Source organism: Pseudoalteromonas aliena (assembly GCF_038155085.1).
Taxonomy (GTDB): domain Bacteria; phylum Pseudomonadota; class Gammaproteobacteria; order Enterobacterales; family Alteromonadaceae; genus Pseudoalteromonas; species Pseudoalteromonas aliena_A.
This window is the reverse complement of sequence record NZ_JBAKAU010000009.1, coordinates 1-115,343: the sequence shown is the minus strand read 5'-3', so window position 1 is coordinate 115,343 and position 115,343 is coordinate 1. Positions and strand designations below refer to the sequence as shown.

General features: G+C 38.7%; 109 protein-coding genes, 1 tRNA gene and 2 pseudogenes (1 of these 112 running past the window's edge). 77 read left to right on the top strand and 35 right to left on the bottom strand.

Annotation, left to right across the window (positions count from 1 at the left end; translation table 11 throughout):
- From aroC to V6260_RS10820, 6 genes are all read left to right on the top strand, one after another.
- On the top strand, positions 1 to 148 hold the 3' end of the coding sequence (gene aroC / locus V6260_RS10845) for a chorismate synthase (protein ID WP_341594080.1). 950 nt of this gene lie to the left of the window's left edge; 148 of the gene's 1,098 nt are visible here — the last part of the coding sequence; its start codon lies off the left edge, out of view; its stop codon occupies positions 146 to 148.
- A 121-nt stretch (positions 149 to 269) separates the two neighbouring features.
- A complete protein-coding gene (locus V6260_RS10840; protein WP_341594079.1) occupies positions 270 to 662 on the top strand; it encodes a DUF4112 domain-containing protein in 393 nt (130 codons plus the stop codon).
- Between the two features lie 161 nt (positions 663 to 823).
- On the top strand, positions 824 to 1,285 hold the full coding sequence (locus tag V6260_RS10835; RefSeq protein WP_341594078.1) for a zinc-ribbon domain containing protein: 462 nt from the start codon (positions 824 to 826) through the stop codon (positions 1,283 to 1,285).
- 117 nt (positions 1,286 to 1,402) lie between these two features.
- Positions 1,403 to 1,957, top strand: a complete 555-nt coding sequence (locus V6260_RS10830; RefSeq protein WP_341594077.1) for an elongation factor P hydroxylase — start codon at positions 1,403 to 1,405, stop codon at positions 1,955 to 1,957.
- Complete coding sequence (locus tag V6260_RS10825) at positions 1,947 to 3,110, top strand: ATP-NAD kinase family protein (protein ID WP_341594076.1); 1,164 nt, start codon at positions 1,947 to 1,949, stop codon at positions 3,108 to 3,110. The genes V6260_RS10830 and V6260_RS10825 overlap by 11 nt, the downstream gene beginning before the upstream one ends.
- A complete protein-coding gene (locus V6260_RS10820; RefSeq protein WP_341594075.1) occupies positions 3,107 to 3,382 on the top strand; it encodes a YfcL family protein in 276 nt (91 codons plus the stop codon). Before V6260_RS10825 ends, V6260_RS10820 begins: the two co-directional genes overlap by 4 nt.
- 293 nt (positions 3,383 to 3,675) lie before the next feature.
- Here V6260_RS10820 and V6260_RS10815 read toward each other — a convergent pair whose 3' ends face one another.
- Positions 3,676 to 5,478, bottom strand: coding sequence for a DEAD/DEAH box helicase (locus tag V6260_RS10815; protein WP_341594074.1), 1,803 nt, complete (start codon positions 5,476 to 5,478; stop codon positions 3,676 to 3,678).
- A gap of 159 nt (positions 5,479 to 5,637) precedes the next feature.
- The gene (locus V6260_RS10810) at positions 5,638 to 5,901 is read right to left on the bottom strand and encodes a GrxA family glutaredoxin (RefSeq protein WP_004587283.1); all 264 of its coding nucleotides are present in this window, start codon (positions 5,899 to 5,901) and stop codon (positions 5,638 to 5,640) included.
- Positions 5,902 to 6,156: 255 nt separating this feature from the next.
- Between V6260_RS10810 and V6260_RS10805 the strand changes: the two genes are divergently transcribed.
- From V6260_RS10805 to V6260_RS10765, 9 genes are all read left to right on the top strand, one after another.
- Positions 6,157 to 7,194, top strand: a complete 1,038-nt coding sequence (locus V6260_RS10805; RefSeq protein WP_341594073.1) for a response regulator — start codon at positions 6,157 to 6,159, stop codon at positions 7,192 to 7,194.
- A 21-nt stretch (positions 7,195 to 7,215) separates the two neighbouring features.
- Positions 7,216 to 7,809 carry an isochorismatase family cysteine hydrolase gene (locus tag V6260_RS10800; protein WP_341594072.1) on the top strand — a complete coding sequence of 198 codons (594 nt, stop codon included), beginning with the start codon at positions 7,216 to 7,218 and terminating at the stop codon, positions 7,807 to 7,809.
- A gap of 10 nt (positions 7,810 to 7,819) precedes the next feature.
- On the top strand, positions 7,820 to 10,630 hold the full coding sequence (locus tag V6260_RS10795; protein WP_341594071.1) for a PAS domain S-box protein: 2,811 nt from the start codon (positions 7,820 to 7,822) through the stop codon (positions 10,628 to 10,630).
- 404 nt (positions 10,631 to 11,034) lie between these two features.
- A complete protein-coding gene (locus V6260_RS10790; RefSeq protein ID WP_341594070.1) occupies positions 11,035 to 11,259 on the top strand; it encodes a hypothetical protein in 225 nt (74 codons plus the stop codon).
- A 343-nt stretch (positions 11,260 to 11,602) separates the two neighbouring features.
- A complete protein-coding gene (locus tag V6260_RS10785) occupies positions 11,603 to 12,415 on the top strand; it encodes an EAL domain-containing protein (protein ID WP_341594069.1) in 813 nt (270 codons plus the stop codon).
- A 126-nt stretch (positions 12,416 to 12,541) separates the two neighbouring features.
- The gene (locus tag V6260_RS10780) at positions 12,542 to 12,916 is read left to right on the top strand and encodes an Hpt domain-containing protein (protein WP_341594068.1); all 375 of its coding nucleotides are present in this window, start codon (positions 12,542 to 12,544) and stop codon (positions 12,914 to 12,916) included.
- Between the two features lie 9 nt (positions 12,917 to 12,925).
- Complete coding sequence (locus V6260_RS10775; protein WP_341594067.1) at positions 12,926 to 14,323, top strand: sigma-54 dependent transcriptional regulator; 1,398 nt, start codon at positions 12,926 to 12,928, stop codon at positions 14,321 to 14,323.
- A gap of 113 nt (positions 14,324 to 14,436) precedes the next feature.
- A complete protein-coding gene (locus tag V6260_RS10770; RefSeq protein ID WP_341594066.1) occupies positions 14,437 to 14,967 on the top strand; it encodes a redoxin domain-containing protein in 531 nt (176 codons plus the stop codon).
- Positions 14,968 to 15,203: 236 nt separating this feature from the next.
- A complete protein-coding gene (locus tag V6260_RS10765) occupies positions 15,204 to 15,650 on the top strand; it encodes an Hsp20 family protein (RefSeq protein ID WP_024595972.1) in 447 nt (148 codons plus the stop codon).
- A gap of 57 nt (positions 15,651 to 15,707) precedes the next feature.
- On the opposite strand, the gene V6260_RS10760 is transcribed toward V6260_RS10765, so the two are convergent.
- Both V6260_RS10760 and V6260_RS10755 read right to left on the bottom strand, forming a co-directional pair.
- Positions 15,708 to 17,264: a cryptochrome/photolyase family protein gene (locus V6260_RS10760; RefSeq protein ID WP_341594065.1), complete on the bottom strand. Its 1,557-nt coding sequence runs from the start codon at positions 17,262 to 17,264 to the stop codon at positions 15,708 to 15,710.
- Positions 17,265 to 17,566: 302 nt separating this feature from the next.
- Positions 17,567 to 18,028 (bottom strand): globin domain-containing protein, encoded by a 462-nt coding sequence (locus tag V6260_RS10755; RefSeq protein WP_341594064.1) that lies wholly within the window; start codon positions 18,026 to 18,028, stop codon positions 17,567 to 17,569.
- 424 nt (positions 18,029 to 18,452) lie between these two features.
- Between V6260_RS10755 and V6260_RS10750 the strand changes: the two genes are divergently transcribed.
- The 25 genes from V6260_RS10750 (at position 18,453) to V6260_RS10630 (ending at position 43,053) form a co-directional block, all read left to right on the top strand.
- Positions 18,453 to 18,529: transfer RNA gene (locus V6260_RS10750), tRNA-Met, on the top strand.
- A gap of 284 nt (positions 18,530 to 18,813) precedes the next feature.
- Positions 18,814 to 19,269, top strand: a complete 456-nt coding sequence (rimP, locus tag V6260_RS10745; protein ID WP_341594063.1) for a ribosome maturation factor RimP — start codon at positions 18,814 to 18,816, stop codon at positions 19,267 to 19,269.
- Between the two features lie 39 nt (positions 19,270 to 19,308).
- Positions 19,309 to 20,808, top strand: a complete 1,500-nt coding sequence (nusA, locus tag V6260_RS10740) for a transcription termination factor NusA (protein WP_341594062.1) — start codon at positions 19,309 to 19,311, stop codon at positions 20,806 to 20,808.
- A 25-nt stretch (positions 20,809 to 20,833) separates the two neighbouring features.
- Complete coding sequence (gene infB, locus V6260_RS10735) at positions 20,834 to 23,494, top strand: translation initiation factor IF-2 (protein WP_341594061.1); 2,661 nt, start codon at positions 20,834 to 20,836, stop codon at positions 23,492 to 23,494.
- 109 nt (positions 23,495 to 23,603) lie between these two features.
- Entirely contained in the window at positions 23,604 to 24,011 is a 408-nt protein-coding gene (rbfA, locus tag V6260_RS10730; protein ID WP_341594060.1) for a 30S ribosome-binding factor RbfA, read from the top strand.
- Positions 24,011 to 24,970: a tRNA pseudouridine(55) synthase TruB gene (gene truB / locus V6260_RS10725; RefSeq protein WP_341594059.1), complete on the top strand. Its 960-nt coding sequence runs from the start codon at positions 24,011 to 24,013 to the stop codon at positions 24,968 to 24,970. Before rbfA ends, truB begins: the two co-directional genes overlap by 1 nt.
- A gap of 144 nt (positions 24,971 to 25,114) precedes the next feature.
- Entirely contained in the window at positions 25,115 to 25,384 is a 270-nt protein-coding gene (rpsO, locus tag V6260_RS10720) for a 30S ribosomal protein S15 (protein ID WP_004585888.1), read from the top strand.
- A gap of 513 nt (positions 25,385 to 25,897) precedes the next feature.
- Positions 25,898 to 28,024 (top strand): polyribonucleotide nucleotidyltransferase, encoded by a 2,127-nt coding sequence (gene pnp, locus V6260_RS10715; RefSeq protein ID WP_341594058.1) that lies wholly within the window; start codon positions 25,898 to 25,900, stop codon positions 28,022 to 28,024.
- A gap of 141 nt (positions 28,025 to 28,165) precedes the next feature.
- Positions 28,166 to 29,044, top strand: a complete 879-nt coding sequence (nlpI, locus tag V6260_RS10710) for a lipoprotein NlpI (protein ID WP_341594057.1) — start codon at positions 28,166 to 28,168, stop codon at positions 29,042 to 29,044.
- A complete protein-coding gene (locus tag V6260_RS10705; RefSeq protein ID WP_341594056.1) occupies positions 29,031 to 30,206 on the top strand; it encodes a hypothetical protein in 1,176 nt (391 codons plus the stop codon). Before nlpI ends, V6260_RS10705 begins: the two co-directional genes overlap by 14 nt.
- Before the next feature lie 213 nt (positions 30,207 to 30,419).
- Entirely contained in the window at positions 30,420 to 33,212 is a 2,793-nt protein-coding gene (locus V6260_RS10700; RefSeq protein WP_341594055.1) for a monovalent cation/H+ antiporter subunit A, read from the top strand.
- Entirely contained in the window at positions 33,212 to 33,565 is a 354-nt protein-coding gene (locus tag V6260_RS10695) for a Na+/H+ antiporter subunit C (protein WP_341594054.1), read from the top strand. Before V6260_RS10700 ends, V6260_RS10695 begins: the two co-directional genes overlap by 1 nt.
- Complete coding sequence (locus tag V6260_RS10690) at positions 33,562 to 35,079, top strand: monovalent cation/H+ antiporter subunit D (RefSeq protein ID WP_341594053.1); 1,518 nt, start codon at positions 33,562 to 33,564, stop codon at positions 35,077 to 35,079. The genes V6260_RS10695 and V6260_RS10690 overlap by 4 nt, the downstream gene beginning before the upstream one ends.
- Entirely contained in the window at positions 35,079 to 35,615 is a 537-nt protein-coding gene (locus V6260_RS10685; RefSeq protein ID WP_341594052.1) for a Na+/H+ antiporter subunit E, read from the top strand. Before V6260_RS10690 ends, V6260_RS10685 begins: the two co-directional genes overlap by 1 nt.
- Complete coding sequence (locus V6260_RS10680) at positions 35,609 to 35,878, top strand: K+/H+ antiporter subunit F (RefSeq protein WP_007378493.1); 270 nt, start codon at positions 35,609 to 35,611, stop codon at positions 35,876 to 35,878. Before V6260_RS10685 ends, V6260_RS10680 begins: the two co-directional genes overlap by 7 nt.
- 9 nt (positions 35,879 to 35,887) lie before the next feature.
- Positions 35,888 to 36,220: a Na+/H+ antiporter subunit G gene (locus V6260_RS10675; protein ID WP_341594051.1), complete on the top strand. Its 333-nt coding sequence runs from the start codon at positions 35,888 to 35,890 to the stop codon at positions 36,218 to 36,220.
- Positions 36,221 to 36,350: 130 nt separating this feature from the next.
- A complete protein-coding gene (locus V6260_RS10670) occupies positions 36,351 to 36,848 on the top strand; it encodes a DUF2059 domain-containing protein (protein WP_341594050.1) in 498 nt (165 codons plus the stop codon).
- A gap of 183 nt (positions 36,849 to 37,031) precedes the next feature.
- Positions 37,032 to 37,475: a MerR family transcriptional regulator gene (locus V6260_RS10665; protein WP_341594049.1), complete on the top strand. Its 444-nt coding sequence runs from the start codon at positions 37,032 to 37,034 to the stop codon at positions 37,473 to 37,475.
- Positions 37,465 to 39,711, top strand: coding sequence for a heavy metal translocating P-type ATPase (locus V6260_RS10660; protein WP_341594048.1), 2,247 nt, complete (start codon positions 37,465 to 37,467; stop codon positions 39,709 to 39,711). Before V6260_RS10665 ends, V6260_RS10660 begins: the two co-directional genes overlap by 11 nt.
- Before the next feature lie 20 nt (positions 39,712 to 39,731).
- Positions 39,732 to 40,085 (top strand): cupredoxin domain-containing protein, encoded by a 354-nt coding sequence (locus tag V6260_RS10655; protein ID WP_341594047.1) that lies wholly within the window; start codon positions 39,732 to 39,734, stop codon positions 40,083 to 40,085.
- 69 nt (positions 40,086 to 40,154) lie between these two features.
- A complete protein-coding gene (locus V6260_RS10650) occupies positions 40,155 to 40,370 on the top strand; it encodes a TIGR02450 family Trp-rich protein (RefSeq protein WP_341594046.1) in 216 nt (71 codons plus the stop codon).
- 617 nt (positions 40,371 to 40,987) lie between these two features.
- Positions 40,988 to 41,200 (top strand): calmodulin, encoded by a 213-nt coding sequence (locus V6260_RS10645; protein ID WP_341594045.1) that lies wholly within the window; start codon positions 40,988 to 40,990, stop codon positions 41,198 to 41,200.
- A 169-nt stretch (positions 41,201 to 41,369) separates the two neighbouring features.
- Positions 41,370 to 41,576 carry a calmodulin gene (locus V6260_RS10640; protein WP_341594044.1) on the top strand — a complete coding sequence of 69 codons (207 nt, stop codon included), beginning with the start codon at positions 41,370 to 41,372 and terminating at the stop codon, positions 41,574 to 41,576.
- An 80-nt stretch (positions 41,577 to 41,656) separates the two neighbouring features.
- The gene (locus V6260_RS10635; protein ID WP_341594043.1) at positions 41,657 to 41,872 is read left to right on the top strand and encodes a calmodulin; all 216 of its coding nucleotides are present in this window, start codon (positions 41,657 to 41,659) and stop codon (positions 41,870 to 41,872) included.
- Between the two features lie 233 nt (positions 41,873 to 42,105).
- Entirely contained in the window at positions 42,106 to 43,053 is a 948-nt protein-coding gene (locus V6260_RS10630) for an EAL-associated domain-containing protein (protein WP_341594042.1), read from the top strand.
- Positions 43,054 to 43,089: 36 nt separating this feature from the next.
- Here the strand turns inward: V6260_RS10630 and V6260_RS10625 are convergent, their stop codons facing one another.
- The gene (locus tag V6260_RS10625; protein WP_341594041.1) at positions 43,090 to 44,709 is read right to left on the bottom strand and encodes a M28 family metallopeptidase; all 1,620 of its coding nucleotides are present in this window, start codon (positions 44,707 to 44,709) and stop codon (positions 43,090 to 43,092) included.
- A gap of 163 nt (positions 44,710 to 44,872) precedes the next feature.
- The gene (locus V6260_RS10620; protein WP_002958513.1) at positions 44,873 to 45,112 is read right to left on the bottom strand and encodes an RNA recognition motif domain-containing protein; all 240 of its coding nucleotides are present in this window, start codon (positions 45,110 to 45,112) and stop codon (positions 44,873 to 44,875) included.
- 265 nt (positions 45,113 to 45,377) lie between these two features.
- Here V6260_RS10620 and V6260_RS10615 point away from each other — a divergent pair, with 265 nt between their 5' ends.
- From V6260_RS10615 to V6260_RS10605, 3 genes are all read left to right on the top strand, one after another.
- Positions 45,378 to 45,536, top strand: a complete 159-nt coding sequence (locus V6260_RS10615) for a hypothetical protein (protein WP_341594040.1) — start codon at positions 45,378 to 45,380, stop codon at positions 45,534 to 45,536.
- A 258-nt stretch (positions 45,537 to 45,794) separates the two neighbouring features.
- Positions 45,795 to 45,932, top strand: coding sequence for a hypothetical protein (locus V6260_RS10610; protein WP_341594039.1), 138 nt, complete (start codon positions 45,795 to 45,797; stop codon positions 45,930 to 45,932).
- 40 nt (positions 45,933 to 45,972) lie between these two features.
- Positions 45,973 to 46,545 carry a hypothetical protein gene (locus tag V6260_RS10605; protein ID WP_341594038.1) on the top strand — a complete coding sequence of 191 codons (573 nt, stop codon included), beginning with the start codon at positions 45,973 to 45,975 and terminating at the stop codon, positions 46,543 to 46,545.
- A gap of 70 nt (positions 46,546 to 46,615) precedes the next feature.
- Here V6260_RS10605 and lipA read toward each other — a convergent pair whose 3' ends face one another.
- From lipA to leuS, 13 genes are all read right to left on the bottom strand, one after another.
- Positions 46,616 to 47,581, bottom strand: coding sequence for a lipoyl synthase (lipA, locus tag V6260_RS10600; protein ID WP_058547427.1), 966 nt, complete (start codon positions 47,579 to 47,581; stop codon positions 46,616 to 46,618).
- A complete protein-coding gene (gene lipB / locus V6260_RS10595; RefSeq protein ID WP_341594037.1) occupies positions 47,578 to 48,231 on the bottom strand; it encodes a lipoyl(octanoyl) transferase LipB in 654 nt (217 codons plus the stop codon). Before lipB ends, lipA begins: the two co-directional genes overlap by 4 nt.
- 19 nt (positions 48,232 to 48,250) lie before the next feature.
- Positions 48,251 to 48,529, bottom strand: coding sequence for a DUF493 family protein YbeD (gene ybeD / locus V6260_RS10590; protein WP_058547429.1), 279 nt, complete (start codon positions 48,527 to 48,529; stop codon positions 48,251 to 48,253).
- A gap of 179 nt (positions 48,530 to 48,708) precedes the next feature.
- Positions 48,709 to 49,869 (bottom strand): serine hydrolase, encoded by a 1,161-nt coding sequence (locus V6260_RS10585; RefSeq protein WP_341594036.1) that lies wholly within the window; start codon positions 49,867 to 49,869, stop codon positions 48,709 to 48,711.
- Between the two features lie 44 nt (positions 49,870 to 49,913).
- Positions 49,914 to 50,687 carry a septal ring lytic transglycosylase RlpA family protein gene (locus tag V6260_RS10580; protein ID WP_341594035.1) on the bottom strand — a complete coding sequence of 258 codons (774 nt, stop codon included), beginning with the start codon at positions 50,685 to 50,687 and terminating at the stop codon, positions 49,914 to 49,916.
- Positions 50,687 to 51,793 carry a rod shape-determining protein RodA gene (rodA, locus tag V6260_RS10575; protein ID WP_341594034.1) on the bottom strand — a complete coding sequence of 369 codons (1,107 nt, stop codon included), beginning with the start codon at positions 51,791 to 51,793 and terminating at the stop codon, positions 50,687 to 50,689. The genes V6260_RS10580 and rodA overlap by 1 nt, the downstream gene beginning before the upstream one ends.
- A complete protein-coding gene (gene mrdA, locus V6260_RS10570; RefSeq protein WP_341594033.1) occupies positions 51,793 to 53,670 on the bottom strand; it encodes a penicillin-binding protein 2 in 1,878 nt (625 codons plus the stop codon). The genes rodA and mrdA overlap by 1 nt, the downstream gene beginning before the upstream one ends.
- Positions 53,671 to 53,679: 9 nt before the next feature.
- A complete protein-coding gene (gene rlmH, locus V6260_RS10565; RefSeq protein WP_058547433.1) occupies positions 53,680 to 54,150 on the bottom strand; it encodes a 23S rRNA (pseudouridine(1915)-N(3))-methyltransferase RlmH in 471 nt (156 codons plus the stop codon).
- Between the two features lie 36 nt (positions 54,151 to 54,186).
- Positions 54,187 to 54,504, bottom strand: coding sequence for a ribosome silencing factor (rsfS, locus tag V6260_RS10560; protein WP_058547434.1), 318 nt, complete (start codon positions 54,502 to 54,504; stop codon positions 54,187 to 54,189).
- A 54-nt stretch (positions 54,505 to 54,558) separates the two neighbouring features.
- Entirely contained in the window at positions 54,559 to 55,194 is a 636-nt protein-coding gene (gene nadD / locus V6260_RS10555) for a nicotinate-nucleotide adenylyltransferase (RefSeq protein ID WP_341594032.1), read from the bottom strand.
- A gap of 14 nt (positions 55,195 to 55,208) precedes the next feature.
- Positions 55,209 to 56,246 carry a DNA polymerase III subunit delta gene (gene holA, locus V6260_RS10550; protein ID WP_341594031.1) on the bottom strand — a complete coding sequence of 346 codons (1,038 nt, stop codon included), beginning with the start codon at positions 56,244 to 56,246 and terminating at the stop codon, positions 55,209 to 55,211.
- Positions 56,246 to 56,737, bottom strand: a complete 492-nt coding sequence (gene lptE, locus V6260_RS10545) for an LPS assembly lipoprotein LptE (RefSeq protein ID WP_138683534.1) — start codon at positions 56,735 to 56,737, stop codon at positions 56,246 to 56,248. The genes holA and lptE overlap by 1 nt, the downstream gene beginning before the upstream one ends.
- A complete protein-coding gene (gene leuS / locus V6260_RS10540; RefSeq protein ID WP_341594030.1) occupies positions 56,738 to 59,326 on the bottom strand; it encodes a leucine--tRNA ligase in 2,589 nt (862 codons plus the stop codon).
- A 174-nt stretch (positions 59,327 to 59,500) separates the two neighbouring features.
- Between leuS and V6260_RS10535 the strand changes: the two genes are divergently transcribed.
- The 4 genes from V6260_RS10535 (at position 59,501) to V6260_RS10520 (ending at position 63,589) form a co-directional block, all read left to right on the top strand.
- A complete protein-coding gene (locus tag V6260_RS10535; RefSeq protein WP_058547530.1) occupies positions 59,501 to 59,959 on the top strand; it encodes a zinc ribbon-containing protein in 459 nt (152 codons plus the stop codon).
- Between the two features lie 78 nt (positions 59,960 to 60,037).
- Entirely contained in the window at positions 60,038 to 62,461 is a 2,424-nt protein-coding gene (locus tag V6260_RS10530) for an ATP-binding protein (protein ID WP_341594029.1), read from the top strand.
- Positions 62,462 to 62,938: an FKBP-type peptidyl-prolyl cis-trans isomerase gene (locus V6260_RS10525; RefSeq protein ID WP_341594028.1), complete on the top strand. Its 477-nt coding sequence runs from the start codon at positions 62,462 to 62,464 to the stop codon at positions 62,936 to 62,938. It abuts the gene before it with no gap.
- Between the two features lie 138 nt (positions 62,939 to 63,076).
- Positions 63,077 to 63,589, top strand: coding sequence for a hypothetical protein (locus V6260_RS10520; protein ID WP_341594027.1), 513 nt, complete (start codon positions 63,077 to 63,079; stop codon positions 63,587 to 63,589).
- Between the two features lie 18 nt (positions 63,590 to 63,607).
- Here the strand turns inward: V6260_RS10520 and V6260_RS10515 are convergent, their stop codons facing one another.
- Positions 63,608 to 64,132, bottom strand: coding sequence for a CIA30 family protein (locus tag V6260_RS10515; RefSeq protein WP_211014893.1), 525 nt, complete (start codon positions 64,130 to 64,132; stop codon positions 63,608 to 63,610).
- A gap of 64 nt (positions 64,133 to 64,196) precedes the next feature.
- On the bottom strand, positions 64,197 to 64,985 hold the full coding sequence (locus V6260_RS10510) for a hypothetical protein (RefSeq protein WP_341594026.1): 789 nt from the start codon (positions 64,983 to 64,985) through the stop codon (positions 64,197 to 64,199).
- 146 nt (positions 64,986 to 65,131) lie between these two features.
- Here V6260_RS10510 and V6260_RS10505 point away from each other — a divergent pair.
- A pseudogene (locus V6260_RS10505) lies at positions 65,132 to 65,854 on the top strand (alkene reductase); the annotation flags it as partial.
- A 65-nt stretch (positions 65,855 to 65,919) separates the two neighbouring features.
- On the opposite strand, the gene V6260_RS10500 reads toward V6260_RS10505, so the two are convergent.
- The gene (locus V6260_RS10500) at positions 65,920 to 66,468 is read right to left on the bottom strand and encodes a hypothetical protein (protein ID WP_341594025.1); all 549 of its coding nucleotides are present in this window, start codon (positions 66,466 to 66,468) and stop codon (positions 65,920 to 65,922) included.
- A gap of 17 nt (positions 66,469 to 66,485) precedes the next feature.
- Positions 66,486 to 67,061: a hypothetical protein gene (locus tag V6260_RS10495; protein ID WP_341594024.1), complete on the bottom strand. Its 576-nt coding sequence runs from the start codon at positions 67,059 to 67,061 to the stop codon at positions 66,486 to 66,488.
- A 244-nt stretch (positions 67,062 to 67,305) separates the two neighbouring features.
- Here V6260_RS10495 and V6260_RS10490 point away from each other — a divergent pair, with 244 nt between their 5' ends.
- The 4 genes from V6260_RS10490 (at position 67,306) to V6260_RS10475 (ending at position 75,926) form a co-directional block, all read left to right on the top strand.
- Positions 67,306 to 68,382: an RDD family protein gene (locus V6260_RS10490; RefSeq protein WP_341594023.1), complete on the top strand. Its 1,077-nt coding sequence runs from the start codon at positions 67,306 to 67,308 to the stop codon at positions 68,380 to 68,382.
- Positions 68,383 to 69,051: 669 nt separating this feature from the next.
- The gene (locus tag V6260_RS10485; RefSeq protein WP_341594022.1) at positions 69,052 to 71,985 is read left to right on the top strand and encodes a TonB-dependent receptor plug domain-containing protein; all 2,934 of its coding nucleotides are present in this window, start codon (positions 69,052 to 69,054) and stop codon (positions 71,983 to 71,985) included.
- 70 nt (positions 71,986 to 72,055) lie between these two features.
- On the top strand, positions 72,056 to 74,020 hold the full coding sequence (locus tag V6260_RS10480; RefSeq protein ID WP_341594021.1) for a S9 family peptidase: 1,965 nt from the start codon (positions 72,056 to 72,058) through the stop codon (positions 74,018 to 74,020).
- Positions 74,021 to 74,174: 154 nt separating this feature from the next.
- Positions 74,175 to 75,926: a DEAD/DEAH box helicase gene (locus tag V6260_RS10475; protein ID WP_341594020.1), complete on the top strand. Its 1,752-nt coding sequence runs from the start codon at positions 74,175 to 74,177 to the stop codon at positions 75,924 to 75,926.
- A gap of 34 nt (positions 75,927 to 75,960) precedes the next feature.
- On the opposite strand, the gene V6260_RS10470 is transcribed toward V6260_RS10475, so the two are convergent.
- Complete coding sequence (locus V6260_RS10470; protein ID WP_341594019.1) at positions 75,961 to 76,299, bottom strand: ribonuclease E inhibitor RraB; 339 nt, start codon at positions 76,297 to 76,299, stop codon at positions 75,961 to 75,963.
- Positions 76,300 to 76,514: 215 nt separating this feature from the next.
- On the opposite strand from V6260_RS10470, the gene V6260_RS10465 reads away from it, so the two are divergent.
- The 3 genes from V6260_RS10465 to V6260_RS10455 are packed head-to-tail and all read left to right on the top strand — an operon-like array spanning position 76,515 to position 82,848.
- Positions 76,515 to 78,242: an autotransporter assembly complex family protein gene (locus V6260_RS10465; RefSeq protein WP_341594018.1), complete on the top strand. Its 1,728-nt coding sequence runs from the start codon at positions 76,515 to 76,517 to the stop codon at positions 78,240 to 78,242.
- Positions 78,242 to 81,931 carry an autotransporter assembly complex protein TamB gene (tamB, locus tag V6260_RS10460; protein WP_341594017.1) on the top strand — a complete coding sequence of 1,230 codons (3,690 nt, stop codon included), beginning with the start codon at positions 78,242 to 78,244 and terminating at the stop codon, positions 81,929 to 81,931. The genes V6260_RS10465 and tamB overlap by 1 nt, the downstream gene beginning before the upstream one ends.
- 32 nt (positions 81,932 to 81,963) lie before the next feature.
- A complete protein-coding gene (locus V6260_RS10455) occupies positions 81,964 to 82,848 on the top strand; it encodes a peptidylprolyl isomerase (RefSeq protein WP_341594016.1) in 885 nt (294 codons plus the stop codon).
- A gap of 66 nt (positions 82,849 to 82,914) precedes the next feature.
- Here V6260_RS10455 and queF read toward each other — a convergent pair whose 3' ends face one another.
- Positions 82,915 to 83,760: an NADPH-dependent 7-cyano-7-deazaguanine reductase QueF gene (gene queF, locus V6260_RS10450; RefSeq protein WP_341594015.1), complete on the bottom strand. Its 846-nt coding sequence runs from the start codon at positions 83,758 to 83,760 to the stop codon at positions 82,915 to 82,917.
- A gap of 59 nt (positions 83,761 to 83,819) precedes the next feature.
- On the opposite strand from queF, the gene syd reads away from it, so the two are divergent.
- Positions 83,820 to 84,359: a SecY-interacting protein gene (syd, locus tag V6260_RS10445; protein ID WP_341594014.1), complete on the top strand. Its 540-nt coding sequence runs from the start codon at positions 83,820 to 83,822 to the stop codon at positions 84,357 to 84,359.
- Positions 84,360 to 84,421: 62 nt separating this feature from the next.
- Here the strand turns inward: syd and V6260_RS10440 are convergent, their stop codons facing one another.
- The 3 genes from V6260_RS10440 to V6260_RS10430 all read right to left on the bottom strand — a co-directional run bounded on the left by V6260_RS10440 (position 84,422) and on the right by V6260_RS10430 (position 85,808).
- Positions 84,422 to 85,195 carry a Zn-ribbon-containing protein gene (locus tag V6260_RS10440; RefSeq protein WP_341594013.1) on the bottom strand — a complete coding sequence of 258 codons (774 nt, stop codon included), beginning with the start codon at positions 85,193 to 85,195 and terminating at the stop codon, positions 84,422 to 84,424.
- Between the two features lie 13 nt (positions 85,196 to 85,208).
- Entirely contained in the window at positions 85,209 to 85,475 is a 267-nt protein-coding gene (locus V6260_RS10435; protein WP_007378199.1) for a hypothetical protein, read from the bottom strand.
- Between the two features lie 96 nt (positions 85,476 to 85,571).
- On the bottom strand, positions 85,572 to 85,808 hold the full coding sequence (locus V6260_RS10430) for a DUF2789 domain-containing protein (RefSeq protein ID WP_341594012.1): 237 nt from the start codon (positions 85,806 to 85,808) through the stop codon (positions 85,572 to 85,574).
- 142 nt (positions 85,809 to 85,950) lie between these two features.
- Between V6260_RS10430 and V6260_RS10425 the strand changes: the two genes are divergently transcribed.
- On the top strand, positions 85,951 to 86,604 hold the full coding sequence (locus V6260_RS10425) for a GNAT family N-acetyltransferase (protein ID WP_341594011.1): 654 nt from the start codon (positions 85,951 to 85,953) through the stop codon (positions 86,602 to 86,604).
- A 741-nt stretch (positions 86,605 to 87,345) separates the two neighbouring features.
- On the opposite strand, the gene V6260_RS10420 is transcribed toward V6260_RS10425, so the two are convergent.
- Together V6260_RS10420 and V6260_RS10415 are read right to left on the bottom strand one after the other, a co-directional pair.
- Positions 87,346 to 87,645, bottom strand: coding sequence for a DUF3301 domain-containing protein (locus V6260_RS10420; protein ID WP_002963032.1), 300 nt, complete (start codon positions 87,643 to 87,645; stop codon positions 87,346 to 87,348).
- Positions 87,646 to 88,674 carry a DUF3549 family protein gene (locus tag V6260_RS10415; RefSeq protein ID WP_341594010.1) on the bottom strand — a complete coding sequence of 343 codons (1,029 nt, stop codon included), beginning with the start codon at positions 88,672 to 88,674 and terminating at the stop codon, positions 87,646 to 87,648.
- A gap of 104 nt (positions 88,675 to 88,778) precedes the next feature.
- On the opposite strand from V6260_RS10415, the gene V6260_RS10410 reads away from it, so the two are divergent.
- The 3 genes from V6260_RS10410 to V6260_RS10400 are packed head-to-tail and all read left to right on the top strand — an operon-like array spanning position 88,779 to position 90,305.
- The gene (locus tag V6260_RS10410; RefSeq protein ID WP_002963030.1) at positions 88,779 to 89,099 is read left to right on the top strand and encodes a YqcC family protein; all 321 of its coding nucleotides are present in this window, start codon (positions 88,779 to 88,781) and stop codon (positions 89,097 to 89,099) included.
- Positions 89,092 to 89,856 carry a tRNA pseudouridine(65) synthase TruC gene (truC, locus tag V6260_RS10405; RefSeq protein ID WP_039488539.1) on the top strand — a complete coding sequence of 255 codons (765 nt, stop codon included), beginning with the start codon at positions 89,092 to 89,094 and terminating at the stop codon, positions 89,854 to 89,856. The genes V6260_RS10410 and truC overlap by 8 nt, the downstream gene beginning before the upstream one ends.
- Entirely contained in the window at positions 89,856 to 90,305 is a 450-nt protein-coding gene (locus V6260_RS10400) for a flavodoxin (RefSeq protein ID WP_341594009.1), read from the top strand. The genes truC and V6260_RS10400 overlap by 1 nt, the downstream gene beginning before the upstream one ends.
- A 59-nt stretch (positions 90,306 to 90,364) precedes the next feature.
- Here the strand turns inward: V6260_RS10400 and cysZ are convergent, their stop codons facing one another.
- A complete protein-coding gene (cysZ, locus tag V6260_RS10395; protein ID WP_425355708.1) occupies positions 90,365 to 91,075 on the bottom strand; it encodes a sulfate transporter CysZ in 711 nt (236 codons plus the stop codon).
- Positions 91,076 to 91,579: 504 nt separating this feature from the next.
- Here cysZ and V6260_RS10390 point away from each other — a divergent pair.
- From V6260_RS10390 to speB, 6 genes and pseudogenes are all read left to right on the top strand, one after another.
- Positions 91,580 to 92,493, top strand: a pseudogene (locus tag V6260_RS10390) (putative bifunctional diguanylate cyclase/phosphodiesterase); the annotation flags it as partial.
- 191 nt (positions 92,494 to 92,684) lie between these two features.
- The gene (locus tag V6260_RS10385) at positions 92,685 to 93,146 is read left to right on the top strand and encodes a GNAT family N-acetyltransferase (protein ID WP_341594007.1); all 462 of its coding nucleotides are present in this window, start codon (positions 92,685 to 92,687) and stop codon (positions 93,144 to 93,146) included.
- A 243-nt stretch (positions 93,147 to 93,389) separates the two neighbouring features.
- Positions 93,390 to 94,259 carry an MYG1 family protein gene (locus V6260_RS10380; RefSeq protein WP_341594006.1) on the top strand — a complete coding sequence of 290 codons (870 nt, stop codon included), beginning with the start codon at positions 93,390 to 93,392 and terminating at the stop codon, positions 94,257 to 94,259.
- Between the two features lie 62 nt (positions 94,260 to 94,321).
- Complete coding sequence (locus V6260_RS10375; protein ID WP_341594005.1) at positions 94,322 to 94,654, top strand: YnfA family protein; 333 nt, start codon at positions 94,322 to 94,324, stop codon at positions 94,652 to 94,654.
- A 544-nt stretch (positions 94,655 to 95,198) separates the two neighbouring features.
- Positions 95,199 to 97,112 (top strand): biosynthetic arginine decarboxylase, encoded by a 1,914-nt coding sequence (gene speA / locus V6260_RS10370; RefSeq protein WP_341594004.1) that lies wholly within the window; start codon positions 95,199 to 95,201, stop codon positions 97,110 to 97,112.
- Positions 97,113 to 97,115: 3 nt separating this feature from the next.
- Positions 97,116 to 98,039, top strand: coding sequence for an agmatinase (gene speB, locus V6260_RS10365; protein ID WP_341594003.1), 924 nt, complete (start codon positions 97,116 to 97,118; stop codon positions 98,037 to 98,039).
- Between the two features lie 52 nt (positions 98,040 to 98,091).
- On the opposite strand, the gene V6260_RS10360 is transcribed toward speB, so the two are convergent.
- From V6260_RS10360 to V6260_RS10350, 3 genes are read right to left on the bottom strand one after another with little or no spacing between them, the layout of a single operon-like run.
- The gene (locus tag V6260_RS10360; RefSeq protein ID WP_341594002.1) at positions 98,092 to 98,490 is read right to left on the bottom strand and encodes a DoxX-like family protein; all 399 of its coding nucleotides are present in this window, start codon (positions 98,488 to 98,490) and stop codon (positions 98,092 to 98,094) included.
- Positions 98,477 to 99,499 carry a M48 family metallopeptidase gene (locus V6260_RS10355; RefSeq protein ID WP_341594001.1) on the bottom strand — a complete coding sequence of 341 codons (1,023 nt, stop codon included), beginning with the start codon at positions 99,497 to 99,499 and terminating at the stop codon, positions 98,477 to 98,479. The genes V6260_RS10360 and V6260_RS10355 overlap by 14 nt, the downstream gene beginning before the upstream one ends.
- A gap of 9 nt (positions 99,500 to 99,508) precedes the next feature.
- On the bottom strand, positions 99,509 to 100,618 hold the full coding sequence (locus tag V6260_RS10350) for a YjgN family protein (RefSeq protein ID WP_341594000.1): 1,110 nt from the start codon (positions 100,616 to 100,618) through the stop codon (positions 99,509 to 99,511).
- A 232-nt stretch (positions 100,619 to 100,850) separates the two neighbouring features.
- Between V6260_RS10350 and V6260_RS10345 the strand changes: the two genes are divergently transcribed.
- From V6260_RS10345 to msrB, 11 genes are all read left to right on the top strand, one after another.
- Entirely contained in the window at positions 100,851 to 101,054 is a 204-nt protein-coding gene (locus V6260_RS10345; protein WP_341593999.1) for a DUF1656 domain-containing protein, read from the top strand.
- 5 nt (positions 101,055 to 101,059) lie between these two features.
- Positions 101,060 to 101,920, top strand: coding sequence for an HlyD family secretion protein (locus V6260_RS10340; RefSeq protein ID WP_341593998.1), 861 nt, complete (start codon positions 101,060 to 101,062; stop codon positions 101,918 to 101,920).
- Positions 101,921 to 101,930: 10 nt separating this feature from the next.
- Positions 101,931 to 103,967 (top strand): FUSC family protein, encoded by a 2,037-nt coding sequence (locus tag V6260_RS10335; RefSeq protein WP_341593997.1) that lies wholly within the window; start codon positions 101,931 to 101,933, stop codon positions 103,965 to 103,967.
- A 76-nt stretch (positions 103,968 to 104,043) separates the two neighbouring features.
- Positions 104,044 to 104,775 (top strand): RNA methyltransferase, encoded by a 732-nt coding sequence (locus V6260_RS10330; protein WP_341593996.1) that lies wholly within the window; start codon positions 104,044 to 104,046, stop codon positions 104,773 to 104,775.
- 67 nt (positions 104,776 to 104,842) lie between these two features.
- Positions 104,843 to 108,244, top strand: coding sequence for a chromosome segregation SMC family protein (locus V6260_RS10325; RefSeq protein WP_341593995.1), 3,402 nt, complete (start codon positions 104,843 to 104,845; stop codon positions 108,242 to 108,244).
- A gap of 74 nt (positions 108,245 to 108,318) precedes the next feature.
- Positions 108,319 to 109,086 (top strand): cell division protein ZipA, encoded by a 768-nt coding sequence (zipA, locus tag V6260_RS10320; RefSeq protein WP_341593994.1) that lies wholly within the window; start codon positions 108,319 to 108,321, stop codon positions 109,084 to 109,086.
- Positions 109,087 to 109,166: 80 nt separating this feature from the next.
- Positions 109,167 to 111,185, top strand: coding sequence for an NAD-dependent DNA ligase LigA (gene ligA / locus V6260_RS10315; RefSeq protein ID WP_341593993.1), 2,019 nt, complete (start codon positions 109,167 to 109,169; stop codon positions 111,183 to 111,185).
- Positions 111,178 to 111,522, top strand: coding sequence for a DUF3392 family protein (locus V6260_RS10310; RefSeq protein WP_341593992.1), 345 nt, complete (start codon positions 111,178 to 111,180; stop codon positions 111,520 to 111,522). Before ligA ends, V6260_RS10310 begins: the two co-directional genes overlap by 8 nt.
- Complete coding sequence (locus V6260_RS10305) at positions 111,519 to 112,022, top strand: DUF2919 domain-containing protein (RefSeq protein WP_341593991.1); 504 nt, start codon at positions 111,519 to 111,521, stop codon at positions 112,020 to 112,022. Before V6260_RS10310 ends, V6260_RS10305 begins: the two co-directional genes overlap by 4 nt.
- Positions 112,023 to 112,039: 17 nt before the next feature.
- Complete coding sequence (locus tag V6260_RS10300) at positions 112,040 to 112,480, top strand: hypothetical protein (protein ID WP_341593990.1); 441 nt, start codon at positions 112,040 to 112,042, stop codon at positions 112,478 to 112,480.
- Between the two features lie 145 nt (positions 112,481 to 112,625).
- Positions 112,626 to 113,066 (top strand): peptide-methionine (R)-S-oxide reductase MsrB, encoded by a 441-nt coding sequence (gene msrB / locus V6260_RS10295; protein WP_341593989.1) that lies wholly within the window; start codon positions 112,626 to 112,628, stop codon positions 113,064 to 113,066.
- 9 nt (positions 113,067 to 113,075) lie between these two features.
- Here the strand turns inward: msrB and V6260_RS10290 are convergent, their stop codons facing one another.
- Positions 113,076 to 114,707 carry a response regulator gene (locus V6260_RS10290; RefSeq protein ID WP_341594114.1) on the bottom strand — a complete coding sequence of 544 codons (1,632 nt, stop codon included), beginning with the start codon at positions 114,705 to 114,707 and terminating at the stop codon, positions 113,076 to 113,078.
- Between the last annotated feature and the right edge of the window lie 636 nt (positions 114,708 to 115,343).

The following is a 115,343-nucleotide window of genomic DNA, read 5'->3' as shown; positions in this document are numbered from 1 at the left end:
AGGGCGTCACGATCCGTGTGTTGGTATTCGTGCAATTCCTATTGCTGAGGCAATGATGGCTATTACATTAATGGACCACTTACTGCGCCAGCGCGGGCAAAACCCGCATGTAAACCACGAACATGGCCCAATTAACGGCTCTGTTTAAGCGTTTATGATTATAAAAAAGCGCGGACTACCGCGTTTTTTTATGTCTGTAATTTGCTTTAAAGCCTTTCAGTAGTTGTTCAACTAAGCCCCATATACTGTAAGCATGGAGGGTATTAATCATGAACGATATTATAAATGAACACTCACAACTTAAAACTCAAGCAGCAATAGCGCGATTAGAGCGCTTTAGTAAATTAACCGATAGCAGCATTGGTATTCCATTTACTAAATTTAATATAGGCCTAGAGGCAGTGATTGGCTTAATACCCGTAATAGGAGATGCGGCAGGGCTTATTTTATCAAGCTATGTACTAGTAGAAGCGCAGCGTTTAGGCGTGAGTAAACGTATAAAGAGTAAAATGATTATCAATATGCTCATTGACTTTGTGGGCGGTTTAGTACCATTTTTTGGTGATATTTTTGATGCATTTTTTAAAGCTAACACGCGTAATACCCGTATGTTAAAAAAGTATATAGCTAAGCAGGTAAAAGTAGAGGGCATTGAACACTAAGCAATACTGATGTCGAAAGTATTTAATGGGCTAAATTATTCAAAGTGTAGAAGTTACTTATACCTAAATTCGGATAATAACTACTTATTGATTTTGCTTTAACTTGCTTTTATTTAGCTTACTTTTAAGATGTAAGCTGTGAATTTAAAATAGGCAGATATATGTACCTTAACCACCCAAGGTATGGCAATAGACCAATAACTACAAATACCTTAGTGACAATAGAGGAGATAGAGAAAGGGCATTGGCGTTACTCGAATCTTAAGTACTTCCCTAATACGGTAATATTGGCTGATATAAAAAAGCAAAATTATGCCATTTTTCCTCGAACACTCTATGTAGATATTGAGGAGCAGTGTGAAACTTGCTCTAAGGCATTTATTTTCTTTGCTCAAGAGCAACAATATTGGTATGAGGTACTTGGCTTTTGGGTGGATTCACACTGTACACGTTGCTTTGAATGCCGTAAACATACCAGATATATACTAACTCTACGTAAACGGTACGATATGTTAACTAGCTTAGCTAATAAAACCTCAAGTGAAAAAACACAGCGTAAAGAACTTGCCAATACGCTTTACTGTTTAGGTATTATTAAAAATATCAATAAAGTGAAAGATTAGTTCGCTTATATTTTACTATCACGCCTTATTTTTACTTTAGTTGTAAAAGCCCGTACAATTCGTCTCGTTTTTACTGCGCAAAATAGCGCTGCAACCGAGACAAATTAGCCCAATTTTATGCACCAAATAGCTGATCTTATTTCAATTTTTGAACACACTTTTTATCAAAGTCATAATACACGATTGATAAAAGGCGATAGTGAACCTGTGTACTTACCAAAAACAGAACAGGTGCCGTATCATCAAATTGTATTTGCGCATGGTTTTTATGCCAGTGCACTACATGAAATAGCACATTGGTTGGTGGCGGGTGATGAACGCCGGTTACGAGAAGATTATGGTTATTGGTACTGCCCAGATGGGCGCGACAAACAAAAACAAGCTGAATTTGAAAAGGTAGAAATAAAGCCCCAGGCGATAGAGTGGTTATTAAGCACCGCAGCAGGGTTTAATTTTAATGTGTCGGTGGATAACTTAAACGGCGAGCAAACGTGTCGGTTTGATTTTCAGCAGCGAGTACATGCACGCGTATTATCGCTTATCGAAAATGGCTTTAACTCCCGTACAGAGTCACTATTAAAAGCACTCTGTGATTTTTACAATACATCGTGGCCATTAACAGCACAGCAATTTAATTGGCAACACCCAAAGGAGCTTTGTAATGGCGTTTAAATTAGGTTTAATTGTAAACCCAGTGGCGGGTTTAGGCGGCACAGTTGCCTTAAAAGGCAGTGATGGCGCGCGCACAGCCGCTAAAGCAATTGAATTAGGTGCAGAGCCAAAAGCAAATAGCCGTACAAAAGCAGCGCTTGAAGTGCTATTGCCTTATAAAGAGCGCTTGACCATTTACACGGTTAACGGTGACATGGGTGAGAAAACAGCAAAAGCTTTAGGCTTTAATGTAGAGGTTGTATATAACACTGCAGCAATAACAACCCCAGATGACACAGAGCAATCAGCAAAAGTACTTAAAGACTCTGGTGTTGATTTGGTTTTATTTGCAGGAGGCGACGGTACAGCGCGTAATATTTGCCATGCAATAGAAGATACAGTTCCGGTACTTGGTATTCCAGCAGGGTGTAAAATTCACTCTGGTGTGTACGCTATTACACCAAAAGCGGCAGGGCGTGTAGTCGAAATGCTGGTTAAAGGTGAGTTAGTTACATTAGCAGATGCCGATGTAATGGATATTGACGAAGAGGCGTTTAGGCGAGGCACCGTAAAAGCTAAACGCTACGGTGAAATGCAAATACCAAGCGAAGTACGTTATGTACAAGCGGTTAAAAATGGTGGTAAAGAAACAGATGAATTAGTGCTTGCCGATATTGCAGCGCATGTGGTTAGCGAAATGGATGAAGACACATTTTATATTATGGGGAGTGGCTCAACGGTTGAGGCCATAATGGAAGAAATGGGTCTTGAAAATACGTTACTTGGTGTTGATTTAATAAAAGATCAAACCTTAGTTGCCCAAGATTTAACGGCTAAGCAATTGCTTGAGCTTACACATGATCAAAGTACTAAGTTAGTCATTACGCTCATTGGCGGGCAAGGGCATATATTTGGCCGTGGTAACCAGCAATTGAGCCCTGCGCTTATACGTAGAGTTGGTAAAGAGAATATAATCGTGGTTGCAACTAAAACCAAATTACAAGCGCTTAATGGCCGTCCACTTATTTGTGATATTGGCGATGACGAATTAGATGATGAATTAACCGGTTATATTAAAGTAACCACCGGATTTAACGACCATATTATGTATGCAGTAGGACACCAAAACTTTGAAAATACAGGTGTTTTGCAAAACCAGGAGATTAATAAATGAGTTTAGTGAACTATATCGATTCAGCCCAGCAGTACTTCGATGATTTAGTAGTAAAAGCAACTGACGATGAGTTATTTGCAGGCGGCTATTTACGAGGTCATTTTGATCTTGCAGTTGGTTATGCCGAAGTAGAAAAGCTGACAATCAGTATAGATGAGCTAAACGAAACTGTAGAGCAAAGCTTAGTTAAAGCATATCGTAACGGCGAGCTTAACGAAGAAGACAAAACATTAGTAGCACGCTTATGGGAAGAAGTTAAAGCCCTCGCTTAACGGCTCTTTTAGCGCAATATAAAAACACGACTTGCTTAGTGTGATCGTGTTTTTTGGTATTAGCTTGGTTGTATTTTATGTTTGCGACGCAAAGCCTCGTCTATTTTTTAGCTTAATATTTTGTAGGCGGGAGTTTACCTCGCGCTTTTTGGTATTAGCTTGGTTGTATTTTATGTTTTCGACGTAAAGCCCAGCCTATTGTTTGGTTTAATATTTGTAGGCAGGAGTTTATCCCAGACACAAAAAAACCTTGTCACTTTCGTGGCAAGGTTTTTTTATTAAAGACTCGTTGCTTATTTAGCTGTGAAGCTAACTGGGCGACGCTCTTTACGAGGACCACTGCGCTTATCACCGCGAGGCGAATCATTACGTTTTCTGTCGCCAGAAGGACGTTCACCACGTGGTTCAGCAGGGCCTTGATCTTGTGTAATTGTCATACCCATAGGGCGTTTACAAATAAACACTTTTTGGAAGTGATCAAGTACATCTTTAGGCATGTTTTGCGGTAACTGTACTGTACTGTGACTGTCATGAAGACGGATGTCACCAATAAACTTGCTCGAGATGTCAGCTTCGTTAGCAATAGCGCCAACAATGTTTTTAACCTGTACGCCATGCTCACGACCCACTTCGATACGGTAAGTATCCATAGGTCCAGCATCACGGCTGTTGCGTTCACGAGGTTTACGTTCTGCACGCTCACCACCGCGCTCGTTACGACGTCCGCGATCTCCACGGTCATTGCGTGAGTTGCGGTCATTACGTTCGCGAGGTTGAATTTTAACTTCTTCAACTTTAATTGGTGATTGTTGCTGTGCTAAACACAATAACGCACCCGCTAAGTCTTCAGGAGCAAGCTCAAGTTTTTGAGCCATATTTGCAGCTACTTCGTTGAAGAACGTAGTATCTTTGTTTTCAAGTGCAAGCGTAAGCTTTTCTTGTAATGCATTGATACGTTTTTCTTCAACTACTTTAGCTGTAGGTAATTCAACCTGAGCAATTTCAGATTTAGTATGACGAATGATATTTTTAAGTAAATAACGTTCGTTATGCTTAACAAATAAAATTGCTTTACCAGTACGACCTGCACGACCTGTACGGCCAATACGGTGTACGTAGGCTTCAGAATCTTGTGGGATATCGTAGTTGATAACTAGGCTTAAGCGGTCTACATCAAGACCACGTGCTGCTACGTCTGTTGCAATAACAACGTTTAGCATACCATTTTTTAAGCGATCTACAGTGCGCTCACGCGCTTGCTGGTTCATGTCACCGTTAAGTGGAGCAGCAGAGAAACCTTCGCGCTCTAATAATTCAGCAAGTTGAACTGTATCGTTACGAGTACGTACGAAAACAATAGCACCTTCATATTGCTCAGCTTCTAAGAAACGAACAATTGCTTTGTTTTTATGTACGTGAGCATTCCAAAACACTTGCTCAACAGATGATACTGTAGAGTTACGCGCAGAAATATGAACCTGTTCAGGGTTATTCATATATTTGCTGCTGATGTTTTGAATTTGCTTAGGCATGGTCGCAGAGAAAAGACATGTTTGCTTTTCACGCGGCGTTTTTTCCATGATGTTTTCAACATCATCGATAAAGCCCATACGTAACATTTCATCGGCTTCATCAAGTACAAGAGCTTGTAAAGCATCAAACTTGATAGTGCCACGGTTAATGTGATCAATTAAGCGACCAGGTGTCGCAACAATAATTTGTGCGCCACGACGAAGTGCGCTTAATTGAATGCTGTAGCTTTGGCCACCATAAAGTGCCAATACTTCTACACCACGAGTGTGTTTTGCATATTGTTCAAATGCCTCAGCAACTTGGATCGCAAGCTCACGTGTTGGAGTGAGTACAAGGATCTGTGGCTGTTTCACAGACGGGTCAATATTATTTAGTAATGGCAGTGCAAATGCTGCTGTTTTACCTGTACCCGTTTGTGCTAGTCCCAGTACGTCCTTTCTTTCTAGCAATAACGGTATACATTGAGCTTGGATTTCAGATGGTGTCTTGTAACCCAACTCTTCAACTGCCTTCAAAATTGCAGGAGAAAGATTTAGAGATTCAAACGTGACTGGTTCTGACATTAATACGCCTCAACGAATTTAAAGAGGCGCGCATTATATAGGATTCACGAGGCAATTGCTTGTATAAATTACAACTAATTTGTATGTGGTTGATGTTGGTTTAAATTTAACCAGTTTAATTTTTGGTTTATTAAACTGGTTAACAGTCTAGCTACAAATCTATTTATACAAACCTAGGTTTTCTTTAGCGTATGCTTCAAATTCTGTAAATCCACCTATGTGAGTTTGGTCTACAAAAATCTGCGGAACAGTTGGGCAAGGTTTGCCAGCTGATTTTTCAAGGTCAGCTTTGCTTATACCCTCTTTAATGATATCGATATAGCGAAATTTAAAGTCGTCGCGTTCATTTGATAGTTGCTCGGCAACGTCTTTAGCTCGTACACAAAATGGGCAGCCTTCACGGCCAAAAATTACTGTAAGCATAGTTATCTCCTCAATTTAATTAGTATCATTTTAAGCGATTAAAAAATTATTAAAAGATAAAAAAAGCGATTAGACCATTCTAATAAATTCATTAATTAAGTTATGCCTCGCAATCTGATTTGCAATATGCAAATAAGCAGGCGCATTTTACTCTCCTAGTAATTAAGCTTATGAAAATAAGCGACTTTATAAGGGGGCATTTGTGGCACATAACTTGATGAATAATATTCATAGATATTTTAGGTAGAGTACTTTATGAATAATAACAGTCACGTTTTAGAAATTATTCAAGCGGTAATAGGTAAATATTGTGTGACCCAAAAACGCTATTTCTCGGTGACTTTAATTAATAAGCTGCAATGCAATTATGTGTGTTTGCAAGTCTCTCCTGAGCAGATAATAGCGCAATGTGAAGAGTTCTTAATACCTGGTTTAACATCATCAATAAATAGCTTTTTGCTTACAGTGGAAGCTAACATTCAAGGTGTAAGCTTTCATTACTGGGTTGATGATGATCAGCAAGTCACGTCATTAGATGTGCATGGCCTTTTAGCAACTAAAGAGTCAGTAAATTTAGCGCTTGATATTAATCAAAATGTAGATGTTTTAACTCATTGTGAACTGTTATTTAAGAGTTGCTTAAAAATGTCAGCGCACACTCATGACCGATTTGGCTTAAATTTTAAATTATTTAACAGTACAACGAGAGAGTCGGTGCAGCTTGAGGATTTGAGACATTTACATGGCGACGATTTAATAAATAAGCTAAACAATGACAGTTTAAATAATCATATCAAGCTTTGTTCAATAAATGATATTAACAATTTAAGCCAGGAACATAAGTTCTCTAAAAGAGTCCTTGGCTGGCCTTTTTTTGATACTGACTTAATTGCTATTCTAGCCACGCTACATACACAAACGCGTTTATCAATTTTAGTTGCTGACGATAGCCTGCCAAGCCAGATAGCAACTAAGGTAATGCTAGAAATGCTTGGGTGCTCGGTAACGTGTGCTGAAAATGGTGCGAGTGCATTATCTCTTGCCCAAAAGGAGACATTTGATTTACTACTGCTAGATGAGCGTATGCCTGGTATGTTTGGCAGTGACGTAGCTGAGCAATTAATTAGTCAAAACACACCTAATAACGATACACCTAAAGTAATTTTAACGGGGATTACTGGAGATGATCAAATAGCTGAGTTATTTAAAAAAGGGATAACGCATTACTTACAAAAACCAGTAACAAAAGCGGTACTTGAGAAATTTATTAAACCTTGGCAGCTTGCCTCATAAATGACTCTATAGGGAGATACTATGCACGATTTATCTAAAAGCGCGCTTGTGTTAATAGGTTTTCAAAACGATTATTTTTCACCTAAGGGTGTTTTGTATGACGTGGTTGAAGAGTCGTCGCGAGTCACTGGCGTAGTAGAGAATACGCTTTCTTTACTGAGTCATTGCGCAGAAAAGTTCGCGATAGTTATAAATACCCCAATCCACTTTACACAAGATTACAGTGAGCTTAAACATCCAATTGGCATACTAAAATCAATTGTTGATGCCGGAGCATTCAAATCAGGGTCTTATGGTGCGCAAACTATCGATCAATTAAAAGAGTACAAACATGTAATTAATGAGATCCCAGGAAAACGAGGACTTAATGCTTTTACTCATACACACCTAGCTCAAACGCTTATAAAGAATAACGTAAATGAAATTATATTAGCAGGAACCGTGACTTCTATTTGTATAGATTCTACGGCGCGTTCTGCTATTGATTTAGGCTTTAACGTTACTATTTTAAGCGACTGCACATCGAGCCGTACTCCATTTGAGCAAACGTTTTACTGTGAAGAAGTTTTTCCTCTGTATGCGCGAGTGAGTAGTAGTCATGCTTTTACAAAATGATGGAGGGGGTATGGATAAAAATGACGAACTCCAAGTACAAATTCAATATGCACTAGTTGAGAAACTGTCTAATAGTAATCGCCGACAAGCAAAGCTATTAGCTATATTAGACGAGTGTATTTTTGAATGTGATAAACACCTAAACCTTACTTATATCAATGAGGCTTGGCAAAATAAGCTCAACTATTCAGTAGATGAATTAATAGGCTCAAATATAACTAAGCTAATGAATAGCGAAGATATCATGCATTTTGTTGCCTATAGTTGTAGCTTACTTGAAGGGAAGTTGCCGCCAAGCACAGAAATACAAATCAAAAATAAAGCAGGATTAACAAATTGGTTTGAACTTAGGTTAGTTTATGATGGATCGAGTGGATTTATTGGTTCGCTATACGATATTCAGCGTCACAAAGACTTTCAGTTGCTACTTACCCAACAACAAAAATATGTAAAGCGATTATCGATTGTAGCAAGTCATACTAATAACTTAGTAATCATTACTGATAAATTTGGTTTAATAGAGTGGGTTAATAATAGTTTTGAGAGGCTTACAGGTTACACTTGTGATGAAGTAATTGGCATTTCTCCTGGTAAATTATTACAGGGTCCAAAAACCTGTAAAGAGAGCTGTAAAGTAATGTCTCATGCAATTACTAATGGTTTACCTTTTCAGGTTGAAACAGTTAACTATGATAAAAACGGAAATTTCTATTGGGTGGCTATTGATGCTAACCCAGTTCGAGATGATGCTGGCGATATAAAACATTTCATTGCAATTGAAACTAACATCACACAACGTGTCAAAGCAGAGCAGGCTATGGCAGAAACAGAAGATAACTATCATTCTGTTGTTGATAACATTCCTGATATTGTTTTGCGCCTTGATACTGATGGCAAACTATTATTTATCAACAAAGCATGGCAGAAGGTTTTAAATTCTCATGTAAAGCAAAGCATAGGTTTACCACTAATAAACTTTATCGCTAAAGACGATATAGAAAAAATATCAAGCATTTTGGCAAACTATAAAACGGGTAAACGCGATATCTGCCGCTTTGATGTGCGTTTGATTAATGCTCAGGGCAGTGACAATTGGGCTGAAATAACACTAACTCCTATCTTTAATGATTACGACAATAGCTTATCTTCCATCGCAGCGACCCTTGTTGATATACAAGAACGCATTGAGGGTGAGAAAATTTTACTAGAGGCTAAAAACCAAGCAGAAATGCTCGCCGAATCTAAAAGCCGTTTTATGGCTAATATAAGCCATGAAATTCGAACACCGTTAAATGCTGTAATTGGCTCGGCTGATATTTTGCATAATACAGGCTTAACAAGCGAGCAGATGCGTTATACGCAAATGATTAAAACAAGCTCTGACGCTTTACTTAGTGTTCTTGATGACGTACTCACCTATTCGCGCTTTGAAGCACAGGCAATTTCTTTAGACAACCAACCATTTAGTATTGATACATGTATAGAAGAAGCAATAGATATTGTCACCGAAAGTGCTTTGCAAAAAGGGCTTGAAGTTATTTTTGATTTTTACCCTGATGTGCCAACTCAGGTAGTTGGTGATCACGCACGTATAAGACAAATAGCGATAAATTTATTAGCTAATGCGATTAAATTTACAGAGCAGGGTGTCATTACTGTTACGCTAAGGTGTACGCACATTGCTGGTGATGAGATAACTCTTCAGCTATCAGTTAAAGATACAGGGATCGGCATAGCAAAAAGTAAAATAGAAAGTATGTTTATGCCCTTTATACAATCTGACAACTCAATAACCCGACAACATGGTGGAAGCGGGCTAGGGCTTGCTATTTGTAAGCAAATTTGTGATGTTGTTAAAGGTGATATTTCTGTTACTTCCGAGCTTACTAAAGGTAGTGAGTTTGTGGTTAACTACCCACTTAAAATAGATACCACTGATTCAATTTTAAGAGAAGGGTTTGCAGCGAGAAGCAAAAAGCCTAAGGTGTGGATTATAGGCACTAATAAACTACTACAATCAGCTCTTAAACATACCTTAACTCGATTCTCAATCTCTTTCGATTGCTACGCGTTATTTCCTAGTACACCTAAATTTGACAATCCACCTGATGCTATTGTGCTGATAGAACCAAAAATTTTAACTCAAATACGTGAATGCATTGATTCGTATAATTTTCTTCATACCCCATGTTTACTTAACATCGATTTAAAAGGTAAAAGTTTATTACCAAAAAGTGCAAGTGACAGTGTACTAACTATAAATGGGCCGTTTAAAGTATCGCACTTACCACGTGCTATGAGTTTACTCGAAGAGCAGCTATTTCATTTAGATATAATATATACAAACCGCGAAGATAAAGAGGTTGTTCAATTTAATGACAAGCCTGCAGAACTCAATGGCCTTAATGTACTCGTAGCAGAAGATAACACTAATAATCAGATTGTGATTAGGCAGTTTTTAGAGCAAAAGGGTTGCAAAGTAAGTATTGCAAATGATGGTCAAGAAGCAATTACCATGGCTAAAAGTAAAAAAATAGATCTCATTTTTATGGATATTCAAATGCCTATTCTAGATGGTATTTCTGCAACCAAAGCGATAAGAGAGCTTGGTATTTTAACGCCTATTATTGCGCTTACTGCGAATGCTATTCATGGTGATAAAGAGCGATTTATCAATGCCGGAATGAATGACTACTTAGCTAAGCCAATAGTTAGTGGCACTCTTTTCTCTTTACTCGAGAAGTACACACCGCACCATGTATCTGAATCAAAGCATTTAAAACTTGTTCGATTAGCTGAGGTATGGGAAAAGCTAAAATAAGCATACAGAGTCACATCCACAATGTGTGAGCATACTCTCTAAGCCTTAAAAACTAATCCTTTTGAATTAATTAAAGTGTTTATGTAGTATTTAAAGGTTGTATTTTCATTTGAATTTCCATATTGAATTGCATATTGAATTGCATATTGCAATTCAATATGGAGGTAGTATTGATAATATTGTTAGTATGAAATTTTATTAATACTTAATTTACACTAAAATCTTGATTTAAAAGGTTAAATTATTTTTGTGTTTTATCCGCACTAGTTGGTATGGCTTTCGCAATATACCTATTAAGTAAATATGATTTAAATGTTTTACATTTTAAGAAGTGCGCAATGCAAACAAATACAAAAGCTAAACAACAGCCTAAAAGTATCAGCTGGGTTTTAACCCCGGAGATTATGGTTTTATCTTTTCTGCTTGTAGCAGCCTTGGTTGTAACGATTACTATACTGAGAGATTCAAGTTCACTTGAGCCGTTAGTCGATGTGAATTCAACGTCGTTTTTACAATCTGACATTGACAATACCCAACTTGTAAGCGAAACATTTGACGCTCAAAACATAAATTATGCACAGCACCTAGATACTCCAAAAAGAGATGAAAACGTAACTTTTTCAAACTGAGACTTTTGCGCAGGTAACTATGTTGCCTGCGTTTTTTTTACCTCTCTGATATCTCCTCCCTCCGCACATAAAGTCGCCGCAATCATTTGCTAAAAAATTAATATGATTCATCTGTTGTTCTAAGCATTCTTTAATAAGCCCCTAGGTAGCAATACAGTTAACAGATTTACTGCATTGCAATGTGAATTGCAAAATGCAAATGTAGATTGATATAAGTTTGTTTTTACTTTTAATAAATTAAGTGTTTGATTTATAAGGCTTTTAATTGCACCTGTATGCAGTGAATATGGTCTGTAACTTGCTCTATTTAAAGTAGAATATCAGTCGAACTATGGAGCAAATAATGAATGCATTTAATACCCTAGAATCCACAAACTCAGTTAACTTAGCTAGGTGGCATGAGCTTGAGCAAATCATGACTGATGCAATGCAAAATAATTATTTTAGAATGGTTTACCAGCCCCTAGTTTCACTTGCATCAGGTAAACTCGTAGGGTTTGAATCTTTGGTTAGATGCGATTCACCTCGGTTTGGTGTTGTCGGACCAGACGAATTTATACCTCATGTAGAGGAGTCTGGCATGATATTAGACTTAGGCGATTGGATTTTTGAACAAAGCTTATCTGACTTAAATCAAATGCGACAACTAGGTATGACTGATCTGGCTATTTCATTAAATATTTCACCAGTACAAATTTTAGATGGGGATGTGTTTTCAAAAGTGATGGGGTTACTTGAAAAACACAACATACCTCCACAGGCTATAAAAGTTGAGTTAACAGAGACTGCGCTTATTCATAGTCCTGCCAAAATTGCAAAAACATTCGAAAACTTTCACAAAGAGGGCGTGAAAGTGTGGATAGATGATTTTGGTACTGGTTATGCGTCACTTGGTTTACTGCGTCAATTTGATATTGATGGTTTAAAAATAGACCGCAGTTTTGTAAGTGGTATTGCTAATAACAATGAAGATTTTACTCTATGCAGCGCAATTATTGCGATGGCTCAAAGGTTGGGTTTAGAAACTGTAGCAGAAGGCATAGAGGAGAATGAGCAGTTACAAATATTAGAGCAATTAGGGTGTGATATAGCCCAAGGTTACCTACTTGATAGGCCACAAACTTTATCTAAAAGTATAGAAATTTGGGCTCCATGAAATATAGCACTCATTGTGATTTGCAAAATGCAAAAAACAAATTACTCTTATAATATAAATGTTTAAATTCATCAGCTAATAGAGTGTATTAGTTAAGCTTATTATAATAAAAATTAAAGGACTTTTATGCCCATATCAGAGAAATTTGTTGATAAAAGTATTACAGAGCTCAATGTATTAGCTCAGCTTGAAAAAGATGTCGGGGTTGAGGTTTTAGCTAAATTAATAAAGCTGTTTATTGATGAATTAGTCACAATGAGAGAACAAATAAAAATAGCAATTGATAACGAAGATACTGTTAAGATTAAAGAAATAACACATGTATTAAAAAATTCAGCCGCTTTATATGGGGCAGCTCCTTTAGCAGCATTAGCAACTCAACTTCACGACTCACCGCCCGCCACCACGGCAGAAGATCTTCACTTAGCACTTATTATTCAGCACAATTTAGATAAAACCCACGATGCGTATCAAATCATCATTCACAATATAGGGATTTAAGGAGCTACCATGAATAATATAAATGATAAAGGGCTTGTATATATTGTTGAAGATAGCATTGCAAGTGGGGCTCTTTATGCGAGTCAGCTTGAACAAGCTGGGTATGAATGCAAGCATTTCACTGATGGTTATTCCGCTTTAGTCGGTATAAAAGAAGAGATGCCAGCGGTAATAGTGCAAGATGTATGTTTACCCGATATTAGTGGTCTAGAAGTACTTCAGTTCGTTAATAAACAGAAAAACCCAGCGAATGTGGTAATGATCACCTCAAACAGTTCTATTGATGTAGCTGTAGAAGCTATGCGATTAGGCGGTTTTGATTTTTTAGAAAAACCTTTTACAAGCCAGCGCTTAATTAGTTCTGTAGGGAGTGCGTTAACTCCAAAAGAGCAAGTAAAGGCAAAACCATCAGTCGACATAAACACTCAAAATCAAGACTTTGTTGGCGAGTCTTTAGCAATGAAGACTGTTTTTAGGCTTCTTGACAGTGCAGCAAAAAGTAAAGCATGTGTATTTATAACGGGAGAAAGTGGCACAGGTAAAGAAGTTTGTGCACAAACCTTGCACGACGCAAGCCCAAGAAATAAAGAGCCTTTTATTGCGATTAACTGTGCGGCAATCCCAGCAGAATTATTTGAATCTGAGTTTTTTGGTCATGTAAAAGGGGCATTTAGTGGTGCTCTAAGTGACAGAAAAGGTGCTGTAGAAGTTGCAAATGGAGGAACTTTATTTTTAGATGAACTGTGTGAAATGGAGCTTAATTTACAAGCAAAATTATTACGCTTTTTGCAAACAGGTATCTTTAGCCGCGTAGGTAGCAGTGAGGTGTTGCACAGTGATGTGCGTTTAGTTTGTGCTACAAACAGAAACCCGATTATTGAAGTTGCAGAGGGGCATTTTAGGGAAGATTTATATTATCGCCTGAACGTTATACCTGTAAAACTGCCCCCCCTGAGAGAACGTGGTAACGATATATTGCTTTTGGCTGATTACATACTTAAACAAAAAAGTGACAGTAATGCTAAAAGTTTCATTGGCTTTTCTGAAGACGTTAAATCTTTGTTTTGTAATTATGATTGGCCAGGAAATATCCGAGAGCTGCAAAATGTAATAGAAAATACGGTTGTTATAAATGATGCTCAAATAATAGAAAGAGAGATGCTACCAAGCTCATTTGGATTAACTGCTTCGGTGCCATCAACTAAGTCAATGCCATCTGCGAATATGAGCTCTTCAAACTCAATGCCTTCACCTATGGCTGTGCATGATATAGAACCATTATGGCAGGTAGAAAAAAGGGCAATCGAGAATGCAATTCAGGTGTGCGATGATAATATTCCTCTTGCCGCGGCTTATTTAGGAGTGAGTGCCTCAACCATTTATAGAAAAATAAAGGGATGGTCTTAAGGTTTTAATAGATTTTTAATTACACTTTTCAGGTTGAATTAATATAAGTTACCCTAAGCTCTATCGGTAAGAGGAAAATTAATTTTTAACCTGAGAAGTAAAAGGAGATCGCCATGAGTAACACTAGTTTAAAACCTGCGGATATTATGCCATCACTAATAGTGAGTGATGTAGACGAGCAAAAAATAGACTTAGTAGACAGAGTAAGTGACTCCCCTTGGAAAATGATTGTTGTTTATAGAGGTCAACACTGTCCTAAATGTACTGTGCAACTTAATGAGCTTGCTAAAATACACAAAGACTTTAAAGAGGCTGGCGTTGAAGTTGTTGCCGTTAGCGGTGATAGTCATGAGCAGCTTAATAAGCATTTTGAAAAAATAGATATTAACTTCCCAATTTACTACGGCTTAACTATTAAGCAAATGACTGATTTAGGACTACATATCAGCGAGCCACGAAGTGATGCAGAAACTGATCACCCATTTGCTGAGCCAGGAATTTTTGTACTTAATGAAAAAAATCAGCTTCAAATGGTCGATATATCAAATAGCCCATTTGTTCGTCCTGATTTAGAACAATTGCTAGGTGGAATTAAGTTTTCTAGAGAAAACGACTATCCAATCCGAGGCACATTTATTAAATAATATTCATTTTACACGGTTTCAAAAGGCACTTTTTAGTGCCTTTTTTATTTATTTTTAATTTTTTAAAATTAATTTCTTGAAAAAAATTCTACCGTCCATATATATTTAATTAGGACGCCTGATGGGTCCTAAATTAAATTTAAACAATTGAAATTTATATTATTAATTAAACTTTGCTTGAGCTTGTTCAATAGAAAAGCACATGCAAGATATCGCTTAAATATGAGGATATTATTATGCGTACAGTAGACTTATCACCACTTTATCGTTCATTTATCGGCTTCGAACATTTAGCATCACTTATGGATGCGGCAGCTAATACAGATAAGCAGCCAAGTTTTCCTCCTTACAATATAGAAGCACTTGATAAAGACAAATACAGAATCACTATGGCCGTTGCCGGTTTTAGCGATAACGAATTAACCATTGAGTCAGAAAATAACACATTAAAAGTTACAGGTACTAAAGCAAATAAAGATGAAAACGCAGAGCGTAAATTTATTCATCAAGGTATTGCTGAGCGTAACTTTGAACGTAAATTCCAGTTAGGAGATCATGTAAAAGTACTTGGCGCAGATTTAGCCAATGGCTTACTAAGTATTGATTTAGAACGTGAAATTCCTGAAGCGTTAAAACCACGTAAAATTGAAATTGGTAATAGCAATCTAATAGAAGGTAAATAAACTTCTAAAGTACATATTCCCCTGATTACTTAGCCGCCTCATCTAAGGCGGCTTTTTTTACAGCGTTTCTAGATTATTAAGGTAGTAGGTTGCTTGTTGCAGCGTTTGTTCTTGAAGTGTTTTTTCTTGTTTATCCCAGTTTTTATATACCATACCAATACGTGGATTCTTTTCTAGCCTGTCTCTGTGTCTATTCATGAAATGCCAATACAAGCTATTTAGCGGGCATGCTTTATCACCTACTTTTTGTTTAACATCGTATCGACAGCTTTTACAATAATCACTCATCTTATTGATATAATTACCACTTGCAGAATATGGCTTGGTTGCAATAATACCGTTATCAGCAAACTGGCTCATACCTCGTGTATTTGGCATTTCTACCCATTCAATGGCGTCTATATAAACGCCTAAATACCAATTATCCACTTCATTCGGGTTAATGCCTGTTAGTAAGCAAAAGTTCCCTATGACCATAAGTCGCTGTATATGGTGGGCATAAGCGGCCTCAAGACTTTGGGTAAGTGCATGGCTTAAGCAGTTCATTTTTGTGTTTCCATCCCAAAAGTAGCGGGGTAGATTTTTCTTAGCATCTAATTGATTTTTATCTGCATAGTCAGGCATATTCACCCAATAAACAGCTCTGATATATTCCCTCCAGCCTAAAATTTGCCTAGTGAATCCTTCAACTTGTGAAATTGTTATTTGCTGGGGATTTTGTTCATATTCATTTAATACGCGTTTAATTACATAAAGGGGGTGAAGTATTTTTGCGTTTAATACAAACGATAAGCGGCTGTGATACAAGCTGCTGTTATGGTTGGATTGATCTGTCATCGCATCTTGAAATTTCCCAAAGCAACTTAGCAAATTTTTACAAAAGTATTCTAAGCATTCAATAGCTTGCTTTCTGGTGGTTGGCCACTGAAGTAACTCATCTTTGATCTCACCAAAATATCCCACATTATGTTTTTTTAAACGAAAAATTATACTACTAACATCGTTATCAAACATTTTTGGGAGCGGGATATCAGCTAAATCTGTCTTTGAAAATTTATTGCGATTATTACTGTCATAGTTCCATTTGCCGCCTTGCGGTTTATCGCCATCCATCAATATATTGTATTGATTCCTCATGGCGCGATAAAAATGTTCCATTGTTACATGTTTATTTTTGGCGAATCGTTTAGTTATTTGCTCAAACGGTAATAAAAAGTGTTCTGAGTCAATTGCATTTACGTTAAAAGTACTGTCCTTCTTGAATCGATTCATTTGCTCTTTTAATCGATATTCATCTGGATATTGGTACTCTATATCTGAGCAATTATAGTGCAAAGCTATACGACTTAATAAACCTGGCAGGTGTTCATCGTTATGTGTTTCATCAAGCGTTAAATGAAGTACGTTAAAACCGGCATCTTCTAGTGCACTTGCAAAATTGGCCATTGCTGTAAAAAAAGCACATAATTTTTGAATATGATGTCTTACATAGCTTGTTTCTTGTTTTAATTCTGCAATTAGGTAAAGCGTGTCACTTTCTTGTTGTTTAAACCACGAATGAGAAGGATTTAATTGATCTCCTAATATTAGCCTTAGAGTTTTGTAATTTTTCATAATAGAACCAAATATAGTTTGTACGATACGATTTCATTAACGGATCTATGGACTAATTAAACAGTTGAAAAGTGGATTTGATTAACAATAAATACAACATGAGAGGGGGATGTGAAGTGACTTCTTAAAAATTAATCGTTAGTTAAATAAAAATACGTAAACTAAATCAAATTCACTAATATACCAAAATGTGCCTAAGAGGAGAGCACTTTTTTAGAAAGTAAATAATGTTCATTGTAATGTCTATAAGTGTTAATAGATATGAATAAAAGCTCAACAGATAATCAGCTAAGCTTTCAAAATTAAATCTTGTGACTTTGTTTTTGTTCAATTTTTTGCTGTAGTGAAATCACATTTGATACATTAAATAGACTATTATTTGCAAAGCTTTCAAAAAATCTTAAGGCTTCTTGCCAAGCCAATTGGCTTTCATAAGTAAAGTGCTTGCCAAGATGCTCTTTAAGGGTCTCATAAAAAACATTTGATAATAATTTAATGTCGTTTTTCGAGGCTCCTTGATTTTTTAAATATATTAAATGATAAGCTAAAAAGGGAGCTACTGATGTTGGTCTATCTAAATGCTTAACAATTCTTTCTAACACACAGAAAAGAGTAAAACTCTTTTCGTTAAACTGTAAGGCTGTTGGGTAACTCATTTCAGTGCAAGATTCAGCTAACTTGTCATGAAATCGAGCCGTGAATGCATGAAAGTTTGGCTTAATAATTGTTAAATTTTTTAATAATGCAGGTTGCTGTAAATTCATTTTATGTCTCATTGGGAGTGCGTAATCATTATTATTTCCAATCGAAGTACGCCTTATTATAGCTGTCAGTTCAAATACCGCACGTTTTTTAGTGTTATAAGAGTGTTGATTTAGTTATGTCTATTACTTTATTGATAATTAAATATACTTAGCGGGTGTTTTTAGATAATGTAATAAAAATTTTATGTGTTGATTTTAAACGATAATGTCTTAATGTTGGGTGTAGCTATTTGGTTTTATAGATTGATTACTTTTGTTACTTACATAAACATTAAATTAGCATCTCTATCAATTGGTAATTTTATAAACTAATTGCGTATTATAGTTGCTAATTGCCCTGCGTATCCTTATAATAGCCACCATTGTTTAGCTAGTTATGAAATAGCTAGCAGCGATATTGAATTTTAGGTTTAATATCTATTGGCGCGGGATGGAGCAGTCTGGTAGCTCGTCGGGCTCATAACCCGAAGGTCGTCGGTTCAAATCCGGCTCCCGCAACCAATTCTACTAGTAGGTATTATCTTACTAATTTATATCGCGCATTCTAAGTAATGCGCGTTTTGCGTTTTAAGCTATGTAGTTTAAATTAGGTCAGTTAACTGACTCGCAACCAAGCTTGGCCCTCGGCCACACAGTTTTATGCTTTATTGGTGTGACGCCCCGCTTGGTTCGGGGCGTTGTTGTATCTGCACCTTGTGATTTGTGGCAATTGTCAGCAAATTATTAAAGTTAAACTCAATATTTTAGGGCTATAAGCCCTTTTTTTGTTTGTATGGAGGATTTTCGTGACAAAACTTGAACAAGATTTAGTAACCATGTTAACGCCTGCGGTAGAGATGTTAGGCTTTGAGTTGCATGGTCTTGAATTTGTGCAAGCGGGTCGCCATTCTACCTTAAGAGTCTATATTGCTCATGAGGATGGGATCTCAGTTGATAACTGTGCGGATGCAAGTCGTCAGATTAGCGCGATTTTAGACGTCGAAGACCCAATTACAAATGAATATGATTTGGAAGTATCGTCTCCTGGTGTTGATCGTCCATTATTCAAACAAGATCACTACGAGCAGGCGCAAGGAGAAGAAGTACGTGTGCGTACTAAACTTCCACAGGATGGTCGCCGTAATTTTAAAGGTGACTTAGTAGCAGTTAGCAGCGATATGATCACACTATCTAGCGATGGTGAAGAGCATCTGATCATGCTTAGTAACATCGAACGTGCGAATTTAATCGCTAAGTTTTAAATTCGAGTGCGAAGGAATAGGGCAAGCGAGGCATTACCCATGGCAAAAGAGATATTATTGGTTGCTGAAGCCGTTTCCAATGAGAAAGCGGTTCCAAAAGAAAAGATTTTTGAAGCTCTAGAGTTCGCTTTGGCGACAGCAACAAAGAAAAAACATAATGGTGAAATTGAAGTACGTGTAGCAATTGACCGTAAAACGGGTGATTACGATACGTTTCGTCGTTGGCAGATTGCAGCAGTGCAAGAAGATGGTTCACTAGAAAACCCTTACAGTGAAATTACACTAGAGGCAGCTCAGGTTGAAGAACCTGACTTGCAAATGGGTGACTATGTTGAAGAACAAATAGACTCAATTAAGTTTGACCGTATTACGACACAAATGGCGAAGCAAGTTATTGTACAGAAAGTACGTGAAGCTGAGCGAGCATTAGTTGTTGAAGCATACAAAGACCAAGAGGGTGAGCTGGTAACGGGTGTGGTGAAAAAAGCCACTCGGGATGCAATCGTACTCGATTTAGGTAACAACGCAGAAGCGGTAATCTACCGTGATGATATGTTGCCACGTGAAAACTTCCGCCCGGGTGACCGTATTCGTGGTCTTCTTTACGAAGTTAAACCAGAAGCACGTGGCGCACAATTATTTGTTACGCGTTCAAAACCAGAAATGCTTATGGAATTATTTCGCATTGAGGTGCCAGAAATTGGCGAAGAAATGATTGAACTTCGTGCTGCTGCACGCGATCCAGGTTCTCGTGCTAAAATCGCTGTTAAATCTAACGACAAACGTATTGACCCAGTGGGTGCGTGTGTTGGTATGCGTGGCGCACGTGTTCAAGCTGTATCGTCAGAACTTGGCGGTGAGCGTGTTGATATCGTACTTTACGATGACAACCCGGCGCAGTTTGTTATTAACGCAATGGCACCTGCAGAAGTTGCTTCAATCGTAATGGATGAAGACACTCACTCAATGGATATCGCTGTTGAAGCAGATAACCTAGCACAAGCAATTGGTCGTAATGGTCAAAACGTTCGTTTAGCAAGCCAATTAACTGGCTGGGAACTAAACGTAATGACTGTTGAAGATATGCGTACTAAAAATGAAGCTGAGTCTGATAAGTTAATTAACTTATTTACTGAAAACTTAGATATCGATGATGAGTTTGCATCATTACTTATCAACGAAGGTTTCTCGACACTTGAAGAAGTGGCGTATGTACCAGCGTCTGAATTTTTAGAAATTGATGGTCTTGATGAAGAGACTGTAGATCTTCTGCGTTCACGCGCAAAAGATGCACTAACAACTAAAGCACTTAAAACGGAAGAAAGTTTAGATGGCGCAGAACCAGCTGAAGACTTACTTGCGCTTGAGGGATTAGAGCGTCACTTAGCATTTGTTATGGCAAGCAAGGGTGTTGTTACACTTGAAGACTTGGCAGAGCAAGGTATTGACGAGTTAGTTGATATCACTGAGCTTACACCTGAAAAAGCAGGTGAGCTTATTATGGCTGCACGAAACATTTGTTGGTTTGCAGACGAGTAATTTATTAACGGAGGTATTACACACTATGGCAGAAGTAAATGTTGAAAAACTAGCCGGCGATATAGGTACAACTGTTGATAAATTGCTACAGCAGTTTTCACAAGCCGGTATCACTAAGCAAGCAACTGATAACGTAACAGAAGCTGAAAAAGCAACGTTACTTGATCATTTAAGTAAGCAGCATGGTGGCGCAGGCTCTGATGGCCCAGCACGCATGACTTTGCAACGTAAAAGCAAAAGCACGTTAAGTGTGACTGGTTCTACGGGTAAAGCAAAAGATGTTCAAGTTGAAGTTCGTAAAACACGCACTTACGTGAAGAAAAGCGCAATGGAACAAGAGCAAGAGCAAGCACGCTTAGCTGCTGAAGAAAAACTACGTCTTGAAGAGCAGCAAAAAGCTGAGCAAGAAGCAGCAGAATTAAAAGCGAAACAAGAGGCAGAGCGTAAAGCGAAAGAAGACGCTGATCGTAAAGCCAAAGAAGAAGCTAAACGCAAAGCTGATGCAGAGCGTAAAGCGAAACAAAAGCAGATGACCCCAGAGCAAAGTGCTAAGTCTGAGAAAGATCGCATAGAAGCTGAGCGTCTGCAAAGAGAAGCAGAAGAGGCCGCATTGAAGAAAGCTGAAGAAGAAGCGAAACGTCAAGCAGAAGAAGCAAGAAAGCTAGCTGAAGAAAATTCAGCACGCTGGAAGAAAGAAGAAGAAGAACGTAAGAAGCGCGAAGAAACAGCGGATCACCATCTTACGACTTCTACTTACGCACGTGAAGCAGAAGATGTTGCCGATGCTCGTGATGAGCAAGGTACTCGCCGTGCTAAGAAAAAGAAAAAAGCACCTGCAAAAGATAAGTTTGCAGCGTCAAGAGGCCGTAACAAGTCTAAATTAAAAGCACCTGCATCGCTGCAGCATGGTTTCCAAAAACCTACTGCTGATGTTAAAAATGAAGTGCGTATTAGTGAAACAATTACAGTTGCAGAGCTGGCATCACGCATGGCTGTTAAAGGCGCTGAAGTTGTTAAAACAATGATGAAAATGGGTGACATGGTTACTATTAACCAAGTGATTGACCAAGAAGCAGCACAATTAGTTGCAGAAGAAATGGGTCACAAGGTTATCATTGTTAAAGAAAATGAATTAGAACAAACAGTACTTAATGACCGCCATGAAGATGGCAAGTCAGAGCCACGTGCTCCAGTAGTAACTGTAATGGGCCACGTTGACCACGGTAAAACATCTACTCTAGATTACATTCGTTCTGCGAAGGTTGCTTCTGGCGAAGCCGGCGGTATTACACAGCATATTGGTGCATACCATGTTGATGTAAATGGTAATATGATTACGTTTTTAGATACTCCAGGACATGCTGCGTTTACATCAATGCGTGCTCGTGGTGCTAAAGCGACAGATATCGTAATCTTAGTAGTTGCAGCAGATGATGGCGTTATGCCACAAACTAAAGAAGCGGTACAGCATGCACGTGCAGCTGGCGTTCCTTTAATCATTGCTGTAAACAAAATGGATAAAGAAGGCGCAGATCCAGATCGCGTTAAAAACGAACTAGCTCAGCTAGACGTTATCCCAGAAGAATGGGGCGGCGATACGCAGTACGTTCATATCTCAGCTAAAAGTGGTTTAGGTATTGATGACCTTCTTGAAGCCGTACTTATGCAATCTGAGCTTTTAGAGCTTTCAGCCCCTACCGAAGGTATGGCTGCAGGTGTTGTAATTGAATCTCGTCTTGATAAAGGCCGTGGTCCAGTAGCATCAGTACTTGTTCAATCTGGTACGCTTAACCAAGGTGACATTGTATTATGTGGCCTTGAGTATGGCCGTGTTCGTGCAATGCGCGATGAAAACGGTAAAGATATTAAGTCGGCAGGTCCATCAATTCCTGTGGAGATTTTAGGTCTTTCTGGTATTCCTGCTGCAGGCGACGAAGCAACTGTAGTTAAAGATGAGCGTAAAGCGCGTGAAGTTGCTTTATACCGCCAAGGTAAGTTCCGCGATGTTAAACTAGCACGTCAACAAAAAGCTAAGCTTGAAAACATGTTTACTAACATGACTGAAGGCGATGTTTCTGAAGTGAACGTGGTACTTAAAGCAGACGTTCAAGGTTCAATCGAAGCGATTTCTGACTCACTAACTAAACTTTCTACTGATGAAGTAAAAGTGAAGATTGTTGGTTCAGGTGTTGGTGGTATTACTGAGACTGATGCAACACTAGCTGCTGCGTCTAACGCAATTGTAGTTGGCTTTAACGTTCGTGCAGATGCTTCTGCTCGCAAAGTGATTGATACTGAAAACTTAGACCTTCGTTATTACAGCGTAATTTATGCTTTAATCGAAGAGGTTAAGCAAGCCATGTCAGGTATGCTAGCACCAGAGTTTAAACAAGAAATCATTGGCCTTGCTGAAGTGCGTGACGTGTTCAAGTCTCCAAAAATTGGCGCAATTGCTGGTTGTATGGTTACTGAAGGTGTTATCAAACGTAGCGCTCCAATCCGTGTACTACGTGAAAACGTGGTTATCTATGAAGGCGAACTTGAGTCACTTCGTCGCTTTAAAGACGATGTTGCTGATGTTCGTAACGGCATGGAATGTGGTATCGGCGTTAAGAACTACAACGACGTACGTGTTGGTGACCAAATCGAAGTATTTGAAACAGTTGAAGTACAACGTACTCTTTAATTGTTAGCTCGCTAAACTAATAAATGGGGGCTTAGCCCCCATTTGTGTATCCATTATTTAATTAGCTTATTATTAAATTTCAATAAGTTATGGAATTAGGACAAATGCTATGAGAGAATTTTCTCGCACTGATCGTGTTGCACAGCAAATCCAAAAAGAAATTGCTGTGATTTTACAACGCGAAATTAAAGATCCACGCTTAGGTATGGTGACAGTGTCAGCGGTAGAAGTATCACGTGATTTATCTTATGCCAAAATCTTCATTACCGTATTTAATACGCAAGATGAAGACGCAGCTAAGCAAAGTGCAAAAGTACTTAATGAGGCAACTGGTTATATTCGTTCGTTATTAGGTAAACGTATTCGTGCACGCATAATGCCAGAGCTTAAGTTTGTTGTAGACAACTCACTTATGGAAGGTATGCGTATTTCTAACTTAGTAGATTCGATTATTCGTGAGGATAACGCTAAGCACGTAGATGACGAAACAGATAGCGAAGAAGGCACTAAAGACTAATGGCAAGACGCAGTAAAGGCCGTCCAGTTGACGGTATTTTGTTGTTAAACAAACCAGAAGGTATTTCGTCTAACAAAGCACTGCAACGAGCGAAGGGTATTTATTTTGCTCAAAAAGCAGGGCATACCGGTGCACTCGACCCACTAGCAACAGGTATGCTCCCCATTTGTTTTGGTGAAGCGACCAAATTCACTCAGTTTTTACTTGATATAGACAAAACCTATGTAGTGCGCGCTAAATTAGGTGAGCGTACAACAACATCAGACTCTGATGGGGAAATTGTTAGTACTAAAGATGTAAACGTAACGTATGAACAGCTAGAGCGTGAAATTGCGGCCTTTTTAGGTGAATCAGATCAGTATCCATCAATGTATTCAGCGCTTAAGTATGAGGGTAAACCTTTGTATAAGTACGCACGAGAAGGCATTGAAGTACCTCGTAAATGCAGAAAAATTAACGTATTTAGTTTAACGCTAGATGAGTTTGATGAGCAAACTAACGAAGTACAAATGACTGCGCATGTGTCAAAGGGTACTTATATTCGTACTATTGTTGATGATTTAGGCGAAAACCTAGGGTGTGGCGCACATGTTATTATGCTTCATCGCTCAGCTGTAGGGCACTACCCAACAGATAAAATGGTAACGCTTGATGAAGTGCAAGCCTTGTTAGATAAAGCTAAAGACGAAGAAATAGCACCATCTACTTACCTTGATGAGTTATTGCTACCTATGGACACTGCTTTAGTTGGTCTTCCTATTGTAGAAATAACAAAAGAACAAGGCTCGGTGTTTAGCCATGGGCAAGCTGTAGATACAGCAGCCGATTTACCTGATGGTCCAATTAAAGTACTTGCCGATGGTGTGTTTATTGGCACTGGCGAGCGTAATCCAAATGGGCAGTTAAAGTCTAAACGTGGACTTGCAAGCCAACAAGATGACTACAAAAAGCCAGAATAAGCACTGTGCTGAATACCCTAAGGATATCTTTAGTATAATTAGCTTGTAGTTATTCTCATAGTTGGTAGAATACGCCCGCTTAATCGTTTTGGCTGAATTAGTGATCGGCTAAGGCACCTTTTAAATTTAATTTTTGGAGTTACTATGTCACTAAGCAATCAAGAAAAAATCGATATCATTGCTAAATTTGCACGTGCAGAAGGCGACACTGGTTCACCTGAAGTACAAGTAGCATTACTTACTTTTGATATCAACAAGCTTCAAGGTCACTTTGCTGACCACAAGCATGACTTCCACTCTCGTCGTGGTCTGCTTCGTAAAGTAAGTACTCGCCGTAAATTGCTTGATTACCTTAAAGGTAAAGATATCTCGCGTTATACTGCGTTAATCCAAGAACTTGGCCTACGTCGCTAAGAACTTGATTACGAAAAAAGGAGCTTTATAGCTCCTTTTTTTGTGCTTAAAATTTACGCTTTAAAAACACTTATCTAATTTTATCCCCTTGAAAATTAATAATAAAAATCTGCAATAAAATCTAGTAACTTTAGAAACTAAATTTGGCGCTAGCTGCGTTAAAATGTCTATGATTAGAGTGATTAAATAGCGAGATTTCCTCCTTGTTATCCACACGATCTCCTTACCTCAAAATAGAACACTTAATTAAGCGAATTGGTACAAGCCGTGTGCCACGAAGCAATTGATAAATAATAAGTTAAAAGCGATTACTTTTATCTTGGGGTAGACTCGCAATTTTACGTCGCTTTGGTATATACTGTGCGCGTAGATAAATAGGTTATCTGCAGTCATTAAAAATTTTGCCAATTGTAGTACTTAATTGATTTCCAACTGAATACAATTATGTACTGTAATTGGCCCTTTTAATGACACTTATTAATGAAATATAGAAACATTTAAGGAATATTTTAAGTGCAAGCAATTATTAAAGAATTTCAACTAGGTCAACACACTGTAACCCTAGAAACAGGTGCAATCGCACGTCAAGCAGACGGCGCAGTACTAGCAAGCATTGGCGATACTTCAGTTTTAGTAACTGTTGTTGGTAAGCGTGAAGCTCAACCAGGTCAAGACTTTTTCCCACTAACAGTTAACTACCAAGAGCGTATGTACGCTGCTGGTCGTATCCCTGGTGGTTTCTTAAAGCGTGAAGGTCGTCCTAACGACGGTGAAACACTTATTGCACGTCTTATTGACCGTCCAATTCGTCCTCTTTTCCCAAGCGGTTTTGTTAACGAAGTACAAGTTATTGCAACTGTTGTATCTGTAAACCCTGAGATCCAACCAGATATGGTTGCGATGATTGGTACATCAGCAGCACTTGCTATCTCTGGTATTCCGTTCAGTGGTCCAATTGGTGCATCACGTGTTGGTTACATCAACGGTGAATACGTACTTAACCCTACACTAAAAGAACTTGAAGAAAGCCAACTTGATTTAGTCGTAGCAGGTACTGATAACGCAGTACTAATGGTTGAATCAGAGGCTGACGTACTTGCTGAAGACGTTATGCTTGGTGCTGTTGTATATGGTCATGAGCAATCTCAAGCTATCATCACAGCTATCAATGAATTTAAAGCAGAAGCGGGCAAGCCAACATGGGATTGGTCAGCTCCTGAGAAAAACGTATCACTTGAAGAAAAAGTAGCTGAGCTTGCAGCTGATAAAGTAGGTGAAGCTTACCGCATTACAGATAAAGTAGCGCGTAAAGAAGCACTTGGCGTAGCTAAAGATGCAGTAATCGAAGCATTAACAAGCGAACTAGCTGAAGGCGAAACGCTTGATAAGCAAGAAGTGGGTAAAGTATTCGGATCTTTAGAGAAAAAAATCGTTCGTGGCCGTATCGCTGCTGGCGAAAAACGTATCGATGGTCGTGAACCAGATATGATCCGTGCCCTTGACGTAATGACTGGTGTATTACCGCGTACTCATGGTTCTGCTATCTTTACACGTGGTGAAACTCAAGCATTAGTTACCGCTACACTTGGTACAGAGCGTGATTCACAGTTAATCGATGATTTAACAGGGACACACAAAAACCACTTTATGCTTAACTACAACTTCCCTCCATTCTGTGTTGGTGAAACTGGTTTTGTAGGTTCTCCAAAGCGTCGTGAAATTGGTCACGGTAACCTAGCTAAGCGTGGTATTTCTGCTGTAATGCCTACACTTACTGAGTTTCCATATTCAATTCGTGTAGTATCTGAAATTACTGAATCAAACGGTTCTTCTTCAATGGCTTCTGTATGTGGTACTTCACTTGCGCTTATGAATGCGGGTGTACCAATTAAAGCGTCAGTTGCCGGTATCGCGATGGGTCTAGTTAAAGAAGACGATAAATTTGTTGTTCTTTCTGACATATTAGGTGATGAAGATCACTTAGGTGATATGGACTTTAAAGTAGCAGGTACTACAAATGGTATTACCGCGCTACAAATGGATATCAAAATTGAAGGTATCACTCAAGAAATCATGCAAATTGCGCTTAAGCAAGCAAAAGCTGCACGTTTACATATCTTAGAAGTGATGGATGAAGCAATTTCTGCTCCTTCAGAAGAGCTATCAATGTTTGCTCCTCGCATATACACAATGAAAATTCCACAGAAGAAAATCGCTGAAGTTATTGGTAAAGGTGGCGCAACTATTCGTCAGCTTACTGAAGAAACTGGTACAACGATTGAAATTGGTGACGACGGTACAATTAAAATTGCCGCTACAGATGGCGAAAGTGCAGCTAATGCAATTAGCCGTATTGAGCAATTAACAGCTGAGCTTGAAGTAGGTACTATTTACGAAGGTAAAGTAGTACGAATTGTAGATTTCGGTGCATTTGTAAACATTCTTCCTGGTAAAGATGGTCTAGTACATATTTCTCAAATTAGTACTGAGCGCGTTAATAACGTCGCTGATCATCTTTCTGAAGGCCAAGAAGTTAAAGTTAAAGTACTAGAAGTGGACCGTCAAGGTCGTGTACGTCTAAGTATTAAAGAAGCAATGGAATCAGCAGCACCTGCAGCTGATGCGCCAACTGACGCGTAATTGTTAACTAATTAATCTAGTTATATTAGCTAGATAATAAAAAAGGGGCTGTTTAGCCTCTTTTTTTATGCTTTAATGAAACCTTATTAGACAAGGCCTGTCTTATTTTTATTGCGATATATCTTGGTATTAAGGATTTTAATGATACTCAAACATTTAGCTTTGGCATCTTTTGTAATTTTTTCTTTAAGCGCGTGCCAAACTACAACAGAATCAGAGCCAACTCCGATTGTTAATGTGCCATTTACTGCCCCGTTAGCCTCTGACTTTAGAAGTGAAATTGCCATAGCGCGTTACTCTGAGTTATTAAACAGGGCTGACTTAACCGAAGAACAGCAAGCTAAGCTTTATTATGACCGCGGTGTACTTTTCGATAGCTTGGGCATGACTACTCTCTCGCGTATTGATTTTAATCGCGCTATAAAATTCAAACCTGACTTGGCTGAAGTGTATAATTTTTTAGGTATTCAACATACGCTTATGCAGCAATATGAAAAAGCTTATGAGTTTTTTGACTCTGCTCTGGAGCTTGATGAAGGGCATGAATATGCTTATTTAAATAGAGGAATTGCGCTATACTATGGTGATAGAGCTAGCCTAGCCAAGAACGATTTTAATGAATTTTTAACACATTCTCCAAGCGACCCATATCGTGTTTTGTGGGTTTATTTGGCTGAAGCTAAAGAAGATAATAAGAAAGCTCTCGAAGCACTTAAAGTTAATGCTACAGCACTTGATGAATCAGAATGGGCGTACCAGCTAATTTCACTTTATACCGGTGATATGAGTGAACATACATTTTTATCTGGCATTAGTGATGGTGTTAGAACTGAGCAAGAATATGCGCAGCGTTTATGCGAAGCTTATTTTTACTTAGCCAAAATGCATCAAGCTGCAGGTGAGCTGTATTTAGCATCAGACTATTTTAGGCTTGCGCTAGCAACTAATGTACACGAGTTTATTGAATACAAATATGCTCGTTTAGAACTTGAGTTGATGGAAGGTGTTGACGCAAGTTAAGGGTTTTAAATTTATAGGTGTATTACTATGTTGTTTGTTAATTACAAGCTCGGGTAATCACCTAGGCGCTATTAGCTTTTGGCATGTTTTAAACGCAAAAGCTAATGTGCTACAAAGTTATTGGAAATCACCTGGTTATTTTTCTGCTCACTTAGAGCAGTTACCAAATAGCTCTTTAGCTATACTCGCTCGCAATCAAATTTCCTCAGCGCAATATATGTATTCTCTTAAGCTTATTAAAAGCGGCCAGAGCGATACTGCAAAACAATTTTGGCTCCGAGCAATAAATGAATTAACAATTTCAGAGCGTACAATATTAGCAGCAAGGTTGCTTAAGCATTCACGCTGGAGCGATTTAAAGTTACTCGCTAGTAAAAACAAATTACCAGCAGGGGATGCGCTAAATCATCTAAAGCTTCATTTAAAAACACCACAGAGTAAAATATCTACTGAGTTTATTCACAATCTTGGTTTTTCATCTTTAATAAATATAAGTAAACCTAATAAGCAATGCATGTTTAACGTGCTGACTATGAGCGATCATCGTAGTGGCTTATATAAACTCACCGAGTTTATTAATACTTATAATAAACAACCAGAGCCCCGTGAAAGTATTTTTTGTTTTTCAAAACCGGTTTACGTTGCAGGTATGCTGGAGTGTAAAAGTAGCACTAATCAAATAGCAAAATGTGACTGGCAATCAGCTAAACTCAATAACCAGCTTCCTAACAATTTTGATTTTGTAATAATGATGCCCAAAGATGGAACGGCCAATGTTACGAAAGGGACCATGTTAATAAACTCAAAGGCAAAATACAGTGTGTTTTTGCATGAGTTGATGCATTTTAACGATTTTGAAGATGAATATGTGCTACCTAAAACTAAGCAAGCATGGCTGTGTGCAAAAACGGGTTTTGTGGCACCTAATTTATTTGTTTCTCACGGTGAGTCGCCCCCAAAAGGCTGGCATAAAGCAAAGAGTTGCCAGGCAGGTGGCGTTGCATATAAACCTAGTGAAAACTGGTCTATTATGCAATACCAGCAGTTAGGGCTCTCAGCGCAGTATAGAGAGCTTTGGTTAAAGCATTTAGATACGACCAATGGTAAATACTATCGCCACTCCAGCGCACTTACATTTGTAAATAAGGCTATACTAGATTAACAACTATCAGTATTAATTAATTGTTTTTTGGGCTTAATAAATCGTTAGTTTATGTTTAAAAAACACCCATACAGAACCGCTTTTTATAGACAAAATCAGTGTTTTTCAGTATAACTATAGTCATTAATGTCGTTTAAAAACAGGCAGTAAAAGCATCCCTTAGTATTAAAAGAGATGCCCTGATAAACTTATAATTATAAAAGGCCCTACATTATGACTTTGCTCTGGATACCCTTGTTATCCTTAATTGGCAGTGTTATTTCTGCATGCACAGGTAAGTTATCCCGCAATTTAAGCACTAGTTTAACGGCTCTTGCGCCTTTAATTGCTTTGGGAATAACTTTATACCACGCACCTGCAGTTTTAGCGGGCGAAACCATTCGTTACTCTTTCGCTTGGATCCCGTCAATAGGGCTCGACCTATCTCTGCGGTTAGACGGCCTAAGCCTATTGTTTATGTTTATGATTTTAGGTATCGGCTTACTAGTTATCCTCTACACGCGTTACTATCTCAGTGCTAACGATTCAATGGCAAAGTTATACAGTTATTTAATGCTGTTTATGACTGCAATGCTTGGCATTGTTATGTCCAACAATGTTATTCAGTTGTGGTTGTTTTGGGAATTAACGAGCATCAGCTCATTTTTATTAATTAGTTTTTGGTGGCATAAGTCTGAAGCGCGAAAGGGAGCTCGTATGGCGCTCGCCGTAACAGGCGCGGGCGGCTTAGCGTTACTTGCAGGCCTTATGCTATTAAGTGATATTGTTGGTAGCTATGACCTAGATGTTATTCTAGCGAGTAAAACAATAATCCAATCTCACGACTTATACGAAGCAGCATTAGTATTAGTGCTATTAGGTGCATTTACCAAATCGGCACAATTTCCGTTTCACTTTTGGCTTCCTCATGCAATGGCAGCGCCTACGCCAGTGAGCGCGTATCTACATTCTGCGACCATGGTAAAAGCCGGTATATTTCTATTAGCACGTTTTCACCCTGCTTTAGCTGGTACCGATACTTGGTTCTTGCTCGTTGGTTTAACGGGGTTAGCAACGCTATTGTTTGGCGCTTACATAGCATTATTCAAACATGATTTAAAAGGGCTGTTAGCCTATTCAACAATAAGTCATTTGGGTTTAATAACGCTATTACTAGGGCTTGATACTGAGCTTGCTACCGTTGCTGCTATTTTTCATATCATTAATCATGCAACGTTTAAAGCGTCGTTATTTATGGCTGTTGGTATTATTGATCATGAAACGGGCACGCGTGATATGCGTAAATTAAATGGCATGTGGCGATACTTACCATACACAGCTACGCTTGCAATGGTCGCGGCGGCTGCAATGGCAGGGGTTCCATTACTTAATGGTTTCTTGTCTAAAGAGATGTTTTTTGCAGAAACGCTGCATCAGCAAGTGCTTGGTTCTATGTCGTGGTTAATTCCAGTATTGGCAACTGTTGCAGGTGCATTAGCTGTTGCGTATTCCGCACGCTTTATTCACGACGTGTTTTTTAATGGTGAACCAATTGATTTACCTCGTACGCCGCACGAACCGCCACGTTATATGCGTGTACCAATAGAGATACTCGTTGTAATTTGTTTGTTGGTTGGTATGTTCCCACACTTTACAATCGATAGCATTTTATCTGCGGCATCTTTAGCTGTACTTGGAAAAGAAATGCCAGTGTACGAATTAGCTATCTGGCACGGATTTAACTTGCCTCTACTGATGAGTGCAATGGCGATTGCTGGCGGTTTATTTATTTATATTAATCGTAAATATCTATTTCAATTTCAAGCATCGTTACCACCTCTGAACGCTAAAAAAACCTTTGAACGTTTAATATTAAGCGTTATTGCTTGGTGTCAGTCAAAGGTAAGCAGTATTGAAAATGGATCGCTGCAGCGCTACCTAGTAATTATGTTAGCAGTAGTATTGCTGTGTGCCAGCTGGCCATTATTTGAAATGCAACAACTTGCCGGTAGTATGCCACTTACCCCTGTTGATGTGCACAATGCAATTGGTGCAGGCTTATTGATTATTGGTGCTCTTGCTACCGTTATTTGGCATCGCTCTCGAATGGTATCGTTGTTAATGCTCTCAATCGTAGGGTTAATGGTGTCGGTTGTATTCACACGCTTTTCGGCTCCTGATTTAGCGCTTACACAGTTAACTGTTGAGGTTGTTACTATTATTTTACTTATGCTGGCATTGTTTTTCTTACCTCAGCATACGCCAAAAGAATCAAGTTCATTACGAGTACTGCGAGACTTAGCAATAGCTTCTACGTTAGGTGTAGTTATCGCGAGTATTTGTTATGCGTTACTTACACGTCCATTAGATTCAATCTCAGACTTCTTTATTGCTAACGCTAAAATTGGTGGCGGTGGAACTAACGTAGTTAACGTTATTTTAGTCGACTTTAGGGGCTTTGATACGCTTGGTGAAATTACCGTATTAGGCATTGCCGCATTAGGTATATTTAAAGTACTTTCTCGAATCCCATTATTTATGCCAGCAAGTGACAGTGAAGGGCGCCCATGGGCACGAGAGCGCCATCCAATATTACTAGCGAGTATTTCACAAAGTTTATTACCGCTTGCGTTATTGGTTTCTGCATATATTTTCTTACGTGGACATAACTTACCTGGCGGTGGCTTTATTGCAGGACTGGTAACGTCAATCGCGTTTATTTTGCAATATATGGCGCATGGTACAGCATGGATAAACGAACGTTTTGATGTTAATTATCGTAAAATCATAGCTTCAGGCATTGGTATATCACTGTTCACAGGTGTGGGTAGCTGGTTCTTCGATAAGCCATTTTTAACAACTTGGTTTGACTACTTTGATATTCCGTTTGTCGGTAAAACAGAGCTTGCCAGCGCGATTGCATTTGACTTAGGTGTTTACTTAACGGTTGTAGGCGCTACGTTAATGATTTTAGCAAGCTTAGGTAATATGACAGCAGATACCCAGAAAAAAGAGGTAAATATTTAATGGAATTATTGTACGCATCTTGCGTTGGAGTATTGGTCAGTTGCGGTGTGTTTTTATTATTAAGAGCTCGTACGTTTCCTGTAGTACTTGGGCTTACTATGATTTCATATGCTGTTAACTTATTTTTGTTTTCAGCGGGTCGCCTTACTATTAATAAAGCGGTAGTGCTCGGTACTGGTACAGAATACGCGGATCCATTACCTCAAGCTTTAGTGCTTACAGCTATTGTTATTGGTTTTGCGATGACCGCATTCGTGGTTATTTTAGCAATACGTGGACGCGCCGATTTAGGTAGCGACCATGTAGATGGTTATGTGCCTAACACCTCTGCAGATTATAAGGAGCAAAAATGATCCAACATTTAGCTTCGCTACCTATTTTATTACCTATGGTGACGGCCGTTATTTTATTGCTGCCACCATGTGGTAAAAGCGTTAAAATTCGCCGCTTAGTTTCAATCGTAATGGCAATAGCTACTTTTGCCATTAGTACGCTTTTACTTGTACATACTACTAATACGGGTATTAACGTTTACGCTATTGGTAATTGGTCTGCACCATTTGGAATAGTTTTAGTAGCCGATATGTTGTCTACCTTATTGGTTGCGCTAACTTCATTCTTAGGTTTGGGCGCTATTTTATATGGTAGTGCTGGCGACGATGAAAAAGGCAGCTTCTATCACCCACTTGTTCACTTTTTAATATTAGGTGTAAATGGCGCGTTTCTAACTGGCGATTTATTTAACCTATTTGTGTTTTTTGAAGTTTTACTGATTGCATCTTATGCATTGTTAATGCACGCAGGTGATAAGCAAAACACTCGCGCCGCACTGCAATATGTAATATTAAATTTAGTTGGCTCAAGTGTATTTTTAATTGGTTTGGGTATTTTGTACGGTGTGCTTGGTACGCTTAATATTGCAGATATGACGCAAAAGGTATCACTACTTACAGGTGATGATGTATATCTAGCAAAAGCAGGCGGCTTACTACTATTAATTGTATTTGCTTTAAAAGGCGCACTCTTGCCTCTGCATTTATGGCTTCCAAATACGTATTCAAGTGCTAAACCTGTAGTTGCTGCATTGTTTGCGATTATGACCAAAGTCGGTGTTTACGCTATGCTTCGTGTTTACACGGTGATATTTGGTGAACAAGCCGGAGCGCTGGAACATATGGCTCAACCTTGGCTTTGGGGCTTAGCAATTGCGACAATTATAGTAGGTGCAATTGGTGTGATAGCAGCGCAAGACTTACGCAAACTCACCTCTAATTTAGTATTAGTATCGGTAGGTACGTTGGTTGCACTAATCGCATTACAAAATGTAAATGCCACTGCTGCACTTTTATATTATTTAGTGCATTCAACACTTGTTAGTGCTGCACTATTTTTACTAGCTGATTTAGTTGCAATCCAGCGCGGTAAAGTTGGCGATAGGTTAGTAGCAGGTCGCTCTGTTAAACAGCCATTTTTATTAGGTGTGTGCTTTATTATTGCTGCTTTAACGGTAGTTGGTATGCCACCATTATCAGGCTTTGTAGGTAAAATTTGGATACTTAAAGCGACATTAAATAGTGAGCAAGCTTTACTATTTTGGCCGGTATATTTAGTAACAAGTTTTGCGTTGTTAGTAGCGCTTTCGCGCGCTGGCACAAGTATGTTTTGGGAGCATAAAAGTAAAAATAGTGAAAGCGCAGATTGTGAAAATGCTCACCCGCTGCAGGTAATTGTAATTATAAGTTTACTTGCATGTTCGCCATTACTCGTTATTTTTGGCGGACCAATTAGTGAATACACGGTAGGTGCAGCTACTCAGTTACATGATCTAAGCAGCGGTATTAATGCTGTACTTAAAGGAGGCATGTGATGAGATTGCAAGCCCGTTTTCGTTGGCTACCAACGCCATTTCGTAGCTTATTTTTATTTATAGTTTGGTTATTGCTAAATAATAGCATGTCGGTAGGGCACCTGGTACTAGCGACTATTTTTGCTATATTTATACCCTTACTAAGCTTTTCACTTCGTGAACCTCAACCGTTGATTTTAAAGCCTGGCTTAGCGTTTAAGCAGTTGCTTATTGTGCTTTACGATATTGTTATTGCCAATTTACAGGTGGCTTTACTTATACTTGGGCCATATAAAAAGCTGCGTCCGGCCTTTATAAAAGTACCTATAGATTTAACTCACAACATGCCAATTACTATATTAGCTAGTAGTGTATCACTTACCCCCGGCACTGTGAGTGCAGAGGTTTACCCAATTGCGGAATCGTTACCAGAAGGTGAAGAGCCAACGCAACGCTATTTACTGATACATGTGCTTGATCTTAAAGATGAAGAAGCACTTATCAAACAAATAAAACAACGCTACGAAGCTCCACTAAAGGAGATATTCCAATGTTAGACACTGTATTACTCATTGTTTTTTCTATGATTGGCTTATCATTATTGCTTAATTTATGGCGATTGATAATCGGTCCGTCAGTGCCTGACCGTGTTTTAGCGCTCGATACTATGTACATTAACGTCATCGCACTGATTATTTTATATAGCATTAGTATGGACACAGGGCTTTATTTTGAAGCTGCACTGCTTATTGCCATGCTCGGCTTTATAAGTACAGTTGCAGTGTGTAAGTATTTACTACGTGGCGATATAATTGAATAAGGTGAAAACATGATCAGCGAATGGGTTGTATCAATATTATTGTTATTTGGTGGTACGTTTATTTTGATTGGCTCAATAGGCTTAATTAAACTACCTGACTTTTTCATGCGTTTACATGGACCAACAAAAGCAACAACGTTGGGCATGGCGAGTGTGTTAATTGCTGCTATGGTTTATTTTGCAAACTCAGGGCATGGCCTAAGTGTCAAAGAAATACTCATTACTATATTTTTACTAATTACGGCACCGATTAGTGGTTACATGCTAATAAAGTCAGCTATTCATCATAAGCTAAAAGCCAAAGAAGGCACTAAAGGCCTAGATAATGTAGAAGATGACTAACGCAAAAAGTAATTTATAAAAGGCCGAATAAATTCATTTTATTCGGCCTTTTTAATAATTGCTTGTACTCTTTACAGTACGAGTTATTCATGTGACTATAAATCGATTATGTATATGAAAGGATATTATTATGGGTAAGGTACTACTTTTATCATTGCTGATTTTTTCTAGTAGTTTATACGCTGAACAAAGTACTAAGCAGCAAGAAATAGATGAACTCATTAGTGTAATGAATTTAGATTCAATGGTTGATTCTATGTATGACCAGGTTGAAGGTATGATAAAAGGCATGTCAGGCAAAATGGATGTTAAGCCTTCTGAGCAAGCAATTTTTGATAAGTACTACGGCGATATGACGACGGTATTAAAAACTGAGATGAGTTGGGCTAAAATGCAGCCAATGATGGTCAATGTATACGACAAGCATTTTAGTGAGCAAGAGATTGCCGATATGTTAGCGTTTTATAAAACAGATACAGGCCAAAAAATACTTAAAAAAATGCCTGTTGTAATGCAAGAGTCTATGCAAATGTCACAAAGCTTAATGAAAGATGCTATGCCTAAAATACAAACACTAGCCCAGCAACTAAGCGACGAATTAGAGCAAAGCCGTAGCGAATCAAACTGATATTAATGCGCCTTACTTAGGCGCTTCTCTTCTGAATTACATCTCCTCCAGATATTACACGTTTCATATCAGCTTAAGTTAACGTTGTTTGTGTCATCGTATTAATTGGTATTAAATAAGTGTTGACCTATGTGTTGCACCTAGGTTTATTATGAAGCAATTGAAACACGGCGGAGCAAAATTATGTATGTTAAAAAACTCGCCAACTTAATGAATGTGACAGCCGATACTGTTCGACATTACACCCGTATAGGGTTACTTAATCCAATACGCAGTGAAGAAAATGGTTATCAAGAATATACAAAGCAAGACCAGCAGCGTTTAAAGTTTATTATTAGCTCCCGTCAACTGGGTTTCTCACTTAAAGATATTCAACAAATAATAGGGGAGTCCGAGCAAGGTAATTGCCCTTGTCCGCTAACACGTAAACTCATTACTAAACGCCTGGAAGAAACCGAAGCACTATTTCAAGAAACATTAAAACTACGAAACACAATGCGTGCAGCACTTAAGCAATGGGATAACGTAGCCGATGGTGCCACTGCCAGTGAGGTATGTAGTTTAATCGAATCTTTTGTTGAACCAACAAAGGATTTTGAATATAAGGAGCAGCGTAATGACGACTAAAACCAAAAGCACCGCGCAAGATTTTATTATTGAAGGGGCTAATTGCGGCAGTTGTGTAGCTAAAATAGAAAAAGCCCTCAATAGTGTGCAAGGCACGCAAAACGTAGAAATGAACTTTGCACAGCGTACTGTACGTGTAGAAGGTAAAGCCTATGAAAGTACGCTTATTAAAGCAGTCGAAAACATTGGTTATTCAGCTAAGCCAATGAGTAATGAGTCTGATCAAGATGCACTTGATGAAAAAGCAAAGTCGGACGAGGCACATTATAAAAAGCTAATGCGTAATATGATATTAGCGTTAGGGGTCGGTGCGCCGTTAATGATATATGGGCTTATTTTTGATATGAGTGTGACCACCGACACACAACGAATAGCTTGGTTTTTAGTGGGTATAGTCACGCTTGTGGTTATGGCTATATCAGGTAAACAATTTTACAACGGTGCATGGCAATCATTTAAAAATCATACGGCCAATATGGATACATTGATAGCGCTTGGAACAGGCACTGCGTGGTTATATTCAATGTGTGTAGTAATAGCACCAAGCTTATTACCAGAAGTGGCAAGACACGTTTATTTTGAAGCATCATCGATGATCATCGGTTTAATTAGTTTAGGGCTCGCTTTTGAAGTAAAAGCACGTGGGCGTACCTCACAAGCAATTAAACGCTTAATTGGCCTGCAACCAAAAACGGCACGCGTAATTCGCGATGATCAAGCGCTAGACATCAACATTAGTGATGTTGTAAAAAATGACAAAGTACGTGTACGCCCGGGTGAAAAAATCCCTGTGGATGGCGATGTTATTGAAGGCAGCAGTACGGTTGATGAATCAATGCTTACTGGTGAGCCAATGGCCGTCCGCAAAAAAACGGGCGACAAAGTCGTTGCCGGAAGTATTAATAAGAGCGGCACTTTATTATTTAAAGCCACCTATATTGGTAGCGAAACCACACTTGCTAATATTATCAATATGGTAAAGCGTGCACAAAACTCTAAGCCATCGATAGGGCGCTTAGCTGATGTTATATCAGGAATATTCGTACCAACAGTGATGATTATTGCAGTACTGGCAGGGCTTGCATGGTTAAACTTTGGACCTGATCCATCAATTGCTTATGCCGTTGTTGCAATAACCACGGTACTTATTATTGCGTGTCCTTGTGCATTAGGCTTAGCAACGCCCATGTCGGTTATGGTGGGGATTGGTAAAGCCGCAGAGTCGGGAATATTAATTAGAAATGGTGAATCGCTGCAAACAACCTCTAAAATCACCACCATGATTTTAGATAAAACAGGCACTATTACTCAAGGCACACCGCAAGTTACCGATGTAGTTACGTTTAACAACAGTGATGAGAATACTGTAATGCAACGTGTTGCAAGCCTTGAAAGTAGCTCAGAGCATCCACTGGCCCAAGCAATAACTGCATATGCTAAAAAGCAGGATTTGACGTTAAGTAACGTAGCTGATTTTGATGCGATTACTGGTAAAGGTGTCACTGGCAGTGTTGATGGGCAAACATTGTTGTTTGGCAATAAAGCGCTAATGGATAAATACAATGTAGCCGTTGATGATGCAACCGATCAAGCGCAAACCCTTGCAAGTCATGCTAAAACACCCATGTATTTTGCAAGTAATAATAAGCTAATGGCTTTAATTGCAGTAGCGGATCCTATTAAAGAGGATTCAACTGAAGCTATTAAACGCCTGCAAGATAAAGGTATCCACCTCGTTATGCTAACCGGTGACAACAAAGCCACTGCACAAGCTGTTGCTAAGCAAGTTGGTATTGATGACTTTATTGCAGAAGTAATGCCCGATGACAAAGTAAACGAAGTAACAAAACGCCAAGCAAACGGTGAAATAGTGGGTATGACAGGTGACGGTATTAACGATGCTCCCGCACTTGCGCAAGCCGATGTAGGCTTTGCAATTGGTACAGGTACTGATGTAGCAATAGAAAGTGCAGACATTACCTTAATGCGTGGATCGCTCCATGGCCTTGCTGATGCAATTGCAGTGAGTAATGCAACTATTTCAAATATTAAACAAAACCTATTTGGTGCCTTTATTTATAACGTGGCGGGTATTCCGATTGCAGCCGGCGTGTTGTATCCATTTTTTGGCATACTACTTAACCCTGTTGTTGCAGGTGCAGCTATGGCACTTTCATCGCTTACAGTGGTAAGTAACGCTAATCGCTTACGTTTTTTCAAACCAAATAAAGCGTAATTTAAGCTAAGGAGTACATTATGTTGATGATTAATATAGCTGGTGCACTGTTAATAGCCGCAATTATTTATTGGTTTTGGCTATATAAACCAAAGCAAACACAAAGTGATAACAACAAAGTAACGATAGTTGTTGATAACGGTGTTTATAAACCTGGACACATTAAAGTGGCAGCTAATAAAGAGGTCGTACTTACCTTTGATAGAAAAGACAGCGCGCCGTGCGCCGAAACAGTGATATTTTCACAGCTTGATATAAGTAAAGCTCTTACAATGGGTGATAGTAATATAGTTAAACTACCTGCGCTTGAAGCTGGTGAATATGACTTTCATTGCCAGATGCAAATGTATAAGGGCAAGTTAGTTGCGCAGTAATCTGAACTAAGTAGGTGCTGGGGTCGTATCGTTGCCTAATATAAGTTTTGAGTAGGAGTGCTATATTAAGTGAATAAATTAAACCCTAAAAAATTATTACATAGTAAATGGACCGCAACACCTGCTATAAATAAAGAAAAGCACTTTATTATTGTTGAGGTGGAATTTGATGAAGATGGCAATGTAATTGAGTGCATTACCGAGGCTGTTATGTCAAAAAATCAATATCCAATTAGTTGGCGAGATTTAAAAGATGACCAAAAGTGGCTACAAGGGTGGAAGTAGTTAAAATCTATATAATTTACCTCCCTCAAATAGTGGCACTTTTGCAGATAGCTGGCACACGATATAGGTTTGCTTAACTTAAGCGAGCCTATATTTTACAACGCATTAAATCATGAGTTGAATGCTACAGATTAGTTTTCACATTGTAACCTTTCTAGATAATTTCGCCATTTGGCAACAAAACAGTTAATTTTAAAATATCCTTCCAAAATTTTTATAATAAATCTCAAAAAATAATATAACTATATAATTTTAAATGAGTTAATTATTTAATAGCAGCGAATAAATCCTATGTCATTTCCATGTTCATATTCAGTTTATTTTGAAGACTAAGCCAAACGCTCCCCTTATCGGCTTTTTAGCTAAAGTGTGTCTTTTTAATAAAACTTAACTTGTTGATTTATATTGATTAATTATTTCTAGTTAAATGACTGTTGCTAAAAAGCAACAAAAACATCTCTCCAAATTAAGCTTTTCTCGCTTTATGTTATTTAACCTACTGTTTTTAAATAATAAATAAAAAGTGGCACCGAAGTTGTACTACCTAGTGTGTATTAAGCAAAATGTGATGAAAGCCAAAGGCCTTAATCGCAACAACCCAATGAAGGAATACTATTATGAAAACATTTCAATCAACATTAGTACTAATGGCGCTAGCTTCTTCATCAGCGGCTTTTGCAGCAACAGATTTTGATACGCTAGACGTAGATGGTAGTGGCGCAATCAGCCTAGCCGAAGCTTCAGTAGATGCTGAGCTTTTAAGTAAATTTGAAGATCTCGATACAAACCAAGATGGTGAGCTATCTGAAGATGAGTTTTCTAAGGCCTAAAATTAAAGCCTTAAACAGTTAATGCTCTGTTATGTTATCTAAATTCTGAGTTGCCAAAGACAACCTAAGTAGGCAAGGGAGCCTATCAAAAAGAATAACCAGGAAGTGACTAGATAGTACTATAGAGCAAATTTATTTAGGACACTGCATACTTTTGAAGGATTAAATTATGAAAAAGCTACAATCAACATTTGTACTTATGGCTGTTGTTTCTTCGTCAGTAGTATTGGCAAGTACACACTTTGAAACACTCAATTCAGACGACAACGCTTCAATTAGCCGCTCTGAAGAGTCAGTGCAAGTGATAGATCAATTTGACGAGCTGAATATTCAAAGTAGCGGTGGCCCGACAGAAAATGATTTTTTTGAATATTAATTTATAGACACTTTACTCCTAAAGGATCTTTGAAAAGGACTTTTCACCCCTAATCAGGCTCAAAGCCTAAGGAAACAATTATGAAAACATTACACAAAACTCTAGTACTTGTAGCCCTTGCTTCTTCTTCAGCGGCGTTTGCTGCGGTAGATTTTGATTCTTTTGATACTGATGGCGACGGCGTAATTAGTAAAACAGAAGCCCAAGTAAACTCGCAACTAGTACAGCTTTTTGATCAATTAGATGCAGATGGAAATAGCGAGTTATCTAAAGAAGAGTTTTCAAAGGTTCAGTAACAGGCTCTATATTTGAGCCGAGTTTAAACCTTATTAATCATACTCACAAAGCAGCTAAGTAATTAATACTTAGCTGCTTTTTTGTGCATTAAAAAATATTAGTAAGCTTTTTTTCACCAAAACAGTGCAACATTTAATTCATTATACCTGTAAGCTTATGATTTTATTTTAGTTTAATACTTGGTTTTAAACTTGCTTAGCTACTTATAAAGCGAATTTATGAGTATAAATGTATGGCGAGAATGAGTTATATCAGTAGTGTTGAGCGCTACCACGAATATGAGCATGTAATACATAGCTTACTTGAATCTATTTTGATGAGTATTGAGGACGGATTAACTAAAGAGCGTGATACCTGCTACCTGATTAAGCAGTACCCATTTTTAGAATTACAATATTGTTTGAATGCAGAGGGTTTGCAGCAGGGTAATAATGTCTGCTTTAAACGCGCATATAGCAAAAAATTATGTAAAAGTGGTAATCAACAAGATTTAAGCGAGCGACCCTATTTTTTGAACGCTAAAGCAAGTGATAAAGTGTGCTTTACTGATCCCTACATTTCTATAGCGACTAACCATTTATGTATATCGGCGATTAAAGAGCTAAAAAAACCAATTAATAATCAACATTATTTGGTCGTTGATGTGAGCTTAACGCAGCTTATTGAGTTTGTAATGGGTGATACTGCTCGCGCTAATATGTCGCCTTACTTCAAAGCGGGTTACGGTATTATTGTTGCGTGCTTATTTTGCTTAGTATTATTTTTACTGAATATCGTTTTTAATGATATATACGCGCTATTAACCCATGTAGATACCTCATCAGACCCACTTGAACCCTTTAGTATCATTATTTACATCACCTTGGCATTAGCAGTATTCGATTTAGGTAAAACAATACTCGAAGAAGAAATCCTTATGCATAAGGATATTTTTAGGCACTCATCTACGCGGCGCACTATTACACGGTTTATATCAACCGTGCTTATTGCTATATCAATTGAGGCGCTGTTAACTATGTTTAAAGCGGCGCTGGGGCAGGCTGAATATTTAATGCCTGCAATAGCGATGATGCTGGCAGTGGTAGGGCTTTTAATCGCGCTGGCTATTTATGTTTATTTAGGGGCAAAGGCCGAAACGCTACTAATGCGCGCTCGTTTAAAACAAAAATCCTCCGAGTAGGAGGATTTTTATATTACATAACTATTTAATAGTGATTTATTGCTTATCTTGCGCGCGTTTGGCTTTAAAGTCAGACTCGCTCGTCCACTTTGGCCAATCGCCATTGTTTGCAAGCTGTGTTGCTATATCAACAATAAGATCTATATCTTGCTTAACACCACCTAACGACCAATCAGCTGAGTAGTCGTCTGCTTCTTTATGGTACTTATGCGCAATGTAATCAGGGTCGGTATCGCCCAGGCTCATAAATAATAAACTAGGCACGCCTTGCTTAGAAAGCGAGAAATGATCAGATCTAAAAAACAGGCCATTTTGCGGGCGAGGATCCATTTTAACAACACGGCCTTGTGATTTTGCAGCCTTTGCTAAATAGCTTTCCATCGTCGATAAATCTTTACCGTATTGTAAAATGTAGTCAGTGCCATCAAGCACGTTCATGCCATCAATATTTAATAGACCGACCATTTGCTTTGTAGGCACAACCGCACCCGATGAAAATTCTTCAGAACCAATTAACCCTGTTTCTTCTGCTGTAAAGTTAGCAAAAATAATTGAGCGTTTGAACGGCTTTTGCTTGTTCATTTTGCTCATTATACGTGCTATTTCAAGAGTTGCTGCTGTGCCAGAAGCGTTATCTACCGCGCCGTTATAAATTTTAGGGCCAGTATCAGTTTGTTTAGTACCAAAGTGGTCCCAGTGAGCGCTAATAACCACGTACTCGTTTGGTGATTCGCTTCCTGTAATTTGTGCAACTACATTATGTGATTTGGCATGCGATACTTCGTTTTTAAAGGCAAGGTTTGCTTTTAAGTTAAGTGGCGTCGCTTTAAAGTCATCATTTAATGCTGCTTGTTTTAAATCTTGATAGTTTAGCTTTGCAGCGTTAAACATTTGCTCAGTCGCATCAAGTGTTAGCCAGCCCATAACCGGTAATTTAGACGCGTTTAAGTTGTTATCCATTAACGTGTATTTAGTGCCGGTGTTTGAACTTTCAACTACGCCCCAAGGATATGCCGCAGGTGCGGTTTCATGAACGATAAATACAGCCTTTGCACCTTGGCGTGCGGCTTCTTCGTATTTGTAAGTCCAGCGACCGTAGTAGGTCATAGCGTTACCCGTAAATAGCGCATCATTTTGAGTAGCAAATCCAGGGTCGTTTACCAATACGATAACTGTTTTACCCTCAACATCAATGTTTTCGTAATCGTTCCAGTTGTATTCAGGTGCATTAATACCATAGCCAACAAATACAACGTCAGAATTGCGTACATCAATTAATGGATGAAGTTGCTCGGTACGTGCGGTAAAGTCTTTACCTGATTCAAAGCTTAAATCACCTACCTTTAACTGCATATCCTGGTTAGCTGTCACCATTGCCATTTTTACAGGCTGTAAGTATTTACCCTTATAAGCACCGGTTAAACCCAGCGCTTTATATTGCTCGCTTAAATAGCCTATTGTTTTTACTTCGCCATGAGTAAGCGGACCACGGCCTTCAAAGTCATCAGAGGCTAGCGTTTTAATATGTTGTTTAATATTGCTAAGGCTTACACCAGCTGTATTTTCTAATGGGGTTTTCTCGCTTGCAGACTCCGAGCAGCCGAAGAGTGCAACTAGCAGGCTTAGGCTAGCGCTTTTTAAAAGAGTAGATGCCATAATCTTCATATAGTTATTTAATTAGGCTTTCAATATAAAGGAAGCACTGCAGCTATGTCGAATTTTTATAGAGAACTTTTCATTCAATTGCAGATTAACTATCAGTCATTAGTAAAAAACCAGCGCAAGCTGGTTCTTTTAACTTTAAGTAATAAATTATTACTTAAGCGTCCGCTAATTTCACGCGGATCTTACTTTTATCAACAGTAGATTGGTTAAGTGCAGTAATTGCACTTTTACTTTCAATGTCGTTTGGCATTTCTACAAAGGCAAAACCTTTAGATTGGCCAGTTTCTTTATCAAGTACCAAGTTGCAGGTAGTCACTTTACCGTGCTCTGCAAACAAAGTACGAAGCTCATGCTCAGTAGTAGCACGAGACAAGTTACGAACTAATAGTTTCATATTTAACCTAAATAATGGGTTCAGTAATGATTATCTCAAGTAAACGCCGATTGACCTAACGATAAATTGCGAACAGTAAAAATAGTATAAACTTAAGAGCTTGGTTTTGTAGTGAAGGGCGACTAAATGAATACGGTAATTACAGTTAGCAGTAATAGCGAAAAACAGATGCGCTCGGTTATATCAAGCATATTAGCATAATCCCGGGGCTAAATATTATTCACTAAAGGTTTTTGCGTGCATTTTAATACCACTGATTGCGTGGATGAGCGATACACTAAACAATTATTTTGTTGAGCTTGGAATACCTGCAGCTGCATTTTTAGATATTCCGCTAAGCCATTTTTCTTTTGAGAATGCTCTACTGGCTAAGCCCACTTTAGCGAGTGCTAATATCAGCCATGCAATTTTGTTAAGTTCGTAGTTTCACATGCAGCGTGCGCCTTATATATTTAATCATGTGCTGCCAACATTAAATCTAACTTTAGTCAGTGCTAAGGCACCATTACCAAGTATTAAATTAGTGGGGTAGGGTGCCCATTAATATGTAGTAGTGATTAGAAAGGATGAAAATATTCGGCAGTTTATTTTACCTAAATTACCAACACTGACCATACAAGCAACTAAAGTAAGAGAATAACCTGCCGAGAACTAGTAATAAATAACGAACAAGGAAAATGATATGAAAGTTAATTCAAATGATACTAATCTAGCATCGCAGTTTATATCGAACGGTTCAGAAGTGAAAGTTAATAAACCTGTAAATGGTAAAGAACAAATAAATAGTGAAATGGATCGACTAGCTAAGGACATATCATAAATATCAGCCTAAAGAGTCTGAAGCGACCTATGATAAGTCAATGAATATATCAACAAATAATGTTGTATCAACAAGGGAAGCAGAAGAAAAAGCGTTAAATAATATTCGAATCGCTACTGTCAATCTTTATATGCCGGGTGGTGAAGTTTCCAACTCTGTTGAAAAAATGTTTACTCAGTATGATAATATTATGGCTGAAATAGCGGCCGAACAACCATCATTAGCGAATAAAGACTGGGGGGTATCAATCAGTCAATCAGGTGAGCTAGAAGTTACAGGTTCCATTAATGATAAAGAGAAAAGTCTTATATCTGAAAAATTAAATGACAACGGGGATTTTGTAGCCGCAGCTAACGAATTTAAATCGAGCTTTCTAGAGCACATTGACTTGGGAGTTAGGGGGTGGTCAAGTTACGACGTAAACGAAGATAATTTTTCAAAAACACTTGATTTAAAAGAAATTCTGGATAATTCACAAGGAGGAGAAAGCTTTAAACAGGCTTGGAATAAGGACTTTAGTTGGCTTGAGTTAAACGATAATATCTCATCTCAACTTAGAAGAAATGCAATTAAAAATTCAAATGATTCAATTATTCTTATTACTTATGGGTAATAAACTACAACAAAAAAAACCGTTAATGACTATTGTTCACTAACGGCTTGCCTTAATTTATAATAACGACTTATTTTACTTCTTTACCAGCGGCTTGTTGGTCAGCATGATAGCTTGAACGAACAAACGGGCCAGAGGCTGCATGAGTAAAGCCAATTTCATCGGCATACTCTTTTAAGCCGTCAAACTCTGCTGGTGGCACGTAACGCTTAACAGGTAAGTGATGCTTAGAAGGCTGTAAGTATTGGCCAACAGTAAGCATGTCTACGTTATGCGCACGTAAATCACGAAGTACTTCTTCTATTTCGCTAATTTCTTCACCTAGACCAACCATTAAGCCAGATTTAGTTTTTACTTCTGGGTGTGCTTCTTTAAAGCGACGAAGTAATTCTAATGACCATTTGTAATCAGCACCTGGGCGCGCAAGTTTGTATAAACGCGGGGCTGTTTCTAAGTTGTGATTAAACACATCAGGTGGTGTCTCAATTAAAATTTCAAGCGCACGGTCCATACGACCACGGAAATCTGGCACTAAAATTTCGATGGTAATCGTTGGGTTGTGCTTACGAATTTCGCGAATACAATCGGCAAAATGCTGTGCGCCGCCATCACGTAAATCATCACGGTCAACCGAGGTAATTACTACGTAGCTAAGCTTCATGTCTTTAATTGTTAGTGCAAGCTTTTCAGGCTCTGCTGCATCAGGTTTTAATGGACGACCATGGGCAACATCACAAAACGGGCAACGACGAGTACAAATAGCACCTAAAATCATAAAGGTTGCTGTACCGTGGTTAAAACACTCTGATAGGTTAGGGCATGACGCCTCTTCACATACTGAGTGCAATCCGTGCTTACGCATTGCTTGTTTGATACCGTCGATACGCTCTGTTGATTTTGGTAAGCGAATTTTAAGCCACTCAGGCTTGCGCAACATTTCAGTTTTTTCTGTTGGTAAAACTTTAACGGGGATCAACGCCATTTTTTCTGCGTCGCGTAGTTTTACGCCTGGTTCCATTTTGACTGGTTTATTCATTCGTTTTCAAACCCTTCAGTATGCTTAACCTGTGTTGCATTAAGCTTCTTTATCATGTGTTTTACCAGTCCTTCACCTGCGCTTTGTAGGTTTTGAGGACCATTCAATTCTTTCGTTTGCACCATATTCATGCCGGCATAACCACATGGGTTAATGCGTAAAAACGGGCTTAGGTCCATGTTAACATTTAATGCTAAACCATGAAACGAGCAGCCACGGCGAACTCTTAAACCTAATGATGCAATTTTGCTGTCGTTAACGTAAACACCTGGCGCGTCAGCTTTTGCATATGCATCAATACCGTACTCAGCGAGAGATTCAATAATGCACTCTTCAAGCCAGGTAACAAGTTCACGTACACCAATTTTTAAACGACGTAGGTTAAATAATACGTACATCATTTGTTGGCCTGGGCCGTGATAAGTTACTTGGCCGCCACGATCAACTTTAATCACTTCAATGTCGCCTGGGGCGAGTAAGTGCTCATCTTTACCGGCTTGGCCTTGGGTAAAAACACTGTCGTGTTCAACAAGCCAAATTTCGTCTGGCGAGTTATCATCGCGGGTATCGGTATAAGCCTGCATTTTTTGCCAAATAGGCATGTAACGCCTACGGCCTAGTTGGCGTACGATCAAGGTGTTTTCGTTCACAACAAATCTCAACTATGGCTTAAAGCATGTGACGTACGTCATCGATATTGCTGATCACGTTGTAAATTTCTTCAATGTGCTTACCGCTTGTAACCGTAGCCACTAGCGTAACAGACTCATAATTACCTTTACTGCTTGGTTTTACTTTTGGCGCGTAATCACCCGGAGCAATAGGTTGTAATTTAGTTAGAATTTGATCTGTTAGATTAACGTTCGCTAGACCCATGATTTTAAATGTGAATGGGCAAGGGTACTCTAGGTACTCATCAAATTTAGTATCTTTAACAGGTTGAACCACGACGGTGACTCCTCATACAAAAGTGTGGACTCTATGCAAAGCTCGAAGCTTAATACAGATAGGCAATTAGCAGTGTTGCATATATGGGGCGCATTCTAGCATTTTTCAAGCAAAAAAAAACGCCTCATAATAGAGGCGCTTCGTTTGACAACCCAACAACTGTGGGTTTATTTTTACGTTTACATAATTTGTAAGCGTAAGTAGTCGTAAATTTTGCTAAAGAAGCTGCCTTCTTCCACTTCTTCAAGTGTTACTAGTGGGTATTGTGCAATGTCTTCACCCTCTAGTTGTAAGAATAGTGTGCCTACTTTTGTGCCTTTAGCTAGTGGTGCTTCAAGTGTATTGTCTAGCTCAAAGTTAGCTTTTAAGTTTTTATGCTGACCGCGTGGAATAGTAATTGGTGTATCTTCTAAAATACCTAACGATACGTTTTCTTTGTTACCCATCCAAATACGCTGCTCTGCAAAGCTATCGCCAGCTTTGTAAGGTGTAATTGTTTCAAAAAAGCGAAATCCGTAGTTAAGTAGTTTTTTGCTTTCTACTTTACGAGCGCGTTCGCTTGATGTGCCCATAACTACAGCAATTAAACGCATATCATTTTTAGTTGCTGAGGTCACTAAACTGTAACCTGCTTCTGATGTGTGACCCGTTTTAATACCATCTACATCTAGGCTTTCGTCCCATAATAATGAGTTACGGTTGTACTGTTTAATACCGTTGTAAGTAAAAGACTTTTGCTTATAAAGTGCGTACTCGTCTGGTACATCACGAATAAGTGCAGCGCCAAGTGTCGCCATATCACGTGGTGTTGTGTAGTGCTCGTTTGTATCAAGACCGTGGCTGTTGATAAAATGACTGTTACTCATACCTAATTTAGCTGCATGCGCATTCATTAAATCAGCAAATGCGCTTTCGCTACCCGCAATGTGTTCAGCCATTGCTACACATGCATCATTACCTGATTGGATAATGATGCCGTGGTTAAGCTCATCAACACTAATTTGTTTGCCAACTTCAATAAACATTTTGGAAGATTCTGGAAAGTTTTTAGCCCATGCTTTTTCACTCACCGTAACCATATCGGTTGGTGCAATATTACCCGCTTTAATTTCTGTACCAATTACATAACTGGTCATCATTTTAGTTAAACTAGCTGGTGCAAGCTGTGTATCAGCTTCACCTTCAGCAATAACCTTACCTGTTGTAAAGTCTACTAAAAAATAACCTTTCGCATTAATTTGAGGTGGTGCCGGAATTATTTGTGCGCTGGCTGAGAATATGGCGGCTGTACAAACGAAGCCGCATACACCTTTGAGGATTTTATGTTTAATAGATTTCATCATACTCATTAATGGTTAAAGTTTAAAAGTTTGTGTTACCCATTCTAAAGGGCTTGCTGAGTGTAAAGCAAGAATGCGTTTTGAAATTGATTCTTTTTCAATTTTTTTAATACTTGATCTGCTTGTTGAGCGTCTTCTATGGGACCCAAATGTAGTTTGTAAATGTCGTCTTTATGAACGATATTTGTTGGTAATTTGTACTCGTCTCGCAATGTACTCGCTAGTGCTTCGATATTCATCAATGTACTACCAGCAGCTACCTGAATATAGGTGCTATGCGGGGTTACCTTACTTATCGTAACTGCTTCTAACTTAACCTTTGCTGTACCATGGGTGTAATAGCCAAGCTTGTAAGCAGCTGCATACGAAAGATCAATTATTCTATCATCATGAAAAGGACCTCGGTCGTTTACCCGCACAATAACTGACTTGCCATTCTCGGTATTTGTAACGCGCACAAAACTCGGCAGAGGCAGTGTTTTGTGCGCTGCTGTCATAGCAAACATGTCGTAGATTTCGCCGTTTGATGTATGATAGCCATGAAACTTACGGCCGTACCAAGAAGCAATGCCTTCTTCGGTATAACCTGTTTCATCAAGCATGGGGGAATAGCTTTTACCAAGCACCGTATATGGGCGACTAGCGCTGGCACTTTTAGTCACTTCGGTCACTATTGCATCTTGCATTTCAAGCGTAGTGGGGGGTCTTAGCGGTGCTGCATCATGTCGCATATGATATCGACTACCAGAGCCGCCACTACAAGCACTTAATAACATTATTAATAATGTGATAAATACAAGTTGTCCGTGAAATCGCATTATTTTAAAAGCATCCTTTTATCCGTTGCAATCGACATGATGATACCAAACCCAGCCATTAACGTCACCATGGATGTTCCGCCGTAACTGATGAGTGGTAAAGGTACACCTACAACGGGTAATAAGCCCGATACCATGCCTATGTTTACAAATACGTATACAAAGAAGGTCAGGGTTATCGCCCCTGCAAGTAATTTTCCAAACGCATCTTGTGCATTTACTGCAATATATAAGCCTCGGCCAATAATAAATAAGTACAGGCTGAGTAAAACACATACCCCAAATAAGCCAAATTCTTCACTCAATACTGAAAATATAAAATCAGTGTGACGTTCTGGTAAAAACTCTAGCTGTGATTGCGTACCAAGTAGCCAGCCTTTACCTTCAATGCCGCCTGAGCCAATAGCAATTTTTGATTGAATAATATGATAGCCCGAACCAAGTGGATCGCTCTCTGGATCTAAAAAGGTAAGTACACGCTGCTTTTGATAATCGTGCATACCGTAGTGCCAAAATGGCCATGCAGCAAGCGCTACAATAGAGCTTAAAAAGCCTATTAAACGCCAACTTAAACCAGATAAAAACAATACAAATATACCTGAACTTGCAATAAGTATAGCGGTGCCTAAATCGGGTTGTTCTTTAATTAATAATGTAGGGAGCATTACAATCATAAAACCAATAACTAAGTGCATTGGACGAGGTGGTAGATGATTACGTCCTATATACCAAGCTACCATCATAGGCACTGCAAGTTTCATTAATTCTGATGGCTGAAAGCGGGTGATCCCTAAATTTAACCAGCGCTGTGCTCCTTTGGAGCTTACGCCAAATAAAAGCACGCCAACCAGCATAAGTAAGCCTACACAATAAAGCGGAATAACTAAGCGCTTGAGCGTAGCAGGTGAAAACTGGGCAAGTATTACCATGCCAATTATTGCGCCGCCCATACGAGTCATGTGGCGGAGCATCATTGCGGTATCTTGGCCGCTGGCACTGTAAACAATGGTAATGCTACCAGCCATCATAACTAATAAAGCAACGAGTAATGGCAAGTCGAGGTGCATTCGCATCCAAATGGAGCGTTTATCGTGTAATGCAGTCATTATTGTTGTTTCCCTGCAGGCTCAATAGGGTTAGTTGCAAAATAGTAGTCCATTAATTGGCGCGCAATAGGGGCGCCTACTGAACTACCACCACCAGTGTTTTCTACCACAATAGATACGACAATTTTAGGATTGTTATACGGTGCAAAACCAATGTATATAGCGTTATCTCGTTGACGCTCTTTTAGTGATTTTGCATCATAACGCTCACCTTGGGCAATACTGACCACTTGGGCCGTACCGGTTTTACCCGCAGGGTCGTAATTAGCGCCTTTAAATGCACGGTGCGCAGTACCTGTTACTTTTTTAACTGTATTGTGCATTGCATCGAGTGCGATACGCCAATGATCGGGGTTACTTAATATAATTGGTGGTTTTTCTTCGTCATTGATTTGAGAAATGTGGTCTTCTTTCTTAGCAACCTGAGCTAAATGTGGAGGATGATTAATTCCTTTGTTGACCAAAATATTAGTGGCGTTCGCTATTTGAATCGGAGTGGCCGTCCAATAACCTTGCCCTATACCAACAGAAATCGTATCACCGCGCCACCACGATTCTTTAAAACGGCCTTCCTTCCACTCTTTTGAAGGAAGTATAGCGGTAGTTTCTTCGTGTATATCAATGCCAGATAAATCACCAAAGCCAAAACGCGCCATAAAGTCACTAATTTTTGTAATACCTAATCGATAAGCCGCATCATAAAAATAAGTATCGCACGACTCTTCAATTGCTTTATATACATCAACATGGCCATGACCCCAACGTTTCCAATCGCGCCATTTGTGATCCACATTTGGGATTTGGAAAAAACCAGGATCCCACACGGAAGTTGTTTCTGTGACTATGTTTTCCTCTAGCGCTAATATAGCCATTAGAGGTTTAACCGTAGATGCAGGAGCATAACGCCCTTGAGTTGTTCTATTTATAAGGGGGCGGTCAGGGTTAAGTAATGACTTGTAATCTTTACTACTGATACCATGAACAAATAAGTTAGGGTCGTAACTTGGGTTTGAATACAGCGCAAGTATGCCACTATCTTTAGCATCCATAACAACAATAGCACCACGCATATCTTTGAGCGCATGCTGTGCTATTTGTTGCAAACCAACATCAAGTGTAAGTACTAAATCACTCCCAGGTTGTGGCGGTGTCAAACTTAAAGTGCGGATAATTCGGCCACGATTGTTTACTTCAACGCGCTGTGAGCCAACTTGGCCATGTAAAAGTTGTTCGTAATATTTTTCTATACCGAGCTTACCAATGTCGTGCGTAGCACGGTAATTGGTTGCTTGGTCTTCTTGCTCAAGCTTATTGAGCTCTTTACGGTTTAGTTTGGCTACATAACCTAGCGCATGAGTGAGTGTATCACCGTAAGGGTAATAACGGGCTAGGCGGGCTTCAATACTAAAGCCAGGAAATTTATGCTGATTAACCGAAAACTTAGCAACATCAGACTCGTTTAGACGGGTTTTAAGTACTTGCGATTTAAAACGGCGAGTGTGTTTTATGTCTTTTAAAAAATCTTGTTTTTGTTGGTCAGTAATGGTAATTATTTTACTTACTTGCTCAAGTGACTCAGCTAAATCGTCAACCTCTTCAGGAGTAACCTCAAGGTTATACACGGGTTTGTTTTCAGCCAGAAGCACACCATTTCTATCGTAAATAAGGCCACGGTTGGGGGCAATAGGAATTACTTTAATGCGGTTGTCGTTCGAGCGAGTTTGGTAATCTTGGTGGTCTTCTACCTGAATGGTGTATAGGTTTGAAAGCAAAATAGCCACTAAACCCAATACAAAAACAAAACCCACAAATGCACGACGTGCAAATAAATTTGCCTCTGCTGAATGGTCGCGAATCGTGGGTCTATGTTTCAACATGACAAAGTATTACTCACGATGATAAGGATGGTTGTTATTTAAGCTCCAGCCACGATAGAGGCTTTCTGCAACAATAATGCGCACCAAAGGGTGCGGTAATGTTAAATTAGATAACGACCACTTTTGCTCAGAAGCAGCAATACACTCCGGAGCAAGCCCTTCTGGTCCGCCAATAAGTAAACTTACATCGCGGCCATCGAGTTGCCATTTTTCCATGCTTTTTGCAAGCTGGTGGGTATCAAGTGGTTTACCTGTCACTTCCAGTGTAACGATCCGATTGCCTTTAGGTATCGCGGCTAAGGTTTTTTCTCCCTCAATGTGTAAAATACGTTTTATATCCGCATTTTTACCACGTTTGCCTGCCGGAATTTCTATCAGTTCTAGTGCCATATCTCTAGGAAAACGGCGCTGGTATTCTGTAAATCCGGTTTCTACCCATGCTGGCATTTTTGTACCAACAGCAATCATTTGTATTTTCACGTATTACTTCCAAGCTCAATTAAAAAATAGTGGAGTTTAGCCCCACAGTTTTTCTAGATCGTAATAGCTACGTGCTTGGTCTTGCATCACGTGCACAACCACATCACCTAAATCAACAAGCGCCCATTCACCATCGCTTTGGCCTTCATAACCTAGAGGCTCTGCATCTGCATGACGAGCTTCTTTTGCTAAATGATCAGCAATTGATAAAACGTGACGTTTAGAAGTACCAGAACATACAATCATAAAATCTGTAATGTCTGATGATTTGCTTACGTCAATATGAACTATGTCACGTGCTTTCATATCGTCAATTTTATCTAGTGCAAAGGCAAGAAGTTGTTTCGAATCCAAGGTTTTGTCTCAATATTAAATTTAATAGCGCGCATTTTAACACGCTAAGGGGTTTTAATCATCACTTTGATAGAGCTGGTGTTGCTCAATGTAATGACTTACGGAGTTAGGTAATAGTTCATTCTTTTTATTGTTTTTTTTAAGTTGCTCACGAATCACGCTTGAAGCAGCGTCAAATATATCCCCAGGTAAAAAATAAAGTTTACCTGCTGGGGCTTGCTCAAGTGCGTGCGCCTTATTTACTTGCGCGTGTTGCATATAGCTTTTGAGTTGCTCAGAAGGGTTAACCGTTTGCTCTGGGCGTTCGTAAACAACAATATGGCAAAGCTGTGTTATGGCTTGCCATTCGTACCATTTATCAAGGTTATTAAACGAGTCCATACCAATTAAAAATATAATTGGTGTAGTTGGGTGCTCAGCTCTTATTTCTTGCAAGCTTAATAACGAATACGATGGGCCGCTTCGATTTAGCTCTCTTAAATCAAGTTGAAAAAATGAATAAGGAGCAATTGCCGCACTGAGCATATTTATACGGTGCTCGGTGCTAATACCCGGCGCGGTTTTATGCGCAGGCAAAGCACAAGGCATAAAGTACAAGGTATTTAAATTAAATGCTTTTACACATTGCTTGGCCATATTTATGTGGCCTAAATGCACGGGATCGAAGGTGCCACCAAAAATTGCAATCATTTTAAGTATCTTAATTAGCTAAGCGAGTGACAAGGCATAGGAATATCAAGCGGCTGACAAAATTTAATGCAAATATGAGCAAGCGCTTGGTATGGCGCAATTAAATTACCTTGCTTGTAGCTTGAATCAAACAACGCAAGCTCGCTACTGATATGTTCAAGGGTTTGGATGTTTAATCGGTTTATGGCGTTTTGTACCGGGCCTTGTTGGTTTTTCCAAATTGCTTTTTGCTTAAATAAGTTAGCAATAGGTTCGCCATTTAATAGTCCAAGCTGCACACTTATTAAAGTATTAAGTTCTTTATTTATAGCCCATAAAATACTCACCACTTCGGTATTGTCGCTGGCTAATTTATTGAGTACTTTAATCGCTTGTTTAGCATGCCCATTTAAAAGAGCATCGCTTAAATCAAAAATATCAAACTTGGCTTGATTAAGCAGGCCTTGCATTACCAACTGCTGGGTTATTAAAGCGTTACCGTGTAAGAGCGAAAGCTTTTCTAGCTCCTGAAAACACGCTAACAAGTTGCCTTCAGTGGCATTGATTAAGCTAATCTTTGCATCGTTTTGCATATTAAGAGACAGGCGATTAACTTGATCGTCTAACCAGCGTTTTAAATGACTACCAGCAAGCGGATAACAAGGTACAAATACACCGTGCTTATCTAAGGCTTTAAACCATGCGCCGCGTTGTACTTCTTGACTGGCTTTAGCACCTTTAATAATTAATAGTGTGTCGGGATTTATTAGCTCAATAACTTTTTTGAAGGTGTTGTTGCCAACTACGCCTGGCTTTTGTTGGTTTAAATCAAGCTCAATAATAGTGCGTGCACTAAACAAAGACATGCTTTGATATTGAGCTATAATTTCTTGCCAATCAAACCCTTGCATTAAAGTAAACTTAATTACTTCATCAAAGCCTTGGGTTTTAGCAGCGTCTCGAATTTGTTGTACGCATTGCGCTTCTTGAAAGGGCTCTTCGCCAAACACTAAATAGAAGGGTTTTAAGCCTTTTTTTAATTCACTGGTTAACTGATTAGCGTAACAGCGCATTATAGTTGTGACAGCTCTCTAACAATACGACGGCTTGCTTGTTCACGAATTTCGCTAATAAGAAGTTCAAGCTCTTTTGCTTTAGCAAGTGCGTGATCAGGGTCGTCTTGGTAGTTACGATAAAGCTCAAAGCGTTTTTCAATGGCTTTTTCACCCGGACGTTTAACGATATAAGTTACGCCATAAGCAAGTTCGTATTCAGCAACCTGACCATTTTGAAACAACGACAGGGTTTGACGTTCAATGCTTTCTTTACGAAGGTAGAGCTGTGCAATATTTTTGGCTGACGGTTTTAGCTCAACATTACTCGCTTTTAACTCATTTTTAAGAGCTGCAAATAAAGTCGATTTTTCATCATCCCCTTTAAGTGTGAGCGTTTTAAGGTTATCAGGAAGGCTGGAGGCTTTCTTTAAATGAAAGCCACAGCTAGATAACACAAAACACATTAGCACTAAAGCTAATGTGTTTTTAATGGCGTTAAAGCTAACCATTTAGTTAGCTACCACGTTAAGAAGTTTGCCTGGTACGTAAATAATTTTACGAATGGTTGCGCCATCAGTAAATTTAGTTACGTTAGCTTCTGCAAAAGCTAGTGCTTCTACTTGCTCTTGCGTTGCATCTGCTGGCACAGTTAGTTTAGCGCGCAGTTTACCGTTTACTTGTACGATGATGAGCTTTTCATCTTCAACAAGGGCAGACTCGTCAATTTTTGGCCATGCAGCATCTAAAATTTCACCTTCTTTACCAAGCTCTTTCCAAAGCTCATGCGATAAATGCGGTGTAATTGGTGCAAGCATAATAATTAATGCTTCAAGCGCTTCGTTAGCAATAGCAACGTCTTGCGTGTCGTTTAATGGTGCTTTTAATAACTTATTAGACAGCTCCATAATGGCAGCAATAGCGGTGTTAAACGTTTGACGACGCTCAACATCATCGCTCACTTTAGCAATGGCTTTATGTAGTTCACGACGAAGTACTTTTTGCGGGTTAGTAAGCGCCGATTTATCAAGTGCTTGGTAACCAACTGTTTTAACGTCTACTGCGTATTTCCATACACGTTTTAAGAAGCGGTGTGCGCCTTCTACGCCTGAGTCTGACCATTCTAGAGTTTGCTCTGGTGGTGCTGTAAACATCATGAATAAACGCACAGTATCTGCACCGTATTGGGCAATTACTTGTTGTGGGTCTATCCCGTTGTTTTTAGACTTAGACATTTTACTCATGCCTGATGAGAATACTGGCTCACCATCTTCTTTGTGCCATGCTTTAGTTACGCGGCCTTTCTCGTCGGTTTCGGTATTTACATCGCTTGGCGAGATCCATATATCGCCGCCTTTTTCATCTTTACGATAAAACGTTTCGGCAAGTACCATACCTTGACAAAGTAGGCGATCAAACGGCTCGTCTGAATCTACTAAACCAAAGTCACGTAATAATTTATGGAAAAAGCGTGAATATAATAAGTGTAAAATTGCGTGCTCAATACCACCAATGTATTGGTTTACAGGTAACCAGTAGTTTGCGGCAGCAGGGTCTAACATGCCTTCGTCGTAACGTGGGCTACAGTAACGCGCGTAATACCAAGACGATTCCATAAAGGTATCGAAGGTATCAGTCTCGTGTGTAGCAGGTACACCATTTACTGTTGTTTTAGCCCATTCTGGGTCTGCTTTAATTGGCGATGTAACACCATTCATTACTACGTCTTCAGGTAAGCGAACGGGTAGCATATCTTCTGTTGCAGCAACTTCTTGACCGTCTTCATCGCTAAGCATTGGGATTGGTGAACCCCAGTAACGCTGGCGGCTAACACCCCAATCACGTAGACGGAAGTTTACTTTACGCTCACCAACACCTAGCGCTTCTAGTTTGTCGGCAACAGCGTTAAACGCGCCTTCAAAATCAAGGCCGTCAAATTCGCCGGAATTAACTAATACACCTTTTTCGGTGAATGCTTCTTCTTTTAGGTTTACTTCAAGCTCAGAGCCTTCAACCGGTGCAATAACTTGTTTTATGTCAAGGCCGTAAGCAGTCGCAAACTCATAGTCACGCTGATCGTGTGCAGGTACAGCCATTACCGCGCCAGAGCCGTAATGCATAAGTACAAAGTTAGCAACCCAAATAGGTACTTGCTCGCCCGTTAATGGGTGAGTTGCGTAAAAGCCAGTTGCAATGCCTTTTTTCTCCATTGTTGCCATGTCTGCTTCGGCTACTTTGGTGTTTTTGCATTCTTCAACAAACATTGCAATCGCATCGCTGTTTTTAGCTGCTTCTTGTGCTATAGGGTGGCCACCGGCAACGGCAAGGTATGTTACACCCATAAATGTATCTGGGCGGGTAGTGTATACACTAAACTTTTCGTTGTTGTCAGTACGTGTAAACTCAATGTCTAACCCTTCAGAGCGACCAATCCAGTTGCGCTGCATGGTTTTAACTTGCTCAGGCCAGTCTTCTAATTTGTCTAAATCGTCTAAAAGCTCTTGTGCGTAGTCGGTAATTTTAATAAACCACTGCGGGATTTCTTTTTGCTCAACCACAGCGCCAGAGCGCCAACCACGGCCGTCAATTACTTGCTCGTTAGCAAGTACAGTTTGATCAACCGGATCCCAGTTAACAGTCGACATTTTTTTATACACTAGGCCTTTTTCGTAAAGCTTAGTGAAAAACCACTGCTCCCATTTGTAATACTCTGGGTGACAGGTTGCAATTTCGCGATCCCAGTCATAACCAAAGCCTAGTTGCTTAAGTTGGTTACGCATGTAATCAATATTTTCGTAAGTCCACTTTGCGGGGGCTGTTTTGTTTTTAATAGCAGCGTTTTCTGCAGGTAAACCAAACGCATCCCAACCCATAGGTTGCATTACGTTTTTGCCTTGCAGACGCTGGAAACGAGAAACAACATCACCAATGGTGTAGTTACGTACATGACCCATATGCAGTCGACCACTCGGGTATGGGAACATAGAAAGGCAGTAATACTTTTCTTTGCTCTCATCTTCGGTGACTTTAAATACCTGGTTTTCTTCCCAGTAACTTTGGACTTTTGACTCTATGTCTTGCGGGTTATATTGCTCTTGCATCTATGATTCCAGACTTCTTGCAAACTAATAAAAAATTGCCGATAGGATACCCCAAATAAACGCCTAATCACAGCGTATAAATACGGTTTTGTTAAAATCTAACTTTCAGTTCAGGTTAACCTATACTTATTTATATTAATGGTTAACACGCCCTTGATTTTGATGGAGTATAAAATGGCAGATTATAAAACATGGCTTAGCGATTTAACTAATTGGCTAAAAGATGTAAAAGATCATGAAGTAAAAGACGCAGTTACTCGATTTGTTGAATCTGAGCAAGCACTTAAAGACTTAGGCCAAGAAAGATACGCTTTATACAAAAGTTATTTGCAGCGTGACATAGAACACGTTCAAGAAAACGAGTCCCACTATAATTCGCTTGCGTGGCAAGAACTTAAAGAGTCGTTGTGGTTTGAGCTTTCCCACATAGAAGACAAAACCCAACTTGAATGGCAATCCCTTAGTCAAGATTTAAAGCACAATGGTGTGTATCACGTGGGCGAATGGATAGCCATGGGCACATTAGTATGTAAGAATTGCACCCATAGTTTTGATATTTATCACGCTACACAAATTACTCCGTGTATTGAATGTGATGGGATCTATTTTAGCCGTAAGGCATTACAACCCTAAATATATGTATTAAGTGGCTTGTAGGCCACTTAAGACGCCCAAAAGCCAGCGAATATGTTGGTAAAAAAAGAAGTTAGAATGACGAAAAAATTGCTGCCACTATCTGTTTCACAGCTCGCACCGAGTATTTCTACTAATCACGTAAGCACGTGTATGAGCAATCCATACCCAGAGCAACTTACCTTTATTGGCCAGCAACGTGCCCAAAGTGCCCTGGACTTTTCATTAGGAATGGAATTGCCCGGTTACAATGTTTATGTAATGGGCGAAGCTGCACATGGTCGTTTTACGCTTGTAAAAGATAAACTTAAACAACACGCCAAAGACCGCCCAACGCCAAACGAATGGTTATACGTAAATAATTACGACGACCACCGTGAGCCTATTGCGCTATTTATGCAAGCAGGGCAAAGCAAACAGTTAAGCGACGACATAGACTCGTTTTTAGATGAAGTGCTTGACACTTTTCCGGCAGCGTTTGACAACCCGGCATACCAACGCAAAAAGAAATCTATCGACCGTGAATTTAACGATGCCTACGACAGCGCAATTACTGCTGTAGAAATTGCTGCATTTGAGCAAAGCGTAGCATTAGTTGAAGAAAAAAACTCGGTAGGTTTTGCACCACTTGTTGATGGCAAGCAATTAAGTGATAACGAATTTGCAGAACTTGAAGAAAATTTACGCGAAGAGTTTTTTGAAAAAATAGAAAATCTAGAAGATGCGTTAATAGAAGCGCTCATTGAATTACCTCGTTGGAAGCGCGAATCAAAAGAAAAACAACGTAATCTTAAAAAGTCGACCGCAGAGCAAGCTACAAAACCGCTGTTAAAAGATTTAGAACACAAATACGCTACCCACATTGGTGTACTGCGTTACCTAAAAGATATACGCGTAGAAATTATTGATGCGGTACTTGAGTGGCTTGACGACGAAGACGAAAGCGAAGAAAGCAAAGAAGACTTTGACCGCAAAGGCATGCTTACCGACTTTTTTGCACCTAACATTTTAGTTGAGTTTAAAGAAGACGATGCAGCACCTGTGGTATATGAGCCAAACCCAACCTTTGGCAATATATTTGGTAAAATTGAGTATTCAACTTCGCAAGGCTCACTTATAACAAGTTACCGCTCAATTCAGCCAGGTGCTTTGCATCGTGCTAATGGTGGTTACTTAATTATGGACGCCGAAAAAGTAATGGCTAACCCACAAGTGTGGGATGGTTTAAAGCTTTCGCTTAAAACACACCAAATTAAAAACGATTTACCGTACCAAGACAGCTCAGTTGGCAGTAGTTTTACACTTCGCCCGCAACTAATACCGCTTGATGTAAAAATTATTTTATTAGGCTCTCGTGAGCTTTACTACACCATAGGTGAGTACGACGAAGAATTTGCTGAACTATTTAGAGTACTTGCCGACTTTGACTATTACTTGCCAAGTAGCGATAAACTACAGTACCAGTTTATTACTAAAGTAACGCAGTATTGTGAGCAAACTTTAAAGTGCACAACAACGCAAGCCGCTATGGTGCGTTTACTTAAGTTTAGCTACCGCCAAGCAGAACATCATAATAAGTTATCAGCGCGTTTTGCTGATGTACTTGAGCTTGTAGCAGAGGCAAGTTACTACGCGAAACAAGATAATCAAACGCTAGTTGATGCGCATCATATTGATGAAGCTATTGAAGGCAAGCAGTATCGCACCGGCCAAATTAGCGAAAATATGCTAAGCGATATAAAAGAAGGCCACACGCTTATTGCCACACAAGGCCAAGCAATTGGTAAAGTAAATGGCTTAACAGTGCTGCACATTGGCGACACCTCGTTTGGCACACCAGCACGTATAACCGCTACCGTATATGCAGGCGCCGATGGCGTAATCGATGTGGAGCGTGAAGCCGAGCTTGGTAAAGCTATTCACTCAAAAGGGGTAATGCTACTTACCGGTTATTTAGGTAACAAATACGCGCAGCACTTTAGCTTAACGCTAAGCGCCAACATAGCCATTGAGCAAAGTTATGGCTACATAGATGGCGATAGTGCATCACTGGCTGAGTTATGTGCGCTTATTTCAGCCATTACTAGTTTACCAATTAGCCAATCAATCGCGCTTACGGGCTCTATTAACCAACATGGTGATGTGCAAGCCATTGGTGGTGTAAACGAAAAAATAGAAGGCTTTTTTAAGCTGTGTAAAATGCGCGGCTTAACAGGCGAGCAGGGCGTTATTATTCCAAAATCGAACCAAGTTAACTTAGTACTTGATGACGAAATACTTGATGCAGTAGAGCGCGGTAAATTTAATATTTACGCTGTAGAAACGGTAGACCAAGCACTTAACTTATTAATGGATATTGAAGCTGGCAATATTATTGATGGCGAATACCCAGAGGATTCTGTAAACGGCATTGCTTTAGCGCGTTTAAAAGATATTGCCGATATAGTTAATGGCGATAGCGAAGACGACAAAGATGCAGAGCTTGATGAGGAAAAACACTAAATGATCAATATAATTTTAGCGGTGATCATCGCTATATTTTGTTTTTTAATATTTCAAAATAGTAAAAAAGCAAAGCAACAAGCAGGTATAAATGCACAAATTGAAGCTGACTACCTAGTAGCTAATGCCCAAATTGAGGGAGTAATAGAAACCAGCTCTGGCTTACAGTACAAAATACTGCATAAAGGCGAAAGTGAAAATACACCTAGCCCAACCAGCATGGTTAACGTGCACTACCACGGTACATTAATCGACGGTACTGTATTTGACAGCTCAGTAGATCGTAAAACGCCAATTAGCTTTGGTTTACACCAAGTAATTAAAGGTTGGACCGAAGGCTTACAACTTATGAGCCCAGGTGATAAATACATTTTTTATGTACCGCACCAACTCGCCTACGGTGAAAAGCGAGTAGGGAGTATACCCCCTGCATCACTGCTTATTTTTGAGGTAGAATTATTAGCAATAGAATCATAAGTTTTTAGCAATAAACTACTAAGGCCTCACTTTAATAAAGTGGGGCTTTTTGCTATTAACTAACAATAAAATTTACTCAAGGATTTTATTAATAGGTCGATACCTATAATAGTGACACACTATTTTAGGGATAAAGTAATGAATATTTCACCGTCTCCCATTTCCTATAAAGTACTTAGTAATAACTCTCAGCCTCCAAAGCAGCCAGATAAACAACTTAACGAGAAAGAGAGTGAGGAAGAACCAAACTATGTGTTATCAAAGTTTTTAGATACTAAAGCACAAAAATACAGTGAAGATAACGCAACGTTTGGCAATCAGTATAAAAATTTAGAAAAAGTATATAAACATTTCACAGGTCAAATTGTTGCATTACAAGAGCAAATTAATAAACTTAAGCAAAGCCCAGTTCAGCGAAGTTTATTAGTAAATAGTAGCGCCAATGAGCTAAATAAAAGTGATGCAAATTCAGCTTTAGATGCTGATCACCTAGGTGTAAAAAAATATAAAAACACACAACAGCAAGATAAAATAGATAGGCTTGAGCTACAACTCGGGGAATTAAGATCAGAGCAAGCTGCTATAAAGCAGCAAATGATTGAGCTGGTTATCAGCGAAATAAAAAGACGAGGTGATAGCTATACAATTTAAAGGCGCAGGGCTTATAAGTTAGCTTTTAAACTCGATTTTGCTCACCTCAAGTTTAAATTCACCCTCTTGTTTGTCTGCAATTAAAAAGCCTAGTTGTTTAATGTCATTAAAATTAATAGTTGCTTGTTGCTCAAGCACGCGGCCACGAAAAGTTAACGTAAAGTCACGTTGAGTAAAGTGAATATCCATCCATTCGTTTTTAGTTGTGTTAAATGAGTGCGTGTAGGCTGGCCCATCAAGGTAGTCGGATGTTCTAAGTCTTAGTTGATAGGTTTTTCCATCACCTTTAATGCGCAGCGTTATGCTTTTAGAATTTTGACCTTGGGTGTCAAGTTCGGTACGTATTGATGCGAAACCGCCGTTGTTTTCAAGCGATACATTCCCTTTAAATATTAAACTTGTAGCAGTTTGGCTCACTTGGCTATTAGATACACCGCCCATTACGGAGTCGTTTACTACATACCAATTTTGATTGGCATTAGCATGCGTCGTTAAAAATAACGCATTAAATACAAAAAGTGATGAGAGCTGTAAAGTGGTCATGGCTGTTCCTAATAGCTTTAAATTATCAATACGGCTAAATATATTATTTGTTCACTTATTAAAGCTAATTATTTTTACGGCTCCATTTCTTCATGATTTTTTCAAACATAATTTCTTTATCAGTTTTATCTTCAGGGCAGGGTTTGCCGCTACCTTGAGGCAAACCGTTACTGCCAAATACGGTTGCTGTGTCTATTAAATAACATTTGCCATTAAACTTTTCTAAGCGCTTAGTCCCCGTTGTATTTTGGCTAATTACTTCTGACTTATCAGACTTCACTGGCGTTTTAATAGTGGGCTCGTTGTTTATCTCTTCATTTGTAGAGCCTTTACCTTCACCAAAGGTGATCATTTTTTTATGAGTCATATTATTTATGGGTGAGTCAAACACCGGTGCATAAGAGTTTAGCTTTTTAAATGTTTGAGGCGATTTTGGCGAAGGAGTCGAAGACGATTTTGCAGGTGCGGCTGGCTGTGATTTAAGAGGTTCAGCAGAGTTATTTTTAAGCTCTGTTTGCGTCTTTGGTAACGTCGTACGTTTAGCTTGAGTGTTTTGAGTCACCTTTACTTTGGCTTTTGTAGAACCCGCTTTTATAGGTGTAGTGTTAGAGGTCGCCGCATTTGAGGTATCTGATTTAGTATCTACAGGTTTTATATCAGGTGCATTGGTTGTTGTAGCTACTGGGCTTGGCTTAGGATGGCTTGCTAAATTAACCGTAACATAGGCTTGTACTATTGCGCTATTTTCCTTTTGTGGCTGCGTAACTTTAATCGATTGTGAAAGCAAAAAGTACAACACAATAGCGTGTATACAAAACGATATAGCACACGGCCATGCTTTCCCTTTATTCACATTAAACCCTCAACTTAATAGTGCTGTTATAAGTCAATAAATCTTATTTAGTTCATCTTAAGTTAAGGCGTTTTACCATGGAATATTGTTGCAAATTAAACAAAACTATTTTGCAATTTTTGTTATCTTTGAATTTATTTAAACGCGTTATGTTTGCTCAACTTTGGCATGTAGGCCGAATAACACACATTGATAACACAGGGGGCGTGCAGCCAATATCAGCATGCAAAAGACGTAAAAGTATTTGTAGATACTAACGGCGAACCTGGCTTTGTAGGTACTGAGTTACCACGTGAGATGAGCAAGTAAGATATTGAAAATGTCCTAGCAGAATTTCGCTAAGCGGCTAAAAAAGGCAGTAGATGCGGGCTTTGATGGTATAGAGCTTCACGCGGCTAACGGGTATTTAATTAACCAATTTTTAGACTCGCAATCAAACGCACGTATTGATGAATATGGTGGCAGCGGACAAAACCGTTGGCGCTTTTTAGTTGAAGTAGTCAATGCTGTAGGTGATGAAATTGGCAGTAAAAAAGTAGGTGTAAGACTTGCGCCACTTGCCACGCTTAACGGTACCGTTGACGATAACCCAGAGCAAACATACTTGGCCGTTGCACACGTATTAAATGATGCTGGCGTAGGTTATATGCATATTGCTGAAGCAGGCTGGGATGATGCATCTATAATGAATGTGGAGTCTAAACAGTCTATTCGTAAAGCGTACAGCGGTGTATTATTACGCAGGTAAATACAATAAAGAGCGCGCCGATGAAGCTCTTGCACAAGGCAAACCGCTAAATAGCCACAACTCAGACACTCTACTTGGTGGTGCAGAGCAAGGCTATATTGATTATCCAATCGAAAATTAAATTTATATATAAATAAGGAGCTGTAACATACCGCTCCTTATTTATTTTAATTCCACTGAGAGTACCTACTTAATTGCAGTAATAAACTCTTCGTCAGAATACAAGTTCTTAAGTAATTTTTGAACAAGCTCTACATAGCTTCGTTGACCATTTGGGATTGCAATTGCTCCAATAAATGAAGAGTCGAAATCATATTCAGCTGAAATTACTTTTTCAAATAAAACTGCATCGTCCTCTGAAACAACAAAATTTACTTTTATGAACGAATTCCCCTCTGAGAACCCTGTTACATCGATATCTTGGTCAATAACCTTGCCAGTCACTTGCTTTTTAGCAACACCAGACCAAAGTTTAGCCAGTTTTAATTCTTGTATTAAAGCGCTCTCAATATATTCACCGTAGCTGTTGCCAACAGATGAAACAAGAGGAGAGCCACGAAGTGATATCTTATTCAATTTTTTTTCAGATTCAATTTTTCCAACTGAGACTGGATTATTAGACTCTTCTTTTAGTTTAGAAACGTTGCTGATATTTGCACTATAAGGTGGTACCTGAATAGTACATGCGCATAAAAATAAAGCCGCGATTAAACCTAGTGAATTTTTATACTTCATTTTACTTCTGTCCTTATTTATAAATCTGATTGATCAAGCTCTACAACTAATTTGTTAAATGCTTCTTCTGTTGCACGTTTTGCAGATAAAGAAAAGTCATTTTTAAATTCATCAAATTCAGCTTTGCCAAAACCTTTAACTTCATTATTCCATGCTATATCTCCACTGTTATTTAAAGTTTTACAGTTTAGCGTGAAAGTAAATTCTGTAGGAGGCCATGTGAATAAGCTATCTGAGCTAGATTGCGTTGTAATTGTCGGTATGAATACATACTCAATTTTTTTATCTTTTAAAAATGTACTATCAGTTAATGATTCAAGCTTATAAACGTTTTCAAATTTATTAGAAAGCACAGTATAAAGCGCTGCTTCTGTGTCTTTGTAAGGTTTGTAACTAATATTATCGCCACCACCACCAGGTGTTTTCACTTGTTTTTTAATGTCATCTTCAGAAATATAATAGCCTACAACTGATGCCGATTTATTTTCTGTTACCTGAAGTTTTTCAGTGTCTGGATTTAAACTTATCTGATGAGCACAGCCACTCAAGACAAGTACCGAAAACAAGAAAAACACGTTAGTTAATAACTTCAAAATATACTCCATATATTTAATTTTCTAGTGTGAAAGCAGTTTCAGCATCAATATATGCTTAACAGTTACCTTTGTAAATTATGTTAACGCTATATTTGTAAATGGTTGTAACTTTTAGTGTTTGTAATTTTCTATCTTCGTTGGGTATGGTGGCGGATTTCTTCAAAAATAAAGTAGAGTTGATCTTGAGCTAAAAATAAAAAGCGCGTAAGTTAAATGTTTTACCCATTTTAAAAACATAAAAATGAAGGCCAAAGAAATAGAACAATTAGCATTATCGGACTCTGAAACTAAAGACGTGATCACCCCACATGCCTTTAAAATTGACCAAGCATTATTAGGCATACCTTTAGCTACCCCTATTAAACGTGCAATGGCGATGATTATAGATGTCACTTTGATATTTATGGCCGCTAAGCTAAGCGCGACTTTAATTGCATTTGTAGCTGCGATGGCTTTTTATAAAGGCACTGCGCAGCAATACCTGCCAAAAATGTCATCGTTTTGGCGCAGAGCTCTAAAACTTTTTGCAGCGAGCTTTTTGTTTGTAAGCGCACTCACCGTGCTCTCATTAGCGATAGATTTTTTTGAAGACGATAACGCTATTCAAGGTATACGAATAGAAAAAACGCAGAAAAACGATGAGTTAAGTGAGCATGACAAATCAATAATACGCACATATTTAGCGCAAACAGGCGACGGTAAAAACTGCGATGATGTTTGCCAAAGCGCTGCTCGTGCTAATTTAGTTGGCCAATTACCAGCGCTTGCTGAAATTGAAGACGTTGGCGGGATTGAAGTTACGCGCACGTTATTGCAGTTAATGGCTATTGATGATAAGCCTATAGCGGCAGATGATTTTAAAAATAATGATACAGAGCTAAAGAGCATTTCGGGCGAAGCTTCAGATGAAAGCAATATAGTTGAAAAAGCAGACACTAAAAGCGAGAAAAGCAAACCTGTCACCAGCATTTTGCAGTGGGGCAAAGGCATTATTCAAGACCTAGGCCTTGGCTTTGGTTGGGCCGCTGTATACTTTACGTTGTTCTCGTTATTATGGCGTGGACAAACCCCAGGTAAAAAAGCATGTAATATTCGCGTAGTAGCACTTAGCGGTGAGCCATTAGGTTTATTAGATTGCTTTGGGCGCTACGGCGGCTATGGGGCTGGTTTTGCCACAGGTTTATTAGGCTTTTTACAAGTGTATTGGGACCCAAACAGGCAAGCCATTCAAGATAAAATATCAGCCACTGTGGTTATTAAAGGCAGCTTAGATCAACTAGTGAGTACTCAAACTGTTGTAGATACAGTAGGAGATTAGCTTTGGTTTTATTGTTTAATTTAATTTAATTATAAGGATGTTTATGAAATAACATTTAACTAATGTTACTTGTATTCTAACTTATAAAACGTAGTTATATATTTTATGCTATGTGTAAATTCCTAAATTTACTCTAAAAGCAAAGTCATATTAACTGTATAGGCAGTCTAGTGTTCGTTATTTAGATCATTTTTAATACATTAAATCTTTCTTTTTATTGCGTCCTAGAAAGCTCTATCAACTAGTAATATATATGAACAATCAAAGTCCACTTTTGAAATAACCCTCATTTATTTTAGAACGAAATAGATGTACAAAAAAGCCAAATCTAAGAGTGATATCTTAAATTTACTGCATAAAATCATCTAAATGAAAGTTTGTTCAACCTATTCTTCAATTCGAAATAGGGTTGGATTTGTATGCTTTTTGTACAAATTAGGTGTGCATATATAACGTATTATTACTGCCTAGAGAATTAGGTTGCTCTTTTGAATGCAGTCAATTAAAAATTATCAATGTAAATAAGTTTGTTTTTTTGTTATTGCCATGTTGACCAAAGTGTTTCGTTAGGATTAATATGTAAAATCAAAAGGGGTACTAATGTTAATTTAGAACCTTTTCGAAATAAAATAATTAAAATTGTATTCTAGGGATAATAGGGATTATCAAATGTTAAATAATAAAATTTCAAAGGCAGTTCGCATAGCGATTGCTTTTGGTGCAGCAACAACAGCTACTTTCTCAGCTAGCTCGTTTGCAGCGGAAGAAGAAAATGTAGAACAAGTAGAAAAAATTCAAGTTTTAGGTTCTCGTATACGTACCGATAGTTTTGCTAGTGATACACCAATTACTATTATTTCTGTCGCAGACGCAGCTAATCAAGGGATTACATCTCTAGGTGAGTTATTGCGTACAAGCACAATTGCTGCCGGCTCTAGCCAAGTAACATCGGCATTATCTGTTGGTTATGTAACTTCCGGTGGTTCAGGTGCAGAAACTATTTCAATGCGTGGTCTTGGTGCTAACCGTACTTTAGTATTATTAAACGGCCGCCGAGCGGGACCTGCGGGTACTCGTGGACAAGTATCATCATTTGATATGAATGCATTACCAATCTCTGCAATTGAACGTATTGAAGTGTTAAAAGATGGCGCTTCGTCTTTGTATGGTTCTGATGCCGTTGCTGGTGTAATTAATATTATTACTAAAAAAGGTGATGACAAATCTGTATCAGTAGATGTTTCACAGCCATTTGAATCAGGTGGTGAGCAGCAACGTATTAATTTCTCTATCGGTGAAGAATTTAAAAAAGGCTCAATCCGCGTAGTAGGCGACTATAAAGTACAACATGAATTACAGCGAGGCGATCGTGAGTTTTTCGATTGTACTGCCCGTAACTATTACAATGCAGACGGTGAACGAGCCGATCCAATTGATCCTCGTACAGGTGAATACCATTGTAACGAAAGCGGCTATGGTTTGTGGTTAACTAATGATGGTGCATCTAACTTTGAATCTGGTTATGGCTCTTACGATTACGATGGCTTTTTCGGAAGTAATGGCTATAGCAGCTTCAATGATGCCGCTAGTGCTCCAGGTGATTTCACGACTCCAGAAGGTTGGTATAATGTAGGGTTTGATAAAGAGTCGGATGGGTGGAGAAACTTAGAACATCCGTTTTCTGATAACGAGTCGATGATACCTAAAACAGCTACTTACTCATTATTCTTACAAGGCGATTATAGCTTTACTAATGATATAAGTGGTTATGCAGAAGCTTTATACAGCTCTCGTAAAACTGAAACGCAAGCATACCGTCAATTTTGGGTTGGTGATATAGCTCGACCTGATGCCGATTTATATGAAGGTTTTGGTGGTGATGTTCGAGTTATGCCTGTTGCACTGACAGATCATTATGGTAGTGAAACCACTATTGATTATAGACGTTTTGTTCTAGGTCTAGAAGGTACTCTAGGTTTTTGGGACTGGGATATTTCTTATCAAAATAGTCACAGCGAAGGCGAATATCAAAACAAAGTAATTTATCGCGATTCAATGGTAATGGCGCAACAACATTTAGGTAATGGAACAACATGTTCTGGTGAGGTTACGGCTAACTCAGGTAAAACATGTGTTGATGTACCTTGGGCTGACCCTCAATTTTTGTATGGTAATCCTTCAGATGAAGTTCGTAACTTCTTATTTGGTGAAGAGACAGGTGTAACCATTTACAAACAACAAACTCTGGAAGCATACATTACAGGTGATTTATTTGAATTACCTGCTGGTGCCGTTGGCAGTGCATTTGGTATGTCTTATCAAAAAGATGAACTTGATGATACACCAGGAGTTGCTTCTTCGACAGGTAACTCTTGGGGCTTAAGTAGTGCAAGCCGTACGGCGGGTTCACAAAATACTCGTGCCGTATTCGGTGAAATTCGTATTCCTCTTTTTGAAGGAGAGTCATGGGCTGAACGCATGGAGTTGTCAACTTCTGGACGTTGGACTGATGTATCTACTTATGGTAGCGATACTACATTTAAAGTTGGTTTAACTTGGGAAGTTGTTGATGGTTTCACGATACGTGGCTCTCGTGGTTCATCATTCCGTTCTCCTGCATTATATGAGTTATATTTAGCAGGGCAAACAGGTTTCCTAGGCCAAAATTCAGTTGATCCATGTTTTGACTATGGTGCTGGGTATGAAGATGGTACTGTTTCTGAACGTATTTATAATAACTGTTTAGCGTCTGGTGTACCGACTGATTATGATGGCTCTACTGCAAGTTCAGCGACAAGCGTAACTAGTGGTGGTGCAGGACGTTTAACAGCTGAAACTTCGATTTCTGAAGGCTTTGGTTTTGTTTGGACAAGCCCTGAAAATACTTATGCATTCTCAGCTGATTATTACAAAGTTGATATTAGTAACCAAGTAGCTAATTTAGGTGGCAGTGATATAACAAGTACTTGTTATAATTCTGAAAACTTTCCGAACGATCCTATTTGTGCACAGTTTACGCGTAATGATGGAACAGATGGCAACTATGGTATTGATACTATTTACGGAGGATATACTAATGTTGCAAATCAGGGGACTCGTGGGGTTGATCTAAACTTCTCATACCGTGACGATTTTGATTTTGGTTCTGTATATTTCAACATTGAACATACAGTTCAATTAGAACGTACATATCAGTTATTTGCTGACAGTGAACCAAGCCAATACATTGGTGAAATTGGAGATCCTAAGCATGTTGGTAATATTTCAGCAACATTTAAAAAGGACGATTGGAGCTTAACATGGACTACACGTTATGTTGATGAAACGAATGACTACGAATATTATGATGATTCAAATGAATCAACATATCGTGGTGAAGATATTACATTCATAGCTGAAACGCCTAAAGTATTTTACCACTCGTTATCGGGTAATATGCAGCTTGACCAATTTGATATAACAATGGGTATCGCGAATGTTTTTGACGAAGAGCCACCGCAAGTATCACCTAGTTATGTAAGAGCCGTTGGTAACAGTGCGCTTTATTCACAGTATGATAATTTAGGTCGTAGATTCTTTGCGAATGTTACTTATAATTTTTAATTAGCATTTAAGTTAGAGTCTATTTATTAAGCCCTCGTAGGAGGGCTTTTTTATTGATAAGGAAATACTTATGAATAATATAGCTAAATTTACTTTAGGTATGTTTTTAGTTGCTGCATCAGTAGGGGCTACGGCCAAGGTCGATAGTATTAAGTTGCAAAACTATGCTAAGCATGCGCAGTTTATAAATATGAAAATCTCACCAGATGGTAAACATCTTGCTGCGACAACCAGAACGGAAACAGGAGCAATTAGACTAACGATACTTAGTGTGAGTAACAATGAGATTGTTTCTATTACCGAAGGAAAGGAAAGTGAAGCCGTTGCAGACTTTGGCTGGGCAGATAATGAACGAGTAATAGTTTCACTCGCTCAAGAATACGGTTCTTATGACGCGCCAATGGCAACAGGTGATCTTTTATCTATCAATGTTAATGGAAAAAATAAAACAATCATAGCAGGTCCTCGTTCTGAAGACTCAAGAATACGTATAGCAAGAATAATAGACTTATTACCAGAGGTTGATGATGAGCTTATAATTTCTTCCTTTTCACCATTTTCTGAAGAGCCCTATTTGGAGTTACAGCGAGTAAAAGCAAGTTCAGGGCGTAAGAAGAATATGGGCAAGCTTCCTTTACGAGTGTACAAAGGAACCAATACTAGCGTGTTATTAGATCACAATGGTATTGCAAGGCTGGCAACAGGTATTGCCCCAGATAAAAATAATCAAAGCATTGTAGTTACACGGGATAATAAAGATGATGAGTGGCATGAGGTACTGCGCTTTGACAGTGACTCAGGTTCGTTCACTCCTCTTACCTTTTTAGCTGATAATTCAACTGTTGTTGGTATTAGTGATAATACGACAGATACGTTATCTATTTCTTCATTTGACTTAAAAACTAACAAGCAAACGGTACAAGTCACTCATCCAGATACTGACTTACTTCCTATTGTTAGTATTAATAACGGGAAGGTCAATGAAGTAATTGGAGCAAGTTATGAACTAGACTCAATTGAAAATGTGTTTTTGGAGGACATAACTGATACTGGCTTTGCTAATATATTGGCGAGCCTATCTAATTCATTCAAAAACCAAACCGTAGAGATTACTTCGTCGACCTTAGATAATGCTAAGTTGGTTATAACGGTTAGCTCTGCAAATAATCCTAAACAGTTTTACTTATTTGATACAAAACAACGTAGGTTAAGTGTAATTATAAAGTCAAAGCCATGGCTGGATAAAAAAGATATTCCAAAAACAAGTTTGATTTCTTATAAAACGCGAGATGGTATAAATATCCGAGGGTTATTAACATTACCTATTGATGCAAATAAAAATTTGCCACTAGTAATGCATCCGCATGGTGGGCCACATGGGATTAGGGATTCATTATCAACTTTGAGTAGTGATGCTAAGGTTCTTGCTTCACATGGTTATGCTGTTTTCCAGCCAAACTATCGTGGTTCAGGTGGTTATGGTAAAGATTTTATGCAGCAAGGCTACCAGAACTGGGGTACAAGCATGATCGATGATATGACCGATGGTGTGAACTTCCTTATTGAGCAAGGAGTCGTCGATAAAGATCGAGTATGTTCGTATGGAGCATCTTATGGTGGCTATGCCGCTATTCAAAGTGCTATTCGCGAACCCGATCTTTATAAGTGTGCTGTCGGCTTTGTTGGTGTTTACGATTTACAACTTATGTTTGAAGAAGGAGATATCTCAGAATCATCTTCTGGTTTAAATTATTTAGAGAGCGTTCTTCCTAAAACAAAAGAACTTCGTGAGGCACAATCACCTGTATACAACGTAGATAAGCTAAAAGCACCTGTGTTTATTATTCAAGGCGGGCAAGATGTAAGGGTTCCTGAAGAGCATGCATTCAGACTAAGAGATGCGCTTAAAAAACGTAATCATCCTGTAGAATGGATGTATAAAAAAGGCGAAGGGCATGGTTTTTATAAACCAGAACACAATGTTGAACGCTGGGAGAAAATGCTAACATTTTTCGAAAAAAATATTGGTAAATAATTTATCGCCCCTTTAAATTATCTAGGGTTATTTAAAGGGGCGATGTACACAGTTTAGAGCAATACTTTCAATTAGTTTGAAGAATATAATTATAATTCGCTTCCAATTAAGGTTATTGCTAAAATTCGTTTGTTTTATTTTTACAATATTAGTTATGACCTATACCCTAAGACCTTACCAGCAAGAAGCCGTAGAACGCACCGTTTTACACTTTAGAAAGAGTAATGATCCTGCCGTTATTGTGTTACCAACCGGTGCAGGTAAAAGCCTTGTTATTGCTGAACTTGCGCGTATAGCTAAGCAAAAAATATTAGTGCTTGCGCACGTTAAAGAACTTGTAGAGCAAAATTCGCAAAAATATAAAAGTTTTGGTTTAGAGGCGAGTATATTTTCAGCAGGCTTAAAAGAAAAATCATTAAACCATCAAGTAACCTTTGCCAGTGTGCAATCACTTTCGCGTAATTTAGATAAATTAAATGAGCATTATTCATTACTTATTATTGATGAATGTCACAGGGTAAATGGGGATAAAAAAAGTCAGTACGGTAAAGTAATAAACAGTTTAAAAGAGTATAACCCTCATTTAAAAGTATTGGGTTTAACCGCAACACCTTATCGGCTAGGAACGGGGTGGATATACCATCACCATTATCATGGCTTTGTTAAAGGGACTAAAGAAAGCCCGTTTAAAAGTTGTATTTTTGAATTGCCGCTAAGATATATGATCAAACATAATTATTTAACGCCGCCAAATGAAGTTGATGCAGCAATTAGCCATTATGATTTTTCGTCTTTAGATAGCAATGCATTTGGGCAATATACTACTGATGATATGAATGCGCTTTTAAAAAACAGTGAGCGCGCAACGAAAGCTATATTACAGCAAGTAATTCAATACAGTGAAGAGCGTGAAGGTGTTATGGTTTTTGCCGCCACGGTATTGCATGCTCAGGAAATATTAAGCTATTTGCCAGCTCATGAAAGTGCGCTTATAACAGGTGATACGCCAAACACTGAGCGCGATAAAATCATTAAGCAATTTAAAGCTAAGCAATTAAAGTATTTAGTTAATATTTCGGTATTAACTACAGGGTTTGATGCGCCACACGTTGATTTTATTGCTATTTTACGCCCTACAGAATCAGTTAGTTTATATCAACAAATTGTGGGGCGAGGTTTAAGGTTATCTGAATCGAAAACGGATTGCTTGGTAATAGATTATGCCGGCAATGGTTTTAATTTATTTCACCCAGAAGTAGGTGATAAAAAAGGTGATAGTGATAATGAACCCGTGCAGGTACTTTGCCCTGGTTGTGGGTTTGCGAATATATTTTGGGGGAAAACCGACTCTGCTGGAAAAGTAATAGAGCACTTTGGCAGACGTTGTAAAGGGTTGTTAGAAGATGATGGTGGGCATAAAGAGCAGTGCGATTATCGTTTTAGGTTTAAAGAGTGTGAGCAGTGCGGTGCCCAAAATGATATTGCTGCACGACAATGCCATGACTGCGGCGCGGTAATGGCCGACCCTGATGATAAGCTACGTAATGCATTAAACTTAAAAGACGCACTTGTGCTTCGATGTAGTGGGTTATCGGTAACTCAAATTAAAGACGATTTAATTAAAATAACGTATTTTGATGAAGATGGCGCAAGTTGCGATGAGGTATATAACCTCGCAAATAAAGGCGGGCAGTTTATATTTAATAAACAATTTGGTAAACGCGTGAGTCATGGGCAAACACCGATAGACTTTAAAACGGCAGAGCAAGTAGTAAAAGCACAATTTGAATTAGTGCCACCAGATTTTGTTATTGCACGAAAAAGCAAAAAGTATGGTTGGAAAGTTGCTGATAAGCTATTTGACTATAAAGGCAATTTTAGGAAAGCAAATCAGTTAAGCCGCTAAGCTTAACTGACAGGATATTTTAAACGAAAGATAGTTAAGCTTCTTCTTCACCGTCCATTAATCCCCAGCCGTCACCGTAGCCATTAAAGCTATTAGCAATGCTTTCAATATATTGCTCTGCTTGGCCTAATAGAGTGTGCTCTGGCACCATTTGTACTTGAGTGATTACTTCCCAAACGCCAGTGTCTTTGCATTTTTCAAGCTCAGCATTTTGAACTAATGCATCAGAGACTATTTCTTTAGCAAATTTTTCAGCATCGGCTTGTTGTTCAAATAAAATAAAAAAATCGACTTGGTGCATTTTATTTAAATCAATGCCAGCAGCGGCTATTTCGGCTAAAAGTTGGCCGTTATCATCATCAGGGAATTGCATTAAAAACTCATTTAAAATTAATTTTGTATTCGTAGGCACTATTGTAACCAAATTATTGTCTTAACGCGTACTAATTTTAATTATATCAACGTTTATACAATACATAATTTATCATCTTAGATTGCCATTAAGTTAATGTGTTGCTCATTATGGCTATGCTAATATGCTTTGATTCGTCATTGTATATTTAAGATATTAAAAGTAAGGATATTTACTTGTTTATTAAGTTTTTACGTTGCATATGTGTTGTGAGCGCTTTAATTGCGACAAATAGCTATGCGGCAGAAAAAGTCATAGAAGATTACGAAATTGAAGGGTTAAGTGGCGATTTAGAAGATAACGTAGCTCTTTACCTCAAGCAGTTAATTGGCGAGAAGCCAACCCGTACACTTCGCCGTTATGCTCAAAAACAAGTACAAAATAGCATCAAAGCACTTGGCTATTATAGCCCGACCGTCGAGGTTATTTATGATAAAGACGATAGCGAGCTAATTGTTAAAGTTGAACGGGGGCCTGCAACTCGCATAGAAGCAATTAATATTACGCTAAACGGCGATGGTCAAAATGATCCACAATTACAGGCATTGATTAAAAGCAACCACTTGAAGCAAGGTGACGTTTTAAATCATGGTAAATATGACTCTGCTCATAAAAAAATAGAATCTATGTTGCTGGAGCTTGGTTATTTTGATGCTAAGTGGCCGGCGCGCAAATTAGAAGTGTCGCTTAAAAAAAATAGTGCAGTTATTACTTTCGTCATTGATACTGGAGTTAGGTATCAGTTTGGCGATATACAAATTGCCAGTAGTACACCCGCTGAAAAATACATACGCTCTATAGCACCTTTCTCGCAGGGCCAACCTTATAAATCAACGTATATTGCTGACTATAACCTGGATTTATCAAGTACCCCTTATTTTGCCAGTGTGCGTGTTTATGCTGACATTGCAGCGCGCAAAAATAGCCAAGTACCGATTAAAGTTGAAGTGTTACCCAAGCCAGCTAACAGCTATGAAATTGGCGGTGGTTTTAGTACTGACTTAGGTCCTAAAGCGCGTTTTAAATGGAGTAAGCCGTGGATCACAGAAGACGGACATTACCTCGAAACTAATTTAAATGTGGCACAAAAGCAGCAGGATATTTCCTTGGCTTATACAATTCCGGTTGATGATCCTAATGATGATTTATGGCGATTCTCTGTTGGATATAAATTAGAAGATGAGCTCACAAACGACACTTACAGCGAGATACTAACGGGCCAATTACAGCGCCAATGGTTAACCGAAAACAAATGGGTGCGTACAGCATTTTTACGCCGCGACCGAGAAACCTACCGCATCGGTGATGAAGACGAAGAAAGTACCGAAATGTTAATGCCTGGCATTAGCTACGCGCGCAAAAAATCAAAAGGTGGCACGACTCCCTATTGGGGAGAGCAGTGGCTTATATCTGCTGAGTTTGGCTTAGATGATGTTCTCTCAAGTACTAATTTAGTAAGAGTACAAATGCAACATGCATGGCTACGCACTTATTTTGACCGCCACTTGGTGTTTTTAAAAGCGAATGTGGGAGCAATGCTTGTTGATGATATTAACAACGTGCCATTTTCACTTCGGTTTTACGCAGGTGGTGACCAAAGTGTTCGTGGTTTTGCGTACCAATCAATATCGCCCGAAAACGATGACGGCGAGCTAATAGGTGGTAAGTATTTACTATCGGGCACGATGGAATATAACTACCAGTTTGCTAAAAACTGGCGAGCAGCTTTATTTGTTGATGGTGGTACTGCGACTAATGATTTTTCTGATGATTTTGAAGTAGGTGCTGGTTTTGGTTTTCGCTATTTAACACCCGTTGGCCCAGTGCGCATAGACCACGCTTGGGGATTAACAAAAGAAAGTAAAAGCACACGTTTAAGTATTACCATAGGGCCAGAGATTTAATGTCAGTATTAAAAAAGATAACAGCCGCCGTAAGTGCTATTTTTGTCACGTTAGTTGTTGCACTATTTTGTTTGCTATTTACCGCACCAGGTAATCAATTTATTGCTTATGGTGCAAACAAAGCGGTAGATGGACTACATATTGAAATTAAAGATGGCCGTTTTATTTACAATGATGCCTTTAATGTGCGCTTTATTAACAACGGATTGGATTTTAATGCACAACAATTGAAAATTGATTTGTTTTGGTGGCAGTGCGATGGAATTTGTATATATAACTTAAGTGCTAAATCTATAAATTTAACATTACCAAAAACCGCAGAGTCACAAGAAGAAGCCGCGGCAGAGCCGCTTGAAAAAATTAGCTTACCTTTTAATATTGCTGTAAAAAACATTGCGATAAACAAATTTACTCTAGAGCACCCAAGTGCAAACGTAAGCGTTAATAACTTTAAACTCTCAGCAAAGGCAGAGAGTTCAAAGCTGACGGTTAAAAGTCTGAATATTCCCACCATACTTATTGCTTTAAAAGAGCAAGAACAAGATGCGAAAACACAAACGGCGCAAAATACTCAAGCGCCTTTAACGCACCTACCCGCATTGCCTAATATAGAATTTACTTCGCCACTTGATTTAGTTGTTGAAGACTTTGAAATAGCTAAAATTACGATTGAGCAAAACGAAGCCCAACATGTTATTGAAAACATCTCGCTGCAATTAAGTGTGGAAGATGCGGTTATTAATTTAGAGTCATTCTCAGCAAAGTATGAGCAGTGGCAGCTTAATACGCATCTTAACGCTGAGCTTGCAGGGAACTTACCCGTAAAAGGGAATGTTGTTTTACAAAGTGAAGAGCACCAAGCTAATTTGCAGTTAAATGGCGACTTATCAAACCTAAACCTCGATTTAGAAACGCAGGGACAATATCCGCTTAGTTTAACGGCAACGGCAAATTTAAAGCAGAAAAACTATCCGTTTGAGTTAAATGGCAAAATTAAACAGTGGCTTATTGATGCACAAAGCAATGAGCTTAAAGTGCGAAATGTAAGCCTCAATGCACAAGGTAATGCTGACGACTATCAGCTTAGCCTACAGGGGAATAGCCAATTAGGTGCGTACCCAGCTGTTGACTTAAATACCCAATTAAAAGGCAGTCTTACCAAAGCAACTTTACAAGCGCTAAGCATTAAAGCAAACGAAAGCAGTGCAACTATAAAAGCCAATGTTGATTGGCAAAAAGGCATACTGGTTAATTTTAATGGCACGCTTGCTAACTTAAAAGCGCAGTATTTAACTGATGCCGCTACCAGTGATATTTCAGGACAATTTAAAGGCTCGTTTAATGCGGCTGACGACAAGTGGCAGCTACAAATGAATAATACAAAGTTAAGCGGATTACTTAACGACGTGCCACTAGAATTTGCCTCAAACTTTAAGCTAGACAACACGTTAAAAGCTAATATTGATAGCTTTTATTTAAGTAGCGGCACCAATAAATTAGCACTAAGCGGGCAAGTTGATGATACTTGGCAAGTTGATGGCAAAGTAACGCTAAAAAGTGATGAAAAAGCTAATATCCCATTTACTGCCGACGGCAACGCAAATTTAAAAGTGAGAGGGGAGAGGTTAACGCCGTCTGTTGATTTAGCACTAATACTCGATCGTTTTATTTTTGATGAAATAAACATTAATAAATTATCAGTAAAAGGGCAGTTAGATACCGCTGCCGATTGGCAAACCGATGTATCGGTAAGTGTTGGTTCGGCGCTGGTGGCCGACCAACAAATTAATAGTGTTAAAATTGATGCCAGCGGCGATAAAACAGATCACCAACTTACGGCATCAGTAGATGCAGAGCAAGGCAGTATAGAGCTTGAAGTTAATGGCAAAATTAATAATACCACTTGGAATGGCGAGCTTAGTAATGTAACGTTTAGCGATAAAAAGCTTAGTTTTAGTAATACTAGAAATATTGCCATTATGGTTAATACGCAAAGTGGCGACTTTGATGTAAGCGCGCATTGTTGGGCATCTGAGCAAAGTGAATTATGTATAGACACGCTAGCACAGTCAAAAAGCCTCGGTCAGCTAAATGCTAAACTAAGCAATTTAGCGCTTGAGGAGCTTAAGCATTTTTTACCTAATAGCATTCGTACTCGCGGTAATATAGCTGGCGATGTAGCACTTAATTGGCAAAGCGGTGCGCTTAAAACATTACGCGCAAATATCGATTCTAGCGATTTAGAAGCGGTGCTTACCTCGGAAGAAGATCGTTTTAAATTACCAATCGAAACTCTAACTATTAGTGCGTTTTCGGACTCTCAAATTGGCAAGCTTGAAGCTAATTTAGAATCAAGTGTATTAGGCAAAATTAATACACAAATTAATATCGATGATATACAAAACACGCAAGCGCTTAACGGCACCATTACCATCGATAAAATACTCCTTTCAGACTTACAACCATTTCTTGAAACGCTCGAGCAGTTAAAAGGTGATATTAGCGGGAAAGTGGCGTTAGCTGGTACGTTAAAAGATCCATTATTAAATGGCGAGCTTAATGTGAGCGATATTAGTTTAGAGGGCGAGCAACTACCTATAGCGCTGCAAAAATCAAATATAAACGTATCGTTTGATAAAACAACAGCCACAATAAAAGGCAACTTAAACGACAACCAAGGCGGTAAAATAAACCTCACCGGTGACGTTGATTGGCAAGGTGCGCAACCTGCTGTAAATGTGGCGGTAGTTGGCGAGCAGTTTTATGTACGCGCGCAGCAAGGGGTTACTTTTAAAGTATCGCCGGATTTAAAAATAGGCTTGGCTAATAATGCACTCAAGCTTGCTGGTGAGGTAGTTGTGCCTTACGGTCGTATAATGATTGAAGAGCTCCCAGAGGGCGCAGTGCAAGTTAGCGATGATGAAATTATTGTTGATCAAAAAACCGAGGCCACCGAAACAGTTCCGTTTGATTACGACATAGATTTAAAAGTGATTGTTAAAAACGATGTAAAAGTAGAATCGTTTGGCTTGGAATCAAAAGTTGCGGGTGATTTAGCTATAAAAATGAGTCAAGGTGCGCCAATCATAGCCACAGGTGAGCTTAACTTAATTGAAGGTACTTACTTAGCCTTTGGGCAAGATTTAATAATCAGCACCGGGCAAGTAGGTTTTAGCGGTTCAATTGAACAACCATTTTTAAATATTAAAGCAATACGTAACCCCGATACGACTGCAAATGGTGTCATTGCAGGGGTTACGCTCACGGGGAATGTTGAACAACCAACGCTTAAAATATTTTCTGAGCCTGCGATGGATCAAGCACAAGCACTTGCATATTTACTTAATGGCCAGCCTTTAGGTGATGGAGAAAGTTCGTCAAGCGATGCTATGCTTACACAGTTATTACTCTCTCAAGGTGTTAGCCGCAGCGAAGGGGTTGTTTCTAAGGTAGGTGAAACCTTTGGGTTGTCAGATGTAAGTTTAAGCTCATCAGGTAGTGGTGATAGCACCAAAGTAGAAATATCAGGTTACGTAGCACCCAGTTTGCAAGTTAAATATAGCGTGGGTGTATTTGATTCGCTCAGTGAGGTGGCTGTGCGTTATCAGTTACTTTCACAGTTATACATAGAAATAACGAGCGGCCTATATCAAAATGTTGATGTGCTATATAAGTTTGATTGGGAATAACCAAAACCATAATAATTATAAGGATATAAGCGATGAAAAAAATTATATTGCCGGCTTTGCTTAGTGTTTTATTGAGCGGTTGTGCTCAACAACTAGGTGATGATGTTGCTAAACAAGAGCTACCTTTATTGAGCGCGAGTGAGGTAATTGCGAGTGCAACAGATAATGACTGGCGAGTAGTGGATGCTCAAAATATTTTAAAGATAACACTGCCAACGGGTGATGCGTACATTGAGCTCAATGAACGGCTTGCCCCAAAGCACGCTCAAAATATTAAAAAGTTAGTACGAGAAGGGTTTTATAAAAATACCAGCGTTTATCGGTTTGTTGAGGGTTTTGTAGCGCAAGGCGGGGACAGCTCGGGTAAAAAGTTAATTAAAACTGCGGATAAAACAGTCCCTGCTGAGTTTTATTTAACAACAAAGAAACCACTTTTAATTACTGAGCTAAATGGCGACGGGTATGCACCAGTTACCGGCTTTTTAAACGGCTTTGCAGTAGCTCAAAACTCAGCACATACGCAAACATGGCAAGTGCATTGTAGTGGCGTGTTTGCAATGGCGCGCGACAACGATATAAATAGTGCGAGCACGGAGTTTTTTGTAACGATAGGGCAAGGCCCGCGCTACCTGGACAAAAATATTACGGTGTTTGGTCGAGTGCTCGAAGGTATAGAGCATTTTAACCGTTTAGCGCGCACACCAACTGAAGGAAAAGCATTTAACCCAATTACCAATATACAAGTGCTTGGCGACGTACAAAGCGATAAAAGTATATTTAAAGTGATGAAAACAAACTCACCGGTGTTTAAAAACTTAATCAATGCTCGTAAAAACCGTGTTGAACCATGGTTTGTACAGTCTTACAATTATGTGGATGTATGCGCGATGCCTATACCGACAAAGCGTATCAATTAGCGCAAAACCAATATTAAAAAGGAGCCTAGGCTCCTTTTTAATACTCATGTTCCAGTTTAAAATAGCCTACTGACGATTAATTTTAACTGCAAATGGTGTGTCATTATAATGCGTAGAGCGATACGGGTTTATATCAAGCCCACCGCGACGAGTATAACGCGCGTAAACCTCTAACTCTTTAATATTAAGTTGTGTTGTTAAATCACTATAAATACGCTCAACACACTGCTCATGAAATTCGTTATGCGTTCTGAACGAAATTAAATAACGCAGTAACGATTCGCGACATATTTGCTCGCCTGTGTATCTTATAATTACACTTGCCCAGTCAGGCTGGGAGGTAATTAAACAGTTCGATTTAAGTAAATGGCTGTAGAGCGTTTCTGTTACTACGTTATCACTTTTTGCTTTAAGTGAATTAGCATCAATATCGTAATTATCAATTTCAATATCTAAGTCATCAATACATTCACCTGGCAGCGGTGTACAGGGCAAGCAATTGTAATCATCAGGATTATATAAAGTCACTTTGACAGGACTGTTAACCGCGTTTGATAAATCATCAATTAAGTGCTGTTTTACTACATCAATGCTTTCAAATCGGGTTTGGTTAAAGCTATTTAAATAAAGTTTAAACGACTTTGACTCAATAATATGGCTGCTTTGGCATTCAAAGGTAAATAAGGCCACGGCAACTTGCGGTTTACCTTTATTGTTTAGCCATGAAAGCTCGTAACCAGTCCAAATGTCTTGGCCTTTAAATGGAAGCTCTGCTTCGTCAATATTTAAAGCATCACGATTTAGTTTGCGCGCAATAGGGAAAAGCAAGCTTGGCGTGTACACATCTACATACTCAGTAGATTGGCCTAATACGCTACCTTTAAGGTCTGGAGAATTGCTGTAATCTGTCATGTTTGCTCTTAAATAGTTACAATAGGGACATTATATCTAATTTAAATGAGTTTCACAGTATGTCTGTTGCATTGCTTATAGAACAACTCCATCAAACATTTAGCGAAAATACCCTGAAAAACACCGCAAAGTACCCACTTATAGCGCACGATGAGCAATGGCCAAGCCCATGTGAAGTTGGTGAGGTTGACGAGCAAGGAAACATTCAATGGCAGGGGGCGCGTCAGCAACCTGCAGGTTCGCTTAATGATTTAGCCAGTGCACTAGAACTTGAGTTTCCAAAAGAGCTTAGCGAGCTATACGGACATATGTACGGTGGAAGTATTTTAGCAAGTATTGATGGGCATCAGGTTGAATTGCTACAAGCATGGAACGAAGAAGACTTTAATTTGCTACAGCAAAATATCACGGGCCACGTGTTAATGAAACGCAAGCTCAAGCAGCCAGAAACAGTGTTTATTGGTTTAACAGATCAAGATGATTTGCTAGTGAGTATATTGGTGCACACAGGCGAAGTATGCTTAGAGCACGTAGGCAAAAAAACACACCATGTACTTGCACCTAACATTAATGCTTTTTTAAAGGCGTTAGAGGTTTAAAACGCATTTAAAAATCAGCTTAGCGTTATCACTAAGCTGATTTTAAGCGCTTATTGAAGTGGTTACTGAAAATCCCACGATATATTAGACACCAAGCCACACGGCTCACACCTAAAGTCGAATAACCCAAACCACGATTCAGGTAATTTCCAATCGCCATTACAGCTAGGGCATTTTCTCTCAAGTTCAGACTCTTTATCTACGCCGCCTACACGGTATAAATAATAATAGGTTGGCTTTTTAGTTAAAAAACTAATTCGCTTTGTTATGTCTTTTCCACGTCTATATAAGTCGCTTTGGATACTCGATATTTCTTCAAGGGCCGGAAACTCACAACGGGTTGCTCCATTAATTTGAATTTGATCGCAGGCTTGCCAATCTTCTTGCCATTTAATCAGTGTTTTATAGTCACCATTAGCAATTGCCGGAATACGAAATAACGGCACAGGCAAAAAGTCATCACCACAATAAAGCGGGCTGCACGTATGCACATAGGTTGTATATAAAATATAACTTGATGGTTCTTTACAGCAATCAGCACCGTTGGAGTGAATATCTTGTCCAATCACTTTTACTTTTGGCGCAAGTAGCCCAGCATCATGTAACTTTTCGATACTGTGTTTAACAAACGGGCTGTTATTTAGTGGGTGCATTGCATCTTCGGTCGGACACATTACACGGGTAATAAAAAATCCATCTTTTAAAACGGTTGGGAATTCTTCCCCCATTATTTGACCATTAAAACGCAGTGCATTTACCAAGCGATTTATTGCTTGTTCGGCTTGTTCTAGGGTGGTGTCTTGGTAGCAATCAAAAGTTAAATCAACAACGAACATTTATAGTCTCAAATTATTTTTGTTCTAGCAGTGCAAGAAGTTTATCGAGTTTTTGCTCAATTCTATCTAATTGGCTTGTTTTAAGCTCAGTATTATCTGACTGCTGTGGGTTTCTCATGAAGTTATTAATTGAATCAGGATTGTTTTTATATTGGCTTACTGCTGCAATAATCATCGGCATTGGAACCGGTTGCGCCAAACGGCTTTTAGTTAGTGCTACAGTAGGGGTTTTGCCTTCATCAAGAAGGGCTTTGATTGCATCAAATACAACTGAATTCATTAGATATATAACTCTTTAATAAAATAAATACGCAGCATATAAATGCTGCGCAAACGCTATGTTAGCAATAAATAAGGGAGGGTACATTAAATAAAATTACTTACTTTGACGAATGCGTACATCTAACTCATCAATTACTTCACTCCAATCTCCGTCTTGTGCAAGGGATTCAGCTAAAAAGTGCTGTTGCGCTTCATCCCAAAAAGGGGCTTCTTGGAGTAGTGTTGTGTCTTCTAATTCATGTGAGGCAATAAATGTATCTATTTGTTCGTCTGAATTAGGTAATCCAAGTTGTGAAAATAGCGTGTTAATGTCGTGTTTTGTCGTATCCATGATATTGCTCCTTTAAACGAATGAAAACTTATTCTCAGGATCAACTCTACTCCTAGCTAGCTAAACTCTCGCTGAATTTACGGCTAATAATTTTAGGTATATAGTTTAAACAGCCTATAGCTAAAATATTAGAGGAAATACAATGAGTGTAACCACACCAGCTGATACGTTCAGCATACAGTATTTAGCCGCAGAAGATATTAGCACTGCAGCGAGCCTAATTTATCAGGCTTACCATGACGATTCTGTATTACAAAGCATGCTTAGCTACAATGACGAAAATAAATCAGTATACGAAAAAAAATTACGATCATTAATTCGCGAAGAGCTCAGTAGTTTTTGGCAAGAAAAGCAGCCATTAATTGGTTTATACCGCAACGATAAATTAAAAGCAGTAGCGTGTGTATTTGAATCTAATAGCCAATTACAAGCGCAGCGTTATTGGCACTGGCGTTTAAAATTAATGCTGAGTGCGGGCTACTTACAAACAAATCAATTAATAGACAAAGAACAAACAATTAGAGACGCCCTTAAAGAGAAAGGCAATTACTACTTTTTAGCTTTTATTGCCGTAGATCCACATTTTCATGGGCAAGGGTTTGGTCGTTACTTACTACGCGGGCTTGATGATTTAGTTAAATGTAACGCTGAGTCAACGGGGATGGCTGTATTTGTAACGCGTAAAGAACACACTGAATTTTTTAAAACCGAAAAGTTTGAAGCATTTAAACACCTTACTTTTAACCAAGTAGAGGGCGAGCTACTGTTTAAATCAATAATTGAGTCAACTATTTAAAATTATAATGTAAGCCAATACGCCCAAACGGACATAAGACCGTGAGATATATCTCACATCATCGTAAGCATTGTCACTTAAAGGCTACTAATAAGTAGCCTTTTTTGTTCTAAGTCATTGCTCTGCAGTGTTTATTTGGTTTTTTCATTTTTGTGACGTTTATTTATTTAATGTTAAGTCCTATTTCTCCCCCCTGATTGCTTTAAACTTCTCTTTGTCAAGACGACATATCTCAATGATTGAGTTACTGCCAGGGATAAGGAATAGGCAACATAGCAGACGCTAGCAGGAAGCATACAGGACAAGCTAAAACGGATACAAGGAAGAATAAGGAAGTGCATTAAGCACTTAGTAGCTAGGAGTTACTTTAGGATAATCACGGATGACGCTACAGGAAGTAGCAGGAGCGTTAGTTTACGCAGGACGGCCAAGATGGCAAGTGGACATTGCAGGATGCAAAAAGTGGCAGGAGCTACTTAAAAGGATTACCAGGGATGATGATACAGATGTAGCCAAACGATAGATTTCGTGGGTTTGCCAAGGTGGCCATGGATATTGCAGGATGCAATGTGAGGGTAAACAAGGTTGTTTACTCGTTCAGGGGATGATAATACGGATTTAAGATAATGGATATCTAGCAGGATGCAGTCCAATTGGGGCGTAACTTTAGTTACGCCTTAGTTTTTTGTGTTGAATTAAATTTATTAATGTAAGAAACATACTCCTAAAGTATATTAATTTTTATATTTTATGCGGTGGAACAACCACACTTTTCAAAAACTCATTTTCCATAATTAACACACCTTGATAAGCATTTTCACCGTCGCTTGAAAACTCAAATATAAATTCACTTTTAATGCCTGGCTTGCCGTTCTTTAAAAAACCAAAGCGGCGTTTTGTGCATGCAACACTCATCAACTGCACCTGCAGTTGCTCACTTTGACGTTTAGCATGAACGTTCGCCGCTTCAGCAACCTTTCGGTTAAGCCAAAATAAGTAAATTACACTACCAATAAGTATGAACGTCCATAAACTTGCCATTTAAGAGAATAACCTTCCAATTGCACGCGCGAGGGTTTCGCTGCGATTTTCTTTACGTAATAAGCCTAATAAATGCGGGCGAATAGTCGGTATTGCAACTAAGTCTGCAAAAATACTTGGAAATAATTCTTCAATTTTTTGATGATGCGCGCAATTATCCATAAATACATGTAAGCGTTCAGGGTTTTCTAATTGTTTAAAACAACGCCCAGCTATTGTTAGTAACACGTCAGAGTCGTGCCTCACTGGTGAGGTTAGTACAGTATCGACTAATTGAGCGCACAACCCTTGAGCTTGACCTTTTGAAGCTGATCTGAGTGCTGCAGTTATAGCCACTGTGTCGTTGTTACTAATTGCACCCTGGGTGTAATCAACAAGTAACTCACTCATTGATGTTGGTATTTCAACGTGTTCAAGCATGGCACTGAGTGGTTGCAGTACTTCAATAGGTAAATACGCCCATGCTTTTTGCAGATTACTTAAGTTTGTATCGCTGTCTAAGCGTAGTGCAAAATCGGCAATACCCTGTAGTGCAACACTTTGCCAATAATCAAAACCAATTTTACCGCTAAAGTACAGTTGTGCATGCTCGTAATACTGCGATGCAGGCTGTTTTAATAGTACTTTTACTTGGGCGTTAAATGCCGCTAATTTATTTGCGTTTGGTGTAAAAACATAAGGGTTATTATCAAGCTTTCCATCGGCTTGCTCACCTGTAATTTCAGTGCCTAGCGCTTGAATAACCATGTCAGCAAAGTGATCGCGACTAGCACTTACCAGCATACTTTGCTCATCAAGTGGAAATTTTAAAAACCATACATACGGTTCTTTACTGGCTTTAGTATCCCAAAATTGAATAGCGAGCCATGCATGACCAGCAAGTGGATAAGGGTAAGGCACTTGAGCTTGTTCAATAGCTAAAAATTGTTTTTTATCAAGCTTAGTAATGTGCCTGCCAATATCAAAAGCACGCCACTGAGTACCCGCACCATCTAAAAGCTGACCTAATGTAGCTATTTGATCACTCATTGTTTTCTCAACTGTTTTTACTGCAAAATTACATTAATTATACGCCATAGCCGCTTATGAGGGAACAAGGTATAATTGCATTACATATATAAAAGAGGGTGGTTATGTACCAGCAAACCCAAACTTATTTAGTGCAGCTAACGGCACTTTTACAAAAACACGCGCTTTGGCAAAGTGAGCCAATAGACGCTGAGGCACTGCTTTCAAATACTCCTTTTTGTCACGATACAATGGCATTTGAGCAGTGGTTACAGTTTGTATTTATTGAAAAAATACAGCAATTAATAACACATAGGCAACCACTGCCGCGCAACTTTGCTATTGCCCCTATGGCGCAAATGACACTTGTGAATAAAGCCGGAAGCGATGAAATAATTGAATTACTAACAGCCCTTGATACCTTTTTAGGAGAACCAAATGAGTGAGCGTCCGGCGCCTATAGAATATGGCGAGCTGACTATTTTGTATCAAGATGAAAACTATGTGGCTATAAATAAGCCTTCAGGTTTATTAGTGCATCGCTCGTTTTTAGATAAACACGAAACCCAGTTTGCTATGCAAATGTTGCGCGACCAGCTAGGGCAACATGTATTTCCAGTACATAGGCTCGATAGACCTACGTCGGGCGTATTACTGTTTGCATTGAGCTCTGAAGCTGCTCGCGATATGAACCAGCTATTTATTGAAGGCACCATTGCTAAGCGCTATTTGGCTTTAGTACGCGGCTTTGCGCCAGAGTCGGTATTTTTAGATAAACCGCTTAAAGAAGAACTTGATAAAATAGCCGATAAGTTTGCAGATCAAGATAAAGCACCGCAAGAAGCGCAAACCCAGTTTAATTGCTTGCACCAAGCTGCATTGCCTATTCCTATAGGTAAGTATCCAACAGTGCGTTACTCGTTAGTTGAGTGTTTTCCAAAAACCGGGCGCAAGCATCAAATTCGCAGACACTTAAAGCACTTATCACTGCCTATCATTGGTGATGTAAATCACGGTGATAACCAGCATAATCAATTTTTTAGGGATCATTTTGAGCTAAGACGCTTAATGTTATTTGCAACAGAGCTTAGTTTTGTGCACCCTTATAGTAATGAATCAATAACAATTAAAGCGCCACTAGGTGAAGACATGCTTGAAATATGTAAGCAGCTAGGTTGGCCAGAGCAAGAAAAGGATTATTAATGGCACATATTAGTATTTTTGTAGGCAGCGTTAATGGCGGTGCAGAGCGTTTAAGCGATGAAGTTGCAGCCACAATAGAGCAAGCGGGTCATACTGCTACAGTAATTACTGAAGCATCACTTGATGATATAAAAAATGCATCGCATATTTTAATTGTTACCTCCACAACAGGCCAAGGTGATGTACCGAGTAATTTGGCCGGATTGTACTTTGCAATGAATAGCACTTTCCCAATGCTTACCGATAAACCGTTTGGTGTAATTGCAATGGGTGACAGATGTTACGGCGATACATTTTGTGGCGCAGGGCGTAGCTTTGACGAGTTACTACGCGATTTACAAGCAAAGCCTGTGGGCAACCGCCTAGAAATAGATGCATGTGAAGATTTTGAACCATGGCCGGTAGCTGAGCCTTGGTTAAAAAATTGGTTAGCAAAGTTACCATTGTAAGTATATTTAAAACAGTGCCGCAAACGTAATGTTCACGGTACTATTTTAACCACATATATTTAATCACGGTATTTAGGTCGATAATTATCTACCCACAAGCGAGTTGCGCCGCACACTGCAACAGGCATAACGATTAAATTAACAATAGGAATTGAAGTTAGTACCATAACCGCAAAGCCGAATCCGTATGATAAACCTTGTTTGCTTTTTAAATCGTCTTTCATTTGTCTAAAATTAATTTTATGGTTGTCGAATGCGTAGTCCTGATATTGCACGGAGTACATCCAACATGTAAAAAGCACCCATAAGATTTGCCCAATAATTGGTAGCACCCATAGTAATATAAAAAAGCCTATGGCACGGGGCAAGTAATAGCAAAGCTTAGTCCATTCACGGCCAAGCATCCTTGGTACATCTTTAATGAGCTCGCCAAAGCCATCGTCGTTAATTTTTTTACCTGTCAAATAAAGCTCTACTTTTTCACTTAATAGGCCATTAAAAGGTGCCGCAATAAAGTTTGTAATTACAGTGAATAACATACTGTAACTGAATAAAACCACCAGTAGTGCGATGGGCCACATTAGCCATTCTAGCCAGCTGAGCCAGTCGGGCAGCATATTATTTATATAGCTGAAGCTGTCACTTAACCAACCAAATAAAAAAAACAAGGAGCTACCAAAGAGCAAAATATTAATTAATAGCGGAATAATGACAAAACGCTTTAACCCTTTTTGACTAATTAATTTAAACCCCGAAAAAAAGTATTCCATACCTTGTGTGACTTGCACTGTGACCTCAAAAAATTTTTACCATTACTTACAGTATAAATAGCTTAATAATTTTGAACAGTACTTTTAAGTAACAAAGTGTTAGCGTTAATCTTATGGTCTGGTTTACACCGTTGCTGTAGCTATATTAAAAATATGGAACTATAACTGATTAAATCAACTAGATTATTTTTTATCAATAAAATAATAAATCATGACCATACTGAACTTTACTTAGTAAGAAATTTTCTGCGAAGCGTCTTGTTATTTCGATGTATATAAATGATGTGGTTAAGGTGAAACATGAATACGGCTAGATTAAAAAAGTTATTATCTCACCAGTAAGGCATTTTATCCAAAATTGCATTAGGGGTACCTTTAAGTGAGGTGCTTACTGAATTTTTTTATCAATCGAGCAGATTATTGATGATGAATCCGCTAGGTGTTTCATCTTATCTCTTCAAGGAAGTCAACTTTTTCATTGTGCAGCTCCTAATATCAACACAGAGTATTGTGATTTGCCTAATTGATAGCGTAAACACACAGGCTGGCAATATATTAAAATTTGCAGATACGGCTATGTATCGTTCTAAAAATAAAGGAGGGAATAGCAGTAGTTTTTACGATCCAGCCTTAAAACACTACTTGAGAAGCAAACTGAGCTAGAAACCGACATTGTCAGGGCAATTGCGTCTGCTTACTTTCAACCACAGGTCAATACGCATGGCGATGTTATTGGTGCTGAAGCACTCGTTAGATGGAACCACCCTCGAAAAGGGTTAATAGCGGCAAACGAATTTATACCAATTTGCAGAGCTATACGGGCTTATTCAAAAACTACAAAATATAGTTTTACATGATATATGTATTTTAATTAACGAACTTAGAGCAGATAACATAATTGATGACTCGTTTAGTGTTTCAATTAATATTAGTCAAAGCCAGTTCAATTCATCAAATTTAAAAAGAGAGCTATTTAGTACTATTAATAAATTTGATATTCGGGCACTGCAAATTAAGTTAGAAATAACCGAGTCAATGTTCTCAAGCGATATAGATTATACAATCAGGCAAATGAAAGAACTCATTGCCGCGGGCTTTTTATTTTCGATTGATGTTTTTGGAGCCGGTTACTCCTGCTTAGCGTACTTAAGTGCGTTTCCTGTTAAAGAATTAAAAATAGATAAAAGCTTTATTGATAAAATTTTAGATAGCACGGTTGGCTTAAATATTGCGCAAACAATTATCAGTTTAGGAAAAAGCTTAAACTTAGAGTCAGTCAATGAGGGTGTAGAAACAACAAAACAATATGATTTACTTAAAAAATGAATATTGACACCATGCAAGGCTACTTAATTGCAAGGCCGATGGATAAAGAACGTTACTCAAAATGGCATAGCGCTAATACTAATACGCAATAATACTTGAAGACTACTATTAATTAGCAAATTTACACATGTGCTAGGCCACTTTTGCTCTTTTAGCTGGTGAAATGTCATAACCCATATGCTAAGTAAGGAGTAAAGATTTTTTAATTAAACAATGCTAAGCTATGACCGCTTAAATATATTATTTAAAGCTTAATAAACTTATAACAATGAATGGAAGCTTTATGCAGTTAGTCGATTTAAACCCGAATGATCCCGATGTGGTAAATGTATTTGATGATATAGACCGACTTATTAACTCTTTATATCCTGTTGCTACCGCACAGTCTCTGGAGTTAAACGAATTAACTTTACCTAATGTGTACGCTATTGGTTTAAAAACTGAAGAAGGTATTATTGCCTGCGGTGCGATTGTAGAGAAATTTGATACTCAGCCTTATGGCGAAATAAGACGTTTATATGTAAAACCAAGTCATCGTGGTAAAGGTCTATCAAGACGTATTATGCAGATTTTATTACATCAAGCCGGCGAAAAACAAATCCCATTAATACGCTTAGAAACAGGCCCAAAACAAATAAAATCAATCAATTTATATGAAAATTTAGGCTTTAAACGTTGTGGCAGCTTTGGCTCATATGTTGATAATCCACAAAGTGTATTTATGGAATTAGGGCTTAGCCAATAAGTTAGATAGCTCTGCGGCATGCTAAAGTTTAACGTGTCGTAAATACCCTTCCCTACAATCGCTCATTATTACCTTGCGATAAACGCTATGCTTAAAACTAATCACTATAAAAATGCTTTTATGGTGATGCAAAAAATACTTCACTGTTTTTAACACCTGTCTTCGTATAAAATCTGCCTCGATAATTAGTGACTAACTTACAAAGCGAGAATTTTTATCTTTTCTAAAAGTAGCAATAAACAAATGAGCGAAATAACAGTAGTAACCCACAATGGTAATTTTCATGCAGATGACGTTTTTAGTATTGCGGTACTTAAACATGTTTTGCCAAAGTTTAAATTGGTACGCACACGTGATAAAGCGCTTATAGAAAGTGCCGACTACGTAATAGATGTAGGTGGGGAATACGACCCAGAAACGAATCGCTTTGATCATCATCAGCGTGGTGGTGCAGGCGAGCGAGAAAATGGCATCCCTTTTTCATCGTTTGGTTTAATATGGAAAAAATACGGTTTAACGCTATGTGATGATAACCAAGCAGTTGCTGATAGAGTGGATTCAGGCTTAGTTTCAACCATTGATGCTATTGACTGTGGTCATGTTGAAGGTGTATCGAAAGGGATAAGTTTGAGCCAAACAATCTCAATGTTTAACCCTACGTGGGAAGAAGAAAGTAACTTTGATACCTGCTTTGATGAAGCTGTTGAATTTGCAGCGCGTATGCTTATTCGTTTTATCGCTTCAGCTCACGGTAGTGTTAATGCAAAAGAGATTGTTGCTAAAGCAATTGAAAATGCAGAAGATGCCCGAGTAATTGTGCTTGAAAAATACACACCGTGGAAAAAAACAGTGCATATTTTATCAAGTGAGGCGCTATACATGGTTTACCCATCGCATTCTGGGCAATGGATATTACAAACAGTACCCGTTGAGCCTGGCTCGTTTGAAGATAGAAAATCGTTGCCTAAAGCATGGTCTGGTTTATCTGATCAAGCATTTGTAGATGAAACCGGTATTGATGATGCCGTGTTCTGTCACAATGGGTTATTTATAGCGGGCACTAAGTCGTTTGAAAGCGCAATGAAACTTGCCACAATGGCGCTTAGCGAATAACAACGCACTAAGCATAACAATTTATATAGATTGTTATGCTTGTTATTTTAGCGCGGAGCATTATGTTTGAATTAAAAACAATCGCACTTTTTACTATTACAGCCTTAGCAGAAATAGTGGGTTGCTATTTGCCCTACCTTTGGCTTAAGCAAGATAAGAGCATTTTACTTTTAATTCCTGCAGCGTTAAGTTTGGCACTATTTGCATGGTTGCTCTCTTTACATCCTACTGCTGCCGGGCGTGTGTATGCAGCTTATGGCGGCGTATATATTTGCGTTACGCTATTATGGTTATGGGTTGTTGATGGCGTAAAGCTTACTATGTGGGATATTATCGGTGGTTTAGTTGCACTGCTAGGTATGGCAATAATTATGTTCGCCCCAAAAAGTGCATAGCTAGCTTATACTCAATTAAATCGAATTCGCCTGTACACTACTGCAATTTCCTACTTTCAATGCCACAGGCAATACCTAACGCTACATATGCGCCAAGTAATGATTTAAGCTGGTGGATGTATGCTAAGCGTTTTTGAAGTGCAGTTTTTATTCACTTTGTAGAATACATAGGTATGGTCACAACACGCAGCCTCAACTGTAAGTAATTGAGGTGTTGAGAATGCCTTGCTCTAATCCATCAAAAGTAAATTTTATAAACAAAGTAACTCAAGATTAATTTTAGTGAATGAGCTAACTCATTTTTACTAATAAAATTTATAATGAGTCATTTAAAAATAGCCATTTTTTTACAACTTTTCTTATCTTTAATAATCATCAAAGTCCTATTTTATATGCGCTAGCGAGCAATACGTGATTGGTTGTTTTATCAACATTAAAAATCACTCGTTACGAGTAAAAATACTTGTTGGACTTGAATGTCTATTTTTCTTTTAATGCGCGACACTCGCCGAGTCGGCATTAATTAAATAAAAGAGAAAGATAAATGAAAGAAACAACATCACTAGAACAAGCTCGTACGAGCTACAATGTTCGTCATTGGAGCCAAGGTTTTTTTGGTATTAATGATCAAGGTGATGTGTATGTTGCGCCCAAGGCTCATGCACCAGAGCAAACCATTGCATTAACAGATATCGCAAAGCAACTACAAGATAAAGGTTTAAGCTTACCTGCTTTAGTTCGTTTTCCGCAAATTTTACACCATCGTGTACACAGCTTGTGCGCCGCATTTAATACTGCGATTGAAAACTATGGTTACCCTAAAGACTACCTATTAGTTTACCCAATAAAAGTAAACCAACAACGTGAAGTGGTTGAAGAAATAGTAGCAAGCCAAGCACAAGTAGAAAAAAAGCAACTTGGTTTAGAGGCAGGCAGCAAGCCTGAGTTACTAACAGTATTAGCACTGGCTGAAAAAACCAGCGCCGTTATTGTATGTAACGGCTACAAAGATAAAGAATACGTACGCTTGGCACTGATTGGCGAAAAGCTAGGTCATAAAGTGTATATCGTGCTTGAAAAGCTTTCTGAGCTAGACATGGTACTTAGCCAAGCAAAAGAGCTTAACGTAAAACCACGCATTGGTATTCGTGTACGCTTAGCGTCGCAAGGTAAAGGTAAATGGCAAGCAAGTGGCGGCGAAAAGTCAAAATTTGGTTTATCTGCATCGCAAGTTTTACACGTAGTAAATCGTTTAAAAGACGCAGGCCAACTTGATTTATTACAGCTAGTACATTTTCACTTAGGGTCACAAATGGCGAACATTCGTGACGTACGCTTAGGTGTAAGCGAAGCTGCGCGTTTTTATTGTGAGCTACGTAAATTAGGCGCAGAAATTGATTGCCTTGATGTAGGCGGCGGTTTAGCTGTTGATTATGACGGCACGCGTAGCCAGTCACATAACTCTATGAATTACAGCTTAGCTGAATATGCAAATAACATTGTATACACCATAGGTGATACATGTAAGCAATATGAGCAACCCATGCCGACTATTATTTCTGAGTCGGGTCGTGCACTTACGGCGCATCATGCTGTGCTTATTTCTAATGTTATTGGTACTGAAAGCTATACGCCAGAAGAGTTAATAGCGCCAGCAGCAGATGCACCACTTTTATTAAAAAACATGTGGGCATCGTTTGTACAGTTAACTGATTTAACGGATGACCGTGCATTAATTGAGATTTACCACGACAGCCAAGGTGACTTAGCTGAAGCACATAACCAGTTTGCACTCGGTTTATTAGACTTAGCGCAACGTGCGTGGGCTGAACAAATTAATATTCGTATTTGTTACGAACTTAACAAGCACATGGATAATAAAAACCGTTTTCATCGTCGTATTATTGATGAGTTAAACGTGCGTTTAGCCGATAAGTTTTTTGTAAACTTCTCGTTATTTCAATCACTTCCAGATGCATGGGGCATTGATCAGGTGTTTCCGGTATTGCCATTGAGTGGTTTAACTGATGCGCCCAAAAAACGCGCTGTTTTGCTTGATATAACCTGTGATTCAGACGGCGCACTTGAACATTACGTAGATGGACAAGGTATTGAAAGCACATTACCAGTGCCAGAATTTAGTGCTGATAAACCTTATTTAATGGGCTTTTTCTTGGTGGGTGCTTATCAAGAGATTTTAGGTGATATGCATAACTTGTTTGGCGATACGCACAGCGCAATGGTTAATATGGATGAGCAAGGCGTTGCAAGCATTACCGAAATAAACCAAGGCGATACGGTTGCCGATATGATGCGCTATGTACATTTAGATGTAGAAAGTTTTCAGCAATCATACGAGCAGTTAGTAAGCACTAAAATTGAAAAACACGAACAGCAAAGCGTTTTAGACGAGTTGCAAAGCGGCCTAGATGGCTACACTTATTTAGAAGAGTTATAAGCAATGTCGACTTTGTTTGGTCACGCAGATCACTCATTGTACTCAAATGGGATGACGTTTTTGCGTCGTCCTATGGTGCAAACTATTAATGCAATTGATGCAGACGTAGTGGTTTTAGGCTTACCGTTTGATTTAGCGACATCGGGTCGCCCTGGTGCGCGCTTAGGTCCTGATGCCATTCGCAGAGCGTCGGTTCATTTAGCATGGGAGGACACTAAATACCCGTGGACTTTCCCGTTGTTTGAGCGCTTAAAAGTAGCAGACGCAGGGGACTTTACTTACCCTGTTGGCGACCCTGAGTATTTTACTGCGCAACTAGAAATGGCAGCAGAGCAAATACTTCGCCAAGGAAAAGTATTACTAGGCTTAGGTGGGGATCATTTTGTAACACTGCCTCTGCTACGAGCGCATGCAAAAATACATGGCAAAATGGCATTAGTGCATTTTGATGCACACACCGATACCTATAGTAACGGCTCACGTTTTGATCACGGTACTATGTTTTATCATGCGCCAATGGAAGGGCTGATAGATGTTGAACGCAGTATACAAATAGGTATTCGTACCGACTTTAATCAAAGTAAACATGAGTTTGTAGTGATTGATGCAATGCAAGCTAACGATTTACATGCCAATGACATTGCAGCGCAAATACTTGAGCGAGTAGGTGATTTACCTGTTTACTTAACGTTTGATATAGATTGTTTAGATCCTGCGTTTGCACCTGGTACAGGCACTCCTGTGTGTGGTGGTTTAACGTCAGATAAAGTACTTAAAGTACTGCGTGCGCTAAAAGGCATAAACATGGTAGGTATGGATGTGGTAGAAGTATCACCTTCGTATGACCAAAGTGAGCTTACCGCAATTGCCGCAGCAACCATTGCCAGCGAATTACTGCATTTGTGGACGCATAAAAATAAGTACTAATTTTACAAATTAAGTACTACAAAAAAGGTATGCGCAGGCATACCTTTTTTATTTAGAGGTATCGGTTATTCAGCAGCTTAATCTCTTTTAACCAAATAAAGCTTAAAGCAATAAGCGGCAAGTTGGTGGTTACCGGATTAAATGCCTCTATGAGTAGTTGAGGTTGCATAGCAACAACGGCTCCTAAAAGACCGCATAGTGCGAAAACGTTTAACCAAACGAGCAGTTTGTTTTTATAAAATATAATTAACAGCAGTCCAAATATAATTTCGCCAACACCGGCCGAATGTGTAATTAAGTCAGACACTTCTGCTGAAAAACCAGCACTGCCAGTCATTAATTTTTCAAGTGGTGCAATATGGTAAAGCTTTGGGAAAAAGCCGTGATATATCCAACTTAAACTGACTATGTAGCGAGCAAGCTGAATATACCCGCGATTATTTCCTAGCATTGTCAATACGCTCCTGTGCTGTTGGATGGCTAGATAAGTACTCTAAAAAGTTATTTACTTTTTTGAGGTGTTCGTTTTCGCTGGTATGGCTTTCTTGCAGGGCTTCTATTGCATCAGCAAAGTCATTACTCGAATACCCAAGCGACTCTAATTGAGTGAGTGCAAAGCTATCTGCTTCGCGTTCCATATCTCGTGAAAACCCTTGTTGAGCAAACGATGCACCTGTACCTAACGCAACTTCTGCAACCCCCTCTAAATCACCAAATACAACTGCTAACACAATCGTACTTGCGGCAGATTGCGCTGTAATACGTACGCTATGCTGGTGGACTACATGGCCCATTTCGTGCAGCAATACCGCTTTTAGCGCATTGGGTTTATCGGCTAGTAAATTTGCTAACTCATCGGTGACGACTATGCGACCGTGGGGCAGTGCAAACGCGTTAGCACCAAAGCTATCTGATTTATAAAACGATAATCTATAAACCGATTGATCAAGCGATAATGCATTAAGCATACTTGTAAAATATGCTTGTACTTTAGCTTGCTGCTCTGCGGGCAGTTCACTTGGGTCAAGCGCAATCTTTTTAATTAGTGTAAAGCTTTGCTCTCCCATTTGTTCTACAACATTACGAGGCAGAGTATCAACACTGTAAACAGCAATGGCCGGTACCGCTTTATAAAGTACTAACCACATAAAAAGTGGTGTAAATATGACAGCGGTTAAAATTGCCCATTTACTTTTTTCAAGGCGCTCCATTATATGATGGCCATTTTCTTTAAATGGCCACCTGTAATTTACATCAAGAGGGATAAAACGACTGCCATCTTCAAAGTTTAGTTCGTCGGCAAGTCCTGCCATTCCCGAACTTAATTTAAGACTTGAGATTGCGTGGCGAGCTATAACGTATTCATCGTTAATAACTTCAATGTGTGTGTCGCTAATAGTGGCAACACACACTTGATAGTTACTCGATGCGATGGGGAAAAAATGTCCCTTTACATGCATAGTGAGCTCTTAAGTTAGGGAAAGGTCAATATCAAACACGTTTGCTGCTTCTTCAGCAAATGATGATTGCTGTTCTTGCACGGTATCGATTAGGTTTAATGCGCCAGGATAAATAGTGACGTTAGTTACATCAGCGAGCATTTTTGATGTACGTACTTTTGTCCATGGGTATGCAAGCCCTAAAGAAAATACAATAGCCAACATATTAGTTAATAGTAAAACCGCGAAAGGAATTGGTTTTAGCTCTGATTTAAATGTAGCAATGCCTTCAAAACGGCTGTTATCAAAAATATGATTTCTAATAGCGGCGTGCCATACAGCAGAAACAATGGCAATCATTAGCACATAGGCAATCATCATAAAGATAGGAAGCATAACCATAGCTGCAGAGCTTTCTAAATTTTGTTGATTTTCAATATCTACCAAGTTAAGGCCAAATAATCCTAAAACCCCCATAAATACCACCATTATGATAGAGCTCACTACAAAGCAAATAAGTGCTGTGAGGTAATAGGTCTCGCCTTTTAGATTTACGCTCAGTGGTTCGTCGCCATAACTAATATTGCTATGGATATAACTATCAATACGTTTTATAACATAAGGCATTAATAAATAAAGTGTAAATATGCTGGCGATAGGTAAAAGTATAAAGTTAACAAAGGCTTCGCCATAGCTGCCTTTAAAAGCAAAGCGAACATTACGATGGCGCGTCATACGCAGATTAAAACGTAAACCTTGATTAATAATCCATGGCATTAAAAAGATAAAACCAAGAGCAATAAATAAGCCTAAAATAGGCATAAAGCTAATAGAGAATGTGTAAATAAAAAATACAACAACCGCTAAAATCCGACCTTTTAAAATTTGTATTGGTGTTGCTAGGTAGTCAAAGCTATGACCATCTATACGGGTGTGGCCGTAAAAATAACGATGTGTACGTACTTTAGCCCACGCTGAGTATATGCCAAGCGTAATAACGCTAAGTAATATATTTACAATCCAAATTCCAAAAAACTCAGCGCCTTTACCGCTAAACTGCACTTTTCCGCTAAAAATTGGTTCAGCAGGCTCATTTCTTGGTAGGGTTGTTTCAGATGGGGTAGGGTGTATTGATTCCATTAAAATTATATCCATATTTTTTTTGTTAATTTACCTAAATTTGGTGCGAGATTCAATGTTTATGATTACACCACAGTTTTGCAAGTGGCTGATTAACAGGCTATAAGTAATAGCAGTAGACTTAAAACTGTGTGGCTATTAATTTTAAATTAAGCACAAGATTAATATAATCATTTATCTGATTTATTGCACTCTACTTTTAATCGTTTTTAAACACATATGGACTTTTATTATGCTGCAAGCTGTTGTTTTAGGCGGGGTAGAGTTTAGCCCTTTGATTATTTACTTTCCCATCGCTTTTATTTTAACAGCCATAACACGTTTTATATTACATCGCTTAGATTGGCATGACCGTATTTGGAAAGTGGCCTGGTTTGAGGTGTCTTTATTTATTTGTTATTTGACCTTAACCGTTTACCTACTTAGTGGAAGATAAATTAGATGACAAAATATCTGCGTATACTTTTAACCATAATCGTTATTATAGCTGCTGTATTTGCAGGACGATGGTTATGGACAGACTACATGCATACTCCTTGGACGCGCGACGGTCGCATTCGAGCAGACATAGTTACAGTTGCTCCAGACGTGTCGGGTTGGGTAACTGTTTTAAATATTAAAGATGGTCAAAACGTACAAAAAGGCGAAGTACTTTTTAATGTTGATAAAAAGCGTTATCAAGCAGCGCTTGATAAAAGTAAAGCAAACACAGAAAATGCATTGTATACATGGGAACTTGCCAAGCACAAATACAAAAGACGTGTTGAGCTAAACACTCAACAGGCAATTAGTGAAGAAACCCTAGAATCAACTCGTATTAATACTAAAATTGCTGAGGCAAATTATAACTTAGCTAAGACAGAGCAAACAATTGCGCAGTTAAATGTTGATAGAACTAAAATTGTTGCGCCTGCATCAGGACAAATAATTAATTTGAATTTACGCCAAGGCAACTATGTCGCTCAAGGTACACCTGTCTTTGCTATTGTTCAGTCAGATTCATTTTATGTAACGGGTTACTTTGAAGAGAGTAAAATACCACTCATTTATCCTGATCAAAAAGCTAAAATAGCCCTTTTAAGTGGTGGTAAGCAATTAACAGGGCATGTAGTGAGTGTAGGTAAAGCCATTGCAAATACGAATACACAAAGCAACGGCCAGCTTTTACCACAAGTACAACAAACATTTAATTGGGTACGTTTATCACAGCGTATACCTGTTGATATTAAGTTAGATTCATTGCCCGAAAATACACAGCTTAGCGCAGGAATGACAGCCACTATACATCTCGCTACACGTTAAGGGGAATACAGTGGGCGTTGTATTACAAAACTTGTTTTATCCAAAAAAACAGGCAATTATTTTTGCGACTAAGGGCGTTATAGCCATGGTGATGGCGCTCACTATTGCTATGTCGCTTAATCTTGAGAGGCCTTATTGGGCGTTAGTTTCGGCTATATTTTTGCAATTACGCCCGCAAAGCGGATTGGTTATTGAAAAAGCAATTTGCCAAATAATAGGCACCATAGTGGGTGGTTTATTTGGCATATTGCTTTTAACTCAGCTAATTCTCTACCCTTATTTAGCGCTCGGTGCGCTGGCATTGTGGTTGGGGGTAAATTCTGCGTTATCAGCAATGGTACGCCAAGCAAACTTTGTTTATGCGTTTGCTATGGCCGGTGTAACAGCCGCCATTATTGTACTTTTAGCCATGGTTACTCCGGCAATGGTGAGCAGCCAAAGTATATTTGATATTGCACAAGCACGAGTAAGCGAAATAATAATAGGCTCAGTATGTGCTGGGCTTGTGAGTCATCTATTTTGGCCTGTAAAGGTCAAACATTTACTGCAAACACAAGCGCGGTCGGTTATAAATCAAACGTTACATTATTTAGTCATTGAGCTTGATTCTAAGGGCTCTCACGAAAACCGTCACCAGCAAATAGATGACATTATGGCAACATTGGGATCAATAAACGAAGATTCCAGCGCAGTAAGGTACGAAGGACCAAAAGGTCCAGGGCGCTCTCGTGCTGCAAATCAGTTGTCGCAAAAAGTACTTTCTTTACTGGCCTTAATTCAAATAATTGGCCGCCTACAGCGAAACCACGAAGACCTTATTACACCTACCTTAGATAAATTAATAAGTAAACTTAAGCACGTATTTTCGCAAATTAAAGAATCAGACGACTTTGATTACTGCGCCGAACAAGTTAAAACGCTACGTAAAGAGCTAACCGACTATAGAGCAAATACGGTGTGTGATTCGCCATTTGAATCTCACATGCTCAATGTGAACTTAGAAGTGGCAACCGACTTAACAATTTTACTACGCGCATACAGAGCGTTAGAAGAGCGTGATAAAACATTATTAAATGCACCCAGTATGCTTACATATCGTGACCCATTAGCTGGCATTATTGTTGGATTTAGAACTGCTTTGGTGTTTTCTATCGGCGCATTTATTTGGATTAATACAGGCTCTTCTGCTGCATTATTAATTATGATCTTACCGGTCATCTTTTCGATAATGTTGGCGCGAATACCGTTAGCTATTTTACAGGTTGTAATAAAGCGTTTATTGGCAGGTATAATTGTTGCTACTTTTGTGACTATTTTTTATGCGCTAAATTTACTGTCGCAAAGTGGTGGGCAATTAGAAATATTGCTACTTGTATTAGCAGGGCCTTATTTTCTGGGTTTACTGCTGCTAGCTGATCAACAAACATTGCCATATGGCTTGGGGTTTTGTATCCCATTTACGATTTTGGTAAGACCCAGTACAGATATGAGCCTTGCGTTTTCAATCGATTACACACTTAGCTCTGCAATGGCTATTTTTGCAGGGGTAAGTATTTTATTTTGGATTTTTCAGTTATTTACAGGGCCAAGTGTTCAATTACTTGTTCATCGTGTTTTTAAGGCTACTTATAAAGATTTACTCGAAATAAATAACCATCCAACCCCAAGTATTTGGTATAACCGCCGCATGGCCGATAGGTTAATACGCCTAACCAATTACGATCAAAGTTCACACTCACGCGTAATTACTGATCTTGCACTAACCGCTTTAAATTTAGGGCATGCGTCGGTTCGATTAAATTCAATTTGTGAAAATTTGGCTGGTAATACAAAGCTAAAGTATTTAAATGAGTGGCAGCGTGCGTTAGCTGATGCATTTATGTTGGCAACCAAAGGTACGCTTGATGAAAAATTTAAGCAAGCGTCTGATAATCTTTATAACGAATTAGCTCAGACGGTTGACGACTCAAATCAGTTAGAAGCGGTAAAAGGCATGTTTATTCGCATTAATCTGACCTTTGAAAGAAGTGCGAGTAAGATAAATTAGCCCCATTCACTGCTTTTCGAGTTCAGATGTTATAGCTAAATCTGTTATACTTGCTGGATAATTTTATGGGGCTGTTATGATTTCAAAAAACCAACTCAAACTTATTCGCCAACTTGGCCAAAAAAAGTACCGAAAGCAATACAATCAATACCTTGTACAGGGTGAAAAAAACGTACTTGAGTTATTAAACAGCCCATTAAATGCGCTTAATATTTTTGCTACAAACGAATTTATAAATGCGTACCAAGGTAAATATCCGCAAGCTAATTTTATTGAAGCAGATGAAGAAGTCCTCACCAAAGCCAGCACGCTAGTTAGCAATAATGCAGCCATTGCTATTGTTGATATGCCAAAGGCGGCTTTACCACAAGCAAGTGACTTAATACTCGCACTTGATGGCGTATCAGACCCTGGTAATTTAGGCACAATAATAAGAGTAGCAGACTGGTACGGTATTAAACATATAGTAACTAGCATCGACAGTGCTGACGCTTACAACCCAAAAACAATTAGCGCCACAATGGGCTCGTTTGTAAGGGTATCGGTAAGTCAAGTTGATTTACCTGATTACCTACGGTCTTTAAATTTACCTATTTACGGTGCTTTTTTAGATGGGCAGAGTGTACATAAAACCCAATTTACGGGCTCAGGTGTTTTACTCATGGGCAGTGAGTCGCATGGTATACGCGAGACATGTGCAAAGTTGGTAACCAATAAAATTACCATTCCCGCTTTTGGCGGTGCAGAATCGCTAAATGTTGCAATGGCGACCGGTATTATTTTAGATAATTTTAAACGACAAGCTTAACAATCTAACTGTTTATGAGTTAAATTGTTTGTAATTAATAACAATAATAATCGGTAATAACAATAAGATGCGCTTAAGCACTATTAAATTAGCGGGCTTTAAATCGTTTGTAGAGCCCACTAAAATTCCATTTCCTGATCAAATGACGTGTGTTGTTGGCCCCAATGGCTGTGGCAAATCTAACGTTATTGATGCAGTGCGATGGGTGCTAGGTGAAAGCTCTGCTAAAAATCTGCGTGGCGATGCCATGACCGACGTTATTTTTAATGGCTCAACTAATCGAAAAGCTATATCGCAAGCTTCTGTAGAGCTTGTTTTTGATAACGATAAAGGAAGTCCTTCAAACACATTTGCCGATCGAAACCAAATTGCTATTAAGCGTTTAGTAACGCGCGACGGACAGTCACTGTATTTTTTAAATGGCAGTAAATGCCGTAAGCGTGATATTACCGATATATTTTTAGGCACGGGTCTTGGTCCGCGTAGTTACGCGATTATTGAGCAAGGCATGATCTCGCGTTTAATAGAGAGTAAACCACAAGAGCTGCGCGTTTTTTTAGAAGAAGCCGCTGGTGTGTCTAAATATAAAGAGCGCCGCCGTGAAACACAAACTCGTATTAAAAGCACTCGTGAAAACCTTGAACGTTTGTTAGATGTTCGTAAAGAACTACAAAGCCAGCTCGATAAATTAGCTGTGCAGTCGGTTGATGCAAAAAAATACCGAGAGCTCAAGGCGCAAGAGCGCATTTTAAAAGGTCAAATTGCCGTTTTAAAATGGCAAAAGCTGCATCAACAACAGCTTGAAAAAAGCGCACAAATAAAAAAGCTGAATGAACAAATAACGTTTTTTAAAACCGCTAACTCAGGGCATGACGATGTACTTGCCAGCCTAGAAGGGCAAGTACAAGTCCAGCAAGATAAACTAAGCGATGCACAGCATCAGCAACATGTAATACACACAGAGCTTACTCGCGCTGAGCAGCAACAAATAAATGTAAAGCAGCAAATCCAAACGCTTAAACAAAATTTAATTAAATTACAGCAGCGCCAAATCCAAAGTGCTGAGGTAAAATCGCAGCAGCAAATTGTGTGCGAGCAACTTAATGAGGCCCTTCAAGAGGCAAGTGAAAACGCCTTAATATGTGAAGAGCAAGTTAGAGGGTTAACGCATGAACTTGAGGAATTATTAGCACTTAAGCAGCGTCACCATACTCATTGGCAAGCTTTGTGTGAACAACAGCAACAGCTTAATAATAATGTGCAACTGCATGGTAGTCACATTAAACAAACTCAGCAGCAAATTGATCATGTTAACGAGAAAATTGATCAGTTAACTGTCCAGCTTAGCGAGCTACAAAGTAGCGATATAGAGCAACAATTAACACAGCAAGCACAACAAACACAAACATTAACTCAAGAACTTGCCGCTAAACAAACAGCACATACGCAGTGTAGCGCTAAGCTTGAAGTACAAAATGTGCTTGTTAATAACTCACAAAAGCAACATTCGACGTTAACCCAAACAATAAACGAGTTAAAAGCCAGTATAACGGGGCTTAAAAGTACGTTAGGGCTTGATGAGAAAAGTGAACGTACCAATAGTTTGTTTAATCAGCTAAATGTTAAAGAAGGCTTTGAGCTTCTAATAGAGCAAGCACTTAAATCTTTGGAGCATTTAAATGTAAGTGAGCAGCAAGCTAATAACAGTGTATGGCCAAATAGTGATAAACGCATGCCAACAAATAGCTTAGCAGCATTCATAACAAGCGGTGTTTATCCAGAGCATTTAGCACGTATTGCTTATAGCGAGAGCGGTGATTTAGCAATACTAAAAGATAGTTATTATACAGCCGTTATGGATAACAATGGTGCTTTATATGGTCGTAATTGGCATGTAAGTGCTGAATGTAATGCAGAAAACTCGTTACTTTTAAAGCATAAGCAATTGCAAGATAAAGCACAGGAGTTAACTGATACCGAGGACGAGCTACAACAAGTAACACACACTCGCGATGAACATACTGTTGAGCAAGTAAAGCTAACTAACGAGCAAAGCGAGCTAAAAGAAGCAATACATCAATTAGCCCAAAATATAGCGGTAGCCAATACGCGCAGCGACATGCTTGTGCAGCAAGTCGCGCAATTTAAGTTACAACTAGAAAAGCTACAACAACAAAAACAGCAATTAACCACTGCGCTTTTACAATTAAATACCGAGCTTGATGAGCAAACAGCGCAATTTGAAGTGTTAAATGAGCAGCAACTTAACTTATCGGATGAGGTAGACGCTGCAAATAGTTTGCGCTTACAAAGTGATAAAAATTATAGCGAAACATTAAACATACTTGAGCAATATAAAACGCAAGCGCATATGGCAATGCTTACTGAGCAAAAGGTACGCAGTGAATTTCAGTTAAGTCACACTCAATTGAGTCATGCAGAGCAAGAGCATATTAGTGCATCTGAGGGAGCACAAGAGTTACTTGATGAAATAGAAGAGCTGCTTATACCGGAGCAAGAACTTGGCGATAAAATAACACAGCTTTTAGCACAGCATCAAAAAGGTGAGCAGGCACTGGTATTACAACAAGAAGAATTAGCTCAAGCTAAAGAAAGCTTAAACACCAAGCAAGTAAGTCTTAAAAATTCACAAGGTGAGCTGGTAGGTTTGCAAGATCAGCATCAAAAGTTAACGATTGAAGAGCAAAGCTTAACAATAAAAGCACAAGTTGCGCTCGAACCATTAGAAGAATTGAAACAAAGCTTAAAAGCAATACTTGATGAATTACCCGATTCGCTGAGCCTACATGCCGCACAAAATCAGTTAACCGGATTTACTAATCAGTTAGATAAATTAGGTGCAGTAAACTTAGCGGCAATAGAAGAGTTTGATCTAGCTAAAACGCGCAGTGATTATCTTGATAATCAACTTGATGATTTAACAAAAGCGCTAAATACGCTTGAAGGTGCAATTCGTAAAATTGATAGTGAGACCAAAACACGCTTTAAAGCAACGTTTGGTCAGGTTAACGGAGACTTTGCAGAGCTATTTCCTAAAGTTTTTGGGGGTGGCAGTGCGTATTTAGAATTAACCAGTGATGATTTACTAGAAAGTGGTGTTAGTATAATGGCACGACCACCAGGTAAGAAAAATTCAACAATTCATTTGTTAAGTGGTGGAGAAAAAGCGCTGACCGCATTATCATTAGTGTTTTCCATATTCAGGCTTAATCCAGCTCCATTCTGTATGCTGGACGAAGTAGACGCACCATTGGATGATGCCAATGTGGTGCGTTTTTGCCGTTTAGTTGAAGAAATGTCACAATCTGTGCAGTTTATTTATATTAGTCATAATAAAATTGCGATGGAAATGGCGGGTAGGTTAACAGGTGTTACTATGGCAGAACCTGGCGTATCGCGTATGGTTGCTGTAGATATAGAGCAAGCTGTGCAACTTGCACACACATAAATTTTTATAACAAGTGTATTGATTTTTAATTAATATACAGGCTTTAGGCATATCAAATAATAAAAGGTGAGGGGATGGCCGAACAACTAAGATGGGTTTTAATCATTATCAGTGTAATTGTCATTGGTGGTTTATTAATACATGGATTGTGGTCAGTAAGAAAAAAAGACCGCCCAGAGGTATCTGATGACGAACGGGTTGAACCATTACAAGAAAGCACACCAGCTCCCTCTAAATCATTCCGAACTGAGGCTGAACCAAAAGAGGCTACACTAAACGAGCGTGACGAGCCGCAATTTGGCGAGCTTGAGTTTAATGAAAATGAGCCGCAAATTGATACAAGCGTGCCAGAAACACCTATTGAAGATGACTTAAAAGTGGTTGATGACCTAGATGTAAAAGAACAAAGCGATGAAGAGTCATCGACTCAAGTGTCTGACTTCGTTATTGTACATATTCAAATGCCAGAAGGGCTTAACATGCAGGGCAGTAAATTATTGCCAGCGGTTAATACTTTAGGTTTTAAATACTCCGAAGAGGGCTTCTTTAATCGTCACCTGGATCCGGCTGGTCAAGGCCCTGTTTTATTTAGATTAGTAAATATGTACAACCCAGGTACGTTCGATATTGATAATATGGAACAATTTAGTACCGCTGGGGTAAGTTTATTTATGACATTACCTTGCGACGGCGATGGCCTAGCTGCATTTAATATGTTGCACAGCGCAGCTAAAAAATTAGCAGTTGAATTTGGTGCACAAATTTTAGATGCTGAGCGCGAAGAAATGACAGTCGAGCGAATTAGGCAATATGTTGAGCAGGTTCGTTCTTTTTCAGCGTAAATAACGCATACATTGTATTTTTTTAAGCCACTGGACGGTGAATCGTCAAAGTGGCTTTTTTTATGTTTTTTGAGGTTTGAATGTCTAGCAGCATTAGTGAACAAATTAATCACCTTCGTACTATTTTAGAGCAGCACAACTACAATTATTATGTGCTCGATACCCCCAGTATTCCTGATTCTGAATATGATAGGCTATTACGCGACCTAAGCGCTTTAGAGATGCAGCACCCCGAGCTTTTAACTGCTGACTCTCCTACCCAAAAAGTAGGTGGTGCTGCGCTGAGTAAATTTGAGCAAGTAGCGCACCAAGTACCCATGCTTTCACTTGATAACGCCTTTAGTGAAGAAGAATTTACTGCATTTAATCGCCGTATAAAAGAGCGTTTAATGAGTACCGATGAGCTTACTTTTTGTTGTGAGCCAAAACTTGATGGTTTAGCTGTATCAATTATTTATCGCGATGGTGTGCTTGTACAAGCAGCGACTCGAGGCGATGGTTTCACTGGTGAAAACATTACTCAAAATGTAAAAACTATTCGTAATGTACCGCTAAAGCTACGCGGAGATTACCCAAAAGAGCTTGAAGTGCGCGGCGAAGTATTTATGAATAGCGCTGGCTTTGATAAATTGAATACTGAAGCGCAAAAGCGCGGTGAAAAAGTATTTGTTAATCCACGTAATGCAGCGGCAGGTAGCTTACGTCAACTCGACTCTAAAATTACCGCTAAACGCCCACTCATGTTTTATGCCTACAGTACTGGGCTTGTAGCCGATGGCAGTATTCCGGAGGATCACTATCAGCAATTAGAAAAGCTGACTGATTGGGGACTACCTTTGTGTCCAGAAACAAAATTAGTTGAAGGCCCTAAAGCTGCACTAGAGTATTACAGCGATATTTTAACGCGCCGTAGTGAGCTTAAATATGAAATTGATGGCGTAGTGATAAAAATAAACCAAAAGGCCTTACAAGAGCGTTTAGGTTTTGTAGCACGTGCTCCTCGTTGGGCTATTGCGTATAAGTTTCCGGCGCAAGAAGAAATAACTCAATTACTTGATGTTGATTTTCAAGTAGGGCGCACAGGGGCAATTACGCCCGTTGCGCGTTTAGAGCCTGTTTTTGTCGGCGGTGTAACCGTATCAAATGCAACACTTCATAACAGTGATGAAATTGCACGTTTAGGTGTAAAAGTAGGCGACACAGTTATTATTCGCCGCGCAGGAGATGTAATCCCTCAAATAACACAAGTTGTACTTGAACGCCGTCCTGATGATGCCAGAGATATTGAATTTCCAGTAACTTGCCCTATTTGTGATTCTCATGTTGAAAAGGTTGCAGGCGAAGCTGTAGCCCGTTGTACAGGCGGGCTTGTGTGTCCTGCACAACGCAAACAAGCGATAAAACACTTTGCTTCACGAAAAGCGCTAGATATAGATGGCCTTGGCGATAAGATTGTTGATCAACTTGTAGATAGAGAGCTTATAAAAACACCTGCTGATTTGTTTGTTTTAAAACAAGGGCATTTTGAGTCGCTTGAACGTATGGGACCTAAATCAGCCAAAAATTTAGTCACAGCGCTAGAAGATGCAAAAGTAACAACGCTTGCTAAATTTTTATACTCGCTGGGTATACGTGAAGCTGGGGAGGCGACAGCACAAAATTTAGCTAATCACTTTCTAACCCTTGAAAAGGTAATTAATGCCAGCATTGATGAGCTAATACAAGTAAGTGATGTTGGCGAAATAGTAGCTGCTCATGTTCGTGGCTTTTTTGATGAAGAGCATAATTTAGCAGTTGTTAATGCGCTCATTGAACAAGGTGTAAACTGGCCAGCGTTGAGCGCACCTTCAGAGGAAGAGCAACCGCTTGCTGAGCTTACATATGTACTCACCGGGACACTTACTACGCTTAATCGAAATGATGCTAAAGCACGGTTGCAGCAGCTAGGTGCTAAGGTGTCGGGCAGTGTTTCAGCTAAAACAGATGCGTTAGTTGCCGGCGAAAAGGCAGGTTCAAAACTGACCAAAGCACAAGACTTAGGTATAGAAATCTTAACTGAAGACGATTTAATTAAACTTTTGGAAAAATATCATGGATAGTGTTCTGCAATTTTTAACGACCCTGCAATTAAGTACGGGGCAATGGTTACTTGGTTACGTGAATAACATTGCGATGTTACTAACTGTATGCTTAGTTTCGTTATATGCCAATGATGTGATCAAATTAACAAAAAGCACGGTTACACAATATAACTTTGTTATTCGGGTTGTATGTTTTGTATTAATTACCGCTTTTGGCTTTGGTTTTATAGTTGTTTGGTTAAGTCCTTTTATAGCTAAAGGATTGCTATTTTTCGGAAAAAAATGGCTGACGGTTACACTTATAATTGCATTTTTTATTCTTGGTACAATTGCAGATAAAAAAAACCAACTATGAGTCGATATGGACCTGAATATTGGGATAAATATGGGAGTTATCGAACTCCCATCGCATTTCATTTAAGTGTGCTTGTGTTATTGCGCAGTTATTTTATTTGGATTGTTGCGGCTTTAAGCCGCAGACCCGAACTGGATTTAATGTCGATATTTTTTAAAAATAAAAATGACTTCTTTATCGCAATCGCGATTGGAAGTATTGCAATAATACCGACTATTTTATTTTGTTTACGCAGACCCCGAGACTCACTCAGCGCGAGCGACAAGTTAGCAAAAATATGGCGACATATGCGCTGGCCCCTTATTTTATGTGCTGTTGTTGATTTAACATGGTTAAGTATTCAAGCAGCACATAGTCATTATCGATTTTCATCATTTTTAGCTGTACAAATGATGATTGTTTTATGGGTGCTGTGGTATTTAGTTAAGAGCCGTTATTTAACCGTTTTTTTTAACGATTGGCCTGAGCCGACAGAAAAAGCATCAGAAGAAAAAAAGTGACTTAAATAGGATTGGTTGTGGATGCTGTAAATAAAAAAATAGCGATAGCTATATCGCTAATAGGGTTAGTGCTTATTATTTTAATGCTTAGCACTGAGCTCTTAGATCTTATGTGGTTTAAAGCGCTATTTGGATTTTGGGTATTTGTTTTTTGCTCAAGCGTGTATAGGTTAACGCCTTTATTTAAATCAAGAAACAGGTTAGAGGATTTTATTCAGCGAGACGCTCAACATTTATTACTTTTTAGTTTGATGGGTTTTTTTGATAAAAAGCATGGTCCAGATTGGTTAGTTATTGAGAGTATTGAACGCATAACGACAAGGGACGATGAGCTAATAATTTACAGTAATAACGAGCGCCAAATGAGTGTTAGTTTACCTGTAAAAAAAGCAGAACTAGATAGTTTTATTAAACGAATGCTTACTGATTCAGAAAAGCAAAACATTACCTTTAGCTAGATAATTTACCTGTACAGCTGAGCAGGTTTTAATTTTAACGGTCAACACTCTTTAGCTGATCTTTAGAGTATTCAATAACGTAATGATTAACTGTACTTTCTATAACTTTATAAACTACGGTTAATTGCTATTCAATGAGGTTATTATGTTGAAGTGGAATGATGTTATTAACTTTGCCATTAACGGCAATCCTACCCCAAATAAAAAAGTAATCAAAACTGACGAGCAGTGGCGGATGCAACTATCAGAAGATGAATATTACGTAACACGTAAAAAGGGAACAGAGCGCCCAGGTAGTTCGGGTAGCTGTACATTGCTCGAACCTGGCAAGTATGTGTGCATTTGTTGTGATAATCTATTGTTTGATGCTGATGAAAAGTTTGATAGCGGCACTGGTTGGCCGTCATTTACGCAACCAGCGACAATTGAAGCAATTGGTTACGTAAGTGATACAAGTCATGGTATGCAGCGCATTGAAGTTGTTTGTAATGTGTGTGATGCACATTTAGGGCATGTTTTTCCTGATGGTCCTTTACCTACAGGTTTACGCTATTGTGTTAACGCTGTATCTATGAAAAAATTATAAGTGATTTATTTAAATATCTAGTTTCATTTCTTTTGCCATATGCAAAATTTTATCTAATCTCTGCGCTTGGTCTTCTGGTAAGCTTGCTTTGTTCAGTAAGGTGTAGCATTTTTTAGCCAACTTTATATTAAATGAGCTGCCTTGCTGTTTAGTTGAATCAAATAAGCATTGTAGTAAATTCAGCGCAATGCTTGGATTTAGTGGCATTACTCTAAAAGCTTGTGTGAAAGCTTCAAGGGCCGTATTTAATTGGCCTTTATTAAATTGACTAACTGCATGATTGTTTAGCTCTTTAGGACCCATCTTTATATCGCGACGCTCGCTTTGTTGTTGCTGAACATATCGTAAATAAGTAGTATCGCCTGTCGTAGTGGGATGACGTTCACAGTGACTAATGATTTGACCAAATAATGCTTGCGCTTTTTGATGAAACCCCAGCTCATGGAACGCTTTTGCTTTATCTAATGCAGCATCGACGGAACGAATATGTGAATCGTCATCACTTAGTTGTTCTATCAATTTTTTTGCTTTTTGATGCTCATCTCTTAAGTAATGCATACGCGCATTGAGTACATCTATTTGAGCTTGATTGGTATTGTTTGGAAATTGCTTTTTCAAATCATTCATATATTGATTTGTTTGTCTTGAAATGCGTTGAATTTGATCTGTTTGATCTGTAGTTAATGCAAAGTCAATACCAGCACGCGCTGCGTTTAAGTATACATCAGGGCTATCGTGTATCGAATACTTTGCATAGCCAGCAATACTTTTTTGAGCTAGGTAATTTCTTTCATAATCATGGTTTATTAATGACACATTACTTAGTGATTTTTGACGTGAAATATTTCTAGGAGCCAGTTCAGCAGCTTGACTCAAAAACGTTTGTGCTAATTCAAATTGGTTTAATTTAATTTCTAATCTACCCAGTAAATCGAGGGCAACTAAACGAGTCTCTTGATGTTCTAGCATTGTTTTGAGCATACGCTGTGCCAAAGTATGTTCATTATTTGCGATAAGTGCTTCGGTGAGACCAACTTTAGCCCAAGCAAACTTTTGTATATCGAGAACTGATTTAAAAAAGAATTTTGCATCTTGAGCACGCTTTAAGCGAAGTAGGGCATCGCCTTTTAAGCGAAGTAGAATAGGGCTGTAGTTATTACTTTTATCAAGTGCTAAGTCAATGTGTTTAATAGCTTTAGAGTCATTGCCGTCTTCAATGAGTGTATATAAGGTACGTAAATCGTGTTTGCGCTTTAAAATACGCTGAATGCGTATTTCCAAAGCTTGTATAGTAAAAGGTTTTACTAAAAAGTCATCAGGTTGCAGTTCTAAAATACTATGAACAAGTGCACCGCTAGTTTCAGCTGATATAAAAATAAACCCTGTCGCATTTTTTATTATTTTTTTTACGCGCAGTTCTTCGTAAAGTTGATACCCGTCTTGTTGTTTACTTAAATTGAATGAACAAATAATTAAATCAAACTGTTCATTTAAACACAGCTCTTTAGCCGAGTTTGCATGTTCGGCAAGTCTTAGATCTTTAAAACCAAGCCTTTCTAGAGATTGCTTCATATAGCTTTGAGCAAGTGGCTGCTCTTCAACTATTAATATTTTAGCTTTTGAATAAATCTTGGTTGGCATTGGCTTAAGTGTGATTGTATTTAACACAGACTATAATCAACAGTTTAGCTGCTTACAAGGAAATTTAAATGATTGATGTATTTATTGGGCACTTAACTCTACCTAATACGTTTATCTGACTACAAAAGCACAGAGCCGAATAACATAATTAAAAACTAAAATGGGTAACGCTATATTTGATGAGTGCTTTGATACGGAAATTCAGATTTTAATAAAAATATAAAATGTATTTAAGGTAAAAAGAGGAGTTATCGAAGTTTATTTATATGTGGTGGGTGATTACTTGGCTTGATACCAGTGACCTTCGCCATTATTTGTAAAGGGTGGCGATGCTCTTTTTTTATAGCTAAGTTAATTACATACGATTTATATATTGAGTTTTTATAAAGTTATTAAATGTCTTTAACATAGGAAAGTGGAGTTATTACTAGGGAAGTTATCATTTAAGAGTGTATCTGATGGTATTTATACATGGTGGGTGATTACTTGGCTTGATACCAGTGACCCTCGCCATTATTTGTAAAGGGTGGCGATGCTCTTCTTTTATAGCTAAGTTAATTACATACGATTTATATATTGATTTTTTATAAAGTTATTAAATGTCTTTAACATAGGAAAGTGGAGTTATTACTAGGG

Coding starts and splice junctions, on each gene's coding strand:
- V6260_RS10830 (WP_341594077.1), top strand. CDS start 1,403: ATGCACCAAATAGCTGATCTTATTTCAATTTTTGAACACACTTTTTAT.
- cysZ (WP_425355708.1), bottom strand. CDS start 91,075: ATGGAATACTTTTTTTCGGGGTTTAAATTAATTAGTCAAAAAGGGTTA.
- V6260_RS10620 (WP_002958513.1), bottom strand. CDS start 45,112: ATGAAACTATTAGTTCGTAACTTGTCTCGTGCTACTACTGAGCATGAG.
- rpsO (WP_004585888.1), top strand. CDS start 25,115: ATGTCACTAAGCAATCAAGAAAAAATCGATATCATTGCTAAATTTGCA.
- V6260_RS10325 (WP_341593995.1), top strand. CDS start 104,843: ATGCGCTTAAGCACTATTAAATTAGCGGGCTTTAAATCGTTTGTAGAG.
- V6260_RS10350 (WP_341594000.1), bottom strand. CDS start 100,618: ATGGAATCAATACACCCTACCCCATCTGAAACAACCCTACCAAGAAAT.
- V6260_RS10415 (WP_341594010.1), bottom strand. CDS start 88,674: ATGAGTGATCAAATAGCTACATTAGGTCAGCTTTTAGATGGTGCGGGT.
- V6260_RS10290 (WP_341594114.1), bottom strand. CDS start 114,707: ATGCCAACCAAGATTTATTCAAAAGCTAAAATATTAATAGTTGAAGAG.
- V6260_RS10785 (WP_341594069.1), top strand. CDS start 11,603: ATGAATGCATTTAATACCCTAGAATCCACAAACTCAGTTAACTTAGCT.
- V6260_RS10675 (WP_341594051.1), top strand. CDS start 35,888: ATGATCAGCGAATGGGTTGTATCAATATTATTGTTATTTGGTGGTACG.
- V6260_RS10760 (WP_341594065.1), bottom strand. CDS start 17,264: ATGAAAAATTACAAAACTCTAAGGCTAATATTAGGAGATCAATTAAAT.
- V6260_RS10585 (WP_341594036.1), bottom strand. CDS start 49,869: ATGAAATCTATTAAACATAAAATCCTCAAAGGTGTATGCGGCTTCGTT.
- infB (WP_341594061.1), top strand. CDS start 20,834: ATGGCAGAAGTAAATGTTGAAAAACTAGCCGGCGATATAGGTACAACT.
- V6260_RS10530 (WP_341594029.1), top strand. CDS start 60,038: ATGACGAAAAAATTGCTGCCACTATCTGTTTCACAGCTCGCACCGAGT.
- rbfA (WP_341594060.1), top strand. CDS start 23,604: ATGAGAGAATTTTCTCGCACTGATCGTGTTGCACAGCAAATCCAAAAA.
- V6260_RS10790 (WP_341594070.1), top strand. CDS start 11,035: ATGGTTTTATCTTTTCTGCTTGTAGCAGCCTTGGTTGTAACGATTACT.
- V6260_RS10355 (WP_341594001.1), bottom strand. CDS start 99,499: ATGCATGTAAAGGGACATTTTTTCCCCATCGCATCGAGTAACTATCAA.
- msrB (WP_341593989.1), top strand. CDS start 112,626: ATGTTGAAGTGGAATGATGTTATTAACTTTGCCATTAACGGCAATCCT.
- V6260_RS10635 (WP_341594043.1), top strand. CDS start 41,657: ATGAAAACATTACACAAAACTCTAGTACTTGTAGCCCTTGCTTCTTCT.
- V6260_RS10605 (WP_341594038.1), top strand. CDS start 45,973: ATGAATATATCAACAAATAATGTTGTATCAACAAGGGAAGCAGAAGAA.
- V6260_RS10360 (WP_341594002.1), bottom strand. CDS start 98,490: ATGCTAGGAAATAATCGCGGGTATATTCAGCTTGCTCGCTACATAGTC.
- lipA (WP_058547427.1), bottom strand. CDS start 47,581: ATGAATAAACCAGTCAAAATGGAACCAGGCGTAAAACTACGCGACGCA.
- V6260_RS10475 (WP_341594020.1), top strand. CDS start 74,175: ATGACCTATACCCTAAGACCTTACCAGCAAGAAGCCGTAGAACGCACC.
- V6260_RS10625 (WP_341594041.1), bottom strand. CDS start 44,709: ATGGCATCTACTCTTTTAAAAAGCGCTAGCCTAAGCCTGCTAGTTGCA.
- tamB (WP_341594017.1), top strand. CDS start 78,242: ATGTCAGTATTAAAAAAGATAACAGCCGCCGTAAGTGCTATTTTTGTC.
- V6260_RS10645 (WP_341594045.1), top strand. CDS start 40,988: ATGAAAACATTTCAATCAACATTAGTACTAATGGCGCTAGCTTCTTCA.
- V6260_RS10660 (WP_341594048.1), top strand. CDS start 37,465: ATGACGACTAAAACCAAAAGCACCGCGCAAGATTTTATTATTGAAGGG.
- V6260_RS10580 (WP_341594035.1), bottom strand. CDS start 50,687: ATGCGATTTCACGGACAACTTGTATTTATCACATTATTAATAATGTTA.
- V6260_RS10380 (WP_341594006.1), top strand. CDS start 93,390: ATGAGCGAAATAACAGTAGTAACCCACAATGGTAATTTTCATGCAGAT.
- V6260_RS10440 (WP_341594013.1), bottom strand. CDS start 85,195: ATGTTCGTTGTTGATTTAACTTTTGATTGCTACCAAGACACCACCCTA.
- nlpI (WP_341594057.1), top strand. CDS start 28,166: ATGATACTCAAACATTTAGCTTTGGCATCTTTTGTAATTTTTTCTTTA.
- V6260_RS10795 (WP_341594071.1), top strand. CDS start 7,820: ATGGATAAAAATGACGAACTCCAAGTACAAATTCAATATGCACTAGTT.
- V6260_RS10805 (WP_341594073.1), top strand. CDS start 6,157: ATGAATAATAACAGTCACGTTTTAGAAATTATTCAAGCGGTAATAGGT.
- V6260_RS10500 (WP_341594025.1), bottom strand. CDS start 66,468: ATGAAGTATAAAAATTCACTAGGTTTAATCGCGGCTTTATTTTTATGC.
- V6260_RS10810 (WP_004587283.1), bottom strand. CDS start 5,901: ATGCTTACAGTAATTTTTGGCCGTGAAGGCTGCCCATTTTGTGTACGA.
- V6260_RS10535 (WP_058547530.1), top strand. CDS start 59,501: ATGGCAGATTATAAAACATGGCTTAGCGATTTAACTAATTGGCTAAAA.
- V6260_RS10430 (WP_341594012.1), bottom strand. CDS start 85,808: ATGGATACGACAAAACACGACATTAACACGCTATTTTCACAACTTGGA.
- speB (WP_341594003.1), top strand. CDS start 97,116: ATGTCGACTTTGTTTGGTCACGCAGATCACTCATTGTACTCAAATGGG.
- V6260_RS10375 (WP_341594005.1), top strand. CDS start 94,322: ATGTTTGAATTAAAAACAATCGCACTTTTTACTATTACAGCCTTAGCA.
- V6260_RS10435 (WP_007378199.1), bottom strand. CDS start 85,475: ATGAATTCAGTTGTATTTGATGCAATCAAAGCCCTTCTTGATGAAGGC.
- V6260_RS10680 (WP_007378493.1), top strand. CDS start 35,609: ATGTTAGACACTGTATTACTCATTGTTTTTTCTATGATTGGCTTATCA.
- V6260_RS10820 (WP_341594075.1), top strand. CDS start 3,107: ATGAGTTTAGTGAACTATATCGATTCAGCCCAGCAGTACTTCGATGAT.
- speA (WP_341594004.1), top strand. CDS start 95,199: ATGAAAGAAACAACATCACTAGAACAAGCTCGTACGAGCTACAATGTT.
- V6260_RS10685 (WP_341594052.1), top strand. CDS start 35,079: ATGAGATTGCAAGCCCGTTTTCGTTGGCTACCAACGCCATTTCGTAGC.
- V6260_RS10840 (WP_341594079.1), top strand. CDS start 270: ATGAACGATATTATAAATGAACACTCACAACTTAAAACTCAAGCAGCA.
- V6260_RS10655 (WP_341594047.1), top strand. CDS start 39,732: ATGTTGATGATTAATATAGCTGGTGCACTGTTAATAGCCGCAATTATT.
- V6260_RS10765 (WP_024595972.1), top strand. CDS start 15,204: ATGCGTACAGTAGACTTATCACCACTTTATCGTTCATTTATCGGCTTC.
- V6260_RS10455 (WP_341594016.1), top strand. CDS start 81,964: ATGAAAAAAATTATATTGCCGGCTTTGCTTAGTGTTTTATTGAGCGGT.
- V6260_RS10420 (WP_002963032.1), bottom strand. CDS start 87,645: ATGGCAAGTTTATGGACGTTCATACTTATTGGTAGTGTAATTTACTTA.
- mrdA (WP_341594033.1), bottom strand. CDS start 53,670: ATGTTGAAACATAGACCCACGATTCGCGACCATTCAGCAGAGGCAAAT.
- V6260_RS10700 (WP_341594055.1), top strand. CDS start 30,420: ATGACTTTGCTCTGGATACCCTTGTTATCCTTAATTGGCAGTGTTATT.
- V6260_RS10385 (WP_341594007.1), top strand. CDS start 92,685: ATGCAGTTAGTCGATTTAAACCCGAATGATCCCGATGTGGTAAATGTA.
- V6260_RS10520 (WP_341594027.1), top strand. CDS start 63,077: ATGAATATTTCACCGTCTCCCATTTCCTATAAAGTACTTAGTAATAAC.
- nusA (WP_341594062.1), top strand. CDS start 19,309: ATGGCAAAAGAGATATTATTGGTTGCTGAAGCCGTTTCCAATGAGAAA.
- V6260_RS10480 (WP_341594021.1), top strand. CDS start 72,056: ATGAATAATATAGCTAAATTTACTTTAGGTATGTTTTTAGTTGCTGCA.
- V6260_RS10615 (WP_341594040.1), top strand. CDS start 45,378: ATGAGCGATACACTAAACAATTATTTTGTTGAGCTTGGAATACCTGCA.
- V6260_RS10825 (WP_341594076.1), top strand. CDS start 1,947: ATGGCGTTTAAATTAGGTTTAATTGTAAACCCAGTGGCGGGTTTAGGC.
- ligA (WP_341593993.1), top strand. CDS start 109,167: ATGTCTAGCAGCATTAGTGAACAAATTAATCACCTTCGTACTATTTTA.
- truB (WP_341594059.1), top strand. CDS start 24,011: ATGGCAAGACGCAGTAAAGGCCGTCCAGTTGACGGTATTTTGTTGTTA.
- V6260_RS10305 (WP_341593991.1), top strand. CDS start 111,519: ATGAGTCGATATGGACCTGAATATTGGGATAAATATGGGAGTTATCGA.
- V6260_RS10310 (WP_341593992.1), top strand. CDS start 111,178: ATGGATAGTGTTCTGCAATTTTTAACGACCCTGCAATTAAGTACGGGG.
- syd (WP_341594014.1), top strand. CDS start 83,820: ATGTCTGTTGCATTGCTTATAGAACAACTCCATCAAACATTTAGCGAA.
- V6260_RS10835 (WP_341594078.1), top strand. CDS start 824: ATGTACCTTAACCACCCAAGGTATGGCAATAGACCAATAACTACAAAT.
- nadD (WP_341594032.1), bottom strand. CDS start 55,194: ATGATTGCAATTTTTGGTGGCACCTTCGATCCCGTGCATTTAGGCCAC.
- V6260_RS10665 (WP_341594049.1), top strand. CDS start 37,032: ATGTATGTTAAAAAACTCGCCAACTTAATGAATGTGACAGCCGATACT.
- V6260_RS10610 (WP_341594039.1), top strand. CDS start 45,795: ATGAAAGTTAATTCAAATGATACTAATCTAGCATCGCAGTTTATATCG.
- V6260_RS10330 (WP_341593996.1), top strand. CDS start 104,044: ATGATTTCAAAAAACCAACTCAAACTTATTCGCCAACTTGGCCAAAAA.
- V6260_RS10695 (WP_341594054.1), top strand. CDS start 33,212: ATGGAATTATTGTACGCATCTTGCGTTGGAGTATTGGTCAGTTGCGGT.
- V6260_RS10425 (WP_341594011.1), top strand. CDS start 85,951: ATGAGTGTAACCACACCAGCTGATACGTTCAGCATACAGTATTTAGCC.
- V6260_RS10755 (WP_341594064.1), bottom strand. CDS start 18,028: ATGAATTTACAGCAACCTGCATTATTAAAAAATTTAACAATTATTAAG.
- V6260_RS10345 (WP_341593999.1), top strand. CDS start 100,851: ATGCTGCAAGCTGTTGTTTTAGGCGGGGTAGAGTTTAGCCCTTTGATT.
- V6260_RS10490 (WP_341594023.1), top strand. CDS start 67,306: ATGAAGGCCAAAGAAATAGAACAATTAGCATTATCGGACTCTGAAACT.
- V6260_RS10775 (WP_341594067.1), top strand. CDS start 12,926: ATGAATAATATAAATGATAAAGGGCTTGTATATATTGTTGAAGATAGC.
- lptE (WP_138683534.1), bottom strand. CDS start 56,737: ATGGTTAGCTTTAACGCCATTAAAAACACATTAGCTTTAGTGCTAATG.
- rodA (WP_341594034.1), bottom strand. CDS start 51,793: ATGACTGCATTACACGATAAACGCTCCATTTGGATGCGAATGCACCTC.
- queF (WP_341594015.1), bottom strand. CDS start 83,760: ATGACAGATTACAGCAATTCTCCAGACCTTAAAGGTAGCGTATTAGGC.
- V6260_RS10525 (WP_341594028.1), top strand. CDS start 62,462: ATGATCAATATAATTTTAGCGGTGATCATCGCTATATTTTGTTTTTTA.
- V6260_RS10515 (WP_211014893.1), bottom strand. CDS start 64,132: ATGACCACTTTACAGCTCTCATCACTTTTTGTATTTAATGCGTTATTT.
- leuS (WP_341594030.1), bottom strand. CDS start 59,326: ATGCAAGAGCAATATAACCCGCAAGACATAGAGTCAAAAGTCCAAAGT.
- V6260_RS10815 (WP_341594074.1), bottom strand. CDS start 5,478: ATGTCAGAACCAGTCACGTTTGAATCTCTAAATCTTTCTCCTGCAATT.
- V6260_RS10630 (WP_341594042.1), top strand. CDS start 42,106: ATGGCGAGAATGAGTTATATCAGTAGTGTTGAGCGCTACCACGAATAT.
- V6260_RS10400 (WP_341594009.1), top strand. CDS start 89,856: ATGGCACATATTAGTATTTTTGTAGGCAGCGTTAATGGCGGTGCAGAG.
- V6260_RS10470 (WP_341594019.1), bottom strand. CDS start 76,299: ATGCAATTCCCTGATGATGATAACGGCCAACTTTTAGCCGAAATAGCC.
- V6260_RS10340 (WP_341593998.1), top strand. CDS start 101,060: ATGACAAAATATCTGCGTATACTTTTAACCATAATCGTTATTATAGCT.
- V6260_RS10640 (WP_341594044.1), top strand. CDS start 41,370: ATGAAAAAGCTACAATCAACATTTGTACTTATGGCTGTTGTTTCTTCG.
- V6260_RS10780 (WP_341594068.1), top strand. CDS start 12,542: ATGCCCATATCAGAGAAATTTGTTGATAAAAGTATTACAGAGCTCAAT.
- V6260_RS10485 (WP_341594022.1), top strand. CDS start 69,052: ATGTTAAATAATAAAATTTCAAAGGCAGTTCGCATAGCGATTGCTTTT.
- truC (WP_039488539.1), top strand. CDS start 89,092: ATGAGTGAGCGTCCGGCGCCTATAGAATATGGCGAGCTGACTATTTTG.
- zipA (WP_341593994.1), top strand. CDS start 108,319: ATGGCCGAACAACTAAGATGGGTTTTAATCATTATCAGTGTAATTGTC.
- holA (WP_341594031.1), bottom strand. CDS start 56,246: ATGCGCTGTTACGCTAATCAGTTAACCAGTGAATTAAAAAAAGGCTTA.
- V6260_RS10800 (WP_341594072.1), top strand. CDS start 7,216: ATGCACGATTTATCTAAAAGCGCGCTTGTGTTAATAGGTTTTCAAAAC.
- V6260_RS10410 (WP_002963030.1), top strand. CDS start 88,779: ATGTACCAGCAAACCCAAACTTATTTAGTGCAGCTAACGGCACTTTTA.
- V6260_RS10690 (WP_341594053.1), top strand. CDS start 33,562: ATGATCCAACATTTAGCTTCGCTACCTATTTTATTACCTATGGTGACG.
- V6260_RS10670 (WP_341594050.1), top strand. CDS start 36,351: ATGGGTAAGGTACTACTTTTATCATTGCTGATTTTTTCTAGTAGTTTA.
- V6260_RS10770 (WP_341594066.1), top strand. CDS start 14,437: ATGAGTAACACTAGTTTAAAACCTGCGGATATTATGCCATCACTAATA.